This is a genomic window from Bacteroides sp. 3_1_13, from assembly GCF_001185845.1.
Classification (GTDB): Bacteria; Bacteroidota; Bacteroidia; order Bacteroidales; family Bacteroidaceae; genus Bacteroides; species Bacteroides xylanisolvens.
Map to the genome: position 1 here is coordinate 230,686 of NZ_KQ236955.1, position 115,343 is coordinate 346,028.

The following is a 115,343-nucleotide window of genomic DNA, read 5'->3' on the forward strand; positions in this document are numbered from 1 at the left end:
TAGGAATTGCCTCATATTGCTCGGGATAATACTTTTTGCTTTGATTATAAAGTGCAAGAGCTCCTACATTGTGGTTCCCGAACTTCCGTTGATAACGCAAGCTAGTCTCAAAATACCAGTCTCTTGAACGGTTGTTATTCCCTTGCTTATAAAGAAGTTCTCCGTCCCTGCCACTCGTTTTGTAGACAATTTCCTTATTAAAATTGGGATCACCAATTTCCAGTCCCGGGTCTTTCACCGATGAATAATAAAAAGGAATATAGCTTACTGTTTGAGTAGTTACATCTTTCGTGTAAGAATAAGTAGTATTGTAAGACCCCTTGGCTTCTAACGTCAATCCTTTTGTCACAAAATCCAGATTCTGTGTCAACACCATATCAAAGTTCATGGTGTTGCTTACCTGCCTTGAATAACCGGTGCCGTAGAAATTCTGAAACATTTCATACCCGTTCATCAAGCCGGGGAAGCGGGCAGGATCAGTCACCACCTTCTTCCCGTCCACCAAGCCGGGCGAAGAAAACGGCGCAGAGGTTGCCATCAGATTCCACCAGAAATCTTCATGATTCTTGGGCGCGTTCTTAACCCCGACAATTCCGCCGATATTCAGTTTTAGAACCGTCGATTTGGTCAGGTTCATATCCAGATTGGCACGATAGTTATAGCGAGAATACTGATAGTTACTATTGTAATCCAATTCTTTGAAATTCTTGAAGAAACCATCCTGATAAAGGAAACCTAATGACACGAAATACTTCACATCTTTCGTTCCGCCGGAAATATTCAAATTATGCTGCGTCTGTATGGAAAGCTTCTTGGTCAGATAATCATACCAGTTGACATTCGGATACATAATCGGTTCATCCCCCAAGCGAAACCGTTCCAAATCATAGGGTTGAAATATCAGCTCTTCCTCAGAAACACCATTGTTGCGGTCGAGCATATTTTTCATCACCGCATGTGTATAACTATCTGCAACATCTACAATGCGTGTCGGTGTCTGCACACCCACTGAAGAAGTGACGGACACCTTCGCCTTACCTTCCGTACCGCGTTTGGTTGTCACCAAGATAACGCCATTGGCACCCCGCACACCGAATACGGCTGTTGCCGAAGCATCTTTCAATACAGATATAGATTCGATTTCGTTCGGGTCCATTTGAAAGAAACTGCGCTCCACACCATCTACTAATATAAGAGGTGTAGCACCGGCTTCCGTGAGAGAACCGACACCACGAACAAAAATCTTCGCATCATCGGCTCCCGGTTCGCCGCTTGTCTGAACGGAAGAAATGCCAGGAATAGAACCTGCCAATGAGTTGGATATACTCGCATTCGGTGATTTCAGCAAAGCGTCTCCTTTAATACCCGAAATAGCTCCCGTCAGAGTTTCTTTCTTCTGGCTACCATAACCTACAACCACAACTTCCGACAGAGTTTGGACATCTTCCTGCATTTCAACATTCACAGATTTACGTCCCGCCACTTTCACTTCTGCCGAGTTAAATCCCAGATAAGAAATAACAAGCACTGCATTCTTGTCAGAAAGTTCAATTTCAAAACGCCCGTCTATATCGGTTAAAACTCCGCCTGCGGCATTTTTCACAGTAACCGTCGCACCAATAATCGGCTCACCTTTAGAGTCCTTTACCACGCCCGAAACTTTGAATCTCGCTTGAGACACAATGTTGGACCGTTCCACTGCATTGGAGTTCCTATCCGGGTTCATGTCTTCCGCTGCACTTAAACATACATTGGATAAACAAAGTCCCGCGAATAGTAATGTCCTGCAAGTACCATAATTCATTGTTCTGATTTTCATAATCAAACTTGACTTAGTTAACAATTTACTAATTCTATTTATTGTTTTTTATCTCATTTCTGAAGTGGAATTTCTATCGGAACAAAGTTAAGGACTCTTAATAAGAAGACGTCTCCATATCGTCTAAATCAATTGACATTAGCTTTAGAACGATGTTGTTTTTATACAATTTGATTGAGATTTTATATAGCTACAAGCCGCAACAGCCCAATAAGAGCCGTTCCGGGCAGAAAAGAACATTCGTTCAGGCTATAAGATTCATTGATTTGACGACCGGATAAAGAATATTATCTTTCATAAAGCCATTTATTTATTCCTCTACAATAAAGACTTATTTTTATTGCAATAAAGATTTATACGACACCCGGGTCTCGTCATACCTGACACCCGGGTGTCATCATGTTCAAGACCCGGGTCTCAGTATGTCTGACACCCGGGTGTCAGACAAGTTGTAATTGCACCCGAAAAAGATTTGGTTATAAGGGAAGCATCCATTCAACAGTATTCCCATTATACTAAAAATAAGAGTATCCCAACCACCCCAAGTAGCGATTTCAGTACCGATTTCAGCTCTATTGGATAAATTCAACATTATAAGAGACAAAATTAACGCTCTCTATTTACAATCTAAACTCTATTGAACAACCTTATCACATGCATACGGTTAACATTCACTATTTTTACAAACAGAAAAAATCAAGTAAAACGATAAATTTATAACATGAAAAAGTACAATCTATTTTTGTTCTTCACGGCCCTTCTGCTGGCATCGTGCCAGACTCCTCAAAAGGAAAACTACGAATGGTTAAAAAAGAGTTTGGATGCAGCCTCCGCCCAATTAAAGATTACCGGGGAAAAGTTAAAAGGTACAGGCAAGTTTCCCCGAAGTATCCATCAGGTCTGCGACACTATGTTCATAAGCCGGCAACTGGAACGCGACCCTTCCGTATTCAAGGATTCGATAGAATCGGAATCTACCCCTGAACTGGCAGGACAAATCCTACTCTGCCCTGTATCCGACTGGACCAGCGGTTTCTTCCCCGGTTCATTATGGTATGCATACGAACTGACCCGAAAAGACTCTTTAAAGAATCTCGCTATCTATTATACCAATCAACTCAATCCGGTACGCTACATAAAAGATACACATGACATCGGTTTCATGGTGAATTGCAGCTATGGAAACGCATTGAGATTATCCCCCAATGATACGATAAAAGAGGTTATCAAAGAAACCGCCGATAACCTATGCGGACGTTTCAACGATACTATCGGCTGTATTCGTTCGTGGGACTTCGGAGAATGGAACTATCCTGTGATTATTGACAATATAATGAACCTGGATTTATTATTCAACGCCTATAACTTAACTTCCAACTACCGCTATAACGAGGTTGCAATCAAACATGCCAAAACGACCATGAGAAACCACTTCCGCCCTGATTATACTTGCTATCACGTAGTAAGCTATAACAACGACGGAACCGTAGAATACAAACGCACCCACCAAGGCAAACACGATGAATCCTCCTGGGCACGTGGACAAGCATGGGCAGTCTATGGTTATACATCTTGTTTCAGGGAAACCAAAGACTCCCTATTCCTCACTCATGCCGAGAATGTAGCCAACATGATTATCAGCCGGGTAAAAACCGAGGATTTGATTCCATTATGGGATTATGACGCTATACAGAGCCCGGAAACGCCCCGTGATGCGTCAGCGGCAGCAGTCACGGCATCGGCATTCATCGAGCTAAGCACCCTTACACAGAACGACAAATATTTCAACTATGCAGAAACAATACTGAAAAACTTGTCAAGCGATACTTACCTCGCCCCAATAGGTGACAATCAAAATTTTATATTGATGCATTCGACAGGCTCTATCCCCAACGGTTTCGAAATAGACGCCCCGCTGAATTATGCCGATTATTATTATCTTGAAGCCCTGAAAAGATACATGGACGTGAAGAAAATCAAATACGCTGACCTATAAACGCCATTGAGATGAAAAGAATAACCTTATTTTTACTGTGTGCATGGCTACTGACAGGCTATACAACAGAGGTTAATGCCCAGACGAGTGTTAACGAGAAAGTATTTTCATTACTCAATCTGGACTATCCCGGACTGGAACAAGTGAAAGCACTCTATCAGGCACAGAAAAAAGAAGAAGCGGCCCAAGCATTGCTCAGTTACTATCGGGAACGCAAGGACATCCACCATCCCGACATTAACTTGGAAAACATCCGTCTGAGCCCGGAAAATAAAAAACGCGCCGATGATGCAATGCAGCATATCTTTTATGGACAGGAAGGTTATGAACCTACCTTTTACGGGAAAGATATCAACTGGAAATACTGGCCGATAAAGGATAATGAGATACGTTGGATGCTTCACAGGCATAAATGGTTTATCCCGATGGGGTATGCTTACAGGGCTGGTAAAGATGAAAAGTATGCTAAGGAATGGACATTCCAATATATGGACTGGATTAAAAAAAATCCACTTCTGGAGATTTCCAAAGAAGAATATGAGATTCTGGATAACAGTACCCTTCAGGACGAAGCCGAGAACAACCGTTTTGCATGGCGTCCGCTAGAGGTTAGCGACAGGTTACAGGCACAATTAGTGCAATTTCTGTTGTTTCTGCCCGCCCAATCGTTTACTCCGGAATTCCTGACCGAATTTCTGTGGAACTACCACAGACACGCCTTATTTCTCTCTAAAAATTACTCCAAACACGGCAATCATTTACTTTTCGAAGCACAACGTATGTTGTATGCAGGCACTTTCTTCCCCGAATTCAAAGACGCTGCCCAATGGAGAAGAAGCGGAATAGATATATTAAACAATGAAATCCAGATACAGGTATATCCGGACGGCGGACAATATGAACTGGATCCTCATTACCACCTGGCCACCATTAATATTTTTTATTATGCACTGAATATGGGAACAGTCAACGGCTTCCGGAATGAATTTCCACAAAGCTATATAGACACCATTGAGCGCATGATTATGTTCTACGCCAACATCTGTTTCCCCGATTACAGCAATCCCTGTTTCAGTGATGCTATCTTAACCGGAAAGCAGCCGACTATCAACTATTACAAAAAGTGGTCTGGTTTATTCCCGGATAATCAAGCCATCCGTTACTTTGCAACAGAAGGCAAAGAAGGGAAACGTCCTGATTATCTGTCTAAAGGATTCACAGCCTCGGGCTTCTTTATATTTCGTAATTCATGGGGACAGGATGCTATCCAAATGGTAGTGAAAGCCGGCCCGAAAGGAGAATGGCACTGCCAACCGGACAACGGAACATTCGAACTCTGGTTTAACGGGAAGAACCTGTTCCCGGACTCCGGCTCTTATGTTTTTGCGGGCGATAAGGAAGTGATGAAATTGCGAAACTGGTTCAGAGCAACTGCCGTACATAACACGTTAACACTGGATAACCGGACCATAGAAGTCACCGAATCAGTAACCAAATTATGGCAGCCGGAAGGAAATACACAAATCCTGGTAACAGAAAATCTGGGTTATAAAGATTTGAAGCACCGTCGTTCTGTATTCTTTGTCGACAATTCATTCTTTGTCATTGTAGATGAGGCAATAGGAAAAGCCAAAGGCACAGTTAATTTGCATTATCAGCTCTGTGAAGGAGAAACAACCTTGGACTCCCAAAAGATGTCCCTTACGACAGCCTTAGAAAATGAAAGCAATGTAAAACTACAATGCTTCAGCACTGACAAAATGAAAGTTGTTAAAGAGGAAGGCTGGTATTCAACAGGCTATCGCCAACGTAGCGAACGTCCTGCAATAGCGTTTAATGTAGAGAAAAAGGATGATAAACCGGTGCGTTACATCACTGTAATCTATCCTTTCAAAGACAAGAATAACAAAGACAAGTTCAACGCTCGTTTTAAAAATAAGAATTTCAATGAAAACGAATTGGAAATCGAAGTAAAGGTAAATGGGAAATTGAGAGTTTTAGGATATAAGTTATAAATACAAGGGATTGGTTAGTTTTCAATAGGCAGGGGAAGGGTTAATACTCCTTCCCCTTTGCATTTAAATACGAAGCGGAGACAACGAAACAGCTCTCCCCCAAAAATAAAAAAGACCGGGCATATATCTATACACCCGGCCATTCTCTTCTTAATAATTCTCTCTCTCTTGGTTTTATCCTTCGTACGGTTCAAAATCTTCTTTGCCGACTCCGCATAACGGACAAGTCCAATCATCTGGAATGTCTTCAAAGGCTGTTCCTGGTTCAATTCCGCTTTCCGGATCTCCTTGTTCGGGGTCGTAAATATATTCACAGACCGTGCAAATGTACTTTTTCATAACGTTCGTATTTTTAAATGGTTTTCTGAATAATATAACACAAATAGCTGGATATTTGTTCAACACTATTTTCCAAACTAAAGAAAAAAGCTATCTTTGTAGTCATATTATCAAGCTAAAACAACAATATTATACTATGCTTATAGCACTATTGTCAACTTTAATAGTTTTATGCGCAGTCCTACTAATCAGTTTTTTATGGGAACGCAGGAAATGCCTACGGATGCAACAACGATTGTTCCGTGAATCCAGAAAGTTGGAACGTACCAGCCATATCGCCGGTGCCGTTTTAAAGAATGTACATGCTTTTATTCTGCTAATAGATAACGATTTTAAAGTACTGAAGACCAACTATTACCAAAAAACCGGAACCAGAAAAGGAACAGAAGAAAAAAGAGTGGGCGACCTGCTGCAATGCCGTAACGCATTGGCTGCCGAAGGAGGCTGCGGCACACATAGTTTCTGCGGTTCCTGTCCGATACGTACCGCCATACGTCAGGCCTTCGAACAGAGACGGAACTTCACGGACCTCGAAGCAACTTTATCCGTAGTCACATCGGATAATACAACTGTGGAATGTGACGCAGTAATATCCGGCTCCTACTTCCTTCTCAATGAAGAAGAGAATATGGTTATCACCGTACATGACGTCACCCGACGGAAACAGGCCGAAAATGAATTGAGACTAGCCAAAGAAAAAGCTGAAAAAGCGGATATTTCAAAATCGGCCTTTTTAGCTAATATGAGCCATGAGATCCGTACTCCTCTCAACGCTATTACCGGATTTGCAGAAGTGTTAGGCAGCGCAAATACCGAAGAAGAAAAAGCCCAATATCAGGAAATCATAAAAATGAATGCTGATCTTCTGATGCAGTTGGTCAACGACATTCTGGATATGTCTAAAATCGAAGCCGGAACCTTGGAATTTGTACAGACAACGGTGGACGTCAATCTATTGCTTTCAGATTTACAACAACTTTTCCAGATGAGAGTCAATGAAGCCGGAGAAAATATACAAATTATAGCAGAACCGTCTCGTTCATCATGCATGATCCAGACGGATCGCAACCGGGTGGCACAGGTGCTTTCCAACTTTGCTGGCAACGCCATTAAATTCACCCATGAAGGTAGTATCCGCATCGGATATGAGGCAAGAGATACTGAACTTTACTTTTATGTAAAAGATACCGGAGCCGGAATTCCGGCAGAAAAACTACCGGATGTATTCGAGCGCTTTGTAAAACTGAACAAAGATAAGAAAGGAGCCGGACTGGGACTCTCTATTTCTCAAACCATTGTCACGAAACTAGGCGGTCAGATTGGTGCGGATTCCGTAGAAGGTGAAGGCTCTACATTCTGGTTTACAATTCCTTATCGCACATGTGGTAAACCACGATAACAAATTCGACTTCATAAAAAGTTTTAATTAAACAATTTATCACAATTTTATGTTGTATTTTTGCGGTTCAAACTAAACGCATGTATCTGCATGAGTACAAATAAAAATGACTATTATCATTTAGGACTTACGGATGACGAAGTCCTACAAAGCAGGGAGAAAAATGGTATTAACCTGTTAACACCTCCCAAGCGTCCTTCCCTCTGGAAACTTTATCTGGAAAAATTTGAAGACCCGGTTGTACGCGTACTGTTAGTAGCAGCCGTATTCTCGTTAATCATTTCCATCATCGAAAACGAATACGCTGAAACAATCGGAATTATAGCAGCTATCTTACTGGCTACCGGAATCGGTTTCTTTTTCGAATATGATGCCAGCAAAAAGTTTGATCTGCTGAATGCAGTCAATGAAGAAACATTGGTAAAAGTGATCCGAAACGGACGTGTACAGGAAATTCCCCGCAAAGACATAGTGGTAGGTGATATTGTAATTCTGGAAACCGGTGAAGAAATTCCTGCCGATGGAGAATTACTGGAAGCCATCTCTTTGCAAGTAAACGAATCTAATCTGACAGGCGAACCCGTTATTAATAAAACAACTGTAGAAGCTGACTTTGATGAGGAGGCAACTTATGCTTCCAATCTGGTGATGCGTGGAACGACAGTGGTAGACGGTCACGGCACCATGCGCGTTCTGCATGTGGGAGATGCTACTGAAATCGGGAAAGTAGCCCGACAGAGCACGGAGGACAACCTTGAACCTACTCCGCTGAACATACAGTTAACCAAACTCGCAAACCTCATCGGAAAGATTGGTTTTACGGTGGCCGGTCTCGCTTTCCTTATTTTCTTTGTCAAAGACGTATTATTATTCTTTGATTTCGGTTCACTGAACGGATGGCACGAGTGGCTTCCTGTTTTCGAACGGACACTGAAATATTTTATGATGGCAGTTACGCTGATTGTGGTAGCTGTGCCTGAAGGATTGCCAATGAGCGTCACTCTTAGTCTGGCATTGAATATGCGCCGCATGCTTTCTACCAACAACCTGGTGCGGAAAATGCACGCCTGCGAAACAATGGGAGCCATCACTGTGATTTGTACGGATAAAACCGGTACACTGACTCAAAACCTAATGCAAGTGCACGAGCCTAATTTTTACGGCATCAAAAATGGCAGTGTTTTGTCCGATGATGATATCAGCACACTCATTGCAGAAGGAATAAGCGCTAACTCAACCGCTTTCCTCGAAGAGTCAACGACCGGTGAGAAGCCGAAAGGCGTAGGAAATCCTACCGAAGTAGCTTTATTGCTTTGGCTTAACAAGCAGGGAAGAAATTATCTGGAACTTCGCGAGAAAGCACATATCCTCGACCAACTCACCTTCTCTACCGAACGGAAATTCATGGCAACCCTTGTTGAGTCGCCACTGATCGGAAAAAAAATACTTTATATAAAAGGAGCCCCGGAAATTGTTTTGGGCAAGTGTAAAGAAGTAGTCCTGGACGGACGACGAGTGGACGCCGTAGAATATCGCTCCACAGTAGAAGCACAACTGTTGGGCTATCAGAATATGGCTATGCGTACACTTGGATTTGCATTCAAGATTGTCGGAGAAAATGAGTCAAACGATTGTACGGAACTGGTTTCAGCCAACGACCTGAATTTCTTGGGAGTAGTTGCCATCTCCGACCCGATTCGTCCGGACGTACCTGCTGCGGTTGCTAAATGCCAGTCCGCAGGTATCGGCATCAAGATCGTAACCGGTGATACTCCGGGAACTGCAACGGAAATCGCGCGTCAGATAGGTCTTTGGACCCCCGAAACAGATACCGAACGAAATCGAATCACTGGTGTTGCATTTGCCGAATTGAGCGATGAAGAAGCATTGGATAGAGTGATGGATTTAAAAATCATGTCCCGCGCCCGCCCGACTGACAAGCAACGTCTGGTGCAGCTGCTTCAGCAAAAAGGAGCAGTCGTAGCCGTAACCGGAGACGGGACCAACGACGCCCCGGCTTTGAATCATGCCCAAGTAGGTTTGTCAATGGGTACAGGTACTTCTGTTGCCAAAGAGGCCAGCGATATTACCCTGCTCGACGACTCCTTCAACAGTATCGGAACTGCCGTTATGTGGGGACGCTCCCTGTATAAGAATATCCAGCGTTTCATTGTTTTCCAGCTAACGATCAACTTCGTAGCACTGCTCATTGTCTTGTTAGGTTCTGTGATCGGTACGGAACTTCCGCTGACTGTAACACAAATGTTATGGGTGAACCTGATTATGGACACTTTTGCCGCTTTGGCACTTGCTTCCATTCCGCCCAGCGAAACCGTGATGCTTGAGAAACCCCGTCGAAGCACTGATTTTATTATCAGTAAGGCAATGCGGTCTAATATATTAGGTGTGGGCTCCATCTTCCTCATCGTACTGCTCGGAATGATTTATTATTTCGACCACAGCACGGAAGGTATGGATATACACAACCTGACCATTTTCTTCACCTTCTTTGTCATGCTGCAATTCTGGAATCTGTTCAATGCCCGTGTATTCGGCACTACCGATTCGGCATTCAAGGGACTTTCCAAATCGTATGGTATGGAACTTATTGTATTGGCTATTCTTGCCGGACAATTCCTGATCGTACAGTTCGGTGGAGCTGTATTCCGTACGGAACCGCTCGACTGGCAAACCTGGCTTCTTATTATAGGCGTTTCGTCCACGGTGTTATGGGTTGGAGAACTTATTCGCCTTGTTCAACGTATTATTCACAAAAAAGACAGAAATGAAAAGTAAAGGAATAAAAAACCTTCTTATTGATTTGGGTGGTGTACTTATCAATCTCGACCGCCAACGTTGCATTGAGAACTTTCAGAAATTAGGGCTCCGGAACGTGGAGGACCTACTGGATATCCATAATCCGAACGGACTCCTGATGCAACAGGAAAAAGGATTGATTACACCCGCCGAATTCCGTGACGGAGTTCGTAAAATGATAGGCAAAGCAGTGAGCGACACACAAATAGATGCAGCCTGGAATAGTTTTTTAGTAGACATACCGACACACAAACTCGATTTATTATTAAAATTACGTGAGAAATATGTCGTCTATTTATTGAGCAATACCAACCAAATCCACTGGGACTGGACATGTATTCATCTATTTCCCTACCGCACATTTAGGGTGGAAGACTATTTTGAGAAAACATATCTCTCTTTTGAAATGAAAATGGCCAAGCCCGAACCGGAGATCTTCAAGGCAATCATAGAGGATGCCGGTATCGAGCCGAAAGAAACACTCTTCATCGATGATTCCGAGATGAACTGTAAGGCAGCGCAAAATTTAGGAATTATCACTTATACAGCAAAAGCAGGCGAAGACTGGAGCCATCTTTTCAACAGCAAATAATTTTAGAGATATGCAGATTATACGTGACACATCGGCTATTAACCCGGAACCCAGTGTAGCTACCATCGGTTTCTTTGATGGAGTACATGCAGGACATCGCTATCTGATTCAGCAAGTGAAAGAGATAGCCGCCGCCAAAGGTCTACGCTCTGCATTGGTTACTTTCCCCGTTCATCCCCGCAAAGTGATGAATGTAGATTACCGTCCGGAACTTCTGACTACCCCGGAAGAAAAAATAAGGCTGCTGGCAAACATCGGGGTAGATTACTGTCTGATGCTTGATTTCACTCCAGAAATTTCCCGGCTTACTGCCCGAGAGTTCATGACGCAGCTGTTAAAAGAACGTTACCAGGTAAAATACCTGGTTATCGGCTATGACCATCGTTTTGGGCACAACCGCAGCGAAGGTTTCGAGGATTATGTACGCTATGGGAAAGAAATTGGCATAGAAGTGATCCGCGCCAAAGCATATACCAGCAATATAGAAATAGAGAACGTACCCAATGTTCCGGTAAGTTCTTCCCTGATCCGCAAACTTCTTCATCAAGGAGAAGTAGACTTGGCTGCCGATTGCCTGAAATATGAATATTTCCTGGATGGAATAGTAGTAGGCGGCTATCAGGTAGGCCGCAAAATAGGTTTTCCAACGGCCAATTTAAGCGTGGATGATCCTGATAAACTGATCCCCGCGGACGGTGTATATGCCGTATGGGTGACATTCGATAAAAAGACATATATGGGGATGCTGAACATAGGTGTCCGCCCGACGATTGATAATGGCCCTAACCGGACCATTGAGGTGAATATCCTTCACTTCCATTCGGACATATACGATAAATTCATCCGGCTTACTTTTGTAAAACGGACGCGTCCCGAACTGAAATTCTCCAGTATCGACGAGTTAATAGTGCAACTCCATAAAGATGCAGAAGAGACGGAAGCTATTCTTCTTGCCAGCAAGGCAAACAGTAACAGCAGAGAAACAAAATAAATAATACAATAACCGAACAATAATAATTTAAAAATAGATTCTTATGCAAAAGTCATTTATGAGCATCTCTTTGGTGGTAATAGCTATTTCGATGTTAGCTATGTTTATCTATAGTTTCTTTACAACTAACTAAAGACCAATGAAAACGGCTATCAAACTGATATTAATAGACCTTCTCATTGCGCAGATTGTCGCCCCTATCCTGATTATGATTCCCTGTACAATCTATTTGTTAGTCACCACAGGAGATTTGGATAAGGTTGCTCTGACGCAAATGATTATGATTCCGGCCCAATTAGCCGGTCAGATTATGATGGGTATTTATCTATGGAAAGCCGGCTATATCAGTAAAAAGAAAGCGACATGGTCGCCTGTATCAGTGCCATTCCTAATTTGTAGCGGGCTGGCTATTCTCACCGCTGGCTTTCTGGTATCTGCACTTATGGGACTGCTAGACTGGATACCCAACATCATGGAACAATCTTTCGACATTCTCCAATCCGGTTGGGGCGGTATTCTTGCAATAGCCATCATCGGCCCTGTGCTTGAAGAAATCTTGTTTCGCGGAGCAATCACCCGAGCTTTACTTCAACAATATAATCCGACTAAAGCCATTCTGATTTCCGCGCTTCTGTTCGGCGTCTTTCATATAAATCCGGCCCAGATCCTTCCGGCATTTCTAATCGGTATCCTGCTGGCATGGACTTATTACAAAACAGGTAGCCTGATACCGTGTATACTCATGCACGTGCTCAATAACTCGCTATCCGTATATCTTAGTATTAAATATCCCGAAGCCGAGAATATGGATGACCTGATTAACGGTAGCCCGTATCTCATCGCTCTGGTCGGTTCAATCCTGCTACTTATCTGCACCATACTGACCATGAACAATCTGACTTCCAGAAAGCAACCATAAAAAAAGGGAAGTTTTTCACTTCCCCTCTTTTGCTTTGAATGCTAGTGCATACATTCGTATTTGTTTCACCATCGACAGCAAACCATTGCTACGCGTTGGTGACAGATGCTCTTTCAGCCCGATCTTGTCTATAAAATAAAGATCTGTATTCAAGATTTCATCAGGAGTATGTCCTGAAAGGACTTTAATCAATAAGGCAATAATTCCTTTGACTATCAAAGCATCACTTTCCGCTTTAAAAACGATTTTACCGTCTACATCATCCGCTTGAAGCCACACCCTACTTTGGCATCCTTCAATCAGATTTTGTTCCGTCTTATATTTTTCTTCAAGTGGTTCCTGCTCATTTCCTAAGTCAATAAGTAGTTGATAACGGTCCATCCAATCGTCGAAGTCACTGAATTCTGCAATCACTTCGTCCTGTAATTCATTAATTGACATTATAAATAATTATTTAATCCTGTTATTTCTCATTATAGATCACTTCCAATACCGTCTGGCCTACTGCTTTCAACGTATTCTTATCTATATGCTCCATATTGTCATTGACGGTATGCCATGTCGGAGTAAAGTCACCCTCCTGATTATATGGAATAATATCGATTGTTTTAATACGTGCCAAGCGATTAATGAACAGATGGTCGTCGGTAACAAATCCTCCGTTACCATCCATGAACGTCTTCCCGTTGCCAATCTTCTTCGCCGCTTTCCAGACTTTCTTATTTATATCGGGAGCAAATTCTTCAGAATATCCCTCTTTCATAAACACGCTACCTTCACCGCCCACCATATCGAGCAGGATGCCAAAACGTGCATTATATCCCTGTACATGAGGATTGCGTGCCCAATACTGTGATCCGAGACACCAGAATTCCTCTTTATGCTGCCCCGTATAGAACTGCGGCGCACCATAATCCTCTGCATCCAGCAAAATAATATCGATACCTAACTCCGGTTGTTGCTGATTGACCAAGCGAGCTATTTCCAATAAAGCCCCTACACCACTGGCACCATCATTGGCACCCAAAATCGGAGTATTATGATTCTTCTCGTCAGGATCGTTATCAGCCCATGGACGTGTATCCCAGTGCGCAAACAGAGCGATTCGTTTTTTGCTTTCCGGCTTATAAGAACCGATAATGTTTCTCGCTTTCAACAGAGTTCCGTCATAAGCAATTAAATCTGCATATTGATTAGTCACTTGAGCACCGAAAGCCTCCAACTGACCGGCAAGGTAATTGCCACAGGCAACATGTTCTTTTGTATTAGGAACACGAGGTCCGAAATCCACCTGATTCTTTACATACAAATAAGCACTATCCGCATCAAATTGAGGTACATTCACTGCTGTCTCTTCGCTTTGTTCACTCGTACTATTTGCCTTATTACCTCCTCCGCAAGAGAATGCTGATAATAACAAAAAGGCACTCATTAATACTATCATAGTTTTCTTTTTCATCGTCCTTTCATCTATTAGGGCTTCAAAATTAGTTATTTTCATCACAGCATCGTTCAGATGGAATGGTTTATTAACATATAAACTTCAGTTCCACATTTTTCTTTCCGACCACAAGTTCTACTTTTGCGCCGTTTATAAGCGGAAGATTATAAGTCACGTGTCCTACCGGAAAATTAAAGCAGACCGGATAATCATACTCTTTTACTAAATCCGCCAAAGCTGCATACAATTCCTTACCCAACGAACAGTCTTCTTCATATTCCGTAAATTGGCCGATAATCAGTCCGGACAGTTTTTCAAGTACGCCTCCCAATTTCAAATTATACATCATACGCTCGATGGCATGCGGACGTTCGCTGACATCTTCAATAAACAATATCGTCCCTTCTGCCGGAATATCATAAGGAGTTCCCCGCAAACCGTATGCTACCGCCATATTGCCACCATGCAAAACGCCTTGCGCAGTCCCCTGCTTATTCAGTTTGTGCTTCTCGCACGTATAAGAAGGGATATTTCCAAATAAGATATCCTTCAGATAGTTCGTACAAAGATCATCTTCCGGTTCTACCGTAAGATGACGGGCCATCAACGAATGTAGGGAAGCATATCCATTTTTCTGAAACAGATTGTGCAACGCCGTTATATCGCTAAAACCCAGTAACCATTTCGGATGTTCATGAAAAGCCGTAAAATCAATTTTATCAATCAAATGTACCGCCCCGTACCCTCCGCGACTACACAGAATAGCTTTCACCTTAGGGTCGTCCATCGCGTCCTGCAAATCTTTCAGCCGTTGCCTGATTGTTCCGGCATATCTCCCGGATGAACTTCCGGCATATTTTCCCATAGCCACTTTCAAGCCCCATGATTCAATCCGTTTCTTGGCTCCTTTCAGGAATTGTTGGTCTATCTTACTCGAAGGTGATACGATAACTACTTTATCACCTTTCTGCAAAAAGGGAGGAAATTGAATATCCATATATATTCTTATTTAATTGACTTTCGTTGATAAAATACCAGACTGTCCGAACACATTTGTTTTCATTTGCAAAAATACAGGAAAAAACGGTTCCGTGCACATCCAACAGCCAAAACAAATAAAATATAGCAAAATGTTACATAATGGATGCATTTTTTCGGGTTATAATCGTTATTTTTTCAATCATTTTTCTGATATTTGCTAAAAATCTAACGTTATGGAACCTATTCTAAATTTTGCCCAGCTAACGGCCCATCTCAAAAAGCTAAACCATAGAAAACGAATTGCCGTGGTCTGTGCCAATGATCCTAACACAGAGTATGCCATCTCTCGTGCGCTGGAAGAGGGAATTGCAGAATTTCTTATGATTGGAGATTCTACAATTCTAAAGAAATATCCCACGCTCAAACAATATCCCGAATATGTAAAAACTATCCATATCGAAAATCCGGACGAAGCGGCACGCGAAGCTGTCCGTATCGTTCGCGAAGGGGGAGCTGATATTTTAATGAAAGGGATTATCAATACAGACAACTTATTGCATGCCATACTCGACAAAGAAAAAGGGTTGTTGCCGAAAGGAAAAATCCTCACGCATCTGGCAGTGATGGAAATTCCTACTTATCATAAACTGCTTTTCTTTTCGGATGCTGCGGTCATTCCGCGTCCCACGCTACAACAACGCATAGAGATGATTTGGTATGCTATCTGTACCTGCCGTCATTTTGGCATCGAGCAGCCGCGTGTCGCCTTGATTCACTGTACGGAAAAAGTGAGTGCCAAGTTCCCTCATTCATTAGATTATGTGAATATCGTAGAGCTTGCCGAAGCGGGAGAATTCGGAAATGTGATTATTGACGGCCCGCTGGACGTACGTACTGCGTGCGAACAGGCAAGTGGTGATATTAAGGGGATTGTATCTCCTATCAACGGACAGGCAGACGTATTGATATTCCCGAACATCGAATCGGGCAATGCATTCTACAAATCTGTCTCCCTGTTTGCAAAAGCAGAGATGGCAGGATTACTGCAAGGTCCTATTTGCCCTGTAGTACTTCCGTCACGTAGCGATTCCGGCTTGTCCAAATATTATAGCATTGCGATGGCATGCTTACAAGTGTCAGGAGATTGCGAGTGCAGAAAACAGGCCAGTCAGGTCACCAACTCATCATTCTAAATTCACCATTTAAAACTCACCATTCATGAAAATACTGGTTATCAACCCCGGCTCAACTTCTACAAAGATTGCGGTTTACGAAAACGAGACTCCGTTATTTATCAGCAATATAAAACATTCCGTAGAAGAGCTGTCTGCTTTTCCCGAGGTAATAGATCAGTTTGAATTCCGCAAAAATCTGGTATTACAAGAATTGGAGAATAACAAGATTCCTTTTTCTTTTGACGCAATCATCGGACGCGGAGGTTTGGTGAAACCGATACCGGGCGGAGTGTATGAGGTGAACGATGCCATGAAACGTGATACAGTGCATGCCATGCGTACCCATGCCTGCAACTTAGGAGGACTGATTGCCAGTGAACTGGCCGCCACCCTACCCGATTGCCCGGCTTTCATCGCTGATCCGGGAGTGGTGGATGAACTGGAAGATATAGCCCGCATTACAGGTTCTCCGTTAATGCCGAAAATTACCATCTGGCACGCCTTGAACCAAAAAGCAATCGCGCGGCGTTTCGCCAAAGAACAAGGGACGCAATACGAAGAGTTGGATTTAATCATCTGCCATTTAGGAGGAGGTATTTCTGTCGCAGTCCATCACCATGGAAGAGCCATCGACGCCAACAATGCGTTGGACGGCGAAGGCCCTTTCTCACCGGAACGCGCCGGCACACTTCCTGCCGGTCAACTGATCGACCTTTGTTTTAGCGGTCAGCATACCAAAGACGAATTGAAGAAACGTATTTCCGGACGTGCCGGATTGACTGCTCATTTAGGTACGACCGATGTGCCTGCCATCATCCAATCGATAGAAGAAGGAGATAAAAAGGCGGAATTAATACTGGACGCCATGATTTATAATGTTGCAAAAGCGATAGGCGCCAGTGCTACTGTACTTTGCGGGAAAGTAGATGCTATCCTCCTGACAGGAGGAATCGCTTATTCGGACTATGTGGTTTCAAGGCTGAAAAAAAGAATCTCTTTCCTGGCTCCCATCTATGTTTATCCGGGAGAGAATGAAATGGAGTCGTTAGCTTTTAATGCCATAGGAGCATTGAAAGGAGAATTGCCGATACAAGTTTATAAGTAACATAAACTATTGATTTATCGGTTTCACCTTATTTTACTTTATACTTTTATCTGTTATCTCCTTATTTATCAGCATTTCAAGAATTAGGTAAAATGGATGAACCGCAAACCTTACAATAACATTTATGGTACTTATTTCTTAAGAAAGAGTTACCTCCTCCAATAAAACAAGCTCCCAGCTACGCCAAACAATAGTAATTAACTTCAGTTCACCTTTCGCCTTGGCTTCTGCCACCAGCTCATCTTCACTATAACGAAGTAACTGTTCGCGCGCCTCATCAGCAAGGGCACGTATTTCTTTTTCCGAAGCACCGGCTTTTGCATATTTCACCTCAAGCAGATAGGTGAAAGGAGGAAGTACGGGAACCGACAGACTAGGTTTGAAGAAGAAATCTGCAAAGCCTTTATTCAATTCGTATTCCGGATAAAGTTGATAATAACGATACATTCCTAAATAAGCAAGCAAGAAGCCTTTAATGTGCGCTTCACCTTCAATATATTCACGAATACGGCTTTGCTCACGAACAGCGTTGGCGATAAAATCGAACAAAGGTTTCCAATCTCCTCTGAAAGCCATATTCTCAAATAAAGCACTCATCTTGTTCATGTCTATTTTAAAGATATCATGCTTGATGTAGCCTTGTATCAAGAAGTTAAAAAGCTGTTCTCTTACAACTAAATTCGGTACATGCAGGATGGGTCTTCCCACCATATCTACACCTTTGATGGAAAGAAGTCCGAAATAGAATAATAAAGACTTGAAATTACTGGGGTCCGTCATCTCCAATGCAGAAAAATGAGTAACAATGTCAGTAATAATCTCTCCTTGCTCGGCTATTTCCTTTATAACAGAAAAATTCTCTCCCAATCCATGATCTAATTTTATCAAGTATGCCAACTTGTTAAAGTCAGTGCGAATGTTAGGGTCTACAATTTCTTTAGGCTTTTTATGATGAAGTACAAAAGATTTCAGAAAATAAAGTGCCATGTCAGAATTAAACATACACTGTTCCAATGTATCTTCACTAAAGCAATAATTGTCATAATTGGGTTTCATCATGGCAACTATTTCATCTATAGATTCTTGAAGTACTCCCTGCTCTTTATAATATTCCAGCATCTCACGCAACTCATTCTCACTGAATCCAACCAAATCATTAAACCATGAATCATTTGTGATATTGGTTCCGATGTTAAAGCCACTAGTTACATCATCCATCGTCACCGGACTCACTCCGGTAATAAACAACCGTTCAAGAGCAGCTCCGGTTCCGGTAGTGGCAGATTTTATCACGTTAAAGAAGCCACGAATAAAACCTTCGCCATGCGTTGCTTTCCTGTAAAACTCCGTACCGTAAGTTGAAAGAATGGTATTGGTGAAATTATCGTATTCATCAATAAGTAAATAAATACGAATATTTTTCTTACGGGTAGCATAGGAATTAACCGCAGACAGAAAAGCACCGGGTTCTTCTTGTATTTTCTCATCAAGAACATCCCAAATTTCTTTTCCTAACAAATCTTCATACTTAAAGACAAAATCTTTAAGTTTGCTACAACAATGTAGCTTAAACGATAGTTCTACTTCGTTGACATTGGAACTCACTTCCGAAAAATTAAATCGCATGATGAGAAACTGATTGTGAAGCTTCGTCGGATGCTGACCTATGTATAGCTGACCAAACAACTCGTCAAACTGTTCAGCATGATTTACGTCATAATAGGCCTCTAACATAGCCAAAGTCAGACTCTTCCCAAATCTACGAGGACGTATCAGAAACAGATAAGGCGGTTGCATCTCTATTTTTTCAATGAACATTGTCTTATCTACATAATAATAATTCTCTTTCTGAATTCGGCTAAAATCAGTTATTCCGTAAGGTATTTGTTTCATCATATTGCGATTCCTTTCAATTTATCTGTCTCTTATTTCTGCAGACTTTTTTCAATATTCTGCAAACGGCGTTCTAATGCTGCATACTTTTCATCCTTTTCTTTTAAAAGACGCTCGTAGAGTTCAGTGATTTTGTCGATAGGATTGAAGTTGTTAACTCGACTATCATTAATACTATCTTCGGTATCAGACTTAACTATACCCATGCTGATGTTTGCCCCACCTGCACTTTGTTCTGAATTATTCACCGTATTATTTTCAAACACCACCGTCTGTGCATCCTCCTCCAAAGTCTTGAGATAATCGAAAGGGACATTCAATGCACGTGCAAAGCGTTGCAACATCTCATCATCAATCACCTTCATCTTCTCATATTTAGAAACAGCAGGTTGTGAGAGATGTACTAATTCACTCAAACCCTCCTGGTTCATATTCTTTTCAATACGGGTACGACGTATATTGCGTCCGTGATGGACTCTCCCAATTGTCAATTCTTCTGTTTCCATTTTTATTTTCTTTCTTTTTAAAATCCAACAAATATACAAATGAAAAGTTTCGCTCGAAGCAAATATACGAAAAAAACGAATAGATGTGATAATATGGATAAAATGAATATTACAACCTGACAAATAGAATAAAATGAATACTTCAAACAGCGTATAATGTGTTAAATTATCACGAACTTTACCGCACAAAAGGACAACAAAACAAAAGAGCTTACGAACATGAAAAGAATATTGACAAATAAAGAATACAGGTTCATAAAAGAGCTCAAAGAATTGATGACTAAATACAATGCAGTGATCTCTACAGATGCACAAGGAAAAATTGAGATTGTGGTGAATGAAGACAACGAATCATTTGATTTTGAAGCAGAAAGCACGATCTATTTAGGAGCTTGTTTTTCAGATTATGAGTTAAATGAATTACTGGAAAAGAACTTCGCACACATAATACGAATAAAAGAGGAGTATAAAACAAACTTGTAAACGGATTTATATAATTGAAAAATCATTAATCCAAATTTCTATATAAACACCCCACCAGATTTCTTTAGAACCAACGGCCTCTTCCTTTTAAAGGAAGGGGTCGTTCCTTTAAAAGGAGTGAAGCTTTGGTTTTAAAGCAAGAAAAACGACCTTATTAACAGGTATATTTGCCTGTATCATAAACTTTTTAAATAAAAAAGCTCTTTCAAAGAAATTTTTCTCATATCTTTGCGACGTGTTAAGTTAATAAATTGATTAAGGTCGATTTTTGACTGTTTCGAATCGGGAAGTATGGGGGTACTTTCCGATTCTTTTTTGGGGAGGATATAATAAGGTGTCTTTCATCTTTTTAAAGGTTTTAATAAACTGGATAAATCTAATATATACTAACTCTATATATAAAACAGTTCAACTCCGGAGGATACTAATAAAAAAGAAGGCTGTTTCAAAATTAAATTTGAAACAGCCTTCATTATATATAGAAGCTATCGCTTTCTTACTTCTTTTCCGGTCTTGGCAACAAAACCTTTCTTGAAAGTTTGAATTTGCCAGTTTTCGGATCGATATCAATCAGTTTTACCTCGATTTCATCACCTTCTTTGATTCCGGCTTCTTCTACTGTTTCCAGACGTTTCCAGTCAATTTCGGAGATGTGCAGCAAACCATCCTTGCCCGGCAAGAATTCGATAAATGCACCATAAGGCATAATAGAACGAACTTTACCTTTATAAACTTCGCCTACTTCAGGAACAGCAACGATTGCTTTAATCATGCGCATTGCATCATCAATACATTTCTTGTTTGTTCCGGAAACTTCGATGCGTCCCATACCATCAATTTCTTCGATAGTAATCACAGCACCAGTTTCTTCCTGCATACCTTGGATGATCTTTCCACCAGGGCCGATCACAGCACCGATGAATTCTTTAGGAATTGTCATCGTTTCGATACGTGGAGCATGTTCTTTCAGGTCGGCACGTGGTTCAGCAATTGTTTCAGTAATCTTATTAAGGATATGCATACGTCCTTCTTTAGCCTGGTTCAAAGCACGTTCCAGAATATCGTAAGACAGACCGTCTACCTTGATATCCATCTGTGTAGCAGTGATACCGTCTTTTGTTCCGGTCACCTTGAAGTCCATATCTCCCAAGTGGTCTTCATCACCCAGAATATCAGACAATACAGCATATTTTTCTTCGCCCGGATTCTTAATCAATCCCATAGCGATACCCGATACCGGTTTCTTGATCTTCACACCTGCATCCATCAATGCCAATGTGCCGGCACATACGGTAGCCATAGAAGAAGAACCGTTAGATTCGAGGATATCTGAAACCACACGTACTACATACGGATAGTCAGCAGGAATCTGTCCTTTCAAAGCACGCCAAGCCAAGTGACCGTGACCGATTTCACGACGACCTACACCACGTTGTGCTTTTGCTTCGCCTGTAGAGAAAGGAGGGAAGTTATAATGTAACAAGAAACGTTCTTTTCCGTGTTCCAAAACATCATCGATAATTTTCTCATCCAGTTTTGTACCCAGAGTAACAGAAGTCAATGACTGTGTTTCACCACGAGTAAAGATAGCAGATCCGTGAGGACCAGGCAGAGGACCAACCTCACACCAGATCGGACGGATTTCAGTAGTCTTACGACCATCCAGACGCTTACCTTCGTCCAAAATAGAACGGCGCATGGCTTCTTTTTCTACATCGTGGTAGTAACGGTCGATCAATGCAGCCTTTTCGTCCAACTCTTCTTCAGAGAATTGAGCTTTGAATTCTTCGCGGATCGCTTCGAAAGCAGCAAAACGTTCGTGTTTGTTGTTGTTTCCGGAAGCGGCAACTGCGTAAGCCTTGTCGTAACATGCTTCGCGAACAGCCTTGCGCAAGTCTTCGTCGTTTACTTCGTGGTTGTATTCGCGTTTTACAGTTTTTCCAACCTCTTCAGTCAACTCCATCTGCGCTTTGCAATGAATCTTGATAGCTTCGTGAGCTACTTTCATTGCTTCCAGCAGTTCAGCTTCGGATACTTCATGCATTTCACCTTCTACCATCATGATGTTCTCATAAGTAGCGGCTACCATCAAGTCCATGTCAGCTTTTTCCAGTTGTTCAAAAGTAGGATTGATTACGAACTGACCGTCGATACGTGCTACACGCACTTCAGAGATCGGTCCGTTGAAAGGAATATCTGAAACGGCAAGTGCTGCAGAAGCGGCAAGTCCTGCCAATGCATCCGGCATATCCACACCATCAGCAGAAAAGAGGATGATGTTCACATATACCTCTGCGTGATAATTATCGGGGAATAAAGGACGGAGAGCACGGTCTACAAGACGGCAAGTCAGAATCTCATAATCAGAAGCTCTACCTTCTCGCTTGGTGAAACCACCAGGGAAACGGCCGAATGCCGCAAATTTTTCTTTGTACTCTACCTGTAAAGGCATAAAATCTGTTCCGGGAACTGCATCTTTAGCGGCACAAACAGTAGCTAACAACATGGTGTTGCCCATGCGAAGCATTACAGAACCGTCTGCCTGTTTTGCCAACTTTCCCGTCTCGAGTGTGATGGTTCTTCCATCAGGTAACTCGATTGTCTTAACAATTGGGTTAATCATAAAAATTGTTTTATCTATACTTTTTCTTTCAAAATTCCTGCAAAGATATACATTTATCGTGGTAATCAGGTGGAAATGAGGTAAAAAGTTAGTGGTGAACTGATTTTTTTTCAAAATTAGGATGAAGAACCCGGCAAAATGCTTTGACTAATCTCGAAAAGAAGTATATTTGCATCTCGTTAATAACACACACTATATGAAAAAGGTTACTTTTGCAGCGCTCGCCGCACTTACTATTACTGCTTGTAGTTCCGGTCCTAAATTCCAGGTGAACGGGGATGTATCAGGAGCCGATGGTAAAATGCTTTATCTCGAAGCTTCCGGTCTGGAAGGTATTGTTCCGCTCGATTCAGTGAAGCTGAAGGGGGAAGGTACATTCAGTTTCAAGCAGCCTCGTCCCGAATCACCCGAATTTTATCGTTTGCGGATTGACGACAAAATCATCAATTTTTCTGTAGATTCTATCGAAACGATTCAGATCAAAGCTCCGTATGTGGATTTCTCCACTACTTACACGGTGGAAGGTTCGGAAAACAGCAACAAGATAAAAGAGCTGACGCTGAAGCAGATCCGCCTGCAAAAAGAGGTGGACGACTTGCTGGCAGCTTTACGCAGTAACAGAATGGGGCATGATGTATTTGAAGACAGTCTGGCAACGTTGCTCAACAATTATAAGGAAGATGTCAAAGTGAACTATATTTTCGCTGCTCCCAACACGGCAGCCGCTTACTTTGCCCTGTTCCAAAAACTCAATAATTACCTGATATTCGATCCATTGAACAATAAAGATGATGTGAAATGCTTCGCTGCTGTTGCTACGAGCCTCAACAATGCGTTCCCTCATGCCGTACGTTCCAAGAACCTTTATAATATTGTAATTAAGGGGATGAAGAACACACGCCAGCCACAGGCGAAAGCATTAGAGATTCCTCAAGAGAAAATAGTGGAAACCGGAATTATCGACATCGCCCTGCGTGACGTGAAAGGAAATGTGCGCAAACTGACCGACCTGAAAGGAAAAGTCGTATTGCTCGATTTCTCTGTATTCCAGTCGCCTGCCGGATCTCCTCACAACCTGATGCTTCGCGAACTATATAATGAATACGCAAAACAAGGATTGGAAATATACCAGGTATCTCTCGATGCGGACGAACACTACTGGAAAACTGCGGCAGACAACCTCCCTTGGGTTTGTGTACGCGATGGAAACGGAGTGTATTCTACCAACGTAGCTGTATATAATGTTCGTCAAGTTCCATCTATCTTTTTGATTAACCGTAACAACGAATTGAAGCTTCGTGGCGAAGATATCAAGGATTTGGAAGCAGCTGTCAAGTCATTGCTCTAAGTTGTTATAATTTAGCATATTTCATTTAAATATGTTACATAGCATCTTTTTTCACTTGACACGTATCACTTAAAAGTCTATCTTTGCAAAGAAATAATGATAAGAGGGTTCCAACATGGCTCATGTTGGAATTCTTTTTTGTTTATATGACCATTTAAAACAATTAAAGGAGGAAAACATCATGGCTTATATGTCAGAAGAAGGTTACAAGAAACTGATGGCGGAACTGAAGGAACTGGAAACAGTGGAACGCCCGAAGATCTCTGCGGCAATAGCCGAAGCCAGAGATAAAGGAGACTTGTCGGAAAATGCAGAATACGATGCCGCCAAAGAGGCGCAGGGTATGCTTGAAATGCGCATCAACAAATTGAAAGCTACCATTGCAGACGCAAAAATCATTGATGAATCTAAACTGAAAACAGATTCTGTACAGATTTTAAATAAAGTGGAACTGAAGAATGTAAAGAACGGTATGAAGATGACTTATACCATCGTTTCCGAAAGTGAAGCTAACCTGAAGGAAGGAAAGATTTCCGTTAACACCCCGATTGCACAAGGTCTGCTTGGCAAGAAGGTGGGTGATGTAGCCGAAATCACTGTTCCACAAGGCAAAATTGCATTGGAAGTAGTAAACATATCAATTTAACGTAAAGGCAGGTCTCCTTGTGGGACTTGCCTTCATTTATCAATAAAAGTTATGGCAACAATATTCAGTAGAATCATCGCAGGCGAAATCCCCTGCTACAAGGTGGCGGAAAACGAAAAGTTTTTTGCGTTTCTCGATATCAATCCGTTGGTAAAGGGACACACATTGGTGGTGCCCAAACAGGAAGTAGACTATATTTTCGATTTGAGCGATGAGGACCTGGCTGCTATGCATGTATTTGCAAAGAAAGTGGCCCGTGCCATTGAAAAAGCTTTCCCCTGTAAAAAGGTGGGCGAAGCGGTTATCGGACTGGAAGTTCCTCATGCACATATTCATTTAATTCCTATTCAAAAGGAATCGGATATGTTGTTCTCGAATCCGAAACTGAAATTGTCGGATGAAGAATTCAAGTCCATAGCACAAGCAATCAACTCCTCTCTATAAAACATGATGATGAAATAAGCAAGAGCGTTCTGTGAAGGACGCTCTTTTTTTGTTCCATGCCTTGAAACAAAGTGTTCCACACCGAGAAACTTTTATCGCTCCTTGCTTTCGGCAACTTCTACCAAATAAACTCCGATACAGATAAAAATAATGGCAAACGTCTGCGTCCAGCTAAAACGGTCTTGTCCCAAAGCAAGGGAGGCAATAGTTGCCACAATCAGAATCAGATAACCATAAATGGCAACCACCGTTGTCTTCAGATATTTCAAACCGACAGGCAACAACATATAACTGATAGTGGTCGGAAAAATCAATACGAACATCAGGATAAGGAAAGGTGTCCAATGGAACGGCATGGAGAATACCGGGGCATCAAATCCCGTAATGAACGTTACTATTATAGCAGATACAGCAGCACCGGAAAAAGTATAGCGCAACATGGTTATTGCTCCGATAGCAGTCAAGATACGCTGACTAAGAATCAGATAGACAGCATATACCACAGAGCTAAGAAGACAAAGCATATTTCCCGTGAAAGCATCGGACGCCAAATCATCACTTTGCTGGGTTAAAATACAAACCAATGCTCCTATCAGACCGATAGAAATTCCTATTATTTTTTTTGTGGTCGCCTTCTCCTTATAAAAGAATATCATCATGAGAAAAACCCAAATAGGCTGGAGACTGGTAAAAATAGAACTGGAAACAGGAGTCGTTTTACTCAATCCGGCCAGGTAAAGAAACATAAAGCCATAAAGTCCCAAGGCCCCCAACAGAAAAAGGAGCCATTTATCTTTGGCGGATGATTTCTCCGGAGGCATAAACCACCCGATTACCCAAAAGGCTGCTGCCGCAAACGTGCAGCGAAGGGTTGCTCCTGTCAGCGGACTCATCCACAAAGGCAGAAGATACTTCAGGGCATTCATATTTAACCCGCTAAAAACTTTCGAGACGGCCATGCTAAGATTGGCTTCCAGTTTCTTATTCTTCATTTTTTATTTCAATTGGTCGTTAAACAAAAAGGTATGACGGCGCCGATATGCCCAGAAAAGAGTAACAACAGTAATCAGCAGATTAAAGATAAACGGAAACTCTTGCGATTGGGTATGGAATACCCACTGGAAAAAATCGACGATAAAGGGATAGAGCAAAATAGCCAGGTAGTTCATCATCATCACAAATGCCAAAGCTAATGTGGTCTTTTGCGGTAATGCGGTCTGCGTGGTCTTGTCATAAAGCATGGGCTGGATAATGCCATACCCTAAACCGACCAGAATACACCCGGGAATAATCAGCCACTCTATCGGAGCTATCCAAATTAATAATAGTCCCAATGCCATCGACAACAGGCTATATGCCTTCGTACGTTCTTTAAGCAAGCCTACTATTTTATCCAGACAGAAGCCCGGAGCCGTGATAGCCAGGAAGAAAAGCGAAATCATCAGTCCGGAATTACCGCTGGAAAAGTGATGCTTTTCCATTAAGAAAGGCAGATTGAAGATCACTACTATTACGATATATGTAATCACCCCATAGAAAAGCATCAATTCTATCAGATGCTTGATGTGAATACCATATTTACTGCCTCCAATGTCTATGACAGACTGTCGGGCAGCTTTGCTGTCGTCCGCTGAACTCGTCTCCGGCACAGTCACCGTCGCCGCATTCGCAGTTGCTACATTTGCCGCCGTAGTAGTAGCAGTATCAGACGAAGAAGATGCCGTTAAAGCGGCTTCTCCGGACCGGTCTTCTTTCAAATGTCCCACCAGCAGAATGGAAACCAACGGAAGAAGATAAACAAGAAAAGGCAGGTGCCAACTGACTTCTGCCAGATAGCCTGTCACGGCAGTTGCTATCACTAACGTGAAATTAGTAATGGCAGAACTCAACCCGAACTGTTTCACCCGATAAGTTCCCACAAAATATCTGGAAACCAATCCGGTAGACAAAGGGATAATAAGTCCGGACCCGATGCCGAGCAGAGCACTAACCACAATCAACTGCCACATTCGATTGGATATCAGATACAGAACACCGCTTGCGGCAAAAAGCCAGAGTCCGACTTTCAATACACGGACATAATCGACTTTCTCCGTCAGTTTACCACCCAGCAATATAAAAGGTATAATGAGCAATGATGGCAGTGATGTCAACATCTGTATGTCCAGATCCGTAGCTTTCGGAAATATCTTTGTAAGGTCACCCAATATGGGTGAAACAGCGAGTCCCGGCAATGAAGTCAATGCCGAAATAGACCAAATGGCAATTAAAGTGATAAGAGGAATTGTTCCTCGTCCCGTCTGTATCTTCATAATGCTTATTCGTTAAAAGTTTAGGTTTGAAGAAAACAATAGTCGCTTTATAAAGTTCATTTATTCACCACAGAGGACGCAGAGGACACAGAAGGGAATCTTGTTCATGCCGGTACCGTTTTGAATAAAATAATGGAGTATTCTGGAAACGTTGTGGTAAATCTGAAAAAGATGATTGAATTTTTAAGATTCTCCGTTATCTTTTTATTATAAGATATGGGTCAAGGGTGAGGGGTGGTGAGGGTAGATTTATAACTTTCGTATTTTTTTTATAGATAAAAAAAGGAGATAGTATAGAAAATAATAAAATAAAAGGTTATAAATCTACCCTCACCACCCCTCACCCTTGACCCATTCATTAGCGCAACGTTTAACTCGTTTCTATGCAGTTTTTAGTTAAATGAGAATTTAATACAGACAGAAGAACATAAGAACAAAAAATAAAATAGCAGTTCAATAAGCAACAGAAATAAGTTTCAAAGCGCAGCATTTATGTTCTTTTGTTCTTATGTCTAAAAATAAATGATCATTTAGTTCATTTCAGTACAGTTCTTAATTAAATGGGAATTTAGGGGCGTAGCGCCCCAACAAGGTTCCCATTCGGCATGTTGTCGTTTTAGGCATACCCTGAAAGGGAGGAACTGTATATGATTATGCTCTTTCAGGGAATACCGAATGGAAACCTTGCTCCGGCGCTACGCCGGTAAATTATCATTTAGCTCATTTCTGCACGGAAATGACCAAGATTCACCTTTGTGTCCTCTGCGTCCTCCGTGGTGAATAGGCCCGTTTCAATAAGGGCATCCTCCTCCTTAATAAACGCCAAATAATGTAAAACCCGGAAACTTTCAAAACTATCTGCTGTTGTTGTGGGAAATTCGACGGGGAAAATCCCCATCGCCCTAAACCTTTAAAAAAACAAATTAGTATGGAAGATTTAAATTTCAGAAAAGGTGATGCAAAAACCGATGTATTTGGTTCAGACAGAATGTTACAACCCTCTCCGGTAGAGAAAATACCTGATGGACCTACTACTCCTGAAGTCGCCTATCAAATGGTGAAAGATGAAACATTTGCTCAAACCCAACCACGTTTGAATCTGGCTACTTTCGTGACTACTTATATGGATGAATACGCCACTAAGCTGATGAATGAGGCCATTAACATCAACTACATTGATGAAACAGAATATCCGCGTATCGCAGTGATGAACGGTAAATGTATCAACATCGTTGCCAACTTGTGGAACTCTCCTGAAAAAGACACTTGGAAAACCGGTGCGTTGGCTATCGGTTCTTCAGAAGCATGTATGTTGGGTGGTGTAGCTGCCTGGTTACGTTGGCGTAAGAAAAGACAAGCACAGGGCAAACCGTTTGATAAACCAAACTTTGTTATTTCTACAGGTTTCCAGGTTGTTTGGGAAAAGTTTGCACAGTTGTGGCAGATTGAAATGCGTGAAGTGCCTTTGACACTCGAAAAAACCACTCTTGACCCCGAAGAAGCTTTGAAAATGTGTGATGAAAACACCATCTGTATCGTGCCTATCCAAGGTGTTACATGGACTGGACTGAATGATGACGTCGAAGCATTGGACAAAGCACTGGATGCTTACAATGCCAAGACCGGTTATGACATTCCTATCCACGTAGATGCCGCCAGTGGTGGTTTCATCCTTCCGTTCCTGTATCCGGAAAAGAAATGGGACTTCCGTTTGAAATGGGTACTTTCTATCAGCGTATCCGGCCATAAGTTTGGTTTGGTATATCCGGGACTCGGATGGGTTTGCTGGAAAGGCAAAGAATATCTGCCCGAAGAAATGTCATTCAGCGTAAATTATCTGGGTGCCAACATTACACAGGTAGGTTTGAACTTCTCTCGTCCGGCTGCACAAATCCTGGGACAATATTATCAATTCATCCGTTTAGGATTCCAGGGATACAAAGAAGTACAGTACAACTCCCTGCAAATTGCTAAATATATCCACAGCGAAATAGCCAAGATGGTTCCGTTTGTCAACTACTCTAATGATGTTGTGAACCCATTATTCATCTGGTATCTGAAACCGGAATATGCAAAGAACGCCAAATGGACTTTGTACGATTTGCAAGACAAACTGTCTCAACACGGTTGGATGGTTCCTGCTTACACCTTGCCTTCCAAACTGGAAGATTATGTAGTGATGCGTGTCGTTGTCCGTCAGGGATTCAGCCGCGATATGGCAGATATGCTACTGGGCGACATCAACAACGCCATCACTGAACTGGAAAAACTGGAATATCCTACTCCTACCCGTATGGCTCAAGAAAAGAATCTTCCGGTAGAAGCTAAGATGTTCAACCATGGTGGTCGTCGTAAAACCGTAAAAAAATAAAAAAGATCTATGGATAAAAAAGTAACACTCGCTCAATTGAAAGAAGTGGTACAGGAGGCATACGATCAGGTAAAGACTAATACCGGCGGCAAGAACGCCGACTATATCCCCTACCTGGCAAATGTCAACAAAGATCTCTTTGGAATCAGTGTCTGCCTGCTCAACGGGCAGACCATCCATGTGGGAGATACTGACTACCGCTTCGGTATAGAATCCGTATCCAAAGTACATACGGCTATTCTGGCACTGCGCCAATATGGTGCCAAAGAAATCCTGGACAAGATTGGAGCCGATGCAACAGGCTTACCTTTCAATTCAATTATCGCCATCTTGCTGGAGAACGACCATCCGTCTACTCCATTGGTAAACGCCGGAGCTATCTCCGCCTGCAGCATGGTGCAGCCCATTGGCGACTCTGCCAAGAAATGGGATGCCATCGTAGGAAACGTGACCGATTTATGCGGCAGCGCCCCACAGTTGATTGATGAATTGTACAAGTCCGAATCGGATACCAACTTCAACAACCGTTCTATCGCATGGTTGCTGAAAAATTATAATCGGATTTATGATGATCCGGATATGTCATTAGACCTCTACACCCGTCAGTGCTCATTGGGAGTGACTGCATTGCAGCTTTCCATTGCAGCCGGCACAATCGCCAACGGTGGTGTAAATCCGGTGACTAAGAAAGAAGTTTTTGATGCCACGCTGGCTCCTAAAATCACTGCCATGATTGCCGCAGTAGGTTTCTATGAACATACCGGCGACTGGATGTACACTTCCGGTATTCCTGCCAAGACAGGTGTAGGCGGTGGTGTGATGGGGGTACTGCCCGGACAGTTCGGTATTGCCGCCTTTGCTCCTCCTTTGGATGGATCGGGCAACTCCGTGAAAGCGCAGTTAGCTATTCAATACATCATGAACAAGCTGGAATTAAATGTGTTTAGCAACAACCATATCACCGTTGTTGACTAAAAACTCTCTCGATCTCTTTTATAAGTAGGTAAAGGTTACTATCTCCCGATAGTAACCTTTTTCTATTCCTCCTTATCCCATTGATTTCCCGCTTGACTCCCCACCAGTGTTTTCAATACAAACGGTATTAATTATCAAATACAACAAATTAAATTTACCCCTATGCAACTCCAGTTATTAAAATGAGTATATCAGTGTCACTATTATTCACTCGGATAAGGTGGAACTTCTTCATTTAGAGACAGCAACTAACAACTGTTTGCCTCTGTCTCTTTTCTACAAAGATAGAAAGTTATTCCACTTTTCCTCCCCTTTTCCTTCCATGCTTATAAAGAAAAGTAATAATACTATTAAGAAAAGTATTTCTAAGCTGATTTTCAACACATTACAATTTCTCTCATTCTATCTGTTTTTATCCGCCACACAAGCATATTATGTATTAACCTTCTGTACGACAGCTTTTTCTGCCGATTCCTTTTGGGCGGAAGCCTTTTTCTGTTGTTCCTCCTCTTCGTAATATTGCTTTCTACGCTTGTTGGATTGTTGAATCAGATTTGTAATATAAACCGTAAAGATAGGAAACATCATCATACCCAAGGCAGCCAGCAAAACGGAAAGCACGCGTCCGGTCACGGTCTGCGCTATAATATTCGACCCCACGGTAGTGACATCCATAAAAGCCCACCACAAGGCATCTCCATAATCATTCACCAATGGATTCACCCGATGCTCGAGCACAAAAAATGCCAGACTGGAGAAATACACTGTTGCCAGCAACATCGTCAGATAAGAGACAAACAGGCTCGAAGCCCGGTTGTAAGTCAGCCAGCCGACCACAATAGCAAGCGCATATCCTCCTCTTAATAAAGGAATGAAACGAAGCAGGTAGGTAATCTCATCCGAAAACGTCCATCCATAATATGCGATGATATTCTGATAAGGGATAGCCACCAATAAAAAGATAAAGTGTGTCCGCAGATAGCGTCCTTTATGTTTTGCCAAAAAGAACTCCAACACAAAATCGAAAAGAAACCAAAGGCAGATACATAGCTGTACCTTCATGTAAGAAGACTGTGTATAGAACGGAATTCCCTTAAAAGTATCCACCGAGATACTGATAACCAGAAAAAGAGACATTATTAATATAATAATGTGAAGAATACCATAAATCCCCTTTTTTCCGGAAATAAAATCTGAAAGCGCTGATTTCATAACTACTTAGTTTATAATAAAATGGTTCACATATAATTTAGATTGTTTAGAAACAATCGAGAAAAGTAATTGTTCCGAAACAGGTAAATCGGGGGTTGCAATATCCCGTTCCGGCGATGTTAATTAACGAACTTTGAAAGAGATTGCGGAAACATCTCGCGCAAAATGTTGTTATAACACTGACTTTAAAATATTTTTCACTTAAAACCTTAACTTATGGCAAATATTAAAAATGCAGTGAAGCTGGGTGTGTTTACCCTTGCTATCATGAATGTTACGGCAGTAGTATCCTTGCGTGGACTACCAGCCGAGGCCGTATACGGAATGAGTTCGGCCTTCTATTATCTTTTTGCAGCTATTGTCTTTCTAATCCCTACATCGCTCGTTGCAGCCGAGTTGGCAGCAATGTTTCAGGATAAGCAGGGTGGTGTATTCCGGTGGGTAGGCGAGGCCTACGGCAAGAAACTGGGATTCCTCGCCATCTGGGTGCAATGGATCGAAAGTACGATCTGGTATCCGACAGTATTAACGTTTGGTGCCGTATCTATCGCTTTCATCGGAATGAATGACGTACATGACATGTCACTGGCAAACAATAAGTATTATACGCTCGTCGTCGTACTTATCATCTATTGGCTGGCCACTTTCATCTCCCTGAAAGGTATGAGCTGGGTAGGTAAAGTAGCCAAAATCGGTGGTATGGTCGGTACCATTATCCCGGCCGGATTGTTGATTATCTTAGGAATCATTTACCTGGCAACGGGCGGACATTCCAATATGGATTTCAACAGTAGCTTCTTCCCCGACTTTACCAACTTCGATAATGTCGTTCTTGCTGCCAGTATCTTCTTGTTTTATGCCGGTATGGAAATGGGCGGTATCCACGTAAAAGACGTAGATAACCCTTCTAAAAACTATCCGAAAGCCGTATTTATCGGTGCGCTTATCACAGTGTTGATCTTCGTTTTGGGTACTTTCGCATTAGGTGTGATTATCCCTGCTAAAGACATCAACCTGACTCAAAGCCTGCTCGTCGGTTTCGACAACTATTTCAAATATATTCATGCTTCCTGGTTGTCACCAATCATTGCGGTCGCTCTTGCTTTCGGTGTATTGGCTGGTGTATTGACATGGGTTGCCGGTCCGTCCAAAGGTATATTTGCCGTAGGTAAAGCCGGTTATATGCCTCCGTTCTTCCAGAAAACAAACAAGCTGGGTGTACAAAAGAATATCTTGTTCGTACAGGGTATCGCTGTAACCGTATTAAGTTTGTTGTTTGTTGTTATGCCTTCCGTACAGAGTTTCTATCAAATTCTGTCACAGCTGACAGTTATTCTTTATCTGATTATGTACCTGTTGATGTTCTCCGGAGCTATCGCATTGCGTTATAAGATGAAGAAACTCAACCGTCCGTTCCGTATCGGTAAATCCGGCAACGGCCTGATGTGGTTTGTTGGCGGTCTTGGCTTCTGCGGATCATTACTTGCCTTTATTCTTAGCTTCATCCCGCCCAGCCAGATTTCTACCGGTAGCAACACCGTTTGGTTCTCCGTACTAATTATCGGTGCAATTATCGTTGTCGTTGCTCCGTTTATTATCTACGCTTCCAAGAAACCATCTTGGGTAGATCCTAATTCCAATTTCGAACCGTTCCATTGGGAAGTTCAGGCTCAACCTGCCACTGCAAATGTTAGTGCAAGCAGCGTTAATGCTCCGCGTCCTGCTAATGCAACTTCTGCACACACAGGAGGAACAACTGGGGCAAGCACAGCTACCCCCGGTGCAACCGCTTCTAATGCAGCAACTTCAGGCACAGCATCCTCCGGTTCAGCTTCCTTCGGAAGTTCCTCTGCCAGCAAAGCATCTCCGGGAACCGGAGACAAAGATAAGGATGCACCTAAGTCGTAAAGACTAAACATTCATCCTGTTCATTAAGAAGTTCAAGACAATTCGAAAAGCCTTGAATTTATAAAATCACCCTCACTACAGTCAAGTGAAGCATCTCCAAAAGTCAGATTTAACACTTTTGAGATACACTTCACAACTGTAGTAAGGGCGATTTACTTTATGGCTGTGGCTTAATCAATTCCGGTTTAATCACCCTCGGCAACACAAAGCTGAAAGTAGATCCCCGGTTGACCTTCGAATCGAGTTCGAAGTTTCCACCCAGATTTTGGATAATCGTTTGCGAAAGAGTCAGCCCAAGTCCCGTCCCTTGCATTTCACGATCGAGTTTTATGAAACGTGAGAATATCTTTTTCTGGTCTTCTTCCGGTATACCAATGCCTGTGTCGGACACAAAAAAGTAAACTTCTTCCATTCCTTCCAGGCGGCACCCGAAACGGATTTCACCCGACGCAGTAAATTTCATCGCATTATGTAAGAGGTTAGACAATACCTGAATGATACGTTCTCGTTCCGAATACATCATAATAGGTTGTACATGCGCCTCACAAATCAATTCCACCGGCGAGTTATTCAATTTCGCCTTAAATATCCCATCCAATTCTCTCAACAAATCATTGGCATCAAACTCCTTATATACGAAATCTACCGTCCCGGATTCTATTTGAGAAAGATCGAAAATATCATTCACCAGGCGCAGCAATCGTTCATTATTCTCTGCGATAATATCAGCATACATTTTTCTTTCCTCTTCGCCGGAAGCCGATACCATCAAACCGGAAAATCCGACAATAGCATTGAGCGGTGTACGAACTTCGTGACTCATATTAGCAATGAAGGCAGATTTCAATTTCTCGGCAGAGATGGAATGTTCTTTTTCAATGGTCAGTAATCTTTGCACATTTTTCAGTTCTGTCACATCATAAACAGTCAGCACCATATAATCTTGGCCATGAATATTCAAATAAGTACCCGATACTGATACATCGCAAGGAGTCACTGTCATTTCATCCTCACTCAACAACTTCATCGAGGCTTCCAGATTCTTAAAACTTGCTTTCTTATAAAAAGCCTTACCGATAGACGCACGAATACAACATAGTTTACACTGTTCGTGCTGACCACATTCACCGGCTGCAATCGCGTTTCTACAATGCAACAAATCCCCCACTCTTTTTGTAACCCCACCTACCTGAACAGGCAGACGGTTCAAAGAATAATAATTGGTGTCACAGACTACAAAATCCTTGTCAATCAATAAGAAGTAGGCATTGATGTTCTGTAAAACCAAAGCCAACTTCTTAAGTTCATTCTCTTTATTTTCTTTCGAATGTACCTCTTTTTGAAGTGACTGGCACTTTGCCCACACATAAATGAGGGTAGCTGATAGAACTACTATAATAATAATTGCCAGTGATGACATAGGATTAGAGTGTTTATAATGTTTTGATAGTTTCAGTGCGTAAATTTATAAAATATGTTGCATAAATAGTGAGTTATCTACATATTTATTCTAACAAAAATTCATTAATATTTTCATCGGTCAGAATTTGGCGAAATTTTCCCGCGAAGTTATTGCGGTATTAAAAAATATACTTATCTTTGCACCCGCAAACGAGAAAGGTGCCATAGCTCAGTTGGTAGAGCAAAGGACTGAAAATCCTTGTGTCCCCGGTTCGATTCCTGGTGGCACCACTTCTTAAGCAATCGGAATGTAGCGCAGTTGGTAGCGCACTACGTTCGGGACGTAGGGGTCGGGCGTTCGAGTCGCCTCATTCCGACAAGATAAAGGGTAGCTTTCTGGATTACAGTAAGTTACCCTTTAATTTTATTTAGTCGCCGGGACGAAATCGGGACGGCTATGCAAAAAAAACACCAACCCATTATATCATGAGAAACAGGATTTATCTCTTTACAGTAGCAGTAGCTTCTTTTATGTGCATCAGTTGTACAAAGACTCAAACCACTCTTTCGGAAAATGAAAAGGCAGTCAATCCTCCTATCATGGGATGGAGTTCATGGAATGCGTTTCGTGTAGACATCAGTGAAGACATTATCAAACACCAGGCTGACCTAATGGTGGAAAAAGGCTTGAAAGATGTCGGATATCATTATGTCAATGTTGATGATGGCTATTTCGGAAAACGTGACGACAACGGAATAATGCTTGCAAATGAAAAACGGTTTCCGAACGGCATGAAACCGGTGGCGGATCATATTCACAGCCTGGGAATGAAAGCCGGCCTTTATACCGATGCGGGTAATAGTACGTGCGGTTCCATGTGGGACAATGACACTGCAGGTATAGGAGCTGGTATCTACGGGCATGAACCACAAGACGCCCAATTATACTTTGGCGACTGGGGTTTCGACTTTATCAAAATTGACTATTGCGGAGGAGATGCGCTGGGACTTAATGAAAAGGAACGCTACACTTCAATCCGGAACAGTATAGACAAAGTGAACAAAGATGCTTCCATCAATATCTGCCGATGGGCCTTCCCGGGTACTTGGGCCAAAGACGCAGCAACCTCCTGGCGTATCAGCGGTGATATTAACGCACATTGGGGCTCATTAAGATATGTAGTCGGCAAGAATCTTTACCTGTCTGCCTATGCCGGCAACGGACATTACAATGACATGGACATGATGGTTATCGGATTCCGTAACGACAGCAAAGTGGGCGGCCAAGGTCTTACCCCGACAGAAGAAGAAGCTCATTTCGGTTTATGGTGTATCATGAGCTCTCCTTTGCTTATCGGATGTAACCTGGAAAACATACCGGAGTCTTCTCTCGAGCTGCTGAAAAACAAAGAATTGATTGCCCTCAACCAAGACCCGCTGGGTTTGCAAGCATACGTAGCGCAACATGAAAATGAAGGTTATGTACTCGTGAAAGATATTGAACAGAAACGTGGAAACGTACGTGCTGTGGCTCTCTACAATCCTTCCGATACCGTATGCAGTTTCTCCGTCCCGTTCTCTTCATTGGAATTTGGAGGAAATGTAAAAGTACGTGATCTCGTAAAACATAACGATTTAGGCAGCTTCTCCGGCACATTCGAACAAACGCTTCCGGCACACAGTGCCATGTTCCTCCGCATGGAAGGCGAAACACGTCTGGAACCGACTCTGTACGAAGCAGAATGGGCTTACTTGCCTCTTTTCAACGACCTAGGTAAAAATCCTAAAGGTATTCTTTATGCCAATGACAAAGAAGCTTCCGGCAAAATGAAAGTAGGTTTCCTGGGTGGACAACCGGAAAATTATGCCGAATGGAAGGAAGTGTATAGCGGAGATGGCGGACGCTACAACATGACTATCCATTACTCATACGGTAAAGGACGCCAAATAGAACTGGATGTCAACGGCATTATTACCAAAATAGATTCTTTGGGAGAGGATAATAACCATAACGAAATCACAGTTCCCGTTGAACTAAAAGCAGGATATAACACCATTCGCATGGGTAATAGTTACAACTGGGCACCGGATATCGATTGCTTCACTCTGACAAAAGCATTGTAATTTGACGATATAACCCTCAATATAAAAAGGAGCAACAACGGAATAAAGATGCCCCTAAAAGTTTTTCATCTTACTTTTAGGAAGCACTTTAAAAGCCATTATTGCTCCTTTTCCAGTTTAGATACTGTCTAGTAATTCGTGCAATATTTTATATCTTCATACCTATTTCGCTTCATTCATTCCGGTGTTATTGTAATCTCCGCCTTTTCTTCTATATTCATCTGCAAGCATGCATCTTCTGTCAGAGGAGTCCAGACAACCCGTTTGCATTCTCCTTTTTGCAAATCGTTAGAATGATGACTGCTACCAGTCAAATATTCCGTTCCCACTTCCGTATTCGCAAATGTCCATCTCCACACACCATCTAAATTCAGATAGAAGTTTTCTATTTTACTGTCTTTTGCATGAAATTCCCTCACATTCCCCTGAATATCAAGCGAACGAAGTTGGCAAGAATCAAGTGATACACTATAGCGCCCACGGACAACCAATGAATCCGTTTCAATACCCTTCAAGTTTAATTTCAAACCTTCCGTATCAGTAATTGCGCTAGCCAGCGAGTCCACAGCCAATTTTACGTCAAAACCAGTTGAGTAAATATAATCTTGGTGTTGAAATTTATCAGGAATATTATTCGCACTAAAATCCAGCTTCATAAACAAAGTGTCATCCTTTTGGATTACATTCAAATATTTCCCCTTAGGATACGAAATTTGTTCTTTACCTGACAAAGCGGAAGGAGATTCTATTTGCATTTCTCCGCTCACAAACACACGCCTCTCTTTAAACACTCCATCCTGGCTGACAAATACCTTCACAACATGCACGCCATTCAAGTCCATTGTCACTTGTTCATCACCCAAAAAGGCTCCATTTTCCCAATACGGCTTCCCCGACGTAGATACGAAAATAATAGTTGCCACAACTACAATCAATCCCGAAACGAGGAGGCCTATAAATATATAAGTAGTACGTTTCATAATATTCGTCTTTATTCTATTTCTGCTTTTTTATAAACTCATGATACATTGTCTCTATCTCTTTTATCGGTATATCAAGCGTATACAACTGACGAAAGAAATAGTCCAGTTCTTCCTTTAGAAAGGTATCCTTACGGAGAGAATGAATCAGCTCTTTCGCTCCCGTAGTTACAAAATACCCAATGCCACGTTTATTATAAATAATATTCTGCATCTGAAGATAATCAAAGGAACGCATCACCGTATTAGCATTCACCTCCACAATAGCAGCATACTCTCTGACAGAAGGGATTCGCTCCTCTTCCGGATATTGCCCCAGCAATATCTCATCACAGATTCTATCTGCAATCTGTAAATAAATAGCTTTACTTTCTTTAAAATTCATAGGTTAAGGTATTACATTCGATTAATAATTTCGGACTCTTTAAAGCGGAAATAAGCCAGCGTCCAATTCACCAACGCAAAAAAGATGCCGGCAACAATTATGATCCACCAAATAGTATCTTTGGACTCGAATATGCCTCCCGGATAATATTGACCGTTTTCCAACAGAATCTTACTCATCAAAATGCCGACTAAAAAATACACCATAACTATCACTGTTCCTGCTGCAAATGTTTTCAGGAAAGAGTTCTTTGGCCAAATAGAACTACCCAGTACAAATAAAGATTGAACAAAGAAATAGCCTGACATCAGTGCTCCAAATTGCAACCCAGTGTTGCACAAAGTATAATATTTTTTATCTCCAGCCAAATGCGACAGGGCAACAGGGGCAATGAAGTCTTTTTCCGGATAGGCCAAAGAATAGATAATCAACCGTGTATAATCCGCCAACTTATAAGAAATCAGGAAAACAACCAAATACACTACTGTGAACACAAACCATCGAGAGAAGAATTTCTCGAAAGGAGTTGCCGGAACCATCAACATGGAAGTACGACTCGTTTTCGATTTCATCTTTTCCATTGTAAACGAAGCACTCAAACAGCCGAAGCCCCACAGTCCCCAAATAAAAGCAATCAGAAGAAATATCCACATCGGATCTCTTTCATGACTATAAGTACCTCTATACTCAAAATATCCGTTCCAAACCATTACCACCGCCATCACTCCATACATCAACACCATACGAAGCACATTCGATCTCCAATTCTCTACCATCTCCTTACGGCAAAGATTCATAAAACGAGGCAAACTGAAAAAAGTATCTTTTATCATCGTCTTTTATTTTTGAGTGTGAAACAATCGGGCTATCTCTTCAGGAGCAGCCAACGTAGCATTAAAAAGAAGTTCCAGATTTAATTCCGATTCTTCCTGTTCTTCGTTAGGAAGTATCAGGTAATTCCCCTGAATAGTAGGGATTGCGAAAAGAGCATTTTTCGCCAGTTCCCGATTGTCACTCTCCACAAAGAAAAGTTTGTCGCAAATATTACTTGTAGATTCATCCAGCAACACACGGCTGTCATCCATAATCAATACATGATCGAGCACCTTATCAATGTCACGAACCTGATGCGTAGAAATTACAATCGTCTTATCATCCGACATGCCCGATGCGATAAACTTACGGAACTGACTTTTACCAGGAATATCCAGCCCGTTGGTCGGCTCGTCCATCAACAAAAGAGAAGTGTTTGTAGCAAGCGCAAAGCTCATGAATACTTTCTTTTTCTGTCCCATAGAAAGTGATCCGAGATCAATATCTATATCCATTTCAAAATAATGGAGATATTTAATCATCTCCTCCTTGCTGAAACGGGGATAAAAAGGGCTGTTCAACTCCACATAGCTAACCAGAGAGACTGAAGGTAATTCAAACTCTTCGGGAACTAAAAACATATCCTGCAAAGTAACCGGTAACCGACGGCGCACATCTGTATCGTGAAACACCACTTTGCCGTTTTTAGGAGTCAATAACCCGGACATCAGATAGAGAAGAGTAGACTTTCCCGCGCCATTCTTTCCCAACAGTCCATATACCCTGCCGGACTCGAACGAAAGCGAAAAATCATGTAATACCGCACGCTTCGATTTACGATAAGTAAATGAAAGATTTTCTACTGTAATCATAGCATTTCTGTTTAATGAACAATGTTTCTTAGTGTATTAGTGTAATAGTACACCGCAAATGTAGGCAATCTTTTGAATATTCCAATAGAAAAGGAGAAAAAAGTGCAAAAAAAGGAGGAGCTAAGATCACTCTCCACTCCTCCTGTCACGACAAACAACTAAAATTATTCACTATTTGATGCCGTCCAATGCCCTTTTAGCAGTAGCATTAGCGGGGTCTATAGCCAGAATTTTATTCCAGTATTCTATGGATTTATCTTTATTAGCCTTTGCTTCGGCCTTCAATGCCGGATTCTCGATCGCTAACAAATAGTAATATCCAAGATAACTGTAACATTCAACCAAAGCTGAATTGTAATGAGGATCGTTTTTGCTTTCCAATAAAGCAGCCACTTCCTCATAGAAAGGTTTCGCAAGCCCTTGAGTGGTTTCAGGGTCCAGTGCTGAATTGGCACGAGCTCTCCAGAAGTTACCCAAGTAGCTGTCCGGTGCCGCTTCCGCAATTGCATGGAAAACAGAATCGGCGGACATCAACGCCTGCTTGCGTTCTTCAACAGTGATTGTCAATGAATCAGGTTGCATACCAGCACCGTAATAAAGTCTACCAACCTGAAACTGTAAGTCCGGAGTCTGTTTTTCTTTATCAAGGGATGCATAATATTTCTGGTAAGCACTGATTGCTTTTTTATAATCATTCTTCTGTTCGTAAGCAGAAGAGATATTTTTATATAAATCCGTCTTAGTCGGATCCATCTTTACCGCTTTCTCATATTGTATTACTGCATCATCATATTTTTTCAGACTTTCCAGCAAGTGTCCATAATACATATAATCCAAATAAGAATAATCGGCTTTTTCACATTCATTGAAGAAGATGTCCGCTGCCTTTATCGCTTCATCAAAACGCTTCAAGTCAGTATAGTTATACATTGCCAAACGGTTGAACGCAGCATGATGGGCATTCTTTTGCAATCCCATATTAGCCACTTCGAGCGATTTCTCAAAATCATGGTTCAAAAATAAAGCAAACGCATACTTCACCAAATCTTCTTCCGTAGCAGTAGGCCCCATTGCAAAATTCGCATAAGCTTCTGCCGCTTTACTAAAATCATTTTTTAAATAATAAATCTCGGCTAGTTTTTTGTCTACGGCTGTGTTGGACGGTTCCAGGGCTTTCAATTGGTTCAGCTTTTCAATAGCAAGACTTGCATTGGCTGATTTATAAACATCTGCATATTTCAGATAAGCTTCCGTACATTTCGGATCGAAATAAATCGCTTCTTCATATTTCTGAGAAGCGAGACCCGCATTTTTCTGCTTCATGGCAATATTTCCTTCCAATACAGAAGCAAGAGCCGATTTACCATTCGCTTTTCTGGCAAGAGTTGCATATTCTTGCGCTTCGGGAAGTTTGTCAGCATCCAGATACGTATTTCCAATAGCTACCAAAAGTTCCACATTCTTTTTATTCTTTCCTTTAATCAGATGCTCGGCTTCTTCAGCAGCCTGTGCCGGATTCGTCTGAATAGTTTCTTTCAATTTGGCAACTTCCGCCTGCCATTCGGCATCGGTTGATTGCGCACAGAGCGACCCTACTGCTATAAACGCTCCAGCTAAAAACATTTGTACTCGTTTCATGATAGTCTCTAATTTTAGTTATTATTCGTCTTTCACGTGGACAATACGCACCGGCTGTGTAGCCGGAACAAGTCCGGATTTTAATATAATCCGCTGCCCCTTGTCGGATGTCATAAAAGAAGCAAATCCCCAGGGCAGCCCACTGCGAGGATCGTTCAGTAATGCATAGATGGATCGTGCCAGCGGATAATTACCATAGAACAGATAGGCCTGATAAGGCTTATAGCTGTTCGCAGGAGTTGCCACATCTTCAGCACTGACTGCCATCACTCTGATCTCTTCACGAAAAGAAAGATTGGTCGTATCACTGCGGTTCCCCAGCCAGTTTACTCCAATAACTCCCATGGCATCAGGATTCTTCGCTACATAGTCTATCACTTGCTGGTTGGTTTTCAAGGCACTGACGTTACCTTCAGCCAACGGTTTCCCACCACAGATTGAGTCCATTGCAAAACGTACGGTACTGGAATTCTTATTATCGAACACCACCTGAATCCCTTTCAAGCGGGAATCCGGATTTACCTCTTTCCAGTTTTTCACCTCACCGGTGAGGATGCGACGGAAATCACGTACACTCAACAAAGAATCCGGATTAGCACGATTCACGATCAATGCCAGACCATCCGTAGCCAATTTTATCTCGCGAGGGAAAAATTTACGGCTGTGGAATGAATTCATTTCTTCCTTAGTCAGTGTCCGGGTTGTAATAGCCAACCGGACACTGTCTTTCAGAAGTAAATTAATCGCTTCCACTTCAGTTGTGTAGCGAGGAACAATCCCGGCCAAAGGGTAAAGGTTTTCAAACACCTCTATCTCTTCTTGTATGATAGGTCCGAAACTCTCATCCGCTGCAATAGATACCACACCGGAAGAATAAGTATCCGTCGGCCCTTTCGATTTTGAGTTACAAGCACTCAACACCACCAACGCTACGAGTCCTATCAGCCTAAATTGTCTCTTCATCATCTTTTATTGTAATCTAAACATTACCGGAACGGTGAATTTCACACGTACCGCTTTTCCATTCTGTTTACCAGGGAGCCATTTCGGCATGCTTTTTACCACACGCACAGCTTCCTTATCCAGATAAGGGTCTACACCACGAGCCACACGCACATCAGTGATAGAACCATCACGTTCCACAACGAACTGTATAATAACGCGACCTTGTGTTCCATTCTCCTGTGCAATAGTCGGATATTTGATGTTCTTACCCAAGTAAGCCATCAACTCCTGTTGACCACCGGGGAAAGTCGGCATCTGTTCGACCATATCGAAAACCTTTTCCGGTTCCGGTGCAGCCTGTGTCACCACCTGCTTAAGGTCAGCAATATCTTTACCATTCGCCTCGTCGTTACCTTTTACGTCGGCAATAGAGATGGATACTTTAGTAGCATTCAAATCCTCCTGGCTCTTGATCTCATTATCTTCATGCACCTCTTCATCTTTCTTGATGACAGGAGCAGTAAACTTGATAGAACTCTTCAAAGCAGGGGGAGGAGGCGCAACCGGTTCAACCCGTTTCATCTCTTCCTGTTTGATTTCCGGTTCTGCCAATTTCGACAAGGTAGTCACCTCTGTCATCACTTCTTTCTGCTCCGGAGTTGCCAATTTAAGCAGTGTAGGGATGCTAAATCCGACTGCCGCTATGATTACCACAATCAACATGGCGACATTGTGCCGCTTTGTTGAATTGGCACGCATTCTATATGCTCCGTATGCCTGGTTCTTGCCTTCAAAAATCAGTTGACACCATTCCGAAGAAGCTAAATCTAATTTTGCCATTTTACTTTTCTTTTTTGGGTGTTACATCAATTATCGGCTAAGTTCTGTGACAATCCACCTTTCGCATCAAAATTCTTGATTAAGAATTCATCAGCTTCCGCAATGTCTGTTATCACATATTTACCAATATTACATATCTGCATTTCGTCCAGCGCGTCAATCAGATTCATATAAGAAGCGTCATCCGTAGCTTTAATAATTACGGTCGGGGTATCCTTTCCGCTCTTTATCTCGGAAACCTGCTTCTTAAATTCGTCATCCGTTATCTTAAGATCCAATTTCTGTTGTTTCAATTCTCTTACTTTATTGACAGCAACAGCATTTTTCTGAAGAAGTACGGCACGCAGTCCATTTGCACCGTAGCTAGTTTCTTTCAACGAGGTATAGTCCTTATAATTAGGTTCTCCCTCATAATAATAGAGTTTATTATCAGGCCCCAGCAATAGTGTAATTGCCTGTGAAGCCTTCACCATACTCTTCTGGTTTTCAGTAATATCTTTGTCATTACTCGGCATGCTTATTTCCATCGTCTGAGGTTTGCTCAGTGTGGTACAAAGCATAAAGAAAGTAATCAGCAACATGTTCATGTCCACCATCGGTGTAAAGTCCACCCGGACAGTTATCTTTTTTTGCTTGCTCTTTCCTCTTTTTCCGCCGCTCTCTTGTACTTCAGCACTCATTGTATTTCCTCCTTTTTAATTTTCAGATTCTGCTTTGAGAGAAGTAATCAGATTGTACCGATTTTCCCGCAAATCCTGAAGTGAGTTCATAACGTTCTTTATCACTGAGTATGGAGTCGTAGCGTCTGCCTTGATGGCAATACGTAGATCAGCGTTAGCAGTACGTGCATTACGTACCCACGATTTAAACTGATTATCAACACTATCGCATGGAATACCTTCATTCTTAAGGATCTTATCCCGTTGATCTTCGGGGAGATCAAGATATTTCTGCATACTTCTGATAGGCACTCCAAAAGTAGAAGACAACATAAATCTCTTCTCTTGTTCCGGAGTAAACTTAATGCCATACTCTTCACCCATGCTCTCCAAGACAGCCTGCATATCCTGCTGCTTGTCGAGGCTCATAAATATTTTTCCTTCCGGATCAACCAGAATCTGGAGTACATTAGTCTCCGGAATCTTGATTTCCGATACAGAAGCCGGAGTGGTAACTTGCACTGGTTCCTTCTTCACAAATGTTGATGTCAACATAAAGAAAGTCAGAAGCAATACAGTAACGTCACTCATAGCGGTCATATCTATGAACGTACTTTTCTTTTTAATTTGCGCTCTACCCATGATTAATAATAGATTTTATAAGGGTTCGCAGAATTAGTGAGTAGCTGCAAAAGTTTGCACGATAGAGAATCCGACTTCGTCGAGTCCGTAAGTCAATTTATCAATTTTGTTAGTGTAATAGTTGTAAGAGATAACAGCCAATGCACCAGTCAAGATACCGAAAGCAGTGTTAATCAAAGCTTCAGAGATACCTTGTGACAAAGCCATAGAGTCAGCACCACCACCAGCAGACAAAGCAGCAAATGAACGGATCATACCGATTACAGTACCGAGCAATCCCATCAATGTACCTAGAGTGGTGATGGTAGCGATAATCGGAAGATTTTGTTGCATCATCGGCATTTCCAAAGCAGTAGCCTCTTCAAGTTCTTTCTGGATAGCCAACAGCTTCTGTTCTTTAGGAAGAGATGTGTTCTTTTCCATTTCTTCATACTTACGCAAAGTAGAAGTTACTACGTTAGCAACAGATCCACGTTGTTTGTCACAGATTTCCTGTGCTTTCTTCATGTCGCCGGCAGCTAAAGCGTCTTTGATGTTAGCTACAAATTTAGACAATGAACCTTTACCGAAAGCAGAACGAAGAGCGAAATAACGTTCGATGCTCAAAGCAAGTACGGTTAACAACAATGTCTGGATAATAGGCACGATGATACCACCTTTGTAAATAGTACCCAACATGTTCAACGGGTGATTGTTAGGGTCATTGTTCATAAAGTTGGACGGGTTACCTAATAGGAATTGGAAGATACATACAGCTATTACTAAACAGCAGATGATTACGATACCGGCATTTTTTATACCTACAACCTGAGTTTTTTTAGTAGTTTCCATAATAAGTTTTTTGTTAAGAAATTAATTTTAGTTATTTAGGAAGTAAAAATTTCGATTAGGCACACTGCGCTACAGACCCTGCAACTTTTAAAAGGAAAAAGTCACACAGTTCATACAGAGTACGAAAAAAAACGGATAATAGGGGGAAATAAACTAAATAAGGATATGTCTTAGAGCGAACACATAGTAATCGCTACACGTAATGGAGTAATGTGGATCCTTATCCGAATAAAAAGATTTACTTTGATCTAATACTAAAGAATTCTCTCTTAACACGAGAAACTTATGCATAACGTCTTTCAAGGAGTCATTGATTTCAATGATTCTACGCAGGCGATAATTATTAGAGTTTGATTCAGTTACTAATTTAAATCCTAATTCTACATCAGAAATAGTTAATGACTGCGAGTTATCATAACTAACCGACTGATTATCTACAGAAGAATTACGATTAACATCAGAAGACGATTCTGACAGTTGACAAGAAGCTTCACAGTTTGAAGCATAAGCCGAAAAATTCATAGCATTTCCACCCATGCTAAAAGATAGCATCAGCAGAACAAAAGCTAATATGAATTTCGGCGAAAGTTTCATTGTATTTTTAGTTGTTTAAATCGTTCGTTACAGATTCGGCGACAAATGTAGCAATAAAATGTACACGAGTATCATTGTTCACATCATTTAAGCATAAAAATTTGTCTCTACTATAAGAACAAGTTCTAAAGTGTTTTGTTCTAGGGAACATCATTTTAATTTGTTAAAAAAAGCATCTCTATTGAACAAACTATTATGAGGTTTGTATCTGCTAAAAAGGGCGGTATAAATACCAAAGTACCATTGATAAATCAAAAAACAGAAATTTTGCAAAGTACCCAAAACAGAAAGCCCCTTGATTCGTTGCTGAATCAAGGGGCTTCTCTAAAAACGGCGGCTACCTACTCTCCCACTGTTACGCAGTACCATCGGCGTGACGAGGCTTAACTTCTCTGTTCGGAATGGGAAGAGGTGGAACCCTCGTGCTATAACCACCTGAATAAGGTTATGACATGATGAAAAGTAAAATCTCAAGTTCATTACTAGTATGTTTCTGTTCCCTGTTTCCAGTTTCCGTATCAGTAATCCGCTAAACGTATATACCCAACCGGTACATATTTGAAAGAAAGTGAACGGGCAATTAGTAATGCTCGGCTTTGATGTTACCACCTTTACACCTGCATCCTATCAACGTCATCGTCTTTAACGACCCTAAGAAATCTAATCTTGTGGCTGGCTTCGTACTTAGATGCTTTCAGCACTTATCCAATCCCGACTTAGATACCCAGCGATGCACCTGGCGGCACAACTGGTAAACCAGCGGTCAGTCCAACACGGTCCTCTCGTACTAGTGTCAGAGCCACGCAAATTTCATACGCCCACGATAGATAGAGACCGAACTGTCTCACGACGTTCTGAACCCAGCTCGCGTGCCACTTTAATGGGCGAACAGCCCAACCCTTGGGACCTTCTCCAGCCCCAGGATGTGACGAGCCGACATCGAGGTGCCAAACCCCTCCGTCGATATGAGCTCTTGGGAGGGATCAGCCTGTTATCCCCGGAGTACCTTTTATCCTTTGAGCGATGTCCCTTCCATGCGGAAACACCGGATCACTATGCTCTAGTTTCCTACCTGATCGACTTGTCTGTCTCCCAGTCAAGCGCCCTTATGCCATTACACTCTACGGACGGTTACCAATCGTCCTGAGGGCACCTTTAGAAGCCTCCGTTACACTTTTGGAGGCGACCACCCCAGTCAAACTACCCACCAAACAGTGTCCTCGCAACTACGAGTTAGAACTCAAATAATCAAAGGGCCGTATTTCAACAGCGACTCCACAAATACTGGCGTACCTGATTCAAAGTCTCCGGCCTATCCTACACATCAATTACCCAAATTCAATGTTAAGCTATAGTAAAGGTTCACGGGGTCTTTTCGTCCCATCGCGGGTAATCGGCATCTTCACCGATACTACAATTTCACTGAGCTCACGGTTGAGACAGTGTCCAGATCATTACACCATTCGTGCAGGTCGGAACTTACCCGACAAGGAATTTCGCTACCTTAGGACCGTTATAGTTACGGCCGCCGTTTACTGGGGCTTCAATTCAATGCTTCTCTTGCGATGACATCTCCTCTTAACCTTCCAGCACCGGGCAGGTGTCAGGCTGTATACGTAATCTTTCAATTTAGCACAGCCCTGTGTTTTTGTTAAACAGTTGCCTGGACCTATTCTCTGCGCCCAACTCTCGTTGGGACCCTTTATCCCGAAGTTACAGGGTCAATTTGCCTAGTTCCTTAACCGTGAATCACTCAAGCGCCTTAGTATATTCAACCCGACTACGTGTGTCCGTTTGCGGTACGGGTACCTTAAAGATTAAGTTTAGCGGATTTTCTTGGGAGTATGCTTACACGCACTATTGGATTGTTCCGAAGAACGTTCCATACTATCAGGTTCGACTCTCTTTGTGGATTTGCCTGCAAAGATCAACATCTACACCCTTCAACGGACTATTCCGTCAGTCCGCGGCGCTATCACTGCTCCGTCTCCACGTCACTCCTTAAGGTAGTACAGGAATATTAACCTGTTCTGCCATCGGCCTCACCGTTCGGCTGAGCCTTAGGACCCGACTAACCCTGATCCGATTAGCGTTGATCAGGAAACCTTAGTCTTTCGGCGAGGGGGTTTCTCACCCCCTTTATCGTTACTTATACCTACATTTGCTTTTCCACACGCTCCAGCAAAGCTCACGCTTCACCTTCGACGCAGAGTGGAATGCTCCCCTACCGATCATTACTGATCCCATAGCTTCGGTAAATTGCTTAATGCCCGATTATTATCCACGCCAAACTCCTCGACTAGTGAGCTGTTACGCACTCTTTAAATGAATGGCTGCTTCCAAGCCAACATCCTAGCTGTCTTAGCAATCTGACTTCGTTAGTTCAACTTAGCAATTATTTCGGGACCTTAGCTGATGGTCCGGATTCTTCTCCTTTAGGACATGGACCTTAGCACCCATGCCCTCACTCCTGGGATCGAACTACTGCGCATTCGGAGTTTATCAAGACTTGATAGGCGGTGAAGCCCTCGCATCTTATCAGTCGCTCTACCTCACAGTAGTAATTCCCAAGGCTGCACCTAAATGCATTTCGGGGAGTACGAGCTATCTCCAAGTTTGATTAGCCTTTCACCCCCACCCTCAGTTCATCCGGAAGCTTTTCAACGCTTATCGGTTCGGTCCTCCAGTTAGTGTTACCTAACCTTCAACCTGACCAAGGGTAGATCACTTGGTTTCGCGTCTACTCCTTCCGACTAATCGCCCTGTTCAGACTCGCTTTCGCTTCGGCTACACATTTTGAAATGCTTAACCTTGCCGGAAAAAGTAACTCGTAGGTTCATTATGCAAAAGGCACGCCGTCACAACTTACGCTGCTCCGACCGCTTGTAGGCGCACGGTTTCAGGGACTATTTCACTCTTCTATTCGAAGTGCTTTTCACCTTTCCTTCACAGTACTGGTTCGCTATCGGTCTCTCGGGAGTATTTAGCCTTACCGGATGGTCCCGGCAGATTCACGCAAGATTCCTCGTGTCCCGCGCTACTCAGGATACCACTACGCTTCATTTAGCTTCGAATACCGGACTATCACCGTCTATGGTTTCATTTTCCAAAGAATTCTTCTCACTAAAGTTCTTGCGACATCGTGGTCCTACAACCCCAATATTGCCGTAACAACATTGGTTTGGGCTAATCCCCGTTCGCTCGCCACTACTTGGGGAATCATTATTATTTTCTTTTCCTACAGGTACTAAGATGTTTCAGTTCCCTGCGTTAGCCTCTTGCTATGCAAGATGTCATTCCTTCAGAATGACGGGTTGTCCCATTCGGAAATCTTCGGATCAAAGGTTATTTGCACCTGCCCGAAGCTTATCGCAGCTTATCACGTCCTTCATCGCCTCCGAGAGCCAAGGCATCCGCCATGCGCCCTTGCTTACTTTCTTTCAAACGTTTTATTCTCGTACTGGTATTGGTAGTAGAATTGCTTCCTTCTATCAATATTGCGTACTCGAACACGTACGGTTTGATATATACTTTTAGCTCTTACTAAAATTTTACTTTTTGTACATCATGTCAAAGATCGTTTCTCTTTTTCAGAGAGAGTGGAGAATAACGGATTCGAACCGTTGACCCTCTGCGTGCAAGGCAGATGCTCTAGCCAGCTGAGCTAATCCCCCAAGAGGTTATTCAAGAATTTTGTTTTTTAGCTTTTAGCTTTTAGCTTTCGCTGTTCCTCATTCTTGAGCTTGGTAGTCCCAGGCAGAGTTGAACTGCCGACCTCTACATTATCAGTGTAGCGCTCTAACCAACTGAGCTATAGGACTAGTTCAACCTTGTCTACCTGATGTTAGACTCGGCTTCTTTTTTCTCTTGTTTATCTCTATCTATACTTCTATAGATGGTTGATCTATATATTATAAATAAACAAGTACCAGTAGTACAAAAAACAGAACCTTTAAAGTCATTATTTTTAACGATGGCCGTTTTACATTATTCATGTAGAATTGCATCGTCTTACGACATCGCTCCAGAAAGGAGGTGTTCCAGCCGCACCTTCCGGTACGGCTACCTTGTTACGACTTAGCCCCAATTACCAGTTTTACCCTAGGACGCTCCTTGCGGTTACGTACTTCAGGTACCCCCGGCTTTCATGGCTTGACGGGCGGTGTGTACAAGGCCCGGGAACGTATTCACCGCGCCATGGCTGATGCGCGATTACTAGCGAATCCAGCTTCACGAAGTCGGGTTGCAGACTTCGATCCGAACTGAGAGAGGTTTTTGGGATTAGCATCCTGTCGCCAGGTAGCTGCCTTCTGTACCCCCCATTGTAACACGTGTGTAGCCCCGGACGTAAGGGCCGTGCTGATTTGACGTCATCCCCACCTTCCTCACATCTTACGACGGCAGTCTCTCTAGAGTCCTCAGCATGACCTGTTAGTAACTAAAGATAAGGGTTGCGCTCGTTATGGCACTTAAGCCGACACCTCACGGCACGAGCTGACGACAACCATGCAGCACCTTCACATTTGCCTTGCGGCTAACCTGTTTCCAGATTATTCAAATGCAATTTAAGCCCGGGTAAGGTTCCTCGCGTATCATCGAATTAAACCACATGTTCCTCCGCTTGTGCGGGCCCCCGTCAATTCCTTTGAGTTTCACCGTTGCCGGCGTACTCCCCAGGTGGAATACTTAATGCTTTCGCTTGGCCGCTTACTGTATATCGCAAACAGCGAGTATTCATCGTTTACTGTGTGGACTACCAGGGTATCTAATCCTGTTTGATACCCACACTTTCGAGCATCAGTGTCAGTTGCAGTCTAGTGAGCTGCCTTCGCAATCGGAGTTCTTCGTGATATCTAAGCATTTCACCGCTACACCACGAATTCCGCCCACCTCTACTGTACTCAAGACTGCCAGTTTCAACTGCAATTTTACGGTTGAGCCGCAAACTTTCACAACTGACTTAACAATCCACCTACGCTCCCTTTAAACCCAATAAATCCGGATAACGCTCGGATCCTCCGTATTACCGCGGCTGCTGGCACGGAGTTAGCCGATCCTTATTCATATGGTACATACAAAATCCCACACGTGGAATACTTTATTCCCATATAAAAGAAGTTTACAACCCATAGGGCAGTCATCCTTCACGCTACTTGGCTGGTTCAGACTCTCGTCCATTGACCAATATTCCTCACTGCTGCCTCCCGTAGGAGTTTGGACCGTGTCTCAGTTCCAATGTGGGGGACCTTCCTCTCAGAACCCCTATCCATCGTAGTCTTGGTGGGCCGTTACCCCGCCAACAAACTAATGGAACGCATCCCCATCGATAACCGAAATTCTTTAATAGTAAAACCATGCGGTTTTAATATACTATCGGATATTAATCTTTCTTTCGAAAGGCTATCCCCGAGTTATCGGCAGGTTGGATACGTGTTACTCACCCGTGCGCCGGTCGCCATCTTTAGTTTGCAAGCAAACTAAAATGCTGCCCCTCGACTTGCATGTGTTAAGCCTGTAGCTAGCGTTCATCCTGAGCCAGGATCAAACTCTTCATTGTAAAAGTATTGTTTTCATCTGTTAAGATGATTTTTTGCTCTGTTCAGGACGCCGTAATTTTATTGACCTTATTCAAATACCTATTATCTTCAATCGTATCGCTACTCTCTCGGACAAGTATTGACGGTTCTTTTTTTTTACTTGTACTACTTGTATTGTTTATCAATATTTCAAAGAACTTGCTGCTTTCGTTTTAAAAGCGGGTGCAAAGGTAAAGGCTTTATTTTTAACTACCAAACTTTTTCGGAAGTTTTTTTTATTTTTTCTTTTTACTCATTTCTCAGGCTCTCTATGCGAAAGGGAAAAAATGTATAAAAGAAAAACAAAGGCCGTTTTCTTTGCGAATCGGACTGCAAAGATAAGAACTTTATTTATTATCCTCCAAAACTTTTCGGAAGTTTTTTTGTTCTTTTCTTTAAGCACAATTTCGCTTTTTCACTATGTCAATTCTGCAAGGCTTTCTTCTCTTGGAAAGCGGGTGCAAAAGTACACCCTTTTGGTATACAATCCAAATATATTAAACTCTTTTTTCGAAGTTTTTTTGAAAGAATCTGCTAAAGTGCTGAAGGATAATGATGTTGTAGAACATATTTTTTTATCATGAGTGGATTGGGGGCGGAAACGGTACACATGAGACACATTATTATATCACACGCGGGCGCGTAGGCGAACGCAAGAGAGAAAAAGATGCAGAAGAAAGAAATAACAAAATTACAGTCGAATTACAGCTGAGAAAAAGACAACAGGAAGAAAGAGACAAGAAGATGATATAGAAGGAAAACAAGAAAAAGAACGAAATGTAAAAAGAATACTAGGGATATACCACAAAGGGACATTACAAAAGGAGATTATTAAAGGGGATTATTAAAGGGGATGGATTAATTGGAATGGTTAATTGGGCATGACCAGCAGAATACAGGATATTCAGCGACGCAGCGCCACTAGAAATGATTTCTCATTTTCATTTCTCATATTCTCATAGGTTGCACAATAATCAACTGTAAATCATCAATATAACACTATGAGAAATAAAATAAAAAAGGCATTTCTCATAGTATTACCAGCGTTTTATACTGAAAACAGTGCATTTCTCATACCTTTTCAAGGTATTTCTCATAGTATTTTGACTATTTATGCTATAAATTCTCAAGCTAGATCCTAAACTAAAGACCAGGTTGAATACCAGACTAGACACAGCTTTACAATACATTATCAGTGCTTATTGAAAGTATATAGAGCAGACATTCGCATATTTTCCTACCTGCATCTGTATCGTTGCACTCGAGTGAACAGGCCTGTGCACTAGAGTAGAAAGAACCGTCTACTCGAGTGAAACGATCTGTTCACTCGAGTGCAACGATACAGATAGTAGTAGGAAAAAATGGTAATGATTAAGGAAAAGCATAAGGATATAAGGTGCATGATACACAGGAAAGCAGTAAACAATAGGAAGTTGCTTAATAAACGACATAAGAAAAAGGAATAATCGTAAAGTTCGACGAGAGTCTGGGAAAAGATACAGCCATAATGCATGAGAAAGGAGTAAAATAGATAAAAGGAGTATGAGAATAAGATGAGAAACGATTTAAAACCTATGAGAAATGCATCATTTTTAAGGATAAATGATAGAAATAGTATGAGAAATACCATTTTATATTTTATTTCTCATACTATTATATTATTGATTTACATATAATTACCGTATTATTTATGAGAATATGAGAAATGAAAATGAAAAATCGTTTGCAGAAGAAAAGAACAAGAGGAATCATTCACCAGGCAGGGAGATGTGTAAATTAAACTATGTATGCTTTATTCTCATTCAATCTCATCGGTCGGTGAACGACCAGCGCCAAGGAGCAGGACTACCCGTCCCAACGGACGTAAAATTGCAACATTTTAAACCTATCTACAAATTTTATCGCCAGTTGTCGTGCACTAGCTCCCCAGTTAGCCAGTATGACATGGTCCATTTCTTACATATATTGCGATAAGCGAGGTAAAACAGTTTTTTAAGGGCGGTGTTGTTAGGGAACACGCCCTTGTTTTTTTGTCACTTTCCGTATCTGATGATGACAGTCCTCAACTGTATTTATGGTATAAATCATACGATGCATATCCGATGTGAACTGAAAGTATTCAGTAAGTTTTCCCTACGTTCATAATCCTCACATATGACATTCAGTTCTTTCAAAAGCAGAGAAATATTATTCATATTTTCTTTACCTCAAAAATCCATTTTTCGATTAAGACTACAAATAAGTTTTTCACAGTAAAATCAAACGAGAAACACTCCAGCAAAAGATCCTAAAAACAGACTTATCTCTATTATTATTGATATCCCATTTCTTGAATATTTATATTCAAATATCGGCCCAATTTGAGCCGATATTCTTAATTTAAAGGTATACGCAATATCCAACAACCTATCATTCCCAAGATAACTTTAATTGGAATTATATTCTAACCACTTCTTTATAGTTTTTTTGGTTGTTTGTTGTAATCCTTCAAGTTGGTGTGGATCATCGTTCGCATATCGTATTATCAGATTAGGATTATCTTGTAGATCTTCATACAATCTTATTGCAAAGAAATTATCCTCTTCTGTTACCATCTTCTCAATCAATAATGGGATGATTTCTTTTCCCATAGCCTTTAAATCGGCATATTGAGGTAAATTTCTTGTAGTAGCAGTGTTATTACTAAGCGAGTAATGCCATGCTTCCTTCCATTCATTAAACAAAGATTCAAACCTTGAACTATCTCTACATGTTTTTACTTTTCTAGCAATCATCATCAACTCATCCGGTGAGAAGATTATATTTTCGTGAATATCCTCACTTATTTCTTTCATTGCATTAGCATCTATTTCACTTAGACTACGGGTAGGAGAAACTGCCCCATAGGTTTCCACAGGAACTCCATACATTCCATTAGAAAACACACTTACAAGGTGCCACAATAGCCACATACGCCCCATCTTAGAATAAGGTGCCTCGCAATGGGGACTACCTCCAAGAGATGCATGCAGAGGGGTATTTCCCCAACCCCAAACTACAGGATAGTATCTTGATATTGAGGTTGCCCCTTTCATGTAATCATAAGCGGCATGATACACGGAACTCGCATTTTCATATCCATATCTTACTTGATCCCAAGTACTAAACTCTATCCACTTATTATTAAACCCCAACGAATAGGCAAAACAATTATATCCAGATGACGGATAATTCATAACAACTGTATTGGAATATTCAACTAAAGGAAACGATTTCCTTAAAGCATTCCTTTCAGCAGAAAAGAGAGGTCGTGGGAAAGAGTTCCTGATCAATTCGCGCTGTTCATCTGTTAATTGAGAATCCCAATTATCAGGAAGAATATACCCTCCCCCTGGTAGATTTGATCGTGTCTTAGCCATCGGTCCAATAATGCTATAAATATAATCCATAATTTCAAGGCTATCAAGCAAATTAACAGTTTGTATAGCCACTTCATTAGCCGGCTTTACAGATTCCTCAACGGTACTTACAATATCTTCGCTACTACAAGCAAAAATACACAACAGAGCGAATACTACAGTTAATTGCTTCATATCACAAGTATTTAAGGTGAATATTATACGAATGTATATATTTTTTTCGAGCATTCCTAACACTTTTCTGTTTTTTTACTCAATAATATTCCATTCTTTTGTTATTAAATGATATAGATGCTAGTGACTTTAAAAACCTTTTGAATATTTTAAAATAGCAGCAGCCAGAGGAGATGCAATCGCATGGTTAAATCTTGGAAATATGTATATGACTGGACAGGAGCATCCTTAAAATAGATGACTTCACCTTATCATTTTCAATAATAAGGTGAAATCAGCATACGATTCAGACTGAAATTATTCAGGTAAAATCTGTTCGATCTCTTTCAACTCATCTGCCGTGAATTCCAAATGATCCAACGCTTTTAAATTGTCGGCCAACTGGTTGACAGAGCTTGCGCCCACAATCACCGAAGTCATCCGTTCGTCTTTCAATACCCATGCCAGTGCCATTTCAGCAAGTGTTTGTCCACGTCGGAGGGCTATTTCATTCAACTGGCGGGCGGCTTCTACCTTTTCAGGCGTCACTTGCGAAAGCTGGAGAAAACCCGAAGAACGTGCGGCACGAGAACCTTCCGGAATACCATTCAAGTATTTATCTGTCAACAGTCCTTGCGCCAAAGGAGAAAAGGCGATGAAACCGGAACCATATTCTGCTGCCAGCGGAAGTGTTTCCGCCTCCACCTCACGGTCGAACATACTATACCGATACTGGCTGATGAGACAGGGAACACCGGCTTTTGTCATCATTTCGTAGGCCATACGTGCTTGTTCGGGAGGATATTTGGAGATTCCGATATACAGCGCTTTCCCTTGTTTCACGATATCAATCAATGTCTGAATGGTTTCTTCGACCGGAGTAACTCCATCATAACGATGGCTATAAAAGATGTCGAAATACTCCAACCCTGTCCGACGGAGACTTTGGTCAATGCTCGCCATCAGATTTTTACGAGAGCTATTTCCGCCATAAGGGCCAGCCCACATGTCATGTCCGGCTTTGGAAGAGATGATCATTTCATCCCGATAACCCTGGAAGTTCTCTCGCAAGATTCGTCCGAAATTGGTTTCAGCACTTCCGGGAACAGGACCGTAATTGTTTGCCAGGTCGAAATGGGTGACACCATGATCGAACGCATACTTAATCATGTCGGTTGCTACATCGAAATTGTCCACACTACCGAAGTTGTGCCACAACCCCAAAGAGATTAAAGGTAACTGCAAGCCGCTCTTGCCACAATATTTATAGGGCATACGTTCGTAGCGTCCGGCTGCCGGCTGATAACTGAAAGAGTTTTCCATAAAACAGAATGTTTATATTTTCCTTTCACAAAGAAAGGAAAATATATTTTAATAATACTTTTGAACCAGCCTAAATTTTACGGCAGCATTATTTAAATAAAATTTCCATAACAACCCTGACAGTCTCTTTACTTGAGACAATTAAACAAAAATATAAAACCGTTCTACCCCTTACAAAAAACAATAGCCGGTAGTCCACGTTACCTAAAAAAAATAGAAAAATATGATAACTATCAAGGTTAAATTCAGAGAATCAACAATTAAGAAAAAGAAAGGAACCATCTATTATCTGTTGACAAGGAATAAAGAATACAGAGAGATAACAACTCCGTATAAGATTCATTCACACGAGTGGAATGACAAGCGTTCGCTAATTGCGATATCAAATGCCGAATATCAGCGCAGATATGAACTGCAACTCATTGAAAACTCCATCATCCGGGATATTCGACACCTTCAGCACATTCTGACAAGTGAAAACAACATTGATACCATCATCAAACTTTTCAAAAAAATTCAAGGTGAAAGCCTATTATCCGTATTCAGCAAGAGTGTCACAAATGATTTGTATATCAAGAACCAACCCCGAACCGCAAAATCATATATAGCTTCAGTAAAAAGTTTCCTCCGGTTCAGAAACGGAGTTGACATTTCTTTCGAAGAACTGACTCCTAAACTTATTTCAGACTACGAAAGATATCTGAAAAAGCAGCAGATATGTAATAATACTATTTCATTCTATATGCGAAACCTAAGAGCCATTTATAATAGAGCTGTCGAAGAAAGCTATACAGAACAAAAGCATCCATTTAAAAAAGTATTCGTAGGCAATGATAAAACCATCAAACGGGCAATAGACGAAGATGTCATATCAAGATTAAAAACATTGGATTTATCGTCAAAACCACGATTGGCTTTTTCACGCGATATGTTTATGTTCAGCTTTTATGCACGAGGGATGGCTTTTATTGATCTGGCGTACCTAACCAAAGAGAATATTCAAGGAGAATATATTATTTACCGACGCCATAAGACCGGACAAGAACTTAGCATAAAACTAGAAATATGCTTAAAAACTATTATTGATAGATACTCTCATTACAGTAACGGAACTTTCTTATTTCCTGTTTTATCAGAAAGTACACAGAATTATGATAGTGCCTTGAGACTTCATAATATTCATTTAAAGAAAATCTCCGGCTTCATGGGACTTCCCAAACCTTTGACTTCATACGTGGCGCGCCATAGTTGGGCTACACTAGCCAAGAAAAAAGGTATATCTACACAAATCATCAGTGAAAGTATGGGACATAATAGCGAAAAGACAACCCGAATATATCTCTCATCTCTTGACAGGTCCGTGATTGATGATGCTAATGCCAAACTGATTTCCGGTATATAAGAATATATGCAGGACTGCAAGATGGAATTAAAGTCTATGCATAATCAATTGATTTACAAATTATTGTTCACTGCAATTCTTTCTCTTCAAAAGAGACGGAATAAAATATTTATTTGCAAAATAAACAATTTAAATCTTTACTCGCAAGTATTTCTCAAACAATATTTAAGCTATATTCAAAATAATCAGCCCACAATGAATTCAATTTACCGCAAATATATTTACCCATATTTCATAAATAAAAGGAACTTTTTGCCAACCAAACACACAACTATACATCTAATTATAAGATAATTACATACATAATACAAGTTTTATTCCGTCTCTTTTGAAGAGAAAGAATAGGCAGATATTACATTTTTTTCAATTAACGAAACAAACTGGCAAATAGTACAAACTTAAAAACACACATACAAAAATAATCAACAAGTAAATATAATGAAAATAAGAAGTATTTTCACCCTCCTCATCCTAACCCTCCTCGTTTCATACTCGAGAGCGCAGGATATAGCCATAAAAACAAATTTACTTTACGGAGGTTATACCTATACCCCGAATCTTAGTCTTGAAATAGGTTTGGGTAAAAGAAGCACACTCGATTTAGGCGGCGGCTATAATCCCTGGAATCTTGACGGAACGGCTGAAAACAACAAAAAACTAGTCCACTGGCTAGGCGAAATAGAATATCGTTACTGGCTATGCCAACGCTTCTCCGGACACTTTCTCGGAGTGCACGTTCTCGGTAGCCAATATAATATTGCGCAACAGGATTTGCCACTCATATTCGGAAAAGGTTCTAAAGAATACCGCTTCGAAGGCTATGGCTACGGAGGGGGAATTTCATACGGCTACAACTTCTTTCTAGGCATACGATGGAGTATTGAAGCCAATCTAGGAATCGGATATGCACGCTTGTACTATGACAAGTACAAATGCCAAAAGTGCGGCGAAAAGATCGGAACAGAAAGCAGAAATTATTTCGGTCCTACGAAAGCAGGAATATCACTGATATATTACCTTAAATAGACAAACAAACATGAAAAGACAATATATGCTATTCGTCATCGTGTTGTTGTTCTGCACGAACACATCAGCACAGCAAAAAGAGTATTCCGGGAAAATACACGTCACGACGCTGTCCCTGCAACAAGAAGGGGATTCAGTGTACGTGAAACTCTCTTTCGACATTTCCGGGGTAAACGTAGATTCACGTCGTTCGATCAGCCTGGTTCCCGCTCTGGTAGCGGCAGGCGACAGACTGGACCTGCCCGAAGTAGTCGTCAAAGGACGTGAAAACTATAACGTGTACCGACGGGAAACCGCCTTGATGAGCAACCGGGAAAAAGCGGCGTATGCCGCAGAAGCTCCGTATGCAGTCGTCCCCGGATTCAAATCGGGGAACGCAAAAACAATTGCATACAGCGTAGCCGTGAAATACAATCCGTGGATGGCGGACGCAAAGCTGGATATGTATGAAGACCTTTGCGGCTGCGGCAATCCTGCGCGGAGGATAGGCATCACCATGCTTGCCAACCGTATAACGCTAGAGAAAATAATAGAGCCGTACGAAATAACTCCCAGCATGGCATACGTGCAACCTGTCGTCGAACCGGTAAAAAGACGCGAAATCATCAGCGAGGCTTTTCTGGATTTCGTTGTAAACAAGACCGACATCCGCCCCGATTACATGAATAATCCGCAGGAACTGAAGAAAGTCACCGACCTCGTTGCCGGGATAAAAGACGACCCGGACATCACAGTCCGCGCGATCAACGTAATCGGCTACGCTTCACCGGAAGGCTTGCTGTCCAACAATCAACGGTTGTCCGAAGGCCGGGCCAAAGCACTGACCGATTATTTGGCTTCACAATTCGATTATCCGCGGAGTTTATACAAAGTCGCTTTCGCGGGTGAGAACTGGGACGGACTCAAAGAATGTGTAGAGGCGTCCCAAATGCCGTATCGTAAAGAAGTTTTGGAGTTCATCGGGTCTTTCCCGGCCGAATGTGACTACGCTGCCCAAGTGAGGCGAAAAAAAACATTGATGAACCTGAAAGGCGGCGAGCCATACAGATACATCATCCGGGAGTTCTGCCCCTTACTTCGCAAAGCGATTTGTAAGATTGACTTTGACGTCAGAAATTTCAGCATCGAACAGGCTAAAGAGGTATTCAAAAGCCGTCCGCAAAACCTTAGCTTGAATGAGATGTTCCTTGTTGCCAACACCTACGAAAAGGGATCACAAGAATTTATCGACCTGTTCGAAACTGCCGTAAAACTATATCCCGACGACGTGACCGCCAATCTGAATGCAGCAGCAGCCGCGTTGTCACGCAAAGATACGGTCTACGCCAAGCGATATTTGAGCAAAATAGAAAAATCACTCGATATCCCCGAATACCACAACACAATGGGAGTACTGGAAACGCTTTGCGGCAACTATGACAAAGCAGCATCACACCTGAACAAAGCAATGGAAGCCGGACTGCCGGAAGCCAAGCAAAATCTGGCAGAAATGGCAAAGAAGCAGGAGAATGCCATTCTTATCAGGCAACAACAGTCAAAGAAAAAACAGCAGAGATGAACAACAAAGATTAATAACAGAGATAAATAACTGATTTATAAACACTTTTAAAAAACAGGAAAGCATAACAAAAAACAACCTCCTACAGGTAAGCATTCACCTATAGTTTGTTTAGGGACCAAACTATCAAACGGGCAAAACAAAAGCTAAAGCAAAAGCTGACGCAATTATTAAACATTTTATTTATAAAAACAATGAAGAAAATTATTTTCATGGCTTTATTCGCCGCCACTCTCTCCGCTTGTTCCAATGAGAACAACGAGGTGACCCAAGAAACAACGAACCTGAAATCACTCGATTTTTCTTTTGATGTCGCTACTCCTAAAACGAGAATGAGCGATGACAAAGTGACCACAGCAATAACAGCGGTCAGAAGCAATATTCAAAACATTACCATCGAGTATTTCAACGCATCCAATGCTTCGCTTGGCACGTATGACTTTACACCCGAGCAGGTAGCTACGGCAAAAGGTGACGACCAGACTGCCGCTGCTGCTGGCCGCAAACCCGTTAATATTAGCAACATTCCCAGCGCTACGACTAAAGTGAACGTTTATATGAACGTCGATAAGAGTGCTGCCGACATTAATGACTTGCAGATAGGATACACGAAGATGGAATATCGTGGTACACCTGAAGATATCACATTGAAAACACCAGGAGGGGAAAGAACAGACGGCAGCACGAACGACCTTTACAGTGTCGAAGTTTCCGTGGCGCCTGTATTGTCACGTTTCGAGTTTCACGGCAAGGCATCAGACATTAAGGTGAATAGTTCAGCAAGCGGTACACTACCAAGCGGAGTTGAAAACGGAACAAAAGATCAGGCTAAAGACCATGTAAGCGATGCTACAATTACAGCGGCAGAAAAGGCCGCTCAAGAAGCGTGGAGAAAAGCAAATCCGGGCTCTCCCGATCCGACATGGAGCTTCACATACACTGTCACGTATGAATACGATGCTGCATACACGATTACAGATATTGACGGATATTATATGAATAATATTCCTCTCACCAAAGGTGGAAATCTGGTCATAAATGCCAACAACGGTACAGGTGACTGGAACGATGCAGCTAAGGATAAATATAAAATAGATGGTGATATGGAAAAAATGTTCGATACCACTGTAGAAGCAGACAAAGTTATCGCATACAATTTATTCCCTCAAACAGCGACAAACGGCACAGGTGCCAGCACTACCGATGTAAAAACAAGTATGCCGCACTTCGTCCTGAAACTTGCCACTAACGCAAGCGGTACAGCCTCCACCCGATGGCTGACAATCCGTGCATTGAAAGTTGCGGATGCATTGGTTACCTCTTTCGATGCCGGCAAAGTATATGTACTGAATGCCACCGATATTAATATCAATCAATATTCCGCCAAGCTGAAAGTTACCGCTAACGGTACAGTTGGTCCTGAAATACCGGAACCCGTAGACCCGACAGACCCGAATCCGGAACCGGTAGGCAAAGACCTCGACGTTCTTGTCAAGATCACCGAGTGGACCATTGTCAACGTGAAACCCGAGTGGTAATTACGACCATTACCGGACGTTAAACGACGCATAAAAAAAGGGGGGACGTGGCTGATTACCACTTCCCTTCACAAAGCCGTCTCCCTTCCCCCGGAAAGAATGACGGTAACGGGTGATAACCGCACCCTGTAACGGTTAGTATGAGATTCATTTTTTGATGCAGAATTATGAGAAAAGTCTTTTTCGTAGGGTTGATTGCCATGCTGACAGGTTGTAGCCAGGAGAGCCGCGTTGCTTCGCCGGAAGACTCCGGCATCGAGCTACAAATTAATTTATCGTTAGGCAGCGTCTCCACCAGAGCCGTAGACGACCCCATCACCGGCAACGACGGCAAAGAATATGTATTGCCTTTTACAGAGGTAAAAACGCTGAAAGTCGATTTATATAAATCTCTTGAAGCCGCTCCTATATTCACTTATACAGCCACCGATGCAGAGATTGCAGGCATCAGGAATACCGCCACCGGAGAGTTGGCAAGACTCTCCATACCCAAGATTCCGGTAACAACCCAATACGTGAAAGTGACGATAAACCGGTTTAAAGAGGAGAATCCGCTTATCAACCAGTTACAGGTGAGCAGCCAGGACGACCCGCCCGCCCCTACCATGAACCGGACAGAGATTCCTTACGAAGGAGTTACCAAAGAAATTATCGTCATCCCCGAGGAATCGGATCCTTTCTCCGTCAAGGTGAAAGCCATCGTGGAAGTGGCTCCCGTATTGAGCCGGTTTGAAATCATACCGGGCGAAATCGTGGTCACCAACCCTGCAACCACAGGCGCTTCATTCGACTGGACGGACGGAACCGCAGGCAGAGACAAAATCAAGAACTTCACCGAAGCCGATATCACCGTAGCCGAAGCAGGCGCGCGGGAGAATTTCAGGAAGAAATACGGAACGAACGCTACCGCTGCCGCTATCTATTCCTATCGTGTCCGGCTCATCCGGTCGCCCTTCCCCGACGGCTTCGATATCAACAGCACGCCAACCGGATTCTATTTTTATATGAATTATTTCAAGCCGAGCCTCAACGCCGCCACTATCATAAAGAATACAAACGATGGTATCTCCGACTGGAACATGACCACAGGTTTTGCTGAATACAAGAAAGGAGGACAGCAGTCCAATATGTATGACGCAAGAACATCAGAGACTACAAAGGTGAACGCTTTTCATCTTTTTCCCCAATCGGTGGCGGCAGACGCTACTTTGCAACAAATCAAAGACGGAATGCCTCATCTGATTATGGGCTTTAGTACCGATAAGATAAAACGCTGGCTGACGGTCAGGGCATTCAGCGACAAAAGTAATAATGAAATTATCAACGCATTTAAGCCGGGGTATTGCTATTCCCTCGACCTTGATGATGTCGTTATCACCCCATGGTCATTGGGTTTGGACGTTCGCATTACCGATGGCGATAAAGTGACGGAGTCAGATCCCATCATCAAAGATTTCGATCAGACGTCTCACGTGCCCGAACCTGAAGGCGCAGATCTAGCACTCGGGCTTCGTGTCTCCAAGTGGAGAGACAAAGACTTGGAAGTAGAACTTTAACCGGAGAAAATAAAAGAAAGAATGAATAAAACATATTTCATAGGAATACTCCTGATTACTGCATCTCTTTTCGCAGGATGCACCAAAGAGAACACGGAAGATTGCTTTTCGGGACTCAGACTCGATTTCTACTTCACCCATCATACCGGCAACGGCAATCTCTTCGGCGAAAAGGTGCGGCGGATTCACGTGTACCTGTTTGACACGGAGGGCATACTTCAACTCCACGCGACAGACAACGGAGACAAACTGGAATATAGTTACCTGCAAAACGGACAGATACAGACGGTGTCAAAACCGAACCCGTGGGGAAAGCTCTCTGACGAGTATGTGATGAATCTGGATAAAGTGCCGCCGGGAAAATACAGAATTATATCATGGGCGGATAACGGGCAGAAAGACAACACTACTTATTTTCATGGAGAAATGAAAAATCCGGCAAGCCATAATTTAAGGAAAGACGTCACGCTGGGAGCGACAATGGCGGACGACCTCTATATGTTCTTAAAATGCCGGACGGCATCCGGACTGCCCGAAGAACTTGTTCCGGAAGCAGAGGAGATAAACGACCTGTGGTATGGCGCGGCAGGCTCCCGCCATCCCCAAAGCGATATGTATACCTATGAAACCGTGGAAGTTAAAAACAGCGTGGTCACCGCACGCCGCATCGAACTGATCCGCAACACCAACCTACTGAAAGTCACTTTAAGCGGACTGGAACATCTCACGCCGGAAGTCCGGGACACGCCCGCCGCGAACCGGGATACGGACTTCAAACTGTGGGCGGTTGCTACCGACGAGAGGTATAAGTCCGACAACACATTTGACGGGTACACCCGCTCCGTCCGCTACTCTCCATTCAAGACATTGATGGACGCGAACACGCTCTCTGCCGACATCAAGGTATTGCGGCTGACAATGGACCGCCCGGTGCTTTTATATATCGAGACACCCGGCGGACGCAGGATTCCGGAACAGCCGATTGACATCGTCAGTATGCTGTTCAAGGCACGCAACCCCGACACGGGAGCGTATATCTACCAATCGCAGAGCGATTTCGACCGGATATACGAACATCCGGTGGAAGTACGCATCGGTCCCAACCTGGACATCAGAATCTTTATCGGAGAATGGGAAATTGTGAACGTGAAACCTGCTGAATAGGATATGAAAATGAGAATAAGATATAGAATACTGGCATTGGCCGCGGCCGCGCTCCTGTCGGGCTGCGCCAAAGAATCCGCTGTGATGAACCTGCCTGAAGCAGAGAAAGTGACCGTACAGATAAAGACCAAAGCCCTTACCGGCAGCGTGGTGGAGGGAGTGACCATAGAGAAAGTGCGTTTCATGCTCTTTCAGAATGAGACATTATTAAATAATTATACCACTTCCAACGGGACGCTGAACATTGACGACAGCGGGTTGTTCAATCTTGCTGTCAGCCCGGGAGTATATTATTTCGCCGCCATCATCAACGAGACGCCCGAACTGACGGAGAAACTGAATGCCGTGACGAAGCGTACGGATATCGACGGCGCCGGATTCGACTGGCAAAGCAGCGCGCTGACCTCCGGCAATATGCCGTTGGCCAATCTGGGAGAGATAAAGATTCAACCGGGAACGACGTCCGGACAAGGAATGGCGCAACTGCGCCCCGTATACAATTCGGAAGGCGGCAGATACAAAGGTGATTTCACGACAGCATCCACAACCGCAAGCATCGATATGCCCCGCGTGATGTCGCAAGTATCCGTGTTTTTGCGACAGGACGATGCGGTGACGGAAGAAATAAAAATCAGCAACGTGCAGGTTAGCAATATACCGCGTTACAGTTATCTGATAGACCAACAGGATACCGACAATACCAATCTGAATCTCTTCAACGGTCCCGAATTTACAATTTCCGCATCCGGGGGAGGCAAAGAGTACAACGGCAAACAGTACCACCCCTTTCCTACCGCCATTATTGCGGAAAAATCGTTCTATAAGGATGGAGCAGACGACGAGACAAAAGCCGCCGACCCAGATTATGCCGCTTATATATTTATCAACGCAACCTACGGGGGCATACCCACTACGTACAAGATACTGCTTCGTGAAGGAGATGCTAATTTCAGGCTCCTTCGTAATACCAATTACAATGTGTATGCTACAATTAAGCAAATAGGCAGCAAAGGCATCTATGTGGTGATTGAACCTGTCAAACTGTACAATATCGCGGTTAATTGGGCTCCGGTAGAAGGACTGGTCATCGTGAGTGACCGGGAGGCGGACTTCAACAAGAATGTCAATGTGTGGAGTGACTACACGGCTTATTCCGGCATACTTAAAGTATATAAAGGCGACGCCTACCACGATGCCCTGTTCAAATACGGCAGCCTGATAGCTACCGGAAATGATGCTATAGCTACTGCAGAGCAGGGGTTCACTGCCCCGACGGCTGTTGAAGCGACCAATGATGTAATCTGGTATCCCGGAAATTTCAATGTGACGGGTATCGGTAGCTGGAATGATGTCCCTTATATCACGGATGCGAGCAATATCCCGTCAGGGAATACGCCCGAACTGGTAGCACAGGGTAAGGGAGATCCCTGCCGTCTGGCAGCATTATCCCCTCATCAGATAGGTGTGGAAGGGAAGGTAGACAACCAACAGTGGCACATGGCCAATCCTACCGAATATGCCACATTGATAAAGGCAGCAAACGGGACAGGCAGCGAAAATGATAATGGATACTGTTCTTTTCATGAACTGCTGATACCCAACGTCAAGTACCGCAATGAAAGCGGAGTGCTGGTTTCCTCCCATAATTACAAGGGAAACTATTGGAGCACGGAAAGCAACAAGGCATTCTCCTTCGACAGCCGGAATCCGACAGCAGCAGCACTCGACGCAGCCGCTCCCGGACAAGGATATACCGTTCGTTGCGTAAGAAACAGCATTCCTGAAGCTCGTATAACAATCAATCCTCCTACTTCCGTAGACTATAAGGGGGCAGCCGTCAACGGACTTCCTTTCTATATAGACAGCAACGTGCCATACTGGAAAATGGAACTTATCAAGAGCGGAGACCACGTAGGAACCTCCATCGATTTCGATGACTTCTCATTCGCTCCTTTAGCCATAGGAGTGACGCACGAAATCGAAGGTTCTTATACCCAGACTCCCAAAGCGTACATTGCGCGCAGAGAATCAAGAAACGAAAGCCGCACTTTTGGAGTAAAATTCACTTCCATGCACTTCACCGGTGAAGAGAATACTTATTATTTCACTATAAAACAGAATGGATATAGCATCAGCGGAAAACTAAGTATCAATAATCTGGAAGATAATAATAGAATTAAAAAAGAGGGAGGCAAGTATACCATACATATTGAACTCACTCCTGATGACGTACCTATGCCTGTAGGGGCTGAACTTAAAGTTCGATATACCTATCTTGGTGCTTCCCGTGGTGAAGAAAGCACAATCGCCACCACTATAAATGAAAGCCAACGTGAATATGAGGTGGAACTGAACATCCTCCCTAATAATACGCCGGATGTTATCGGACTGGTATTTCATGTATACATGAACGAAAGCAGTTTGGGATATCGCGAGATAACATCAGATTCTTATTACCAAAATAATTAGTGACAATGAGAAACAGAATAACAAACATAATCATAGTAATGGCAATAATGACTCTGACCTCATGTGTCAGAGAAGAACTTTTGTCATCCTCCCGCAATGGAGAAGAAGGCGAAAGCGTAAAAGTAGAACTTAGCTTTAAGATACCTCCGGCTTCGAGTCCGCAGGAACTACAATCGAGAAGTATGTCCACTGATAATGCTTTCTCTGTAGAATTCTTCAAAGAGGCGTCTCTGACAAAAACGCGGTCGGGTGAGGTGGCAGAGCTATATAATCTGTGGTTATTTCAGTTTCATAGTGACGGCTCCATACATGGTTCGCCCCAGCAAGTATCCGACCAGGTGACGATGGTAAACGAAATGGCTCTATTAAACGTCACGCTACGTGTAGGTACTGACCAGACACTCTACATTGTAGCACTTGGCAAAAAAGTAACCGTAGCGAGCAATCTGATGGAAGTACGGACTATCAAGGAACTTGAAAACCTGCAACTGGACTATGTCGACAACAGAAACGGACTCTATTATTCGCGGATAACCAATGAGAGCGAAATCCCATACGCCGGAGCCGCGAAAGGTATCAGCGTAAATAAAACAGGAAATAGCGACAACGGTGAGATTGTTTACGGCACACCTGATGGTTTCTCCGGTGGCATAGAAGTCAAACGTCTGGTATCACGCATCACACTGAAGCACAAATTCGATGTCACGGAAAACACGCTTGAAGGCATGAGACTGCTCAAAGTACCAACCAAACTGTGTATCAATCCCGCATCAGCAGATAAAGACGTAATAGACAATATCCCGATGGCAGACCTGGAAAGCGACAATGCTTTCGGGGATGCGGACAAGGACACGGATGGTTTCTTCACATCGCAATGGTATGTTGCGCAAAATAAACAAGGAACCATATCAGATATAGTATCAGAAAGAGACAGATATCGGAAAGTGACTGACGGATCGGGAAAAGCACCCGAAGCCGGCACAAATATCGAAGCGTGGTCATATTCTAAAAGTGACCGAAAGCTCTATACAGTTCACCAGATATACGTTGGAAATAACAACACAAACAATTTCGATGTGGAAATAAACAGCTACTATGATCTTCGAACAATCATCAATTCTGTAGATCTTAATGACGGACGTATCCGCTCCTACACAGCCGTCCAGAAAGTTTATCTTTCATCCTCTTCCTATCCCACAAGCAGCGGAAGCGGAACTGGAACAATAACCGGAAAAACCAATGTATATTTTGACGCTCACTACGGATGGCGGCCTGTTATCATCTATGCACAAGGGCGTAAGGTGACTGTCGGCATTTATAAGGATGCACAATGTACGCAATTAGCCAACATGAACTCTGCAACGGAAAACTGGCTTCAACTGTCAGCATACCCCAATTATACGGAGGTGGTACGTAATGGTGGCGCAAATGTGCTCACAAACCAGATAGAAACTAATATTTTCGTACCGACACGGTTCAAACTATACCTATATGCAGACGAGTATATCACTGACGAGAATGGAGTGATTACAGACCCCGAATTCGATAGAAACAAGGTTTATAATGCTGCTACAAACTACCTGCCGACCAATTTCGTATCTGAACGAACTCTCTATGTAAAAGTAACGACCGAAGATATTACCGCTGAAGGAACCTCCCAAAAACGAGAAGGGAAGTATACCATTAAGCAAAAACAAGGACATTATGTCGGTCTATTTGGCGGTGAAATAGAGAATGGACAATACACAGAGGGACTCATCATTGATGCATTTAATGAGAATAATTTCCAAATTGACGATGAAATAGCAACAGCACTCTACATGTACTCCGGATATTATAATGTCATGACCAATTATGTATGGGAAGGAGAAAATCCCGAGACAAACTACTGCAGTTTTATGAACGGCAAGCAAGCAACATTCAATTTAGCAACAAACCCTAAGAACTATGTTGTTAATAATGGGCAAGCAAGCATCATTCCACCTATGCGGAAAATCAATGGTAATATAGATTTATATCAATATAATTATTATAATAGTTTCCATGCAAGATTCTGTCATGATTTAAACAGAGATAAAAACGGAAACGGTGTGATAGATTATCTACCGGATGATCCTGAAAAGAATGAATTTGAATGGTATCTGCCATCCACATATCAGGCATTCGGGATACTGACCTCCGCAGGAACTATCATTTATGATGCCCCGAACGCATTAGCATCGGAACGTACTGCAACCTATGCTCCCGGTTGGATGATGGAGGGGGGAGGCTGGTATTCCAGCAACACAGGTAAAAACAGTTGGAAATTGGTTCGTTGTGTCAGAGACATACCTGTTCCTCCAGAAAGAAAAACAGGAACCAAAGTAACCACATATATAGACAATGGAGACACCTATGCCCTGATAGATTTATCAACTCTGCCTTACGGAATCACAGATAGAACCACTGCAGAAGGGAAAACCGAGCTATATGAGGAACTGGACCTATACAGTTATTCTACAAAAGGTACGGAATATGACCCGGAGAACCCTCAAAAAGATGCTTCCCAACCATTAGGTAAAAAAGTTTTCCGCGGAAGAAAAAATTATCCGCCGAGTAAGACTACTACTACCGTCACACTCCAAACTTTAGTGTCCTCTTTTTCTTCACCAAGATTTATCGTATCACCTACAGACGTATATAATGATGGCGACACGAAAAGTAACTCTGCAAGCAGTATACTTCAAGACACTGAAGGTACTCCACAATCCAATAGTATCACAATGACTTGGGCTGAAGCGAACGGAAGACTCAATACTGCCAATAGTCAAGGCTGGAATATCCCATCAAAAGCAATGAATACCGGATGTTATGCCTATAAAGGTAAGAGCGGGAAAGACGAGCCCGGAAGTTGGCGCGTGCCAAATAGTCGAGAATTATCCATGATTTTAGTATTCGCTCACGAATTAGAACAGTTTTCTTCAGAAACAGGTTTTCAGAAGTTATACGAGGCAAAAGCGGCGAATTATCTCAGTAATGGATATTGGAGTTCCACAGAACAAAGTTCTACTTCATACTCTCTAGACAAAGCCACGAGTGGTCTTATTGATGTAAATTATGGTCTTACTATATACGAAGGTGCTAATAAAACCTCTACAGATAGAAATCGGCTACGTTGCATCAAAGACATTCCGTTGAATTAGCAACAGCAAAGCCAATCGATATTTTATAATTTCTCTAATAAGTCTACCTTTGCCATACAACAGTGCAGGGGTAGATTTATTAGAGAAACTTATTGGAAACTTCATTTCCGCATTTTAACCAACAATTTGTTCCTCACCGAGAAACTGTAGTTTCCTCGGTGTGGAAACACTTGTTTCTCGGTGAGAAACGGATTCTTGGTTTTAAACCAATGTACAAAAGTAAATTCAACTAATTAGAATTGGAAATATATGAACGGCTGAATCTCCGAACTCTTCATCTGAATAACCAGATAAATCAAAGCTACCATCAAAACAGCTTTTCCTACGAAAGGCAAACGGATCACTCCTCGACAAACTGCATTTTCCCAACTATCGGGAGCAAAATGAAGCAGGAAGCCAAGCAACATCAACGCAAACACTTTCCAATATCCTTCTAGTAATTGCGGGAACAGTTGCGGACGGAAAGTGGTGAATATCTGTCCCAGCATATCCATTGAATTCTGGAAATCGGCATTGCGGAAGAATATCCAGCAGAAGCAGACAAAATGGAAAGTGATAATTACTCCAAACACACGGCGCCAACCGTGACTCTCCTCTCCTTTCTTACGTCCGGTGATTGTCATCCACATTTTATGCAATGCTAAAGCAACACCGTGGAAGGTTCCCCACAGTACGAAATTCCAAGATGCACCATGCCACAGACCGCCCAAGAACATGGTAATTATCAAGTTGAGATATTGCCGGAATTTACCTTTTCGGTTTCCTCCCAGAGAAATGTATAAATAATCTTTTAGCCAACTGGATAAAGAGATGTGCCAACGACGCCAAAATTCCGTAATAGAGGCAGACTTATAAGGTGAATTAAAGTTGAGATTGAAATGGAAGCCTAATAATAAGGCGATACCGATAGCCATGTCGCTATATCCGGAAAAGTCACAGTAAATTTGCAAAGCATAACCATAGACTCCCATCAGATTCTCAACACCGGAATAGAGAGTAGGATTGTCAAAAATACGTTCTACAAAGTTGATACTGATATAATCGGATATGATGGCTTTCTTGAAAAGACCGGAAACGATCAGAAAGATTCCGCGTCCGAACATCTCCTGCGAAACGAATAAGGGTTTCCGGATTTGCGGGATAAAGTCGCGGGCACGCACAATAGGGCCTGCCACCAATTGGGGGAAGAAAGATACGTAAAAGGCATAGTCCAAAAGATTGGTTAATGGTTTTATATCTCTTCGGTAAACATCAATGGTGTAGCTTAACGACTGGAAAGTGAAAAAGGAGATGCCGACCGGCAGGAATATATCGAGAGCGGTAAATTCTCCTCCCATCAATGACGCAATCACTCCACCCAGAAAATTGGTATATTTGAAATAGACAAGAAGTCCTAAATTAACTCCCAAACTCAAAGCAACCAATCCTTTACGTTTCCAATAACCCTCTGCACGATCCATAAGCTGCGCAAGGAAGAAGTCGGCAACGGTGACTATGGCAAGCAGGAAAAAATAGGTGCCGCTACTCTTATAGTAAAAATAATAGGAGAAGAGAGTAACAAACATGATACGGGCGGTGTATTTGCGTTGTAACAACACATACACCACCATGAAAGCAGCGAACAACCAAAGGAAGATACCGCTGCTGAATATCATTGGCGCTTGCGGATCGTAGGTAAGTACCTCTTTCAGTCTACTGAAATCTATATCAATGGGAAACATAGTCATTATATGCTTTGATAAGTGCTTGGTATAATAAATTTCCTTGCAGGATGTATCCTTCGGGTAAATAATGTACATGATCGGGGCGCATCAGTTTTGCGTCTGTCCAGTTCGTGCAGGCACGGCGCTTCCCTCCGACTACATCGTACATATCCCACACGAGCAGACGATGGTCTTTTGCATAACGACGAATGGTTTCCGCTGCTGTCGCTGTACGTGGATTGATGACATACGTGCGTCTACGCCTTCGCTGCCGGAAACTTTCATAAGAACCGGGAGGGGTAGTCAGAAGAATGGGTACGTTAGGAAGACTGTCGCGCAACAGTTTCACCAGTTCATCCATCTGATTGTAGTGCACATTTATATTATAACGCCGGTTATGGCTTTCATTGGTTCCGAAAGAGAGAATCAGCAATTCGGGCTTCAGGGCGGCGATTTCGGCAATACGATCCGGATGGGTAAAGGTAAGGCAAGTAGCTCCGTTGACGCCTTTATCTATATAAGAAACAGCACCGAAAGTTTCTGTCAAACGGGTACCGGTGGTTTGAGGGTAGATATGCCCACGTACATGGCTGTCGCCAATATGAACGATACGGACTGTATCTTCGGAGAGTCCGGCACGCACCTGACGGAGATGCTCAAAGACGGGAGCCAGCAGAGCAATACTGTCAATAATCTCATTCCGACCGGTTTCGCGGAAAGCTGAAGGGAAGGATATCTGTACAGTGATCGTATCATTCGCCCAGTTCATTTCCCGTAAGGGCTTTATAAGTTTTGCGACCTTTCCCGGCGGAGGACATACAGGTATACGATCTTGTGCGATTGCTTCCGCAAGGAAACAAGGAACACTCAACATACCGGCGAGAATAAGAATAAAGACAGACTGCAGATTATTCTTGCTCATAAGCACGCCTCCTGTCGTATTGTTCCTTACCATAAATCATCGTTTCATAAAGTAGTCCCGCCAAATGCTTGCCGCCACGGAAGTTTATATGTGTATAATCGTAGTTTGCCATAGAAGGTTTGGCATGCACCAGTTTTGCCATGCTGCCTTCTCCACCCATGGCTTCAAACATATTCCAAAAGGCGATGCCGCTTTCGGCGGCAATGTTCTGCTGATAACGAATCAGATTCTTCACACCGGGCATGGTACGAAGTTCACCGTTCTCGTTTTTAGAATCACGGTCGCCGACGCTCAACAACAGGATTCCTGCTTGTGGGAAACATTCTTTCAAATGCTCGATAGCTGTGAGCAGTCCTTTTTGATAGTTATCATAATTACGTCCCCGTTCGGTAGCTACATTCAAACCATATTCGAGGATAATAAGGTCGTAAGGACGTTGACGGTTAAACTGTTTCAACATTTGTGGAGGAATGCCCCGCAGAGAAAGACCGGAACTGCCACGCAACGAGAAGTTGTCGAGAATGATTCCTTTCTTTCCATCCATTGCCAAACCATAGAACAATGTAGAGTCTGCACGGTCTACTGTCCAACGGATAGAGCCGATGCGCCCGTCCACCTGGATTTGCTGCAATCCGTCGGAAGGGCCTAATGAATAATTCTTGTTTTCTCCTTTGTTCACACGGGCAGAAAGGAGGACGGAGTCTCTGCTATGGAAGAAGATGGAGGCACGCTGGCAAGTATCGAGCAGGGAGGCATATTTATTTTGCCCGCGCAGTTCTACATAAGCTCCGTTGCGGGGAACGAAATAATGACCGGATATGCCTTGTTTCTTCTTATCGAAATAGACACTGTCTGTTACCGCATGACTGGACCATCCGCCAAACGTATGTCGCACCGTAGGACGGTAACCGCTTGTCATGGAAGTGATGGTAACAAAACCTACACCACAACCGCCGAATTGTTTCTGAAGCATTTCGCGTAAGTCAGCCGTAAAGATATCCGCTTCGATAAAGGAATCTCCGAATACGGCAATACGCACCTGTTTGTCATCGGAGTCATCGGAAGAGACACGGTCGAGTGCTTTATAAAAAGGAGTCATCCCCCGGAGAGTGGAATCACTGTAATCTTCAATGCAAGTCATACCTATACGACAGGTATCTACAAAGGCAGGTTTTACAACAGGAGGCAAAGGGATGCTGTCCGAATCAGCTGCGGCAGTCTCTGATTCCGGATAACGAAGGTCGCTCAAAAGGTCTACACGCCTCATCGTGTGCCCGTCAATAGTCAGCGCCGGAAGCCAATGAAGCCCGAGTAAGACTGCAAACACAATCAGTACGAACCACAACGAATATTTCAAATAATTCTTTATTATCTCCATCTTTACAAGTAGATATAGGCACTATTTTAGTTCTTGTTTTTACCCGGTGCCGAGCTACCTCTTCCTCGGTGCCGAACCATCTCCTCATCGGTGCCGGAGGAGGCTTCATCGGTGCCGGACATTTTCAGGCTGCAAAGATAGAGAAAAGCAATAAAAAAGAAGGGAGAATCTACATTATTTATGAGATTCTCCCTTTTTACTTATTTACATGCCGGACATCGGTCAGATAGTCCGTTCAATGTTCCACACAAATGCCCGCAAGCCTAATTGCTCCGTTTCCAAGTCCATCTTATGCAAGGTGTCGAGCAACGGATCGACTTTGCTGTCATCGACTACCGTCAGGATAGCCGAACACATACTTGGCCAGGCATGGCTTCCGAAATGCGGATCGCCTGTCTTTGAACCACGTCCCTGTACTTTTTCGAGGTACGTAAAACCACGGCATCCCAAACGGTCAAGTAACGCCATGATTCGCTCGTAATAAGCCTGATCGAATGTTATCAATACTGATTTCATATTCTTTCTTTATTATTTCTTAATAATACTGTCTTTATTCGCCTGGAAGTAAACATCCAATTCACGTTGACGACGGAGTTTACGACGACGATTCTTGATACCTGTTCCTGCGAATACACAATACAGCGTAGGAATCAGAATCAACGTCAAAACAGTAGATACTGTCAGACCACCGATTACGGCAATCGCCATCGGGCTCCACATTTCAGAACCCTGACCGCCACCGATAGCCATCGGAATCATACCGAGAACGGTAGTGGCAGTAGTCATCAGTACCGGACGGAGACGGCTCTTACCTGCTGTTACCACAGAGTTCAGGACTGCCAGTCCGCGCTCTCGACAAAGAGTGATGTAGTCGATAAGCACAATACCGTTCTTCACCACAATACCAATCAACATGATACCTCCCAACAAACTCATGACACTTAACGTGCTACCCGTAAAGAATAACGCCATCAAGACACCACTGAACGCAAACGGCAGGGAGAACATGATGATGAACGGATAAGTCAGTGACTCGAACTGTGCCGCCATCACGATAAATACAAGAATCACAATCAGGATACCGAGTGTTCCCAAATCGCGGAACGAATCTTGCTGGTCTTCGTACGAACCGGAAATCTGAATGGTGACTTCTCCCGGAAGATCCATTTTATCTATCACTTTATTACCGGCAGCCACTACGTCGCCCAACGGAGCACCGGAGATTACTGCGGAAACGGTCACGATACGTTCGCGGTCTTTACGTTCGATGGTAGGAGGCGCGAAACGTTCGACTACCTTTCCGACGTCTTTCACACGAACGGATTGTCCTTGCGCATTGTAAATGAGAATATTTTCGAGACTTTCCAGACTTGTACGGAATTCGGGCGCATAACGCACTTTGATATCATATTCATCTCCGTCTTCACGATATTTAGACGCTACCGCACCATTGACACGGTTACGCAGGTAGTTACCGGCAGTTGAAAGATTCAAACCATGCATTGCCAGTTTTTCACGGTCAAAGTCTACCTGATATTCCGGCTGATAATCACTACGGCTGATATTTACCTCGGTCACACCTTTCACTTTCAGCAATTCACGTTTCAGACGAGCTGCCACGCTGTCGGTTACCGTCATATCATATCCGTAAACCTCAAAGTCGGCACTAGCCTGTGCGGACATACCTGTGTTGCTACCTCCGAGGATTACCTGTGCTTTACTGAATTCCGGATAGGCTTTCAAATCTTCACGCATCTCATCACAGACTGCTTCCAAAGTGATATCACGATCGCCCGGATCCACCAAACTGATGTTGAACGAAATAATATGCGACCCGTTGTCCTGCATAGATGCCCAGGTATTATCAGAGTCAGCTTGGCCGACTGTATAGTTACAGACTTTCATGATGTCTTTATACTTCGTCAGCCATTGGTTAGTCAACTTCTCTGAAAGTTCCTGCGCTATCTCTTTTCGTGTACCGATCGGCAGCTCCAACTTCACGGCAATACGGGCGTTATCCTGTGCCGGGAAGAACTCCGTACCGATACCCTTTGCACACATTAAACTGATAACGAAGAAAGCAATACATCCCACAATGACAATCGGACGATGACGTACAGCCCAGTTCAGCATCTTCGCATACCAGGTATCGAGCCCGTCGAGTGCTTTCTCTATTGGAGTAAAGAAGAGCTTGAACATCTTCGACGGTTTCTTCTGTAAACGAAGCAACTGGGAACAGAGCATCGGAGTTAAAGATAGTGCAGCGACCGTAGAAATAAACATGATGGCACACATCATCCAACCCAACTGTTTGAAAAGTACACCGGACATACCGCTTACCATTGTCAACGGGAAGAACACGGCAATCATGGTCAGCGTAGAAGCGATTACGGAAATTGCCACCTCATTTGTTCCGTGCACGGCTGCCTGTTTCGGATCGGAGCCACGCTCGATATGGGTCGTTACGTTTTCAAGTACCACAATCGCATCATCCACTACCATACCGATAGCGATAGAAAGCGACGAAAGCGAGATGATATTAATCGTATTTCCACTAACAGCCAGGTAAATGAACGAGGCAATCAACGAAAGCGGAATGGTGATACAGATAATCAATGTTGCACGCCAACGTCCCAGGAAAAGGAACACGACGATGACAACGAAGAGCAAGGCATAAACAACGGTTTCCGTCAAACTGTCGATGGTGTTCAAAATGTTGTCGGAGGTATCGACAATGACACCAATCTTCACGTCACTCGGCAGGTTCTTCTGAAGCCTCGGCAATGCGTCGGCCACTTTCTTGGAGATTTCTACCGAATTGGCTCCCGACTGTTTCTGAACAACAATCATAGCACCTTGCACACCATTGTTATAGGTTTCCTGTGCACGTTCTTCCACAGTATCGACGATTCGGGCTACATCACGCAAAAAGACATTTGCCCCATTATGCGTACCTACCACTACGTCTGCCAACTGTCGGGAATCATCGAATTCACCTTCTACACGCAACGCGTATGTTTCACTACCGATATCGAAGTTACCACCGGGAATGTTCTTATTCTCGGCGCCGATAATGGAACTGATTGTTTCGATAGTCAGGTGATAGGCTTCCAGTTTATTGGGGTCGCAATAGACCTGAATCTCACGTTGCGGCGCACCACTGATAGACACGGTTCCGACTCCCGGAATACGCGCCAGCGGGTTTACCACACGGTCGTCCAATATCTTATAAAGGGCTGACTGACTTTCATTGGCCTGTACGGAAAGCAGCACGATAGGAATCATGTCCGTACTAAATTTGAAGATGATCGGATTCTCGACATCATCGGGAAGCTGCGAACTTACCATGTCGAGTTTATCACGCACATCATTGGTCAGAACGTCAATATCGTTACCAAACTCGAACTCCAATGTAATCAATGACATATTCTCGGAAGAACGGGAGGTAATATGTTTCAGGTTGCTCACCGCGTTCAACGTATTTTCGAGCGGGCGAGTCACATTATTTTCTATATCCGAAGCACTTGCTCCGGGATAAGCGGTCATTACCATGATTGTATTCGTGTCAATGTCCGGATACAAGTCGATAGGTAACTTGGACAAAGAGAAAAGACCAAAAATCACCACTGCCAGGAAGCAGAGGGAGGTCATAATCGGTTTCTTAACCGCGCCTTCGTATAAACTCATGTTATTTTATTTAAAAGCCTCTCCCTGCTCCTCTCCCCAAAAGAGGGAGCCGGAAGATCGTTTTGAAATCAGGTTAATTAATAAAAGCATCGGGCGAAAGGTACTGAACACCTCTTATTTGGAAGAAGACTGGGAAGAGGCTTCCACCTCTACTTCCATACCATTCACCAAACGTGACTGTCCGGCAACTACCACCTGTGAGTTATCCGGTACACCGGATTTCAACTCATACTCCGTACCCATGCGTCTACCCAGTTCGACCTTATTATAAGATACTTTACCGTCTTTATAAACGAATACATAACGGTCACCGGAACCTGCCTGCTTAACGATTGCCAAATCGGGAACAACGACGTTTTCTGCTGTACCGAAGTTCAATGTCGCACGGGCAAACATTCCCGGACGCACACGCTGGTCTTTATTATCCAGTCTGATCTCTACCTGGAATGTACGGGTAGTGGCATCTATGGTAGGGTAAATCAGATTGATGGTTCCTGTAAATACTTCATCGCCATATACATCGAGTTTCACGTCGACAGGAGTACCTTTTTTCACTTTCGTGAAGTAGGTTTCGGACACGTTAATCAGGAGTTTCACCGGAGTGATCTGTTCTACTACAAGTACGGGTTCTCCACCGCTGTACATATCGCCATTATCATAGTTGCGTGCAGTGACCACACCGTTGATAGGGCTTTGCAAAGAGGTATTCTCCAGCAGATTCTTATAAGCGGTTTTCTTCACATCGAGTTGCATCTTCGAAGCATCCCACTCTGATTTGGACGCACCGCCCACTTTATATAATTCGTCGATACGGTTGAATTCTATTTCCTGATTATCTAGTTGCAGCTTCGTCTGTTTCAGGTTGGCTGCATCCATCTGCACAAGTTTCTGGCCTTTGGATACGCGGTCGCCCACTTCCACAAAAATCTGGTCGATACGTACGGGAGACGAAGGAGCTATATTATTCTTTACTTCGGCTTCCACCGTTGCTGTGTAATCTTGTATTTGATCTACGGGACGGGCTTTTACGTCTGCCAGCTTCACAATGGGCTTCGCGTCCACATGTTCCGCAGCCGCTTTGTCTTTTCCACCTGTACATGAGCCCATAAACACAGTTAACAGCAGGGCTACCAATTGGATACTTCTTTTCATATTCCTTAATTGTAATTTTTTAGTTGTCTATCTTTATTCTTTTCCCAGAACCTGATCGAGGTCTGCCTTAGCAACCAGGTAATCGTATATGGACTGATTATAGGTGAGTTGCGCCTGTGTCAGTGACACTTGGGAACTGTTCAGTTCGAGCACCGTACCCTTACCTACATCATAACGTTTTTCGGCAATCACTACCGCTTTCTTTGCCTGCATCACATTTTCCTTGTTGCTGACTACCTGTTCTGTGCTGGCACTCATGTTATTGCGACAACTGACAATCTGCATATTCAATTGTCTTTCCGTATCAATACGGTTCCAATCGAGCTGGCGCATCTGTATACGGGCGGATTTCACTTTCGTAAAGTTACTTGCTTTATATAAAGGTATACTAAGATTGAACATCAGGCTGGAACTGTTGCTCCAGTTGTAATTGAAAAAATTGATATTCGGATTATACAGTGATTGATATTGGTAGGAGAAACTCATTGAAAGAGTCGGCATAAAGTTTGTCTTTAAAGACTTTACGTTCTTTTCAAGCAACTTCATGTTCAAGTCCAACTGCTTCATGGTGGTATTGTTGTCCAGATTTACATTTTCTTCTCTCAACTGGTTGGCAAACATGGCCGTCTCATAGTTGGTCAGACTATCGTTAATCTTTATCTCCACATCGGCTGTGATCCCCATCAGGACTTTCAACTGCAACTTAGCCAAAGTCACCGCATTAGCTGCCGAAATCAAGTTCGGTTTAATACTGCGCATCTGCACTTCCGCACTGATCTTGTCATATTCGCTCACAGTTCCCTGCTGATATTTGGCATTCACCACATTGTAGTTATCTTCTGCCAGTTTATAACTGCCTTGAAGCACTTCATAGCTGTCCTGCGCAAGCATCAACTGATAATAAGCCTTGCTCACCTGATTCACGAGATCCAGTTTGGAAGCGCGTGACTTCTCTACTGCCAGTTCAATATCCGTCTTTGTCATCGACATGGCACGATAAACGCCCGGCACAAAGAGTGGCAGATTAATACTCAACCCTGCATTCGCGGTGTTCGTACCGTCTTGTCCCATCTTGAACGACATATCGTTCAATTTCATTTCAGCCGCTTTAATGGTATGGTCTACCGAACCGGCAATACTAGCCTCCGGCAACAGACTTTGCCAAGCTTCTTTGCTGGCAACTTTCTTTAATGCGACTTCTTCTTCTGCCACTTTAATTGTCGGATTCTCATCCAATGCAATTTCCAGGGCTTTGTCTAAGGTTAAGGTTAGTATATTCTTCTCCGCCTGTGTGTCCTGTGCCTTTGCAAAACCAAATGCACAGAGTGCCACAGCTACCAGAAGAATCTTCTTACCTGTCAATCTTTTCATCTTGTCCATAAACTGAATTTCTAATTTAATCTTACTTGTTTGTCAATAGAACCTCACTCTTGCTCTAATCTGCGATGCGGTTCTTACGATATTCTTGTATAAAGTCTTCCAGTACCTTTGCTCCTTTTTCGGTGGAGATGCCGCGTATATAAGTAAACATGATGGATTCGTACACTTCAATGAAAGGATATTCATTGCAGATATCCGTATTCAGAAGTACGTCAAACTGCTCTCGTACCAGCAAATTAACGATAGCGAAGTTCACATCCGGACGAAAGATGCCCTGCTCTACTCCCGTCTTGAAGAAGGACATCGTTTTCTGCGAATCGCTGTCCTGCCGGTTCTTCATCATCTCATATACCTTCGGATATTTCTTGATGTCTTCAAAAAAGCGTTTATTCGTCTGATGGAACACCTCAATACTTTTCTGAAAGACTGCAAGTATTACCTCTAACACATTATGCGACTGTTCAAAGATTTTCTGCAAGTACTTATCTCTGTCGGCCTGTGCCTTCAGTATACATTCTTTCAACAACGATTCTTTATCCGAAAAGACTTCATAGAGGGTACGTTTGGATATTCCTAATGCTGCTGCAATATCGTCCATCGTAATACTCTTGATGCCTTTTGAAGTAAAAGCTTCTGTTGCTGCCGTTATGATCCGTTCTCTTAACTCTACCCGTTGGGAAGCGTCTTTTCCATGCTCTGCCATCATCCGTTTTTCTATTTTATTAAAATGCAGTTTTCGTTTTCTTTTCATTTCCAAAGGAAAAACGGAACAAAGATATATAGAAAACTCAATTAACAAATCAAGTTTCCATCTATTTATAATCCATTTGGGAATTATTATCATTCAATAGAGTAAAATGAAAACAAGTGTTAATAGGAAATACGGAACAAACATAGGGCAAAGGTAGGAATGAGGGGAATACGAAGTAAAGTTTTATCGCCCGCAGAGGGATTATAATCGACAAATGCCGGATAAATGTCGATAGAATCAGCACTTATCCGGCAACAACAGTCGCCATTATTAACGAAAAGCGAAAAAGGGTTGGTTTATGGTCAATAGTCAATTTGTGTCCTCTTCAGGAAGGCGACTGTTTTATGTATCTCCTTGTACATCACGATATCATCTTTCACAAAAGGCACTTCTTTCCGATAGGCATGAAGGAAACGTTCAAGAACGGGAGAAGTTTTCAGCGGACGACGGAAGTCGATGCCTTGTGCAGCATTCATCAGTTCAATGGCAAGGATATGTTCCAGGTTGTCCATCACTTTATAAAGTTTGGTAGCGGCGTTGGCGCCCATACTTACGTGGTCTTCCTGTCCGTTGGAGGAGACGATGGAGTCGCTCGAAGCCGCATAGCAGTACATTTTATTCTGGCTGACCATCGAAGCGGCGGCATATTGCGGAATCATAAAGCCGGAGTTCAGACCGGGGTTGGCAACCAGGAATTCAGGTAGTCCGCGGAGTCCCATAATCAGTTGGGAGACACGGCGTTCGGAGATATTTCCCAATTCGGCCAAAGCGATGGCAAGGAAGTCATAAGAGATGGCAAGCGGTTGCCCGTGGAAGTTTCCGCCGGAGATGATCCGATCTTCATCGGGGAAGATGGTGGGGTTGTCCGTGACGGAATTGATTTCAGTCAGCAATACGGAGGCAACGTAGCGGATGGCGTCTTTCGTGGCACCGTGTACTTGCGGGATGCAACGGAAGGAGTAGGGATCTTGAACGTGTTCTTTGTGACGTTCGATCAGTTCGCTACCGGCCAGTAGTTTGCGGAAGGCTTCGCCTGTCTCGATTTGTCCCTGATGGGGGCGGATTTGCTGGATGCAGTCCATAAACGGGTCGATACGACCATCAAAGGCTTCGAGAGAAAGGGCGGCTATGAGGTCGGCTTTTTTTGAGAGGCGGAAGGCTTTGAGCATAGCGAATACACCGTTGGCGCTCATAAATTGGGTGCCGTTAAGCAGGGCCAGTCCTTCTTTACTCATTAGTTTGACGGGTTCCCAGCCGAATTCGTCGAGTACGCTGATGGCTTCGCACTTTTTCCCTTTATAGTAGACATCGCCGACACCAATCAGGGGGAGGAAAAGATTGGCAAGCGGTGCAAGGTCGCCGGAGGCTCCAAGGGAGCCACGGTCATAGACGATGGGCATGACGTCATTGTTGAAGAAGTCGAGGATGCGCTGCACGGTGATTACTTGTACGCCGCTATGTCCTAATGAGAGGGCATGGGCTTTGAGAAGCATCATCAGTTTGATAATGACGGGGCGGATTTCTTCGCCTACGCTGCAAGCATGGCTTTTTATCAGGTTCTCCTGAAGCGTACCGAGTTCGTCGGGAGAAATATTTTTGGTACATAAAGAGCCGAAACCGGTTGTTATACCGTACAGCGGTTCTTCGGAAGAAGCTATTTTGTGGTCGAGATAGTCACGACATTTCTGGATGCGCAACTTGGCTTCGGGAGCTAGTTCCAGTTTCAGGTTTTCGTTGATAATTCGTTCGATGATTTCGAAGGTCAATGCTCCGGAACCGATATGATATACATTCTTACTCATACGCGCAGGTCTTGATTTACGGCATCCAACAATTCTTTTTCTCTCCGGCAGGCGGTTTGCTCGATTGTATCGGCTTCGGTTTGCAGTTGGAGGACAAAATCTCTGTCTTTGAGCGAACCGAGGTTGATACGGACGTTCAGCAAGGCTCCCAATACAGCGGAACGGGCGGCCATCATGGCTACACAGGCATCTGTGACGGCATTGCGGTTGCCCAAGCGGGCAACATCTGCTATGACGGACATCATATCCAGGGCTTTGCGGGCTACTTCCAACGGAACGAGGGCGGCTTGTTTGGTTGCTTCCTGAATGGCGGCACTTCGGGCGGCTTTCTCTTCGTCGGTTGTTTTAGGAAGTTTGAAGCAGGCAAAGACTTCGTTGTAGGCAGCGGAATCTTTATCAATAAGTGCAATAAATTCGTCCAGCAGACGGAGGGTGATAGTTTGTGCGTGCTGCATTACTTCTTCACTGGCTTCGTATCCCTTTTTTCCTACGGTGAGCCGTGCTACCATTGTGGAAAGGGCGGAAGCCAGTGCTCCATTCAAAGCGGCAATACTACCTCCACCGGGTACAGGGTCACTGCAAGCTACTTTATCTAAGAAATCTTTTACGGTTAAATCTGCTAACATGGTATTTTGTTTTAAGTGATTAATTGAGTCAACTATTAAGCGACGGGATACAGCATACCGCCTTTAATAGTCATGATTACACAGTTCATGCCTATATAATAAGGTAGAATATGATAGTTGTCGGAATTGAGAACGATAAAATCGCCTTGTTTGCCTACTTCGATGCTTCCGATCCGGTCGGCTCGCTGAAGGGCGGCAGCTCCATTCAGGGTCAGGGCGGTGATGGTTTCTTCGATGCTCATTTTCATATAGATGCAGGCCAGAGCAATGGTCAGCGGGATAGAACCGGAGAAACAACTGCCGGGATTCAGGTCGGTGGCAAGGGCTACCGCACAGCCGGAATCAATCATTTCACGACCGCGTGCGTAGGGTTCTTTCAGAGCAAAAGCGGTCAAAGGTAACAGGGTGGCTACTACTCCGGCATCGGCCATTGCACGGACGCCGGCATCGGAAGCGTGCAGGAGGTGATCGGCAGACAGTGCTCCCAGTTCGGCTGCCAGTTCAGCTCCACCGAGGGAGACGATTTCGTCAGCGTGGAGTTTCAACAGAAAGCCGTGTTCCTTGGCTGCCTGAAGCAGGCGGCGGGACTGTTCGATAGAGAAAACGCCTTGTTCGCAAAAGACATCACAACATTCTGCCAGTTCGCCGTCACGGACAAGGGGAAGCATTTCACGAATCAGGAAGTCGATGTATTCGTCGCTTCTTCCTGCATATTCTTCGGGAAGGGCATGGGCACCGAGAAAGGTGGAGACTATATCGACACGTTTATGCTCGGTGTTGTTCAGGCTACGCATTACCTTTAGCTGTAATAGTTCGGTTTCCCGATCCAGTCCGTAGCCGCTTTTACCTTCTACGGTGGTTACGCCCATTGTGCTCATTCTTTTCAGAAAGCCTTCGGCTGCTGAACGCAGTTTCAGGAAATTCATTTGCCGGGTGGCTTTTACGGTGCTTGCGATTCCGCCTCCCCGCTCCATAATCGACATATAGCTTTCGCCGTTCAGACGCCAGGAGAATTCTTCGGAACGTTCTCCGCCAAATACAAAATGGGTATGGGAATCAACGAAGCCGGGCAAGAGGCAGTGTCCGCGAGCGTTATAATGCCAGTAGTGTTGATAGTAACCGTCGCGGTCTTCGCCACGGTTCTCACCAACGTAGGTGATGATTCCTTTGGTGACTTCCACGGTTCCGTTCTCTATGACTTGCAGTTGGGACATTTCTTCGCCTTTACGGGCGGAAAAGCCGATGGGAGTTACGATACGGGCATTGAATATGATTAGGTTTTCACTCATAAATTATCCGAATTATCTTGGTTTATTCTTGTTTCATTCATCCTGCTTCTTGATCCGTTGTTTTTTATCAGGGCAGGTTCCCCTGTAAACATCCGTTCTGATTTGGATTGAATATTCGCTAACATATTTCTTTACCGGCTATTCCATGATACGGGCTTCCAAGACTTGTTGCATGGAAAAGTTTTCGAGTCCGAGATAATAGGAAGCTGTATCAATCAGGGCTTCCATCGGTACGAGACCAATGATTTCACTACCGACAATCGTAACACCATAGCGGCGGGCTTCGATACGTACCAGTTCGAAGGCGCGGTAAAGGGCAGTACGGGTATAGTCGGTCATGTTTATGGATACCTGGGTGATGTTTCTCTCCTTTAGCTCCACTCCCATTGCTTTCACATAACGGAGCCCTCCATTGATATGGCGGATATTCTTTGCTATCTTGGTAGCTATTTCCAGATTGTCCGTACTAAGATTGATATTGTAGGCTACGAGCGGCATACGGGCTCCGATGGCGACTGTACCTGCGGTTGGATGACGTTCGGCAGGTCCGAAATCTGGTTGCCATTCGGGTAGTTTGATTTTTTCGACCATGCCTTCAAATTCTCCTTTACGAACGGAAGCGAGATTTTCCCGATGCGACGCAGTTGCGGACTTCTCATACAGGAAGACAGGAAGATGATAGATCTCGGCTACTTTTGCGGCTACTTTCTTGGATAGTTCGATGGCTTCTTCCATGCTGGTATTCTTAATCGGGATGAAAGGGATGACATCTACCGCTCCCATACGGGGATGTTGCCCGGTATGCTGATTCAGGTCTATCAAACGGACAGCCACACCGACTGCTTCAACGATTGCTTCGTACAGAGCTTCCGGCTCGCCGACAAGAGTTACAACCAGACGGTTATGGTCTTCATCATTACTGTAATCAAGCAGTTTTACCCCGGCCTTAATACGGAAAGGGGCTACTATCTGATCTATTTTCTCTAAATCACGTCCCTCGCTAAAATTGGGGACGCATTCAATAATTTTATTCCAACTCATATCAAATATCTATTATTATAGAGGTTATATTCAACTGGATAACTATATGTTTTACATTAAACAAGTGCTCTTTACCAATAGTCCTTATATAATCAGGCACGGTTCACACGAGTTTCATACCGAATCACCGCATGGTTTATACTAAACAGCTATATGTTTAAACAGTTCCATATATTATGGGAATTTATTCTCTCATATTAAGAGAATAAATTCCCATAATATGTGATACTATTTTCCCACAATATATGGGACTATCTTCTTTATAAGTTCTTCGTCCGCTACATACGGCATTGTTATCTGATAGTCTCTTGCATGGGAGTCATTAAATGCTTCGCTTGTCTCCATCGCATGCGGATTACGCGCCCATGAGCGACGGGCTACTCCGCCCATCACATCCCAGAGCATTGCCGAACGAAGTATTTCATCTACCCGTTCGCTACCGTCGCATACCATACCGAAGCCGCCATTGACTGCTTTGCCAATACCGACTCCCCCACCATTGTGCAAAGCTACCAGGCTCATTCCGCGGGCACAATTTCCGGCAAAACATTGCACAGCCATATCTGCCATCACATTGCTTCCGTCTTTGATATTCGATGTCTCCCGGAAAGGAGAATCCGTTCCGCTTACATCGTGATGGTCTCGTCCCAGCATGATAGGACCTACTTCGCCCCGGCGGACCATCTCATTGAAACGGAGGGCTATGTTCATTCTCCCGACTGCATCCTGATACAGAATACGTGCCTGTGTACCCACCACGAGCTGATTCTTTTCGGCATCCCGTATCCAGTTGTAGTTGTCAAGATCCTGCCCACGCCGGTTGACGTCGATACATTCCATAGCTGCGTGGTCTGTTTTTATCAGATCTTCGTGTTTGCCACTCAAGCAAACCCATCTGAACGGACCGTAGCCATAATCAAAGAGTTGGGGTCCCATAATATCTTCAACATAGCTTGGCCAGATAAATCCGTCCTTTTCATCAACACCATTACGGGAGATTTCTTTTACTCCGGCATCGTATATGGCTTTCATGAAGGAGTTTCCATAATCAAAGAAATAGGTTCCGCGGGCTACGAGTTTCTTGATAACTTCGAAATGACGATGCAAGGATATATCTACCAAGTGACGGAATTGTTCCGGAGATTCGTGAAGAAGGCGTGTGCGTTCTTCAAAAGTTAGTCCGGCAGGGCAGTAACCGCCTTCGTAAACGGCATGACAGGAGGTTTGATCGGATAATAATTCAATAGGAATTCTTTCGCGTTCGGCATATTCGAGCAGATCTACGACATTGCCGTGATAGGCTATCGAGCAGGGTTCACGATGTTGCATTGCTTGAGATGCCATCCGGTATGCTTCGGCTATATCCGCAGTCACGTGTCCCACCCATCCCTGGCGGTGGCGGGTTTCAATACGCGAACTATCTACTTCGGCTATAATGGAGACTGCTCCTGCTATCTCCGCCGCTTTGGGTTGTGCGCCGCTCATTCCTCCCAAGCCGGAAGATACAAATAAATGTCCCCGCAGATCCTGGTCTTGGGGAATCCCCAGTTTCAATCGCCCGGCATTGAGGAGGGTATTGAAAGTGCCATGCACAATTCCTTGAGGACCGATATACATCCAGCCGCCAGCGGTCATTTGTCCGTAATTGGCAACTCCCATCTGGGCAGCAATATGCCAATCATGTTGATTGTCGAATTGCCCGATCATCATCGAATTGGTTATTATAACGCGGGGAGCATCGGGACGGGAGCGGAAAAGCCCTAATGGATGTCCGGACTCAATAACCAGCGTCTGTTCTTGGGTAAGTTCTTCGAGGTATTGTTTTATCAGTCGATATTGCATCCAGTTTTGGCAGACTTGTCCGGTTTCACCGTAAGTGACTAGTTCGTAGGGATATAATGCTATATCGAAGCAAAGGTTATTGTCAATCATTACCTGAAAAGCTTTGCCTTCAATGCATTGTCCCCGATATTCGTCAATCGGTTTGGCTTTCAGGTCGCCGGCAGGACGGAAACGGTATCCGTAAATCCGCCCGCGAGTGCGTAGCTCTTCCATCAATTCAGGAGCCAATTGTTCGTGCCACTCGGTAGGAATATAACGCAAAGCGTTTTTTAATGCAGTGATTGTCTGCGCCGGGGTAAGTGTATAACCACGGTCGGGAGCTCTCCGGATACCTTCTACAAAATCCGGATAAGGAGGTAGTGTGTTGCCAAGAGTTATTCTCATAATAAACAGAATTAAGGATTACAAACTGTAAGCAATACAGTCTTATAACTCTTCGCAAGATAGAAAAAAAGAAGATAAAAGACAAGAGATTTGACAGATTTATTATCAGAAAGGTATTATTACATTTACAGTTTGATAGAAGAACAAGACACAAGCGATGTCAAAACTCTCTTATGCTTTTATACAGGCACGAATACAAACCGTTTTGTCAAAACAGATAGATAGATCTTTCATTAAAGTAGATAGCAGGGGGCATTACGGTAAATAGCAAAACTATCATTAAAACAAATGGTGGAGCTTCACTAAAGCTAAAAATAGATTTTTCATTAAAATGAATGGAAGGATCATTGGTAAGAACCCTTTCATTAAAATAAAAGAGAATCTTTAGTAAAGCAAATAGCAGCCCCTTCTAAAATCAACGCTATGAAATCGGTGGAATTTGTATAACTAGCGTAACCCGCATCTCAATAATATCATTATATAGATGATTGTATTATTGATAGGGCTTTTCATACGATACCAACCGCAATTAATGGAATTATTTCTTTTGTTTATTCTGCAACTCTAACAGATATTTAAAAGTATGCTTTGCCTCCTGACTATCATCTTTCAAATATGCTTGTTTCAGTTCCGGATAATTCTTCAATAATTGCAGCATTCTATCTTTCCCCAGAAAGTCGACTTTTCCCGTTTCACCATTCAATTCATAGCAAACACGTTTTGTAACCAGACTTGAAGCGGCAAGAGCATCGCCTATATTTCCTCCTAGTTTTACATCATCTTCTTCCACAAAGTTGCCTCCGATGACTGATCCTAAAGGCATCGCACAAAAATAGATGTTTTTGCCTAACTGAACGGCAGGAGCATACCATGCTCCAAAACGCAATTTCTTATAGCGCAACTTACGACAGTTCAAATATAAATTTCCTTTTTCGTCACGCACAGCAAAACAACGCTTCTTCAAACGCCGGCACATCGACTCGTCATCACCGGCCGTTATCCGGTAATCAGCCCCTCCTGTTAATACAATCTGATTTCTGGAACGTTTTTCTACACGCAACACAGCAGTGGTATCGCCATGTTGAGTCAGCAACTCTTTCAGGTTGGAATAAATAATATTCTGCGCAATTAACGGAAGGCTAATCACGCTTATCAGCAAACATAAGATACATCCTTTCTTCATAAGCATCCTCCTTTCCTGTCTAACGCCTTTTCGAGTGGAAAGTTATAAATTTTAGCGGATAAATGCAAGAATGAGAAAAGAAATATTGAAAATTTCTTCCAGCTAACAACAACATTATCAAGACGAGTTATAATCCAAGCCCACACATCTTCCTACTTCCGTTAATAAACAGTAAATCTACTCTTGACAAAAACAAGCTCCTATCCCGACCGTTATGAATTATATTACCTTTGCGCAAAAGATTTAAATTTGTCATGGAAAAACTAGAACAGATCATTACCACATATCAGCAAATCATTCAGAAAACAGAACTGGAGTTACAGAATGCACGAAAACGTATCTATTATATAAGTCTTCTTCGACTTATCTTATTCGTAGGAGCCGTAGCAAATGCCATTATTTTTTGGTCTGACGGTTGGCTATGCCTCTCTGCATTCGCTGTCCTACCCTTTATCTTATTCATTTGGTTAGTAAAACGCCATAATTTCTGGTTCTACCGAAAAGACTTTCTGAAAAAGAAAATAGAAATCAACGAGCAGGAACTACGTGCCATACAATATGATTTTTCCGATTTTGACGATGGAAAAGAATTCATTAACCCGTCTCACCTCTACACTCTTGATCTGGATGTATTTGGCGAACACTCTCTTTTCCAATATATCAACCGCACCGCAACCCCTATCGGCAAGCAACATCTCGCAAATTGGTTCAATGCACATCTGGAGAATAAAGAAGCTATTGACCACCGCCAGGAAGCCATCCGGGAACTCTCCACCGATTTGGAATATCGCCAACAAATCCGCTTACTCGGATTACTCTATAAAGGAAAACCTGCCGATACCACCGAAATCAAAGAATGGGCAGCCAGTCCGAGTTATTATCGAAAACGTACGCTCCTGCGTATCCTCCCAATAGCAGTTACCGTCATTAATTTCTTATGTATAAGTCTAGCCATTTTAGGCATTATCTCGGCTAACATCGCAGGAGGAGTATTTGTCAGCTTTGTATTATTCAGTACTATTTTCTCTAAAGGAATCACTAAACTGCAAACAACCTACGGAGAAAAGCTGCAGATTCTTTCGACATACGCTGACCAAATTCTGCTCACTGAACAAAAAGAAATGCACAGTCATATACTACAAGAGTTAAAAGCGGACCTTACAAGTCAAAATCAAACCGCTTCTCAAGCAGTCCGCCAGCTTTCTAAACTGATGAACGCACTCGATCAACGAAGCAATCTGCTCATGAGTACTATACTCAACGGACTGATATTTTGGGAGCTACGACAGGTGATGCGAATCGAGAAGTGGAAAGAGATTCATGCATCCGACCTACCCCGATGGATAGAAACAATCGGAGAAATAGATGCCTATTGTTCCCTGGCAACATTCGCATATAACCATCCGGATTATATTTACCCCACTATCGCTGCTCAATCTTTCCACCTACAAGCTGAAGCCTTGGGGCATCCCCTAATGGATCGCAACCAATGTGTGCGTAACGGAATAGACATTGAAAAACGTCCTTTCTTTATTATAATCACAGGCGCCAATATGGCAGGCAAGAGTACTTATTTACGTACTGTAGGAGTAAACTATCTACTGGCATGTATAGGAGCTCCCGTTTGGGCAAAGCAAATGAAAATATATCCGGCCCGTCTCGTTACCAGCCTTCGAACCAGTGATTCCCTAGCTGACAACGAATCTTATTTCTTTGCAGAACTTAAGCGACTTAAATTAATCATAGACAAACTTGAAGCCGGGGAAGAGCTTTTCATCATCCTTGATGAAATACTGAAAGGTACCAACTCCATGGACAAACAGAAAGGCTCTTTCGCCCTTATCAAACAATTCATGCACATGAACGCCAACGGTATCATCGCCACCCATGACTTGTTATTAGGGACTTTAATAGAGTCCTTCCCACAAAATATCCGGAATTACTGTTTCGAAGCCGACATTACCAACAATGAACTCACCTTCTCATATCAAATGAGAAACGGAGTTGCTCAAAACATGAACGCCTGCTTCTTAATGAAAAAAATGGGGATCGCCGTCATTAACGACTAATCCCCATCTTCGTATGAAAATCAAAGTTATCTTTTACAGTAACATCTAAAACCTGTTTTATTTAGTAGCAGCAAACTCAATATAAAGTTTCAAACTGCATAGTTTTAATGTGTCGGAAAAAACAAAGTCAAACAGGTGTTGTAGATATATACTTATTGTATTTTACTTTTCGACAAAAAAGCGACTATCGCAGAAGCTTCTTCATTAGTGAAATACTGCACCGATGTTATTGGCTGATACGTGTAAGGTACAAATTGGAATAACTGTACAGCTGCAAACTTTTTATCAGCAGAAAGTATCACATCCATACGTATATTACCACTAGCCTCGCTTTTTATTTTCGAATCAGCGGAGAATGAACCCGAATTTACAAGATTCTTCAAAGCATCCATATGCTTCAAATCAAAGAATACACTATGCTCTTTAGCCACACTTTTTGTTGGTAAATAAACAACCTCCTTTGATTTCCAGAAAAGACGGAAAATTCCCATAAGAAATAAACCTGTCCCCAAAACCATCAAAGCCATACTGGTTGTAGAAGACTTGTCATCCAATTCGAATGTTGAAGCAAAAGCTAAAATACCAATCAATAACATAACAGAAGAGATTAAAACTCCTGAAACACTTATGCGTTTAGCGATATCGGGGTGTGTAGATGCAAATATAGTAGCATCAATCGTTTGAGTAGTTGCCATAATATTTAAAGTTTAATTTATTAGTAAAAATATAAAGATAAAAAGAAGTAGTATCACCAGTATACAGAAGATACCAGTAACCACAAAATAAACAATACCAATAAATATACTGCTAAATAATTATACGCCTCAAGGTGTATACATAGTATTCACTCGATGGCTGGCAATAATAGGAAGTTGTTGTATCATAAATCCGCCCCCAGTGTTGTGATAGTGAGCTCTCACGATCAGCACAACCTTGTAGCGCATTCTTTAAAGAAAAGAAATATTCTCCAAGCTGTACACGTTGAATACGTGTCACAGATATTTGATGGCTCTGCAAATTGGTCAATTCAGCCACAGGCTTACCCGGAAGATCGGGTGCACAGATTTCCCCACGCTGCCCCATAGCATATGTAATATCACACCCCTGCTTATCCACCATTCTTTCGGTAGAGACATTGCCTGCTATGCTATGAAAAGCAACTGTCAGCAACAGAAACAATATTACCTTTACAAATTTTGCCATATTCACCTGCAAATATAACAGATTCTCTCTATGAAAAGTTTAATTAGGATATATTTTAATGTATCTTAGTATTAATAAACGGCAGACAAACAAAAAAGGCTACCTTCGAAGGTAGCCTTTTTTATATCTATAAGAATAACTGTAAAATTATTCAGCCGATTCAGCTTTTGGTTCTTCAGCCTTAGGAGCTTCAGTTGCAGGAGCTTCAACAGCAGCAGGAGCAGCTTCAGCAGCTTTTTTCGAACGACGAGTACGAGTAGCTTTCTTAGCAACTTTTTCCTTAGCCATGTTTTCATTGTAGTCAACCAACTCAATAAAGCACATTTCTGCGTTGTCACCCAAACGGTTACCAGTCTTGATAATACGAGTATAACCACCCGGACGATCAGCAATCTTAACAGAGATTTCTTTGAACAACTCTGTTACTGCAATCTTATCTTGCAAGTTGCTAAATACAACACGACGAGAGTTCGTAGTATCTTCTTTAGACTTAGTAATCAAAGGCTCAACAAACTTCTTCAAAGCTTTCGCCTTTGCAACAGTCGTAGTGATTCTTTTGTGCTTGATCAAAGAGCAAGCCATGTTAGATAACATAGCGCTTCTATGAGAAGCAGTACGACCTAAATGATTGAATTTTTTATTATGTCTCATTTTTTATTCTTTATCTAATTTATATTTAGAAATGTCGGTTCCAAACGACAGATTCAGACTTTCCAGCAAATCATCAAGCTCGGTAAGCGATTTCTTTCCGAAGTTTCTGAATTTCAGCAGGTCAGTTTTGTTGAATTGTACCAAGTCGCCGAGAGTTTCTACGTCAGCAGCCTTCAAGCAATTGAGGGCACGAACTGACAAGTCCATATCAACGAGTTTAGTTTTCAACAGCTGACGCATGTGCAAAACTTCTTCATCAAACTCTTCATTGCCGTCAGTATCATTACTTTCAAGCGTGATCTTCTCGTCAGAGAACAACATGAAGTGATAAATCAGAATTTTTGCAGCTTCTTTCAGCGCTTCTTTCGGGTGTATAGAACCGTCGGTACTAATTTCAAGCACTAGCTTTTCGTAGTCAGTCTTCTGTTCTACACGGAAGTTTTCTACAGCATACTTGACATTACGTATCGGTGTATAAATAGAGTCGATTGGAATTACATTAACATCCGTGCAATACTCGCGATTTTCATCAGCAGGTACATAACCACGACCTTTGTTAATGGTAATATCAATCTGCATAGTTGACTTAGAATCTAAATGACAAATAACTAATTCCGGATTTAACACTTCAAATCCAGTCAAATACTTACCTATGTCACCTGCTTTAAATTCACTGGAATTCTCGACAGTGATGCTCACTTTTTCGCTCTCGAACTCTTCAACTACTTGCTTGAATCTCACTTGTTTCAGATTCAAGATAATGTTGGTAACATCCTCTTTTACTCCAGGTACACTAGAAAATTCATGCTCCACACCATCGATTCTGATAGTAGTGATAGCAAAACCCTCTAATGAAGAAAGAAGGATACGGCGTAATGCATTACCTACAGTAATACCAAAACCCGGTTCCAACGGACGGAATTCGAATTTACCGAATCTGGAGTCCGCCTCCAACATTAATACTTTATCAGGTTTTTGAAATGCTAATATCGCCATGAAATTAATTATTATTTAGAATACAATTCAACGATCAAATGTTCTTTAATGTTCTCAGGAATGTCTGCTCTTTCAGGTATGTGCAACATTTTACCAACCTTTGAAGCCTCGTCCCATTCCAACCAAGCATACTTGCTGTGATTGAAACCTGCAAGAGAATTAGCAATTACTTCCAAAGACTTAGATCTTTCACGAACACCAATCAATTGTCCTGGTTTTACTGCAAATGAAGGAATGTTTACTACTTCACCATCTACAGTGATGTGCTTGTGACTAACCAACTGACGAGCAGCAGCACGTGTAGGAGCAATACCCAAACGGAATACTACGTTGTCAAGACGGCCTTCCAGCAATTGAAGAAGTACCTCACCGGTAATACCTTTAGCAGTAGCTGCTTTTTCAAACAAATTGCGGAATTGTTTTTCTAAAACTCCATAGGTGTATTTAGCTTTCTGTTTTTCACGAAGTTGCACACCGTATTCAGAAGTTTTTCTTTTTCTTGAATTACCATGTTGTCCGGGAGGATAGTTCTTCTTTGACAAAACTTTGTCAGCTCCAAAGATTCCTTCACCGAATTTACGGGCGATTCTCGATTTTGGTCCAGTATATCTAGCCATTTCTTTTAAATATTTAATTGTTTATTCATGAACTCAATTTGTTGCAGCCGCGATTACAGAGAGAAATTAATGTAATCCAAAAACAAAATCAAGATCATTGTGTAAGTTAAAGGTAAATTAAACTCTACGTCTTTTCGGAGGACGACAACCATTATGTGGAAGCGGAGTCACGTCAATGATTTCAGTAACTTCGATACCAGCACCGTGGATAGTTCTAATAGCAGACTCACGTCCGTTACCTGGACCCTTCACATATGCTTTTACCTTTCTCAGGCCAAGATCGAATGCAATCTTTGCACAATCCTGGGCAGCCATCTGAGCTGCATAAGGAGTATTCTTTTTAGAACCTCTAAATCCCATTTTACCAGCAGATGACCAAGAGATAATCTGCCCTTCACTATTTGCAAGAGAAACAATAATATTGTTGAAAGATGAATGAACATGCAACTGTCCATTAGCGTCTACTTTCACATTTCTCTTTTTAGCTGCAACTGTTTTTTTTGCCATATCAACAATTATTATTTAGTAGCTTTTTTCTTATTAGCAACGGTTTTCTTTCTACCCTTACGAGTACGTGCATTGTTCTTAGTGCTCTGACCTCTAACAGGCAGACCAATACGGTGACGTACACCACGATAGCAACCAATATCCATTAATCGCTTAATGTTCAATTGGATTTCAGAACGAAGATCACCTTCTACTTTATACTCTGCACCGATAATCTCACGAATCTTAGCAGCTTGATCATCTGTCCAGTCTTTAACCTTCAGATCTTTATCTACACCAGCTTTATCTAAAATTTTTGCTGAACTACTGCGACCTATTCCATATACATAGGTCAACGCAATTTCACCTCTTTTGTTCTGAGGTAAATCTACACCAACTATTCTTATAGCCATATACTAAATTATTTTTTTTGCAAAAATAACAAATTATCCTTGACGTTGTTTATACTTAGGATTTTTCTTGTTAATAACATACAAACGGCCATTACGTCTAACGATCTTACATTCTGGCGTGCGTTTCTTTAATGATGCTCTTACTTTCATATCTTATTTTATTTATATCTAAACACAATTCTTCCTTTCGATAAGTCGTAAGGAGACATTTCGACTCTCACTTTATCTCCCGGCAGGATCTTGATGTAATGCATCCTCATCTTGCCTGAAATATGTGCGGTAATCTCATGTCCGTTTTCTAATTCAACACGAAACATTGCATTTGACAATGCTTCAACTATAACTCCATCTTGTTCTATTGCAGATTGCTTTGCCATATTATATTGCTTTATCTCCTAAAACTTCTTCTATGAATTTGAATGAAGACAAAATATCAGCTTCACCAGCTCCAACAGCTATCGTATGCTCAAAATGTGCAGCACATTTACGATCTCTGGTCCTCACAGTCCATCCGTCACTTTCCATTATCACTTGTCGGTCTCCCAATGTTATCATCGGCTCTATCGCTATGCAAAGGCCTCTTTTCATCAATGGTCCATATCCTCTTTTACCATAGTTAGGAACCTGAGGATCTTCGTGCATCTCTTTACCGATGCCATGGCCAACAAACTCACGCACTACACCATAAGAATGAGACTCACAATATTGCTGAATAGCATATCCGATATCACCAATTCTTTTACCTTGCACTGCGTTCTGGATGCCAATATATAACGCTTCTTTAGTTACCTTCAACAAGTTACGAATCTCTTCGTCTACCTCTCCTACACAAAAAGTATAAGCAGAATCACCACAGAAACCATTCATGTAAGTTCCGCAATCCACTGATACGATATCACCATCTTTCAGTACGATATCCCCTGGGATTCCATGTACCACCTGTTCGTTGACAGAAGTACAGAGAGATGCGGGAAATGGTTCTCCATATTGATTCGGAAATCCTTTGAAAGTTGGAGTTGCCCCATGATCTCTAATGAACTCTTCAGCAACTTTATCCAACTCACGTGTAGTTACACCAGGCTTCACCAGTTTGGCAACCTCTGCAAGAGTTTTACCAACAAGCAGGTTACTCTGACGGAGCAATTCTATTTCATCTTCTGTTTTAAGAAATATCATTTCTAATCTAAAGAATTAATATGCCGCTACACCAGCGCGTCCTTTAATACGACCAGATTTCAACAGACCATCATAGTGTCTCATCAACAAATGACTTTCAACCTGTTGCAGGGTATCAAGAACAACACCTACAAGAATTAACAAAGATGTACCGCCGAAGAATTGAGCGAATCCTGCTTGCACTCCGAATACACCGGCGAAAGCAGGCATAATAGCAACTAAAGCCAAGAAGAAAGAACCCGGCAAAGTGATACGAGACATTATATCATCAATATACTCTGCTGTTTTCTTTCCCGGTTTAATACCAGGGATGAAACCATTATTTCTCTTCATATCCTCAGCCATCTGAGTCGGATTAATTGTAATTGCAGTATAGAAATACGTAAATAATATAATCATTACCGCAAAGACAAAATTATACCAGAAACTTGTATGATCTGTAAACGCATGCAAGAAACCGCCTGCATCATTTACATTTGAAAAACCGATAAATGTAATTGGAATAAACATGATTGCCTGAGCAAAGATGATAGGCATAACACCGGCAGCATTCACCTTTAAAGGGATATACTGTCTAGCACCACCATATTGCTTGTTACCAACGATTCTTTTTGCATACTGTACAGGAATCTTTCTTGTACCTTGCACCAAAAGAATAGCAGCGCCAATCACTAATAATAAGAATACGATTTCAATTATAAACATAATCAGACCACCGCTCTTATTTGCTACTCTGGACACAACTTCTTGCAACAAAGCATCAGGAAAACGAGCGATAATACCAATCAAGATGATAAATGAAATACCGTTACCAATACCTTTATCAGTAATTCTTTCACCAAGCCACAAAATAAACATACTACCTGCTGCCAAAATAATGGTAGAGGTAACCATAAACAGAGTCCAATCTAATGAAGCATTTAAGGAAGGGCCAGCCTGCATTTTAAGATTGAGCAAATAAGAAGGGGCCTGAACTAACAATATAGCAATCGTCAAGTAACGAGTATATTGATTCATTTTTCTTCTGCCGCTCTCACCTTCGCGTTGCAACTTCTGGAAATACGGTACAGCGATTCCCAATAACTGGATTACGATAGATGCAGAGATATAAGGCATGATTCCTAATGCAAAAATAGAGGCATTAGAAAATGCTCCTCCAGAGAACATATTTAACAAGGCTAAAAGGCCTTCACTTGTTTGTTCGTGCAATTTTGCCAGCATCGCCGGATTGATACCCGGTAATACGACATACGATCCGAAACGGTAAATTGCCACGAACAATATGGTGATGAGGATCCGCTGTCTCAGATCCTCAATCTTCCATATATTCTTTAATGTTTCAATAGCTTTTCTCATTGAATCAGAGTTTTACTACAGTTCCACCAGCAGCTTCAATAGCAGCAGTTGCAGTCTTAGAGAATGCATGAGCTTCTACTTCCAGCTTGTTAGTCAGAGTTCCGTTACCCAATACTTTTACCAACTGATTTGAAGAAATAAATCCTGCTTCGATAAAGTCGTTTACACCAACTTTTGCCAAGCTTTTAGCTTCAGCAAGTTTCTGGATAGTATCCAAGTTGATAGCTTTATATTCAACACGATTGATATTCTTGAAACCAAATTTAGGAACTCGACGTTGAAGAGGCATCTGACCACCTTCAAAACCGATTTTCTTAGAGTATCCAGATCTTGATTTAGCTCCTTTATGACCTCTTGTAGAAGTACCACCTAAGCCAGAACCAGCACCACGTCCAATTCTTTTTCTTGTCTTAGTAGATCCCTCAGCAGGTTTTAAATTACTTAAGTTCATATTGTAATTTCGTTTTATTATTCAACAAATAATTACTTAACAATGGCAACCAAGTGTTTTACTTTATCTACCATTCCAAGAATTGAAGGAGTGCTTTCGTGTTCAACCACACGGTTCAGTTTACGAAGTCCCAGTGCGTCAAGAGTTCTTTTCTGATCAGCTGGAGCACCAATTCTACTTTTAACTTGTTTAATCTTTATAGTTGACATATCTCCTCCTTATCCTCTAAATACTTTTTCAACACTAATACCTCTGTTCTGAGCAACCATTCTTGCATCACGCATTTCACTCAAAGCTTCGATTGTAGCTTTAACAAGATTATGCGGATTCGAAGAACCTTTAGATTTAGCCAAAACGTCAGTAACACCAACACTTTCCAATACAGCACGCATAGCACCACCAGCTACAACACCGGTTCCGTGAGATGCAGGTTTGATGAATACTTCAGCACCACCAAATCTAGCTGATTGTTCATGAGGAACAGTACCTTTTAAAATAGGTACTTTCACCAGGTTCTTTTTAGCTGACTCAACACCTTTAGCGATAGCAGCTGTTACTTCACCTGCTTTACCAAGTCCCCAACCAATGATACCTTCTTCGTTACCTACAACAACGATTGCAGAGAAACTAAAAGTTCTACCACCTTTGGTAACTTTAGTAACACGATTAATAGCAACTAATCTATCTTTCAGTTCTATATCGTTAGTAATCTTAACTCTATTATTAACTCCTGCCATAATGATTAAAATTTAAGTCCACCGTTACGAGCAGCATCAGCTACTTCTTTTACTCTCCCATGATACAAGTAACCATTACGGTCGAAAACAACAGTAGTTATACCTGCTTCCTGAGCCTTTTTAGCAATCATTTCACCAACTTTAGCAGCTTGTTCTTTTTTAGCGACTTTCTCAGTCAAACCTAAAGAAGAAGCAGCAGCCAGTGTCTTACCAGAAAGATCATCGATAATCTGGACATAAATTTGCTTGTTACTTCTAAATACACTCATACGCGGACATTCAGTAGTACCTGAAATTTTGTTGCGTACTCTATATTTGATCTTAACTCGTCTTTCTATTTTTGTTGTCATAATAATCTAATTTTATATGAATTACTTAGCGCCGGCTGATTTACCAGACTTTCTACGAATTACTTCGCCAACAAACTTAATACCTTTACCCTTGTATGGTTCAGGCTTACGGAAAGAACGTATTTTAGAGCAAACTTGACCAAGCAATTGTTTGTCACACGATTCCAATATAATAAGAGGATTCTTATTTCTTTCAGACTTCGTTTCAACTTTTACCTCAGCAGGTAATTGAATGAAAATATTGTGTGTATAACCTAAAGCCAGCTCAATGATGTTACCTTGGTTTGAAGCACGATAACCTACACCTACAAGTTCCAGTTCTTTCTTGTAACCTTCAGATACGCCCACAACCATGTTGTGAACCAATGAACGATACAAACCGTGGAAAGCATGTTTCTGCTTCGGGTTATCAAGCATTTCTTTATCGTTTTCTGTTAAAGTTACGTGTCCGTCTTCAATAGTAACATTGATAGCAGGATTCACATATTGGCTCATTTCGCCTTTGGGTCCCTTTACGGTAACCACATTATCCTTCAGAGTGATTGTCACTCCAGCAGGGATACTAATGGGTAATTTTCCTATTCTTGACATTCTAATTCCTCCTAATTAATATACATAACACAAGACTTCACCACCGATTTTCAGTTCTGCAGCCTCTTTGTTAGTCATTACACCTTTGGAAGTAGATATTATAGCAATACCCAGCCCATTAATAACACGCGGCATATCTTTGTAACCAGTATACTTACGCATACCCGGAGAAGATATTCTTTCTAACTTTTTGATTGCGTTAACTTTGTTAACAGAATCATACTTCAAGGCAACCTTAATAGTTCCTTGAGGACCATCTTCTACAAACTTATAATTAAGGATGTAGCCTTTTTCAAAAAGAATCTTAGTGATTTCTTTTTTCAAATTCGAAGCGGGAACTTCAACAACTCTGTGCTTTGCACCAATCGCGTTCCGCAACCTCGTTAAATAATCTGCTATTGGATCAGTCATATAAAAATAAATTAAATTAATCAGGACTACCCTGACAATATTTAAACAATAATTACCAGCTTGCTTTTTTTACGCCTGGGATCAGTCCGTTAGATGCCATCTCACGGAATTGAATTCTCGAAATTCCGAACTGACGAATATAACCTTTAGGACGACCAGTCAGTTTGCAACGGTTGTGCATACGAATTGGATTAGAATTCTTTGGCAACTCTTGCAACTTCTGTGCAGCTTCGAAAGCATCAGCAGGATCACCTGTTCTTACGATTTGCTTCAAAGCAGCTCTTTTCTCGGCGTATTTGGCTACTAATTTAGCACGCTTTACTTCACGTGCTTTCATTGATTCCTTTGCCATATCTATTAGTCTTTTTTAGCGTTTTTAAAAGGTAAACCGAATTCCTTCAGCAAAGCATAACCTTCTTCATCTGTTTCCGCAGAGGTTACAAAGGTAATATTCATTCCGAGAATTCTTGTAATACTATCGATATTTATTTCAGGGAAAATGATTTGTTCCTGAATACCAAGGGTATAGTTACCTTTACCATCAAACTTACTTTCGATACCTTTGAAGTCACGAATACGAGGAAGAGCTACACGAACCAATTTTTCAAGGAATTCGTACATTCTTTCACGACGTAAAGTTACCATAACACCAATCGGCATTTTTTTACGCAACTTAAAGTTTGCGATATCTTTACGAGAAATGGTAGCTACAGCTTTTTGACCTGTAATAGCTGTCATTTCATTGATTGCTACTTCGATAATCTTCTTATCAGCAACAGCCATACCTAATCCCTGATTGATTACAATCTTCTTAAGTACGGGTATCTGCATTGTAGAAGAATACTGGAACTGTGATTTCAATGCAGGTGCTATACGCTCTGCATATTCTTTCTTAAGACTAGCAGTATTACTCATTACTTAATCTCCTCTCCTGATTTTTTAGAATAACGCACTAAAGTTCCTTCCGAACTCTTTTTTCTCCCAATACGCGTTGCTTTACCAGTTTTTGGATCAACCGGGTTCAAGTTTGAAATGTGGATAGAAGCTTCTTGCTTCACAATACCACCTTGTGGATTCTTTGCATTCGGCTTTGTGCTTTTAGATACCATATTGATACCTTCAACAAATGCACGTCCTTCTTTAACAAGAACCTTCAATACACGACCAGTTTTGCCCTTATCTTCACCAGCATTTACGTAAACTGTGTCGCCTTTTTTAATATGTAATTTACTCATTACTTAAATCTTTTACAAATTAAAGTACCTCAGGCGCAAGTGACACAACTTTCATGTTTGTAGCACGAAGTTCTCTTGCTACAGGACCGAAAATACGACTACCTCTAATTTCACCTGCATTATTCAACAACACGCAAGCATTATCATCAAAACGTATATAAGAACCATCAGGACGACGGATTTCTTTCTTTGTACGTACAATCAAAGCCTTTGATACTGCACCTTTTTTAACATCACTAGAAGGGATAACGCTCTTCACTGAAACTACAATGACATCCCCCACTGAAGCATAACGACGACCTGTACCACCCAAAACGCGGATACACAACGCCTCTTTCGCTCCACTGTTATCACATACTGTAAGTCTGGATTCTACTTGTATCATAATTACTTAGCTCTTTCAATTATTTCTACTAATCTCCATCTTTTAGTCTTGCTCAAAGGACGAGTTTCCATGATGCTTACAGTATCACCGATATTGCATTCATTCTTTTCATCGTGAGCATGGTACTTCTTCGTTTTGCTAACGAACTTACCATATATAGGGTGTTTTTCCTTAAATTTGGCAGCAACTGTGATGGTCTTGTCCATCTTATTGCTCAACACAACCCCTGTTCTTTCTTTTCTTAAATTTCTTGCTTCCATCAAGCTGATCATTTATTGTTAAGTTCTCTTTCGCGCAATTCTGTTTTCATACGCGCAATAGTCCTGCGTAATTGTTTGATTTGAGCAGGATTTTCCAAAGGAGAAATAGAATGATTAATAACCATTTGGTTATAATTAGCTGTTTCCGCCTCTACTCTTTCTACTAAATCATTAGTAGTCATTTCTTTAATTTCTGCAATTTTCATAACACTTACGCATTTTGATTTTGAATATCATAATCACGTCTTACGACAAACTTCGTTGTAATAGGAAGCTTTTGAGCAGCTAAGCGCAATGCTTCTTTCGCGATTTCGTAAGATACTCCTTCAGCTTCAATAATGATTCTACCTGGAGTTACAGGAGCCACAAATCCCTCTGGAGCACCTTTACCTTTACCCATACGTACATCGGCAGGTTTTCTAGTGATCGGTTTATCCGGGAATATACGGATCCAGATCTGTCCTTGACGTTGCATATATCTTGTTACTGCAATACGAGCAGCTTCGATCTGACGGCCTGTAATCCACTTAGTCTCCAAAGCCTTTATGCCAAAAGAACCAAAGGCCAGCTGGTTGCCTCTCTGGGCATTACCTTTCTGACGGCCTTTTTGTTGTCTTCTGAATTTTGTCTTTTTCGGTTGTAACATAGTTTCCTAAAATTCAAATTCGTTTAGCGATTATTTTTCTTTCTTTTGAAGTTCTTTCCGCCGTTGTTTCCACTATTGTTTCCACGACCACTTTCTTTGCTTTGTGTAAAGTTCGGAGCCAATTCTTTCTTACCAAACACTTCACCTCTACAAATCCAAACTTTGATACCAAGAAGACCTACTTTAGTCAATGCTTCTGCATGACAGTAGTCGATATCAGCTCTGAAAGTGTGCAACGGAGTTCTTCCTTCTTTATACATTTCAGAACGAGCCATTTCAGCTCCATTCAAACGTCCTGAAATCTGAATTTTGATACCTTCAGCACCCATACGCATTGTGTTTGCGATAGCCATCTTGATGGCACGGCGATAGGCAATTTTACCTTCAACCTGGCGAGCGATGTTGTTAGCAACAATCACAGCATCCAGTTCCGGTCTCTTCACTTCAAAGATATTGATTTGAATATCTTTGTCGGTAACCTTCTTCAACTCCTCTTTTAACTTATCAACTTCTTGGCCACCTTTACCGATAATAATACCCGGGCGAGCAGTGCAAACAGTAATAGTAACGAGCTTCAGCGTACGTTCAATTACGATTCTTGATACACTTGCTTTTGCAAGTCTTGCATTAAGATATTTACGGATTTTGCTATCTTCCAGCAAAGAATCACCGTAATCATTTCCACCATACCAGTTAGAATCCCATCCTCTGATAATTCCTAAACGGTTGCTTATTGGATTAACTTTTTGTCCCATCTACCTTAATTTTGATCTTCGTTATTACTTTTAGCACCAACGAACAATGTTACGTGATTTGAACGTTTGCGAATTCTATAACCTCTACCCTGTGGTGCCGGTCTCATCCTTTTGAGTGTAGCTCCACCATCAACAAAAATCTGTGTTACGAACAACTCACCGCTTTCTGCTTTACGTTCGTTTTTCTGTTCCCAGTTAGCAATTGCAGAGCGAAGCAATTTTTCCACTCTTGCAGCAGCTTCTTTTGAAGAAAATTTCAAAACACCAAGTGCTCTGTTCACTTCCATACCACGGATCATGTCTGCAACCAGACGCATCTTACGTGGAGAAGTAGGAACATTTTGCAATTTTGCAAAATACATGGTCTTAAGGGCTTCTTTTCTTTTTTCAGCCGATATTTTTTTTCTTGCTCCCATTATTATTTATTACTTTATTATTTCAAATAAATCCTGTTATCTTTTCTTGTTACCAGCGTGTCCTCTGAATGTACGAGTTGGAGCAAATTCGCCCAACTTGTGTCCTACCATATTCTCGGTAACATAAACAGGAATAAATTTATTTCCATTGTGAACTGCAACTGTATGGCCTACAAAATCAGGCGAAATCATTGAAGCTCTGGCCCAAGTCTTTACTACGACTTTCTTACCTGATTCATTCATGGCAAGAATTCTCTTTTCAAGCTTAACGTTAATATATGGACCTTTTTTTAATGAACGACTCATAGTTTACTCAATTAATCAGATTACTTTTTTCTTCTCTCAATAATGTACTTAGACGATTGTTTCTTAGGAGCTCTAGTCTTAAGTCCCTTAGCATACAATCCCTTACGTGATCTTGGGTGACCTCCGGAAGCACGTCCTTCACCACCACCCATCGGGTGATCAACCGGGTTCATTACAACACCACGGTTACGAGGACGACGTCCTTGCCAACGAGAACGTCCTGCTTTACCTGAACTTTCCAATCCATGATCAGAGTTACCTACACTACCGATAGTAGCTTTACAAGTGCTAAGAATCTGTCTAACCTCACCTGAAGGCAACTTAATTACACAATACTTACCCTCACGAGAAGTCAACTGAGCAAAGTTACCAGCTGAACGAACCAGAGCAGCACCCTGTCCCGGACGTAATTCGATATTGTGAATCACAGTACCCACCGGAATGTTTTGAAGAGGAAGAGCATTACCAATCTCTGGCGCTGCTGTTTCACCTGACATCAGAGTCGCACCAACTTGCAATCCATTGGGAGCAATAATATATCTTTTTTCTCCATCAGCATAAAATAACAGAGCGATACGAGCCGAACGATTCGGGTCGTATTCGATTGTTTTAACTACTGCTGGAACACCGTCCTTATTTCTCTTGAAATCAACAATTCTAATCACCTTTCTATGACCGCCACCAATGTAGCGCATAGTCATCTTACCTTCGCTGTTACGACCACCAGATGATTTCTTACCATATACAAGAGACTTTTCTGGTACTGATGCAGTAATTTCTTCGAAAGTACCAATAATTTTATGTCTTTGCCCCGGTGTTGTGGGCTTAAATTTACGTACTGCCATTTTTATTAAATATTGCTATAAAAATCAATAGTATCTCCTTCTTTCAATGTCACGATTGCTTTTTTGAAAGCATTCGTACGACCATTGATGATACCTGCTTTGGTATAACGGCTCTTATTCTTGCCAGCATACTTCACAGTATTCACATCAACTACAGTAACATTATAAAGAGCTTCAATTTCCTTCTTAATTTCCAGTTTGTTAGCTTCAGGACGTACAACAAAGCCGAAACGATTCAGCTTATCTGTGATTGCAGTCATTTTCTCTGTTACCAACGGTTTAATAATAATTCCCATTATTTAAGCCTCCTTTTTAAATTAAGATATTGTCAATAGCCTTCAGAGAGTTTTCTGTAAGCACAACAACCCCAGCATTCAATACTCTGTAAGTATTTAATCCTGAGATAGTCTGCACATTAGCACCCTCGATGTTACGAGCTGACAAATATACGTTTTTATTTGCTTCCGGTAAAATTACAAGTAGCTTTTTATCGGAAACTTTAAGATTTTTTGTCATTGCAACGAAATCTTTTGTCTTAGGAGCTTCAAATGTGAAATCCTCAACGACAATGATTGCATCGTTTTGAGCTTTATAAGACAAAGCTGACTTACGAGCCAATGTCTTAACTTTTTTATTCAATTTGAAGAAGTAGTCTCTTGGTTTCGGACCGAAAACACGAGCACCACCTACAAGAACAGGCGAGTTCATATCACCACGACGTGCTCCACCGCCACCTTTCTGACGACCGATCTTACGAGTTGAACCACTGATTTCACTTCTTTCTTTTGACTTATGAGTACCCTGACGCTGATTAGCCATAAATTGTTTTACGTCCAAATAAATAGCGTGGTCGTTGGGCTCAATTCCGAAGATAGATTCGTTTAACGTAACCTTTCTCCCAGTGTCTTCACCTTTAATGTTATATACGTTAACTTCCATTATTTCTCAATTAATACGATTGAACCTTTGCAACCCGGGATAGAACCTTTAACCAAAAGAAGGTTATGATCCGCGATTACTTTTAATACCTGCAAGTTTTGTACAGTGACTCTGTCACCACCAAGTTGTCCACCCATGCGCATTCCTTTGAATACTTTTGCAGGGTAAGAACAAGCACCGATAGAACCCGGTTTACGAGCGCGATTATGCTGACCGTGAGTAGCTTGACCCACACCACCAAAACCATGTCTTTTTACTACACCCTGAAAACCCTTACCCTTAGAAGTACCAACAACGTCAACAAAGCTAGCGTCGTTAAACATTTCTACAGTAATGGTATCACCCAAATTCAACTCTGTTTCAAATTCTTTGAACTCAGCCAAGTGTCTCTTCGGTGTTACTCCTGCTCTTTTAAAATGTCCCATCAACGGTTTAGTTGTATGTTTTTCCTTTTTGTCCTGGAAACCCAACTGAACAGCTGCATAGCCATCTTTTTCTACAGTTTTAACTTGAGTAACAACACAAGGACCTGCTTCGATAACAGTGCATGGTACATTTTTACCATCGGCACTGAAAACGGATGTCATTCCGATTTTTTTTCCTAATAATCCTGGCATTTCACTAATTTTTAATTATCAAACTTTAATTTCTACTTCCACACCACTTGGCAATTCCAACTTCATCAAAGCATCTACTGTCTTAGCTGTTGAGCTATAGATGTCGATTAATCTCTTATAAGAAGAGAGTTCAAATTGCTCACGAGACTTTTTGTTTACGAAAGTCGAACGGTTCACAGTAAAGATACGTTTGTGCGTAGGCAGAGGTATTGGACCGCTAACGATAGCACCTGTAGCTTTTACAGTTCTTACAATTTTCTCAGCTGACTTGTCAACCAAGTTGTGGTCGTAAGATTTCAATTTAATTCTAATTTTCTGACTCATTATTTTTTTTAATTAATACATTTATAATAAGATAAAGCGGCAGGCTAAGAGTCATTCGCTAGCCTGCTGCTTTAGATATTTTAGAGTAAATCAGCGCGTCCTTTTACTTCTTCCAATACAGCCTTAGCAATAGAAGAAGAAAGCTGAGCGTGATGAGAGTAGGTCATTGACGAGGTTGCACGACCAGAAGTAATAGTACGTAAAGCTGTTACGTAACCAAACATTTCCGCCAGTGGAACCATCGCTTTCACGATACGAGCGCCAGAGCGGCTAGATTCCATACCTTCAACCTGTCCACGACGTTTGTTCAAGTCACCGATAACATCACCCATGTTTTCTTCCGGAGTTACAACTTCCAGTTTCATGATAGGTTCCATCAAAACAGGACCTGCCTTAGCACATGCATTTTTATAAGCCTGCATTGCACAGATTTCAAATGACAACTGATCAGAGTCAACCGGGTGGAATGAACCATCAACCAAAGTCACTTTCAATGAATCCAATGGGTAGCCTGCCAAAACACCACTCTTCATAGCATTTGTAAAGCCTTTCTGAACTGCTGGGATAAATTCCTTAGGAATATTACCACCCTTCACTTCATCAACAAACTGCAAACCACCTAAAGTGAAATCCGCATCAGCCGGACCAATGTTCACAATGATATCAGCAAACTTACCACGTCCACCAGACTGCTTCTTGTACACTTCACGCAAGTTAACTGTCTTCGTGATAGCTTCCTTATAGTTAACCTGAGGCTTACCTTGATTACATTCTACCTTAAATTCACGTTTCAAACGGTCAATGATAATATCCAAGTGAAGCTCACCCATACCAGAAATAACTGTCTGACCTGTCTGTTCGTCTGTTTTCACAGTAAATGTCGGGTCTTCTTCAGCCAATTTAGCCAAACCGTTAGACAGTTTATCCATATCCTTCTGAGTCTTAGGCTCTACAGCGATACCGATAACCGGTTCCGGGAAATCCATAGATTCGAGCACGATCGGAGCATTTTCATCACACAAGGTATCACCAGTGTGAATATCTTTAAAACCTACACCTGCACCAATATCACCAGCACCGATTACTTCAACCGGATTCTGCTTGTTAGAGTGCATCTGGAACAGACGAGAAACACGTTCTTTCTTACCAGAGCGAGAGTTGTAGATATAAGAACCTGCTTCAATCTTACCTGAATAGACACGGAAGAAAGTCAAACGACCTACATATGGGTCAGTTGCGATCTTAAACGCCAAAGCTGATGTTTTTTCATCATCACTTGGTTTACGATCTTCTTCAGCTCCTGTATTAGGATTTGTACCTATTACATTCTCTGTATCAAGTGGAGAAGGTAAGAAAGCACAAACATAATCAAGCAATGTCTGAACGCCCTTGTTCTTGAAAGAAGATCCACAAAGCATAGGAACTACAGCCATCTGAACTGTTGCATTACGAAGAGCTCTCAATACTTCTTCTTCAGTAATAGTAGAAGGATCATCGAAATATTTCTCCATCAAAGCATCATCAAATTCAGCAACTTTTTCAAGCATCTTATCTCTCCACTCATTGGCTTCATCGATAAGTTCTGCAGGGATTTCCTCAATACTGTAGTCAGCCCCCATTGTTTCATCATGCCAATAGATAGCTTTCATTTTGATAAGATCAACAAGACCTTTGAAAGATTCTTCAGCACCGATAGGAACAACAATAGGACATGGATTAGCTCCAAGAACATCCTTCATCTGGCGAACTACTTCAAAGAAGTCAGCACCAGAGCGGTCCATCTTATTAACATAAGCAATACGAGGAACGTTATATTTATCAGCCTGACGCCATACTGTTTCAGATTGAGGTTCAACACCACCAACAGCACAGTAAGCAGCAACAGCTCCATCAAGGATACGCAATGAACGTTCTACCTCTGCGGTAAAGTCAACGTGTCCCGGAGTGTCAATCAAGTTAATTTTATAAGTATCACCAGCATATTTCCATCTTGTTGTTGTAGCAGCGGATGTAATAGTGATACCACGTTCTTGCTCCTGTTCCATCCAGTCCATAGTAGCAGCACCATCATGAACTTCACCAATTTTGTGAGTCAATCCAGTGTAGAACAGGATACGTTCAGAAGTAGTTGTTTTTCCGGCATCAATGTGAGCCATGATACCGATATTACGAGTTAAATGTAAATCATGTTTAGCCATCTTCTAATTCCTTTACTTTAAGTTTATATTAGGTTTCTTACAGTATTAGAATCTAAAATGAGCAAATGCACGGTTAGCTTCTGCCATTCTGTGCATATCTTCTTTACGTTTGTATGCACCGCCTTGTTCATTGAAGGCATCCATAATTTCAGCAGCCAACTTGTCAGCCATTGATTTACCACCTCTTTTGCGAGCAAACAGAATCAAATTCTTCATAGAGATTGATTCTTTACGATCCGGACGGATTTCAGTAGGAACTTGGAAAGTAGCACCACCTACACGGCGAGACTTTACTTCCACTTGCGGAGTTACATTATCCAAAGCCTTTTTCCAGATTTCGAGAGCTGATTTTTCTTCATTAGGAAGTTTTGCTTTCACTGTTTCCAAAGCGGCATAAAAGATTTCATAAGATGTATTTTTCTTTCCATCATACATCAAGTGGTTCACGAACTTGGAAACCTTTTGGTCATTAAACACAGGATCCGGAAGAATCAGGCGTTTTTTTGGTTTTGCTTTTCTCATTTGTTTGAAAAATAATGTTTTTGTTCTTGGTTGTCTACTTCTTGACTTCTTCAACTCTCCCTCCGGAGAATTTACTCAACCTTTAGCATTTCCAACAAACTAAAACGTAAGTTATTACTTTAATTTTAATTAGGTCTTAATCCTTATTTTTTCTTACCCTTAGCAGGAGCAGCTGCTTGTCCTGGTTTCGGACGCTTAGCACCATACTTAGAACGTCTTTGAGTACGACCAGCAACACCTGCTGTATCAAGCGTACCACGTACAATGTGATAACGCACACCCGGAAGGTCTTTTACACGACCACCACGTACCAAAACGATTGAGTGTTCCTGCAAGTTGTGTCCTTCTCCCGGAATGTATGAGTTCACCTCTTTTTGGTTAGTCAAACGTACACGAGCTACTTTACGCATTGCAGAGTTCGGCTTCTTCGGAGTAGTAGTGTATACTCTCACGCAAACGCCACGTCTTTGAGGACATGAATCCAAGGCTGGAGATTTACTTTTCTCCACCAGCACTTCGCGTCCTTTTCTTACTAATTGCTGAATTGTAGGCATTTTAATTGTTTTTTGATTTATATTATTGTTATATTAATTTCGTAACTATACATTTTGGGCTGCAAAAATACGAATAATATTTGAATATTCAATGCGCTACAACTTTTTTTTCTTTTTTAATGTTTTTATATCATCCTCACGCTTCGCCTTTTACACCCGTCAAAGGAGAAATAGGGGATTCATCCGAAGTACGAATCGGACCGAATACGCGCTCATACTTTGCTATATTATCTTCTAATGCCCGCAGCAGGCGTTTTGCGTGCTCCGGAGCCACAATAATACGAGATTGCACACCAGCCTTCGGTATGCCCGGCATTACGCGCACGAAGTCAAGGATGAATTCAGAACTCGAATGAGTAATAATAGCAAGATTTGCATAAGTTCCCTGTGCAACCTCTTCTCTCAATTCAATCTGTAATTGTCCGTTGTTATTTTGTTCTTCCATATTTAATATGATTAAAAAGTTATCCTGCAAAATAACACATTTTTCCTGAAACTAATGGTAATACACGCGAGTAAAAAAGAAATAAAAAAAAGAGCAATTGCCCAATCAGGCAACTGCTCCTTTTCATATAGTCAATTGAATTGTATTTATTCTACTTCATTGTAGTCAAGTACTGTTTTCTTGTTAGCCAAGATACGGTCATACTCTTCTTTTGATCCAACGATGAGCTTTTCGAACTCGCGCTGTCCGGTACCGGCAGGAATCAAGTGACCACAGATCACATTTTCCTTCATACCTTCAAGCTTATCGATCTTACCGTTAATAGCAGCTTCATTCAAGACTTTCGTTGTTTCCTGGAAGGAAGCAGCCGACATAAAGCTTGATGTTTGCAAAGCAGCACGCGTGATACCTTGAAGGATCTGAGTAGAGGTAGCAGCAACAGCGTCACGAACCTCAACCGGTTTCAAGTCACGACGTTTCAACATACTATTCTCATCACGCAACTTGCGGGCAGTTACAATCTGTCCAGCTTGCATATTTTGAGAATCACCAGCATCCACTACGACTTTCTTGCCCCAGATACGATCATTTTCTTCCATGAATTCCAGTTTGTCTACGACTTGCTGTTCGAGGAAGCGAGTATCTCCCGGTTCATCAATTTGTACTTTGCGCATCATCTGACGAACGATAATCTCAAAGTGCTTATCATTGATCTTCACACCCTGCAAGCGGTATACATCCTGAACTTCATTCACGATATATTCCTGTACAGCTGTAGGACCCTTGATTGCCAAGATATCTGCCGGAGTAGTAGCACCGTCAGACAACGGAGTACCAGCACGTACATAGTCATTTTCCTGTACCAGAATCTGCTTAGACAGTGCAACCAGATACTTCTTAACCTCACCCGTCTTGGAAGTTACGATGATTTCACGGTTACCACGTTTGATCTTACCCATTGTCACCTCACCGTCGATTTCAGAAACGACAGCCGGATTTGACGGGTTACGAGCTTCAAACAATTCAGTAACACGAGGAAGACCACCCGTGATATCACCCGCCTTACCTACGGCACGCGGAATCTTCACGATTACTTCACCGGCTTTTACCTTCTGACCGTTCTCGATGATAACGTGACCACCTACCGGTAAGTTATAAGTACGGATCAAATCACCGTCCTCTGTTAAGATATGAGCGGTAGGAACTTTGGTTTTATCCTTGGATTCAATAATAATAATTTCACGAAGACCTGTTGCTTCATCCGATTCAACCTTATAAGTAACGTTTTCAATCACGCCCTCAAATTCGATCTTACCGGTTGCTTCTGTGATAATAACAGCATTGAACGGGTCCCACTTAGCAATCAGTTTGCCTTTTTCTACCAAGTCGCCGTCGCTTACATACAGTGTTGAACCATAAGGTACGTTATGAGTAGAAAGAACGATACCGGTATTCACATCCACAAAACGCACTTCGGCCAAACGACCTACTACCACTTTTGCAGATTCACCCATCTCGTCAACGATATCTACTGTACGCAACTCTTCAAATTCAAGACGTGCATTATTTTTAGCAACGATACTGGCGTTAGCTGCAATATTTGCAGCAGTACCACCGGCGTGGAATGTACGCAATGTCAACTGTGTACCCGGCTCACCAATAGACTGAGCAGCGATTACACCGACAGCTTCACCCTTCTGAACCATGCGGCTCGTTGCCAGGTTACGTCCGTAACATTTAGCACAAACACCCTTCTTAGCTTCACAAGTCAATACCGAACGGATTTCAACACTCTCGATCGGAGACTCCTGAATCTTCTTGGCTACTTCTTCTGTGATTTCTTCACCACCGGCAACAAGCAATTCACCTGTGGTAGGATGAATAATATCATGTACGGAAACACGGCCTAAGATACGTTCGTACAGAGTAGCAATAACCTCATCATTATTCTTAAGGTCCGTACAAACCAATCCGCGGAGTGTACCACAGTCTTCTTCTGTAATAATCACATCGTGTGATACGTCCACCAGACGACGAGTCAAATAACCAGCATCGGCAGTCTTCAAAGCGGTATCCGCCAAACCTTTACGAGCACCGTGGGTAGAGATAAAGTACTCCAACACCGAAAGTCCTTCTTTAAAGTTCGACAAAATCGGGTTCTCGATGATCTGACCACCTTCAGCACCTGCTTTCTGCGGTTTTGCCATCAAACCACGCATACCTGACAACTGACGAATCTGCTCTTTAGAACCACGGGCACCAGAGTCAAGCATCATATATACAGAGTTGAAACCCTGATCATCCGAAGAAATAGTCTTCATCAGGATATTAGACAACTCGGAGTTCACATGTGTCCAAATATCAATTACCTGATTGTAACGTTCGTTATTGGTAATGAAACCCATGTTATAGTTGTTTACGACTTGTTCAACTTCGTCGTAACCTTTCTGTACCAAAGTTTCTTTTTCCTTCGGAATGATAATATCACCCAAGTTGAATGACAAACCACCCTTGAACGCCATCTGATAACCTAAATTCTTGATTCCATCCAGGAAGTCGGCAGCCTTAGCCACACCACATACCTTAATTACATCACTAATAATATCACGAAGAGATTTCTTAGAGATAATTGTATTGATATAACCTGCTTCAGGTGGAACGATTTCATTCACAATCACACGTCCTACTGAAGTTTCGCGCATTACGTCTACAATGTTACCATTTTCATCAACGTCTTTCACGATAACCTTCACCGGAGCATGAATATCTACCTTACCTTCATTGTAAGCGATCAACGCTTCTTCCGGTCCGTAGAATGTCAAACCTTCACCTTTTGCACCGGCACGCAACTTAGTAATATAGTACAAACC

Annotated in this window: 103 protein-coding genes, 4 tRNA genes, 3 rRNA genes and 1 pseudogene (2 of these 111 only partly in view); 28 read left to right on the top strand and 83 right to left on the bottom strand. The window is 42.3% G+C overall.

Going from position 1 to position 115,343, the window contains the following annotated elements; all coding sequences use genetic code 11:
* On the bottom strand, positions 1 to 1,819 hold the 5' portion of the coding sequence (locus HMPREF9009_RS00790) for a SusC/RagA family TonB-linked outer membrane protein (protein WP_083444179.1). It extends 1,400 nt beyond the left edge of the window; 1,819 of the gene's 3,219 nt are visible here — the first part of the coding sequence; its start codon is at positions 1,817 to 1,819; the stop codon falls past the left edge of the window.
* 712 nt (positions 1,820 to 2,531) lie between these two features.
* On the opposite strand from HMPREF9009_RS00790, the gene HMPREF9009_RS00795 reads away from it, so the two are divergent.
* Together HMPREF9009_RS00795 and hepC are read left to right on the top strand one after the other, a co-directional pair.
* A complete protein-coding gene (locus HMPREF9009_RS00795; protein WP_049701200.1) occupies positions 2,532 to 3,815 on the top strand; it encodes a DUF4995 domain-containing protein in 1,284 nt (427 codons plus the stop codon).
* A gap of 11 nt (positions 3,816 to 3,826) precedes the next feature.
* Positions 3,827 to 5,830 carry a heparin-sulfate lyase HepC gene (gene hepC / locus HMPREF9009_RS00800; protein ID WP_049701201.1) on the top strand — a complete coding sequence of 668 codons (2,004 nt, stop codon included), beginning with the start codon at positions 3,827 to 3,829 and terminating at the stop codon, positions 5,828 to 5,830.
* Positions 5,831 to 6,004: 174 nt separating this feature from the next.
* On the opposite strand, the gene rd is transcribed toward hepC, so the two are convergent.
* A complete protein-coding gene (gene rd, locus HMPREF9009_RS24780) occupies positions 6,005 to 6,169 on the bottom strand; it encodes a rubredoxin (protein ID WP_004306971.1) in 165 nt (54 codons plus the stop codon).
* A gap of 223 nt (positions 6,170 to 6,392) precedes the next feature.
* Here rd and HMPREF9009_RS00810 point away from each other — a divergent pair, with 223 nt between their 5' ends.
* From HMPREF9009_RS00810 to HMPREF9009_RS00830, 5 genes are all read left to right on the top strand, one after another.
* Positions 6,393 to 7,568 carry a sensor histidine kinase gene (locus tag HMPREF9009_RS00810; protein WP_053095297.1) on the top strand — a complete coding sequence of 392 codons (1,176 nt, stop codon included), beginning with the start codon at positions 6,393 to 6,395 and terminating at the stop codon, positions 7,566 to 7,568.
* 90 nt (positions 7,569 to 7,658) lie between these two features.
* Positions 7,659 to 10,364 carry a calcium-translocating P-type ATPase, PMCA-type gene (locus HMPREF9009_RS00815; RefSeq protein WP_049701203.1) on the top strand — a complete coding sequence of 902 codons (2,706 nt, stop codon included), beginning with the start codon at positions 7,659 to 7,661 and terminating at the stop codon, positions 10,362 to 10,364.
* A complete protein-coding gene (locus HMPREF9009_RS00820) occupies positions 10,354 to 10,977 on the top strand; it encodes an HAD family hydrolase (protein ID WP_049701204.1) in 624 nt (207 codons plus the stop codon). Before HMPREF9009_RS00815 ends, HMPREF9009_RS00820 begins: the two co-directional genes overlap by 11 nt.
* Before the next feature lie 10 nt (positions 10,978 to 10,987).
* Positions 10,988 to 11,968: a bifunctional riboflavin kinase/FAD synthetase gene (locus HMPREF9009_RS00825; protein WP_049701205.1), complete on the top strand. Its 981-nt coding sequence runs from the start codon at positions 10,988 to 10,990 to the stop codon at positions 11,966 to 11,968.
* A 139-nt stretch (positions 11,969 to 12,107) separates the two neighbouring features.
* The gene (locus HMPREF9009_RS00830) at positions 12,108 to 12,887 is read left to right on the top strand and encodes a CPBP family intramembrane glutamic endopeptidase (RefSeq protein WP_049701206.1); all 780 of its coding nucleotides are present in this window, start codon (positions 12,108 to 12,110) and stop codon (positions 12,885 to 12,887) included.
* Positions 12,888 to 12,902: 15 nt separating this feature from the next.
* Here HMPREF9009_RS00830 and HMPREF9009_RS00835 read toward each other — a convergent pair whose 3' ends face one another.
* The 3 genes from HMPREF9009_RS00835 to HMPREF9009_RS00845 all read right to left on the bottom strand — a co-directional run bounded on the left by HMPREF9009_RS00835 (position 12,903) and on the right by HMPREF9009_RS00845 (position 15,325).
* Positions 12,903 to 13,328 (bottom strand): SufE family protein, encoded by a 426-nt coding sequence (locus HMPREF9009_RS00835; RefSeq protein ID WP_004316653.1) that lies wholly within the window; start codon positions 13,326 to 13,328, stop codon positions 12,903 to 12,905.
* A gap of 22 nt (positions 13,329 to 13,350) precedes the next feature.
* Complete coding sequence (locus HMPREF9009_RS00840; RefSeq protein WP_004316652.1) at positions 13,351 to 14,346, bottom strand: M20 family metallopeptidase; 996 nt, start codon at positions 14,344 to 14,346, stop codon at positions 13,351 to 13,353.
* Between the two features lie 70 nt (positions 14,347 to 14,416).
* Entirely contained in the window at positions 14,417 to 15,325 is a 909-nt protein-coding gene (locus HMPREF9009_RS00845; protein ID WP_008026162.1) for a S66 peptidase family protein, read from the bottom strand.
* A gap of 217 nt (positions 15,326 to 15,542) precedes the next feature.
* On the opposite strand from HMPREF9009_RS00845, the gene HMPREF9009_RS00850 reads away from it, so the two are divergent.
* Both HMPREF9009_RS00850 and buk read left to right on the top strand, forming a co-directional pair.
* Entirely contained in the window at positions 15,543 to 16,502 is a 960-nt protein-coding gene (locus HMPREF9009_RS00850) for a phosphate acyltransferase (protein WP_008026160.1), read from the top strand.
* Positions 16,503 to 16,527: 25 nt separating this feature from the next.
* Positions 16,528 to 17,589 carry a butyrate kinase gene (buk, locus tag HMPREF9009_RS00855; protein WP_008018575.1) on the top strand — a complete coding sequence of 354 codons (1,062 nt, stop codon included), beginning with the start codon at positions 16,528 to 16,530 and terminating at the stop codon, positions 17,587 to 17,589.
* A 138-nt stretch (positions 17,590 to 17,727) separates the two neighbouring features.
* Here the strand turns inward: buk and HMPREF9009_RS00860 are convergent, their stop codons facing one another.
* Together HMPREF9009_RS00860 and HMPREF9009_RS00865 are read right to left on the bottom strand one after the other, a co-directional pair.
* Positions 17,728 to 19,485 carry an ATP-binding protein gene (locus HMPREF9009_RS00860; protein WP_008018576.1) on the bottom strand — a complete coding sequence of 586 codons (1,758 nt, stop codon included), beginning with the start codon at positions 19,483 to 19,485 and terminating at the stop codon, positions 17,728 to 17,730.
* A gap of 29 nt (positions 19,486 to 19,514) precedes the next feature.
* Positions 19,515 to 19,988: a helix-turn-helix domain-containing protein gene (locus HMPREF9009_RS00865; protein ID WP_004316645.1), complete on the bottom strand. Its 474-nt coding sequence runs from the start codon at positions 19,986 to 19,988 to the stop codon at positions 19,515 to 19,517.
* A gap of 219 nt (positions 19,989 to 20,207) precedes the next feature.
* Here HMPREF9009_RS00865 and HMPREF9009_RS00870 point away from each other — a divergent pair, with 219 nt between their 5' ends.
* Complete coding sequence (locus HMPREF9009_RS00870; protein WP_049701207.1) at positions 20,208 to 20,471, top strand: hypothetical protein; 264 nt, start codon at positions 20,208 to 20,210, stop codon at positions 20,469 to 20,471.
* A gap of 496 nt (positions 20,472 to 20,967) precedes the next feature.
* Here HMPREF9009_RS00870 and pnp read toward each other — a convergent pair whose 3' ends face one another.
* Entirely contained in the window at positions 20,968 to 23,094 is a 2,127-nt protein-coding gene (pnp, locus tag HMPREF9009_RS00875) for a polyribonucleotide nucleotidyltransferase (protein ID WP_004311937.1), read from the bottom strand.
* Positions 23,095 to 23,290: 196 nt separating this feature from the next.
* Here pnp and HMPREF9009_RS00880 point away from each other — a divergent pair, with 196 nt between their 5' ends.
* From HMPREF9009_RS00880 to HMPREF9009_RS00890, 3 genes are all read left to right on the top strand, one after another.
* Positions 23,291 to 24,442 (top strand): TlpA disulfide reductase family protein, encoded by a 1,152-nt coding sequence (locus HMPREF9009_RS00880; protein ID WP_004316642.1) that lies wholly within the window; start codon positions 23,291 to 23,293, stop codon positions 24,440 to 24,442.
* A gap of 181 nt (positions 24,443 to 24,623) precedes the next feature.
* Positions 24,624 to 25,088, top strand: a complete 465-nt coding sequence (gene greA / locus HMPREF9009_RS00885) for a transcription elongation factor GreA (protein ID WP_032811363.1) — start codon at positions 24,624 to 24,626, stop codon at positions 25,086 to 25,088.
* A gap of 51 nt (positions 25,089 to 25,139) precedes the next feature.
* The gene (locus HMPREF9009_RS00890; RefSeq protein WP_008026146.1) at positions 25,140 to 25,532 is read left to right on the top strand and encodes an HIT family protein; all 393 of its coding nucleotides are present in this window, start codon (positions 25,140 to 25,142) and stop codon (positions 25,530 to 25,532) included.
* A 92-nt stretch (positions 25,533 to 25,624) separates the two neighbouring features.
* Here the strand turns inward: HMPREF9009_RS00890 and HMPREF9009_RS00895 are convergent, their stop codons facing one another.
* From HMPREF9009_RS00895 to HMPREF9009_RS26345, 3 genes are all read right to left on the bottom strand, one after another.
* Entirely contained in the window at positions 25,625 to 26,524 is a 900-nt protein-coding gene (locus HMPREF9009_RS00895) for a DMT family transporter (RefSeq protein ID WP_004316636.1), read from the bottom strand.
* Positions 26,525 to 26,527: 3 nt separating this feature from the next.
* Positions 26,528 to 27,844, bottom strand: a complete 1,317-nt coding sequence (locus HMPREF9009_RS00900; protein WP_049701208.1) for an MFS transporter — start codon at positions 27,842 to 27,844, stop codon at positions 26,528 to 26,530.
* A gap of 715 nt (positions 27,845 to 28,559) precedes the next feature.
* Positions 28,560 to 28,742: a hypothetical protein gene (locus tag HMPREF9009_RS26345; RefSeq protein WP_044132299.1), complete on the bottom strand. Its 183-nt coding sequence runs from the start codon at positions 28,740 to 28,742 to the stop codon at positions 28,560 to 28,562.
* Positions 28,743 to 28,772: 30 nt separating this feature from the next.
* On the opposite strand from HMPREF9009_RS26345, the gene HMPREF9009_RS00910 reads away from it, so the two are divergent.
* Together HMPREF9009_RS00910 and glsA are read left to right on the top strand one after the other, a co-directional pair.
* Positions 28,773 to 30,215 carry a glutamate decarboxylase gene (locus tag HMPREF9009_RS00910; RefSeq protein WP_008644927.1) on the top strand — a complete coding sequence of 481 codons (1,443 nt, stop codon included), beginning with the start codon at positions 28,773 to 28,775 and terminating at the stop codon, positions 30,213 to 30,215.
* Positions 30,216 to 30,224: 9 nt separating this feature from the next.
* Positions 30,225 to 31,190, top strand: coding sequence for a glutaminase A (glsA, locus tag HMPREF9009_RS00915; RefSeq protein WP_008026136.1), 966 nt, complete (start codon positions 30,225 to 30,227; stop codon positions 31,188 to 31,190).
* A 432-nt stretch (positions 31,191 to 31,622) separates the two neighbouring features.
* Here the strand turns inward: glsA and HMPREF9009_RS00920 are convergent, their stop codons facing one another.
* Positions 31,623 to 32,402: a potassium channel family protein gene (locus HMPREF9009_RS00920; RefSeq protein WP_009040164.1), complete on the bottom strand. Its 780-nt coding sequence runs from the start codon at positions 32,400 to 32,402 to the stop codon at positions 31,623 to 31,625.
* Between the two features lie 216 nt (positions 32,403 to 32,618).
* Here HMPREF9009_RS00920 and gadC point away from each other — a divergent pair, with 216 nt between their 5' ends.
* Positions 32,619 to 34,310, top strand: a complete 1,692-nt coding sequence (gene gadC, locus HMPREF9009_RS00925) for a putative glutamine/gamma-aminobutyrate antiporter GadC (protein ID WP_008026134.1) — start codon at positions 32,619 to 32,621, stop codon at positions 34,308 to 34,310.
* A 157-nt stretch (positions 34,311 to 34,467) separates the two neighbouring features.
* On the opposite strand, the gene HMPREF9009_RS00930 is transcribed toward gadC, so the two are convergent.
* The gene (locus HMPREF9009_RS00930; RefSeq protein ID WP_049701209.1) at positions 34,468 to 35,730 is read right to left on the bottom strand and encodes a sensor histidine kinase; all 1,263 of its coding nucleotides are present in this window, start codon (positions 35,728 to 35,730) and stop codon (positions 34,468 to 34,470) included.
* A gap of 199 nt (positions 35,731 to 35,929) precedes the next feature.
* Between HMPREF9009_RS00930 and HMPREF9009_RS00935 the strand changes: the two genes are divergently transcribed.
* The 3 genes from HMPREF9009_RS00935 (at position 35,930) to HMPREF9009_RS00945 (ending at position 37,835) form a co-directional block, all read left to right on the top strand.
* Positions 35,930 to 36,002: transfer RNA gene (locus tag HMPREF9009_RS00935), tRNA-Phe, on the top strand.
* Between the two features lie 13 nt (positions 36,003 to 36,015).
* Positions 36,016 to 36,088, top strand: a tRNA-Pro gene (locus HMPREF9009_RS00940).
* Positions 36,089 to 36,197: 109 nt separating this feature from the next.
* Positions 36,198 to 37,835, top strand: coding sequence for an alpha-galactosidase D (locus tag HMPREF9009_RS00945; protein WP_049701210.1), 1,638 nt, complete (start codon positions 36,198 to 36,200; stop codon positions 37,833 to 37,835).
* Positions 37,836 to 38,011: 176 nt separating this feature from the next.
* On the opposite strand, the gene HMPREF9009_RS00950 is transcribed toward HMPREF9009_RS00945, so the two are convergent.
* From HMPREF9009_RS00950 to HMPREF9009_RS01040, 19 genes and pseudogenes are all read right to left on the bottom strand, one after another.
* Positions 38,012 to 38,815 (bottom strand): hypothetical protein, encoded by an 804-nt coding sequence (locus HMPREF9009_RS00950; RefSeq protein WP_049701211.1) that lies wholly within the window; start codon positions 38,813 to 38,815, stop codon positions 38,012 to 38,014.
* Between the two features lie 16 nt (positions 38,816 to 38,831).
* Complete coding sequence (locus HMPREF9009_RS00955; protein ID WP_004316563.1) at positions 38,832 to 39,200, bottom strand: GntR family transcriptional regulator; 369 nt, start codon at positions 39,198 to 39,200, stop codon at positions 38,832 to 38,834.
* 11 nt (positions 39,201 to 39,211) lie between these two features.
* Positions 39,212 to 40,033, bottom strand: a complete 822-nt coding sequence (locus HMPREF9009_RS00960) for a hypothetical protein (protein WP_049701212.1) — start codon at positions 40,031 to 40,033, stop codon at positions 39,212 to 39,214.
* Positions 40,034 to 40,039: 6 nt separating this feature from the next.
* Positions 40,040 to 40,885 carry an ABC transporter ATP-binding protein gene (locus HMPREF9009_RS00965; RefSeq protein ID WP_004316565.1) on the bottom strand — a complete coding sequence of 282 codons (846 nt, stop codon included), beginning with the start codon at positions 40,883 to 40,885 and terminating at the stop codon, positions 40,040 to 40,042.
* Positions 40,886 to 41,056: 171 nt separating this feature from the next.
* Positions 41,057 to 42,523, bottom strand: coding sequence for a tetratricopeptide repeat protein (locus HMPREF9009_RS00970; RefSeq protein WP_049701213.1), 1,467 nt, complete (start codon positions 42,521 to 42,523; stop codon positions 41,057 to 41,059).
* 21 nt (positions 42,524 to 42,544) lie between these two features.
* Positions 42,545 to 43,489 (bottom strand): PstS family phosphate ABC transporter substrate-binding protein, encoded by a 945-nt coding sequence (locus HMPREF9009_RS00975; RefSeq protein WP_049701214.1) that lies wholly within the window; start codon positions 43,487 to 43,489, stop codon positions 42,545 to 42,547.
* A 3-nt stretch (positions 43,490 to 43,492) separates the two neighbouring features.
* Positions 43,493 to 44,308: an energy transducer TonB gene (locus HMPREF9009_RS00980; protein ID WP_008026540.1), complete on the bottom strand. Its 816-nt coding sequence runs from the start codon at positions 44,306 to 44,308 to the stop codon at positions 43,493 to 43,495.
* A gap of 26 nt (positions 44,309 to 44,334) precedes the next feature.
* Complete coding sequence (locus HMPREF9009_RS00985) at positions 44,335 to 44,988, bottom strand: ExbD/TolR family protein (protein WP_004316569.1); 654 nt, start codon at positions 44,986 to 44,988, stop codon at positions 44,335 to 44,337.
* A gap of 15 nt (positions 44,989 to 45,003) precedes the next feature.
* Positions 45,004 to 45,609 carry an ExbD/TolR family protein gene (locus HMPREF9009_RS00990; protein ID WP_004316570.1) on the bottom strand — a complete coding sequence of 202 codons (606 nt, stop codon included), beginning with the start codon at positions 45,607 to 45,609 and terminating at the stop codon, positions 45,004 to 45,006.
* A 33-nt stretch (positions 45,610 to 45,642) separates the two neighbouring features.
* On the bottom strand, positions 45,643 to 46,440 hold the full coding sequence (locus tag HMPREF9009_RS00995) for a MotA/TolQ/ExbB proton channel family protein (protein ID WP_004306909.1): 798 nt from the start codon (positions 46,438 to 46,440) through the stop codon (positions 45,643 to 45,645).
* A 153-nt stretch (positions 46,441 to 46,593) separates the two neighbouring features.
* Positions 46,594 to 47,034, bottom strand: a complete 441-nt coding sequence (locus HMPREF9009_RS01000) for a hypothetical protein (RefSeq protein ID WP_008026543.1) — start codon at positions 47,032 to 47,034, stop codon at positions 46,594 to 46,596.
* 328 nt (positions 47,035 to 47,362) lie between these two features.
* Positions 47,363 to 47,473: ribosomal RNA gene (gene rrf, locus HMPREF9009_RS01005) — 5S ribosomal RNA — on the bottom strand.
* 121 nt (positions 47,474 to 47,594) lie between these two features.
* Positions 47,595 to 50,474, bottom strand: a 23S ribosomal RNA gene (locus HMPREF9009_RS01010).
* Between the two features lie 160 nt (positions 50,475 to 50,634).
* Positions 50,635 to 50,708, bottom strand: a tRNA-Ala gene (locus HMPREF9009_RS01015).
* A 70-nt stretch (positions 50,709 to 50,778) separates the two neighbouring features.
* Positions 50,779 to 50,855 (bottom strand) — tRNA-Ile (locus HMPREF9009_RS01020).
* Positions 50,856 to 51,062: 207 nt separating this feature from the next.
* Positions 51,063 to 52,591 (bottom strand): 16S ribosomal RNA (locus HMPREF9009_RS01025).
* The 16S, 23S and 5S rRNA genes sit together here with 2 tRNA genes alongside, the layout of an rRNA operon.
* A gap of 1,864 nt (positions 52,592 to 54,455) precedes the next feature.
* Positions 54,456 to 54,740, bottom strand: a pseudogene (locus tag HMPREF9009_RS26090) (transposase); the annotation flags it as partial.
* 296 nt (positions 54,741 to 55,036) lie between these two features.
* Complete coding sequence (locus HMPREF9009_RS01035) at positions 55,037 to 56,236, bottom strand: DUF7689 domain-containing protein (protein ID WP_008016308.1); 1,200 nt, start codon at positions 56,234 to 56,236, stop codon at positions 55,037 to 55,039.
* A gap of 243 nt (positions 56,237 to 56,479) precedes the next feature.
* On the bottom strand, positions 56,480 to 57,484 hold the full coding sequence (locus HMPREF9009_RS01040) for an aldo/keto reductase (protein ID WP_049701216.1): 1,005 nt from the start codon (positions 57,482 to 57,484) through the stop codon (positions 56,480 to 56,482).
* A gap of 223 nt (positions 57,485 to 57,707) precedes the next feature.
* On the opposite strand from HMPREF9009_RS01040, the gene HMPREF9009_RS01045 reads away from it, so the two are divergent.
* The 8 genes from HMPREF9009_RS01045 (at position 57,708) to HMPREF9009_RS01080 (ending at position 71,379) form a co-directional block, all read left to right on the top strand.
* The gene (locus tag HMPREF9009_RS01045) at positions 57,708 to 58,886 is read left to right on the top strand and encodes a tyrosine-type recombinase/integrase (protein ID WP_049701217.1); all 1,179 of its coding nucleotides are present in this window, start codon (positions 57,708 to 57,710) and stop codon (positions 58,884 to 58,886) included.
* A 438-nt stretch (positions 58,887 to 59,324) separates the two neighbouring features.
* Positions 59,325 to 59,912 carry a DUF3575 domain-containing protein gene (locus tag HMPREF9009_RS01050; protein WP_049701218.1) on the top strand — a complete coding sequence of 196 codons (588 nt, stop codon included), beginning with the start codon at positions 59,325 to 59,327 and terminating at the stop codon, positions 59,910 to 59,912.
* Between the two features lie 10 nt (positions 59,913 to 59,922).
* Positions 59,923 to 61,470 (top strand): DUF3868 domain-containing protein, encoded by a 1,548-nt coding sequence (locus HMPREF9009_RS01055; protein WP_049701219.1) that lies wholly within the window; start codon positions 59,923 to 59,925, stop codon positions 61,468 to 61,470.
* A 194-nt stretch (positions 61,471 to 61,664) separates the two neighbouring features.
* Entirely contained in the window at positions 61,665 to 63,008 is a 1,344-nt protein-coding gene (locus tag HMPREF9009_RS01060) for a membrane lipoprotein lipid attachment site-containing protein (RefSeq protein ID WP_049701220.1), read from the top strand.
* A 167-nt stretch (positions 63,009 to 63,175) separates the two neighbouring features.
* Positions 63,176 to 64,564 carry a hypothetical protein gene (locus HMPREF9009_RS01065; RefSeq protein ID WP_049701221.1) on the top strand — a complete coding sequence of 463 codons (1,389 nt, stop codon included), beginning with the start codon at positions 63,176 to 63,178 and terminating at the stop codon, positions 64,562 to 64,564.
* Positions 64,565 to 64,585: 21 nt separating this feature from the next.
* Positions 64,586 to 65,728 (top strand): FimB/Mfa2 family fimbrial subunit, encoded by a 1,143-nt coding sequence (locus tag HMPREF9009_RS01070; protein WP_049701222.1) that lies wholly within the window; start codon positions 64,586 to 64,588, stop codon positions 65,726 to 65,728.
* Positions 65,729 to 65,737: 9 nt separating this feature from the next.
* A complete protein-coding gene (locus HMPREF9009_RS01075) occupies positions 65,738 to 68,197 on the top strand; it encodes a DUF4906 domain-containing protein (protein ID WP_232313556.1) in 2,460 nt (819 codons plus the stop codon).
* A 38-nt stretch (positions 68,198 to 68,235) separates the two neighbouring features.
* Positions 68,236 to 71,379, top strand: coding sequence for a DUF4906 domain-containing protein (locus tag HMPREF9009_RS01080; protein WP_232313557.1), 3,144 nt, complete (start codon positions 68,236 to 68,238; stop codon positions 71,377 to 71,379).
* A 233-nt stretch (positions 71,380 to 71,612) separates the two neighbouring features.
* Here HMPREF9009_RS01080 and HMPREF9009_RS01085 read toward each other — a convergent pair whose 3' ends face one another.
* The 14 genes from HMPREF9009_RS01085 to HMPREF9009_RS01150 all read right to left on the bottom strand — a co-directional run bounded on the left by HMPREF9009_RS01085 (position 71,613) and on the right by HMPREF9009_RS01150 (position 90,519).
* The gene (locus HMPREF9009_RS01085) at positions 71,613 to 73,100 is read right to left on the bottom strand and encodes an MBOAT family O-acyltransferase (RefSeq protein WP_008023012.1); all 1,488 of its coding nucleotides are present in this window, start codon (positions 73,098 to 73,100) and stop codon (positions 71,613 to 71,615) included.
* Entirely contained in the window at positions 73,087 to 74,037 is a 951-nt protein-coding gene (locus HMPREF9009_RS01090; protein ID WP_049701225.1) for an SGNH/GDSL hydrolase family protein, read from the bottom strand. The genes HMPREF9009_RS01085 and HMPREF9009_RS01090 overlap by 14 nt, the downstream gene beginning before the upstream one ends.
* On the bottom strand, positions 73,991 to 75,382 hold the full coding sequence (locus HMPREF9009_RS01095; RefSeq protein ID WP_049701226.1) for an SGNH/GDSL hydrolase family protein: 1,392 nt from the start codon (positions 75,380 to 75,382) through the stop codon (positions 73,991 to 73,993). The genes HMPREF9009_RS01090 and HMPREF9009_RS01095 overlap by 47 nt, the downstream gene beginning before the upstream one ends.
* 222 nt (positions 75,383 to 75,604) lie before the next feature.
* Positions 75,605 to 75,898, bottom strand: a complete 294-nt coding sequence (locus HMPREF9009_RS01100; RefSeq protein WP_049701227.1) for a PG0541 family transporter-associated protein — start codon at positions 75,896 to 75,898, stop codon at positions 75,605 to 75,607.
* Positions 75,899 to 75,910: 12 nt separating this feature from the next.
* Positions 75,911 to 79,069 (bottom strand): efflux RND transporter permease subunit, encoded by a 3,159-nt coding sequence (locus HMPREF9009_RS01105; RefSeq protein ID WP_049701228.1) that lies wholly within the window; start codon positions 79,067 to 79,069, stop codon positions 75,911 to 75,913.
* A gap of 114 nt (positions 79,070 to 79,183) precedes the next feature.
* Positions 79,184 to 80,221 carry an efflux RND transporter periplasmic adaptor subunit gene (locus HMPREF9009_RS01110; protein ID WP_008645763.1) on the bottom strand — a complete coding sequence of 346 codons (1,038 nt, stop codon included), beginning with the start codon at positions 80,219 to 80,221 and terminating at the stop codon, positions 79,184 to 79,186.
* A gap of 33 nt (positions 80,222 to 80,254) precedes the next feature.
* Positions 80,255 to 81,601: a TolC family protein gene (locus tag HMPREF9009_RS01115; protein ID WP_049701229.1), complete on the bottom strand. Its 1,347-nt coding sequence runs from the start codon at positions 81,599 to 81,601 to the stop codon at positions 80,255 to 80,257.
* A gap of 55 nt (positions 81,602 to 81,656) precedes the next feature.
* Entirely contained in the window at positions 81,657 to 82,307 is a 651-nt protein-coding gene (locus HMPREF9009_RS01120; protein WP_008023025.1) for a TetR/AcrR family transcriptional regulator, read from the bottom strand.
* A 347-nt stretch (positions 82,308 to 82,654) separates the two neighbouring features.
* Complete coding sequence (hutH, locus tag HMPREF9009_RS01125) at positions 82,655 to 84,154, bottom strand: histidine ammonia-lyase (protein WP_004313467.1); 1,500 nt, start codon at positions 84,152 to 84,154, stop codon at positions 82,655 to 82,657.
* Positions 84,151 to 84,780: a cyclodeaminase/cyclohydrolase family protein gene (locus HMPREF9009_RS01130; protein ID WP_049701230.1), complete on the bottom strand. Its 630-nt coding sequence runs from the start codon at positions 84,778 to 84,780 to the stop codon at positions 84,151 to 84,153. Before HMPREF9009_RS01130 ends, hutH begins: the two co-directional genes overlap by 4 nt.
* Positions 84,781 to 84,815: 35 nt before the next feature.
* Positions 84,816 to 86,069, bottom strand: a complete 1,254-nt coding sequence (gene hutI, locus HMPREF9009_RS01135) for an imidazolonepropionase (RefSeq protein ID WP_044131451.1) — start codon at positions 86,067 to 86,069, stop codon at positions 84,816 to 84,818.
* A gap of 138 nt (positions 86,070 to 86,207) precedes the next feature.
* Positions 86,208 to 87,110 (bottom strand): glutamate formimidoyltransferase, encoded by a 903-nt coding sequence (gene ftcD, locus HMPREF9009_RS01140; RefSeq protein WP_049701231.1) that lies wholly within the window; start codon positions 87,108 to 87,110, stop codon positions 86,208 to 86,210.
* A gap of 228 nt (positions 87,111 to 87,338) precedes the next feature.
* On the bottom strand, positions 87,339 to 89,336 hold the full coding sequence (locus HMPREF9009_RS01145; protein ID WP_009040603.1) for a urocanate hydratase: 1,998 nt from the start codon (positions 89,334 to 89,336) through the stop codon (positions 87,339 to 87,341).
* A 538-nt stretch (positions 89,337 to 89,874) separates the two neighbouring features.
* Positions 89,875 to 90,519: a DUF6563 family protein gene (locus tag HMPREF9009_RS01150; RefSeq protein WP_004313462.1), complete on the bottom strand. Its 645-nt coding sequence runs from the start codon at positions 90,517 to 90,519 to the stop codon at positions 89,875 to 89,877.
* Between the two features lie 254 nt (positions 90,520 to 90,773).
* Between HMPREF9009_RS01150 and HMPREF9009_RS01155 the strand changes: the two genes are divergently transcribed.
* Positions 90,774 to 92,588 (top strand): MutS family DNA mismatch repair protein, encoded by a 1,815-nt coding sequence (locus HMPREF9009_RS01155; protein ID WP_049701232.1) that lies wholly within the window; start codon positions 90,774 to 90,776, stop codon positions 92,586 to 92,588.
* Positions 92,589 to 92,740: 152 nt separating this feature from the next.
* On the opposite strand, the gene HMPREF9009_RS01160 is transcribed toward HMPREF9009_RS01155, so the two are convergent.
* From HMPREF9009_RS01160 to rpoC, 37 genes are all read right to left on the bottom strand, one after another.
* Entirely contained in the window at positions 92,741 to 93,283 is a 543-nt protein-coding gene (locus HMPREF9009_RS01160; protein ID WP_049701233.1) for a hypothetical protein, read from the bottom strand.
* Positions 93,284 to 93,395: 112 nt separating this feature from the next.
* Positions 93,396 to 93,791 carry a hypothetical protein gene (locus HMPREF9009_RS01165; protein ID WP_004313459.1) on the bottom strand — a complete coding sequence of 132 codons (396 nt, stop codon included), beginning with the start codon at positions 93,789 to 93,791 and terminating at the stop codon, positions 93,396 to 93,398.
* A 147-nt stretch (positions 93,792 to 93,938) separates the two neighbouring features.
* Complete coding sequence (gene rplQ / locus HMPREF9009_RS01170; protein ID WP_004313458.1) at positions 93,939 to 94,442, bottom strand: 50S ribosomal protein L17; 504 nt, start codon at positions 94,440 to 94,442, stop codon at positions 93,939 to 93,941.
* Positions 94,443 to 94,445: 3 nt separating this feature from the next.
* Positions 94,446 to 95,438, bottom strand: a complete 993-nt coding sequence (locus HMPREF9009_RS01175) for a DNA-directed RNA polymerase subunit alpha (RefSeq protein WP_004296325.1) — start codon at positions 95,436 to 95,438, stop codon at positions 94,446 to 94,448.
* An 11-nt stretch (positions 95,439 to 95,449) separates the two neighbouring features.
* A complete protein-coding gene (gene rpsD / locus HMPREF9009_RS01180) occupies positions 95,450 to 96,055 on the bottom strand; it encodes a 30S ribosomal protein S4 (protein WP_004296326.1) in 606 nt (201 codons plus the stop codon).
* Positions 96,056 to 96,172: 117 nt separating this feature from the next.
* Positions 96,173 to 96,562 (bottom strand): 30S ribosomal protein S11, encoded by a 390-nt coding sequence (gene rpsK / locus HMPREF9009_RS01185; protein ID WP_004296327.1) that lies wholly within the window; start codon positions 96,560 to 96,562, stop codon positions 96,173 to 96,175.
* Positions 96,563 to 96,573: 11 nt separating this feature from the next.
* A complete protein-coding gene (gene rpsM / locus HMPREF9009_RS01190) occupies positions 96,574 to 96,954 on the bottom strand; it encodes a 30S ribosomal protein S13 (RefSeq protein WP_004296328.1) in 381 nt (126 codons plus the stop codon).
* A gap of 33 nt (positions 96,955 to 96,987) precedes the next feature.
* Positions 96,988 to 97,104, bottom strand: coding sequence for a type B 50S ribosomal protein L36 (ykgO, locus tag HMPREF9009_RS24900; RefSeq protein ID WP_002558051.1), 117 nt, complete (start codon positions 97,102 to 97,104; stop codon positions 96,988 to 96,990).
* Between the two features lie 8 nt (positions 97,105 to 97,112).
* Positions 97,113 to 97,331: a translation initiation factor IF-1 gene (gene infA, locus HMPREF9009_RS01195; protein WP_002558052.1), complete on the bottom strand. Its 219-nt coding sequence runs from the start codon at positions 97,329 to 97,331 to the stop codon at positions 97,113 to 97,115.
* Between the two features lies 1 nt (position 97,332).
* Positions 97,333 to 98,130, bottom strand: coding sequence for a type I methionyl aminopeptidase (gene map / locus HMPREF9009_RS01200; protein ID WP_008023041.1), 798 nt, complete (start codon positions 98,128 to 98,130; stop codon positions 97,333 to 97,335).
* A gap of 15 nt (positions 98,131 to 98,145) precedes the next feature.
* Positions 98,146 to 99,486: a preprotein translocase subunit SecY gene (gene secY / locus HMPREF9009_RS01205; RefSeq protein ID WP_004310881.1), complete on the bottom strand. Its 1,341-nt coding sequence runs from the start codon at positions 99,484 to 99,486 to the stop codon at positions 98,146 to 98,148.
* Between the two features lie 4 nt (positions 99,487 to 99,490).
* Entirely contained in the window at positions 99,491 to 99,937 is a 447-nt protein-coding gene (gene rplO, locus HMPREF9009_RS01210; RefSeq protein ID WP_008023042.1) for a 50S ribosomal protein L15, read from the bottom strand.
* Positions 99,938 to 99,969: 32 nt separating this feature from the next.
* Positions 99,970 to 100,146, bottom strand: coding sequence for a 50S ribosomal protein L30 (gene rpmD / locus HMPREF9009_RS01215; protein ID WP_004296332.1), 177 nt, complete (start codon positions 100,144 to 100,146; stop codon positions 99,970 to 99,972).
* 9 nt (positions 100,147 to 100,155) lie between these two features.
* Positions 100,156 to 100,674: a 30S ribosomal protein S5 gene (rpsE, locus tag HMPREF9009_RS01220; RefSeq protein WP_004296333.1), complete on the bottom strand. Its 519-nt coding sequence runs from the start codon at positions 100,672 to 100,674 to the stop codon at positions 100,156 to 100,158.
* 5 nt (positions 100,675 to 100,679) lie between these two features.
* Complete coding sequence (gene rplR, locus HMPREF9009_RS01225) at positions 100,680 to 101,024, bottom strand: 50S ribosomal protein L18 (protein ID WP_004310883.1); 345 nt, start codon at positions 101,022 to 101,024, stop codon at positions 100,680 to 100,682.
* A 21-nt stretch (positions 101,025 to 101,045) separates the two neighbouring features.
* Complete coding sequence (gene rplF / locus HMPREF9009_RS01230) at positions 101,046 to 101,615, bottom strand: 50S ribosomal protein L6 (RefSeq protein WP_004310884.1); 570 nt, start codon at positions 101,613 to 101,615, stop codon at positions 101,046 to 101,048.
* Between the two features lie 15 nt (positions 101,616 to 101,630).
* Positions 101,631 to 102,026, bottom strand: coding sequence for a 30S ribosomal protein S8 (gene rpsH, locus HMPREF9009_RS01235; protein WP_004296336.1), 396 nt, complete (start codon positions 102,024 to 102,026; stop codon positions 101,631 to 101,633).
* A gap of 52 nt (positions 102,027 to 102,078) precedes the next feature.
* Positions 102,079 to 102,378: a 30S ribosomal protein S14 gene (rpsN, locus tag HMPREF9009_RS01240; protein ID WP_004310885.1), complete on the bottom strand. Its 300-nt coding sequence runs from the start codon at positions 102,376 to 102,378 to the stop codon at positions 102,079 to 102,081.
* A 5-nt stretch (positions 102,379 to 102,383) separates the two neighbouring features.
* On the bottom strand, positions 102,384 to 102,941 hold the full coding sequence (gene rplE / locus HMPREF9009_RS01245) for a 50S ribosomal protein L5 (RefSeq protein ID WP_004310886.1): 558 nt from the start codon (positions 102,939 to 102,941) through the stop codon (positions 102,384 to 102,386).
* Positions 102,941 to 103,261 (bottom strand): 50S ribosomal protein L24, encoded by a 321-nt coding sequence (rplX, locus tag HMPREF9009_RS01250; RefSeq protein ID WP_004296339.1) that lies wholly within the window; start codon positions 103,259 to 103,261, stop codon positions 102,941 to 102,943. The genes rplE and rplX overlap by 1 nt, the downstream gene beginning before the upstream one ends.
* 19 nt (positions 103,262 to 103,280) lie before the next feature.
* Positions 103,281 to 103,646, bottom strand: a complete 366-nt coding sequence (gene rplN / locus HMPREF9009_RS01255) for a 50S ribosomal protein L14 (RefSeq protein WP_004296340.1) — start codon at positions 103,644 to 103,646, stop codon at positions 103,281 to 103,283.
* 2 nt (positions 103,647 to 103,648) lie between these two features.
* Entirely contained in the window at positions 103,649 to 103,918 is a 270-nt protein-coding gene (gene rpsQ / locus HMPREF9009_RS01260) for a 30S ribosomal protein S17 (protein ID WP_004296341.1), read from the bottom strand.
* Complete coding sequence (gene rpmC, locus HMPREF9009_RS01265; RefSeq protein WP_004296342.1) at positions 103,915 to 104,112, bottom strand: 50S ribosomal protein L29; 198 nt, start codon at positions 104,110 to 104,112, stop codon at positions 103,915 to 103,917. Before rpmC ends, rpsQ begins: the two co-directional genes overlap by 4 nt.
* A gap of 5 nt (positions 104,113 to 104,117) precedes the next feature.
* Positions 104,118 to 104,552, bottom strand: a complete 435-nt coding sequence (rplP, locus tag HMPREF9009_RS01270; protein WP_004291234.1) for a 50S ribosomal protein L16 — start codon at positions 104,550 to 104,552, stop codon at positions 104,118 to 104,120.
* 23 nt (positions 104,553 to 104,575) lie between these two features.
* Positions 104,576 to 105,307 carry a 30S ribosomal protein S3 gene (gene rpsC, locus HMPREF9009_RS01275; protein WP_004296343.1) on the bottom strand — a complete coding sequence of 244 codons (732 nt, stop codon included), beginning with the start codon at positions 105,305 to 105,307 and terminating at the stop codon, positions 104,576 to 104,578.
* A 5-nt stretch (positions 105,308 to 105,312) separates the two neighbouring features.
* Positions 105,313 to 105,723 carry a 50S ribosomal protein L22 gene (gene rplV / locus HMPREF9009_RS01280; RefSeq protein WP_004296344.1) on the bottom strand — a complete coding sequence of 137 codons (411 nt, stop codon included), beginning with the start codon at positions 105,721 to 105,723 and terminating at the stop codon, positions 105,313 to 105,315.
* A 36-nt stretch (positions 105,724 to 105,759) separates the two neighbouring features.
* On the bottom strand, positions 105,760 to 106,029 hold the full coding sequence (rpsS, locus tag HMPREF9009_RS01285; RefSeq protein WP_004296345.1) for a 30S ribosomal protein S19: 270 nt from the start codon (positions 106,027 to 106,029) through the stop codon (positions 105,760 to 105,762).
* 20 nt (positions 106,030 to 106,049) lie between these two features.
* Complete coding sequence (gene rplB, locus HMPREF9009_RS01290) at positions 106,050 to 106,874, bottom strand: 50S ribosomal protein L2 (protein WP_004296346.1); 825 nt, start codon at positions 106,872 to 106,874, stop codon at positions 106,050 to 106,052.
* A 5-nt stretch (positions 106,875 to 106,879) separates the two neighbouring features.
* Complete coding sequence (gene rplW / locus HMPREF9009_RS01295; protein ID WP_004296347.1) at positions 106,880 to 107,170, bottom strand: 50S ribosomal protein L23; 291 nt, start codon at positions 107,168 to 107,170, stop codon at positions 106,880 to 106,882.
* Between the two features lie 16 nt (positions 107,171 to 107,186).
* Positions 107,187 to 107,813, bottom strand: coding sequence for a 50S ribosomal protein L4 (rplD, locus tag HMPREF9009_RS01300; RefSeq protein ID WP_008023043.1), 627 nt, complete (start codon positions 107,811 to 107,813; stop codon positions 107,187 to 107,189).
* Positions 107,813 to 108,430, bottom strand: coding sequence for a 50S ribosomal protein L3 (gene rplC / locus HMPREF9009_RS01305; RefSeq protein ID WP_004313455.1), 618 nt, complete (start codon positions 108,428 to 108,430; stop codon positions 107,813 to 107,815). Before rplC ends, rplD begins: the two co-directional genes overlap by 1 nt.
* An 18-nt stretch (positions 108,431 to 108,448) precedes the next feature.
* Positions 108,449 to 108,754 carry a 30S ribosomal protein S10 gene (gene rpsJ / locus HMPREF9009_RS01310; RefSeq protein ID WP_002558075.1) on the bottom strand — a complete coding sequence of 102 codons (306 nt, stop codon included), beginning with the start codon at positions 108,752 to 108,754 and terminating at the stop codon, positions 108,449 to 108,451.
* Between the two features lie 80 nt (positions 108,755 to 108,834).
* Positions 108,835 to 110,952: an elongation factor G gene (fusA, locus tag HMPREF9009_RS01315; protein WP_008023044.1), complete on the bottom strand. Its 2,118-nt coding sequence runs from the start codon at positions 110,950 to 110,952 to the stop codon at positions 108,835 to 108,837.
* A gap of 45 nt (positions 110,953 to 110,997) precedes the next feature.
* Entirely contained in the window at positions 110,998 to 111,474 is a 477-nt protein-coding gene (gene rpsG / locus HMPREF9009_RS01320; RefSeq protein WP_004296352.1) for a 30S ribosomal protein S7, read from the bottom strand.
* 143 nt (positions 111,475 to 111,617) lie between these two features.
* Complete coding sequence (gene rpsL / locus HMPREF9009_RS01325) at positions 111,618 to 112,028, bottom strand: 30S ribosomal protein S12 (protein ID WP_002558078.1); 411 nt, start codon at positions 112,026 to 112,028, stop codon at positions 111,618 to 111,620.
* 136 nt (positions 112,029 to 112,164) lie between these two features.
* Entirely contained in the window at positions 112,165 to 112,473 is a 309-nt protein-coding gene (locus tag HMPREF9009_RS01330) for a DUF3467 domain-containing protein (RefSeq protein WP_008023045.1), read from the bottom strand.
* 146 nt (positions 112,474 to 112,619) lie between these two features.
* Positions 112,620 to 115,343 carry the 3' portion of a DNA-directed RNA polymerase subunit beta' gene (gene rpoC / locus HMPREF9009_RS01335; protein ID WP_004310891.1) on the bottom strand. It continues 1,560 nt past the right edge of the window, so only the last 2,724 of its 4,284 coding nucleotides appear in the window; the start codon falls outside the window, past its right edge; the stop codon is at positions 112,620 to 112,622.

Excerpts from the sequence above, each read along its gene's own strand:
- hepC (WP_049701201.1), top strand. The coding sequence starts at position 3,827 with ATGAAAAGAATAACCTTATTTTTACTGTGTGCATGGCTACTGACAGGC.
- rd (WP_004306971.1), bottom strand. The coding sequence starts at position 6,169 with ATGAAAAAGTACATTTGCACGGTCTGTGAATATATTTACGACCCCGAA.
- HMPREF9009_RS00810 (WP_053095297.1), top strand. The coding sequence starts at position 6,393 with ATGCAACAACGATTGTTCCGTGAATCCAGAAAGTTGGAACGTACCAGC.
- HMPREF9009_RS00815 (WP_049701203.1), top strand. The coding sequence starts at position 7,659 with ATGAGTACAAATAAAAATGACTATTATCATTTAGGACTTACGGATGAC.
- HMPREF9009_RS00820 (WP_049701204.1), top strand. The coding sequence starts at position 10,354 with ATGAAAAGTAAAGGAATAAAAAACCTTCTTATTGATTTGGGTGGTGTA.
- HMPREF9009_RS00825 (WP_049701205.1), top strand. The coding sequence starts at position 10,988 with ATGCAGATTATACGTGACACATCGGCTATTAACCCGGAACCCAGTGTA.
- HMPREF9009_RS00830 (WP_049701206.1), top strand. The coding sequence starts at position 12,108 with ATGAAAACGGCTATCAAACTGATATTAATAGACCTTCTCATTGCGCAG.
- HMPREF9009_RS00835 (WP_004316653.1), bottom strand. The coding sequence starts at position 13,328 with ATGTCAATTAATGAATTACAGGACGAAGTGATTGCAGAATTCAGTGAC.
- HMPREF9009_RS00840 (WP_004316652.1), bottom strand. The coding sequence starts at position 14,346 with ATGAAAAAGAAAACTATGATAGTATTAATGAGTGCCTTTTTGTTATTA.
- HMPREF9009_RS00845 (WP_008026162.1), bottom strand. The coding sequence starts at position 15,325 with ATGGATATTCAATTTCCTCCCTTTTTGCAGAAAGGTGATAAAGTAGTT.
- HMPREF9009_RS00850 (WP_008026160.1), top strand. The coding sequence starts at position 15,543 with ATGGAACCTATTCTAAATTTTGCCCAGCTAACGGCCCATCTCAAAAAG.
- buk (WP_008018575.1), top strand. The coding sequence starts at position 16,528 with ATGAAAATACTGGTTATCAACCCCGGCTCAACTTCTACAAAGATTGCG.
- HMPREF9009_RS00860 (WP_008018576.1), bottom strand. The coding sequence starts at position 19,485 with ATGATGAAACAAATACCTTACGGAATAACTGATTTTAGCCGAATTCAG.
- HMPREF9009_RS00865 (WP_004316645.1), bottom strand. The coding sequence starts at position 19,988 with ATGGAAACAGAAGAATTGACAATTGGGAGAGTCCATCACGGACGCAAT.
- HMPREF9009_RS00870 (WP_049701207.1), top strand. The coding sequence starts at position 20,208 with ATGAAAAGAATATTGACAAATAAAGAATACAGGTTCATAAAAGAGCTC.
- pnp (WP_004311937.1), bottom strand. The coding sequence starts at position 23,094 with ATGATTAACCCAATTGTTAAGACAATCGAGTTACCTGATGGAAGAACC.
- HMPREF9009_RS00880 (WP_004316642.1), top strand. The coding sequence starts at position 23,291 with ATGAAAAAGGTTACTTTTGCAGCGCTCGCCGCACTTACTATTACTGCT.
- greA (WP_032811363.1), top strand. The coding sequence starts at position 24,624 with ATGGCTTATATGTCAGAAGAAGGTTACAAGAAACTGATGGCGGAACTG.
- HMPREF9009_RS00890 (WP_008026146.1), top strand. The coding sequence starts at position 25,140 with ATGGCAACAATATTCAGTAGAATCATCGCAGGCGAAATCCCCTGCTAC.
- HMPREF9009_RS00895 (WP_004316636.1), bottom strand. The coding sequence starts at position 26,524 with ATGAAGAATAAGAAACTGGAAGCCAATCTTAGCATGGCCGTCTCGAAA.
- HMPREF9009_RS00900 (WP_049701208.1), bottom strand. The coding sequence starts at position 27,844 with ATGAAGATACAGACGGGACGAGGAACAATTCCTCTTATCACTTTAATT.
- HMPREF9009_RS26345 (WP_044132299.1), bottom strand. The coding sequence starts at position 28,742 with ATGGGGATTTTCCCCGTCGAATTTCCCACAACAACAGCAGATAGTTTT.
- HMPREF9009_RS00910 (WP_008644927.1), top strand. The coding sequence starts at position 28,773 with ATGGAAGATTTAAATTTCAGAAAAGGTGATGCAAAAACCGATGTATTT.
- glsA (WP_008026136.1), top strand. The coding sequence starts at position 30,225 with ATGGATAAAAAAGTAACACTCGCTCAATTGAAAGAAGTGGTACAGGAG.
- HMPREF9009_RS00920 (WP_009040164.1), bottom strand. The coding sequence starts at position 32,402 with ATGAAATCAGCGCTTTCAGATTTTATTTCCGGAAAAAAGGGGATTTAT.
- gadC (WP_008026134.1), top strand. The coding sequence starts at position 32,619 with ATGGCAAATATTAAAAATGCAGTGAAGCTGGGTGTGTTTACCCTTGCT.
- HMPREF9009_RS00930 (WP_049701209.1), bottom strand. The coding sequence starts at position 35,730 with ATGTCATCACTGGCAATTATTATTATAGTAGTTCTATCAGCTACCCTC.
- HMPREF9009_RS00945 (WP_049701210.1), top strand. The coding sequence starts at position 36,198 with ATGAGAAACAGGATTTATCTCTTTACAGTAGCAGTAGCTTCTTTTATG.
- HMPREF9009_RS00950 (WP_049701211.1), bottom strand. The coding sequence starts at position 38,815 with ATGAAACGTACTACTTATATATTTATAGGCCTCCTCGTTTCGGGATTG.
- HMPREF9009_RS00955 (WP_004316563.1), bottom strand. The coding sequence starts at position 39,200 with ATGAATTTTAAAGAAAGTAAAGCTATTTATTTACAGATTGCAGATAGA.
- HMPREF9009_RS00960 (WP_049701212.1), bottom strand. The coding sequence starts at position 40,033 with ATGATAAAAGATACTTTTTTCAGTTTGCCTCGTTTTATGAATCTTTGC.
- HMPREF9009_RS00965 (WP_004316565.1), bottom strand. The coding sequence starts at position 40,885 with ATGATTACAGTAGAAAATCTTTCATTTACTTATCGTAAATCGAAGCGT.
- HMPREF9009_RS00970 (WP_049701213.1), bottom strand. The coding sequence starts at position 42,523 with ATGAAACGAGTACAAATGTTTTTAGCTGGAGCGTTTATAGCAGTAGGG.
- HMPREF9009_RS00975 (WP_049701214.1), bottom strand. The coding sequence starts at position 43,489 with ATGATGAAGAGACAATTTAGGCTGATAGGACTCGTAGCGTTGGTGGTG.
- HMPREF9009_RS00980 (WP_008026540.1), bottom strand. The coding sequence starts at position 44,308 with ATGGCAAAATTAGATTTAGCTTCTTCGGAATGGTGTCAACTGATTTTT.
- HMPREF9009_RS00985 (WP_004316569.1), bottom strand. The coding sequence starts at position 44,988 with ATGAGTGCTGAAGTACAAGAGAGCGGCGGAAAAAGAGGAAAGAGCAAG.
- HMPREF9009_RS00990 (WP_004316570.1), bottom strand. The coding sequence starts at position 45,609 with ATGGGTAGAGCGCAAATTAAAAAGAAAAGTACGTTCATAGATATGACC.
- HMPREF9009_RS00995 (WP_004306909.1), bottom strand. The coding sequence starts at position 46,440 with ATGGAAACTACTAAAAAAACTCAGGTTGTAGGTATAAAAAATGCCGGT.
- HMPREF9009_RS01000 (WP_008026543.1), bottom strand. The coding sequence starts at position 47,034 with ATGAAACTTTCGCCGAAATTCATATTAGCTTTTGTTCTGCTGATGCTA.
- HMPREF9009_RS01035 (WP_008016308.1), bottom strand. The coding sequence starts at position 56,236 with ATGCTCGAAAAAAATATATACATTCGTATAATATTCACCTTAAATACT.
- HMPREF9009_RS01040 (WP_049701216.1), bottom strand. The coding sequence starts at position 57,484 with ATGGAAAACTCTTTCAGTTATCAGCCGGCAGCCGGACGCTACGAACGT.
- HMPREF9009_RS01045 (WP_049701217.1), top strand. The coding sequence starts at position 57,708 with ATGATAACTATCAAGGTTAAATTCAGAGAATCAACAATTAAGAAAAAG.
- HMPREF9009_RS01050 (WP_049701218.1), top strand. The coding sequence starts at position 59,325 with ATGAAAATAAGAAGTATTTTCACCCTCCTCATCCTAACCCTCCTCGTT.
- HMPREF9009_RS01055 (WP_049701219.1), top strand. The coding sequence starts at position 59,923 with ATGAAAAGACAATATATGCTATTCGTCATCGTGTTGTTGTTCTGCACG.
- HMPREF9009_RS01060 (WP_049701220.1), top strand. The coding sequence starts at position 61,665 with ATGAAGAAAATTATTTTCATGGCTTTATTCGCCGCCACTCTCTCCGCT.
- HMPREF9009_RS01065 (WP_049701221.1), top strand. The coding sequence starts at position 63,176 with ATGAGAAAAGTCTTTTTCGTAGGGTTGATTGCCATGCTGACAGGTTGT.
- HMPREF9009_RS01070 (WP_049701222.1), top strand. The coding sequence starts at position 64,586 with ATGAATAAAACATATTTCATAGGAATACTCCTGATTACTGCATCTCTT.
- HMPREF9009_RS01075 (WP_232313556.1), top strand. The coding sequence starts at position 65,738 with ATGAGAATAAGATATAGAATACTGGCATTGGCCGCGGCCGCGCTCCTG.
- HMPREF9009_RS01080 (WP_232313557.1), top strand. The coding sequence starts at position 68,236 with ATGGCAATAATGACTCTGACCTCATGTGTCAGAGAAGAACTTTTGTCA.
- HMPREF9009_RS01085 (WP_008023012.1), bottom strand. The coding sequence starts at position 73,100 with ATGTTTCCCATTGATATAGATTTCAGTAGACTGAAAGAGGTACTTACC.
- HMPREF9009_RS01090 (WP_049701225.1), bottom strand. The coding sequence starts at position 74,037 with ATGGTAAGGAACAATACGACAGGAGGCGTGCTTATGAGCAAGAATAAT.
- HMPREF9009_RS01095 (WP_049701226.1), bottom strand. The coding sequence starts at position 75,382 with ATGGAGATAATAAAGAATTATTTGAAATATTCGTTGTGGTTCGTACTG.
- HMPREF9009_RS01100 (WP_049701227.1), bottom strand. The coding sequence starts at position 75,898 with ATGAAATCAGTATTGATAACATTCGATCAGGCTTATTACGAGCGAATC.
- HMPREF9009_RS01105 (WP_049701228.1), bottom strand. The coding sequence starts at position 79,069 with ATGAGTTTATACGAAGGCGCGGTTAAGAAACCGATTATGACCTCCCTC.
- HMPREF9009_RS01110 (WP_008645763.1), bottom strand. The coding sequence starts at position 80,221 with ATGAAAAGAAGTATCCAATTGGTAGCCCTGCTGTTAACTGTGTTTATG.
- HMPREF9009_RS01115 (WP_049701229.1), bottom strand. The coding sequence starts at position 81,601 with ATGGACAAGATGAAAAGATTGACAGGTAAGAAGATTCTTCTGGTAGCT.
- HMPREF9009_RS01120 (WP_008023025.1), bottom strand. The coding sequence starts at position 82,307 with ATGATGGCAGAGCATGGAAAAGACGCTTCCCAACGGGTAGAGTTAAGA.
- hutH (WP_004313467.1), bottom strand. The coding sequence starts at position 84,154 with ATGAGTAAGAATGTATATCATATCGGTTCCGGAGCATTGACCTTCGAA.
- HMPREF9009_RS01130 (WP_049701230.1), bottom strand. The coding sequence starts at position 84,780 with ATGTTAGCAGATTTAACCGTAAAAGATTTCTTAGATAAAGTAGCTTGC.
- hutI (WP_044131451.1), bottom strand. The coding sequence starts at position 86,069 with ATGAGTGAAAACCTAATCATATTCAATGCCCGTATCGTAACTCCCATC.
- ftcD (WP_049701231.1), bottom strand. The coding sequence starts at position 87,110 with ATGAGTTGGAATAAAATTATTGAATGCGTCCCCAATTTTAGCGAGGGA.
- HMPREF9009_RS01145 (WP_009040603.1), bottom strand. The coding sequence starts at position 89,336 with ATGAGAATAACTCTTGGCAACACACTACCTCCTTATCCGGATTTTGTA.
- HMPREF9009_RS01150 (WP_004313462.1), bottom strand. The coding sequence starts at position 90,519 with ATGAAGAAAGGATGTATCTTATGTTTGCTGATAAGCGTGATTAGCCTT.
- HMPREF9009_RS01155 (WP_049701232.1), top strand. The coding sequence starts at position 90,774 with ATGGAAAAACTAGAACAGATCATTACCACATATCAGCAAATCATTCAG.
- HMPREF9009_RS01160 (WP_049701233.1), bottom strand. The coding sequence starts at position 93,283 with ATGGCAACTACTCAAACGATTGATGCTACTATATTTGCATCTACACAC.
- HMPREF9009_RS01165 (WP_004313459.1), bottom strand. The coding sequence starts at position 93,791 with ATGGCAAAATTTGTAAAGGTAATATTGTTTCTGTTGCTGACAGTTGCT.
- rplQ (WP_004313458.1), bottom strand. The coding sequence starts at position 94,442 with ATGAGACATAATAAAAAATTCAATCATTTAGGTCGTACTGCTTCTCAT.
- HMPREF9009_RS01175 (WP_004296325.1), bottom strand. The coding sequence starts at position 95,438 with ATGGCGATATTAGCATTTCAAAAACCTGATAAAGTATTAATGTTGGAG.
- rpsD (WP_004296326.1), bottom strand. The coding sequence starts at position 96,055 with ATGGCTAGATATACTGGACCAAAATCGAGAATCGCCCGTAAATTCGGT.
- rpsK (WP_004296327.1), bottom strand. The coding sequence starts at position 96,562 with ATGGCAAAAAAAACAGTTGCAGCTAAAAAGAGAAATGTGAAAGTAGAC.
- rpsM (WP_004296328.1), bottom strand. The coding sequence starts at position 96,954 with ATGGCTATAAGAATAGTTGGTGTAGATTTACCTCAGAACAAAAGAGGT.
- ykgO (WP_002558051.1), bottom strand. The coding sequence starts at position 97,104 with ATGAAAGTAAGAGCATCATTAAAGAAACGCACGCCAGAATGTAAGATC.
- infA (WP_002558052.1), bottom strand. The coding sequence starts at position 97,331 with ATGGCAAAGCAATCTGCAATAGAACAAGATGGAGTTATAGTTGAAGCA.
- map (WP_008023041.1), bottom strand. The coding sequence starts at position 98,130 with ATGATATTTCTTAAAACAGAAGATGAAATAGAATTGCTCCGTCAGAGT.
- secY (WP_004310881.1), bottom strand. The coding sequence starts at position 99,486 with ATGAGAAAAGCTATTGAAACATTAAAGAATATATGGAAGATTGAGGAT.
- rplO (WP_008023042.1), bottom strand. The coding sequence starts at position 99,937 with ATGAACTTAAGTAATTTAAAACCTGCTGAGGGATCTACTAAGACAAGA.
- rpmD (WP_004296332.1), bottom strand. The coding sequence starts at position 100,146 with ATGTCAACTATAAAGATTAAACAAGTTAAAAGTAGAATTGGTGCTCCA.
- rpsE (WP_004296333.1), bottom strand. The coding sequence starts at position 100,674 with ATGGCAGGAGTTAATAATAGAGTTAAGATTACTAACGATATAGAACTG.
- rplR (WP_004310883.1), bottom strand. The coding sequence starts at position 101,024 with ATGACAACAAAAATAGAAAGACGAGTTAAGATCAAATATAGAGTACGC.
- rplF (WP_004310884.1), bottom strand. The coding sequence starts at position 101,615 with ATGTCAAGAATAGGAAAATTACCCATTAGTATCCCTGCTGGAGTGACA.
- rpsH (WP_004296336.1), bottom strand. The coding sequence starts at position 102,026 with ATGACTGATCCAATAGCAGATTATTTAACGAGGTTGCGGAACGCGATT.
- rpsN (WP_004310885.1), bottom strand. The coding sequence starts at position 102,378 with ATGGCAAAGGAATCAATGAAAGCACGTGAAGTAAAGCGTGCTAAATTA.
- rplE (WP_004310886.1), bottom strand. The coding sequence starts at position 102,941 with ATGAGTAATACTGCTAGTCTTAAGAAAGAATATGCAGAGCGTATAGCA.
- rplX (WP_004296339.1), bottom strand. The coding sequence starts at position 103,261 with ATGAGTAAATTACATATTAAAAAAGGCGACACAGTTTACGTAAATGCT.
- rplN (WP_004296340.1), bottom strand. The coding sequence starts at position 103,646 with ATGATACAAGTAGAATCCAGACTTACAGTATGTGATAACAGTGGAGCG.
- rpsQ (WP_004296341.1), bottom strand. The coding sequence starts at position 103,918 with ATGATCAGCTTGATGGAAGCAAGAAATTTAAGAAAAGAAAGAACAGGG.
- rpmC (WP_004296342.1), bottom strand. The coding sequence starts at position 104,112 with ATGAAAATTGCAGAAATTAAAGAAATGACTACTAATGATTTAGTAGAA.
- rplP (WP_004291234.1), bottom strand. The coding sequence starts at position 104,552 with ATGTTACAACCGAAAAAGACAAAATTCAGAAGACAACAAAAAGGCCGT.
- rpsC (WP_004296343.1), bottom strand. The coding sequence starts at position 105,307 with ATGGGACAAAAAGTTAATCCAATAAGCAACCGTTTAGGAATTATCAGA.
- rplV (WP_004296344.1), bottom strand. The coding sequence starts at position 105,723 with ATGGGAGCAAGAAAAAAAATATCGGCTGAAAAAAGAAAAGAAGCCCTT.
- rpsS (WP_004296345.1), bottom strand. The coding sequence starts at position 106,029 with ATGAGTCGTTCATTAAAAAAAGGTCCATATATTAACGTTAAGCTTGAA.
- rplB (WP_004296346.1), bottom strand. The coding sequence starts at position 106,874 with ATGGCAGTACGTAAATTTAAGCCCACAACACCGGGGCAAAGACATAAA.
- rplW (WP_004296347.1), bottom strand. The coding sequence starts at position 107,170 with ATGGGAATTATTATTAAACCGTTGGTAACAGAGAAAATGACTGCAATC.
- rplD (WP_008023043.1), bottom strand. The coding sequence starts at position 107,813 with ATGGAAGTTAACGTATATAACATTAAAGGTGAAGACACTGGGAGAAAG.
- rplC (WP_004313455.1), bottom strand. The coding sequence starts at position 108,430 with ATGCCAGGATTATTAGGAAAAAAAATCGGAATGACATCCGTTTTCAGT.
- rpsJ (WP_002558075.1), bottom strand. The coding sequence starts at position 108,754 with ATGAGTCAGAAAATTAGAATTAAATTGAAATCTTACGACCACAACTTG.
- fusA (WP_008023044.1), bottom strand. The coding sequence starts at position 110,952 with ATGGCTAAACATGATTTACATTTAACTCGTAATATCGGTATCATGGCT.
- rpsG (WP_004296352.1), bottom strand. The coding sequence starts at position 111,474 with ATGAGAAAAGCAAAACCAAAAAAACGCCTGATTCTTCCGGATCCTGTG.
- rpsL (WP_002558078.1), bottom strand. The coding sequence starts at position 112,028 with ATGCCTACAATTCAGCAATTAGTAAGAAAAGGACGCGAAGTGCTGGTG.
- HMPREF9009_RS01330 (WP_008023045.1), bottom strand. The coding sequence starts at position 112,473 with ATGGAAGAACAAAATAACAACGGACAATTACAGATTGAATTGAGAGAA.